91 protein-coding genes (1 of these 91 running past the window's edge) are annotated in these 115343 nt (G+C 52.9%); 58 read left to right on the top strand and 33 right to left on the bottom strand.

Annotated features, from left to right (window positions below):
- Together EI42_RS19470 and EI42_RS19465 are read left to right on the top strand one after the other, a co-directional pair.
- A protein-coding gene (locus tag EI42_RS19470) for an amino acid permease (protein WP_111324303.1) crosses the window boundary here: on the top strand, positions 1 to 651 show its 3' end. It extends 861 nt beyond the left edge of the window; only the last 651 of its 1512 coding nucleotides appear in the window; its start codon lies beyond the left edge, outside the window; the stop codon is at positions 649 to 651.
- A 131-nt stretch (positions 652 to 782) separates the two neighbouring features.
- Positions 783 to 1109, top strand: a complete 327-nt coding sequence (locus tag EI42_RS19465; protein ID WP_111324302.1) for a hypothetical protein — start codon at positions 783 to 785, stop codon at positions 1107 to 1109.
- A 17-nt stretch (positions 1110 to 1126) separates the two neighbouring features.
- Here EI42_RS19465 and EI42_RS19460 read toward each other — a convergent pair whose 3' ends face one another.
- The 5 genes from EI42_RS19460 to EI42_RS19440 form a co-directional block, all read right to left on the bottom strand.
- On the bottom strand, positions 1127 to 2113 hold the full coding sequence (locus EI42_RS19460; protein ID WP_170142757.1) for a diacylglycerol/lipid kinase family protein: 987 nt from the start codon (positions 2111 to 2113) through the stop codon (positions 1127 to 1129).
- A 133-nt stretch (positions 2114 to 2246) separates the two neighbouring features.
- Positions 2247 to 4847, bottom strand: a complete 2601-nt coding sequence (gene alr, locus EI42_RS19455) for an alanine racemase (protein WP_111324300.1) — start codon at positions 4845 to 4847, stop codon at positions 2247 to 2249.
- Positions 4848 to 4997: 150 nt separating this feature from the next.
- Positions 4998 to 5345 (bottom strand): nucleoside triphosphate pyrophosphohydrolase, encoded by a 348-nt coding sequence (locus EI42_RS19450; RefSeq protein WP_111324299.1) that lies wholly within the window; start codon positions 5343 to 5345, stop codon positions 4998 to 5000.
- Between the two features lie 335 nt (positions 5346 to 5680).
- A complete protein-coding gene (gene dprA / locus EI42_RS19445) occupies positions 5681 to 6940 on the bottom strand; it encodes a DNA-processing protein DprA (protein ID WP_211326260.1) in 1260 nt (419 codons plus the stop codon).
- A 21-nt stretch (positions 6941 to 6961) separates the two neighbouring features.
- The gene (locus EI42_RS19440; RefSeq protein WP_111324298.1) at positions 6962 to 8584 is read right to left on the bottom strand and encodes a peptidase MA family metallohydrolase; all 1623 of its coding nucleotides are present in this window, start codon (positions 8582 to 8584) and stop codon (positions 6962 to 6964) included.
- Between the two features lie 720 nt (positions 8585 to 9304).
- On the opposite strand from EI42_RS19440, the gene EI42_RS19435 reads away from it, so the two are divergent.
- The 5 genes from EI42_RS19435 to EI42_RS19415 all read left to right on the top strand — a co-directional run bounded on the left by EI42_RS19435 (position 9305) and on the right by EI42_RS19415 (position 17545).
- The gene (locus EI42_RS19435) at positions 9305 to 12343 is read left to right on the top strand and encodes a transglycosylase domain-containing protein (protein ID WP_111324297.1); all 3039 of its coding nucleotides are present in this window, start codon (positions 9305 to 9307) and stop codon (positions 12341 to 12343) included.
- Positions 12344 to 12598: 255 nt separating this feature from the next.
- Entirely contained in the window at positions 12599 to 13660 is a 1062-nt protein-coding gene (gene hrcA, locus EI42_RS19430) for a heat-inducible transcriptional repressor HrcA (protein WP_111324296.1), read from the top strand.
- 79 nt (positions 13661 to 13739) lie between these two features.
- Positions 13740 to 15641 carry a molecular chaperone DnaK gene (gene dnaK, locus EI42_RS19425; RefSeq protein WP_111324295.1) on the top strand — a complete coding sequence of 634 codons (1902 nt, stop codon included), beginning with the start codon at positions 13740 to 13742 and terminating at the stop codon, positions 15639 to 15641.
- Between the two features lie 239 nt (positions 15642 to 15880).
- The gene (dnaJ, locus tag EI42_RS19420; protein ID WP_111324294.1) at positions 15881 to 17014 is read left to right on the top strand and encodes a molecular chaperone DnaJ; all 1134 of its coding nucleotides are present in this window, start codon (positions 15881 to 15883) and stop codon (positions 17012 to 17014) included.
- A gap of 141 nt (positions 17015 to 17155) precedes the next feature.
- Positions 17156 to 17545 (top strand): hypothetical protein, encoded by a 390-nt coding sequence (locus tag EI42_RS19415; RefSeq protein ID WP_111324293.1) that lies wholly within the window; start codon positions 17156 to 17158, stop codon positions 17543 to 17545.
- Between the two features lie 34 nt (positions 17546 to 17579).
- On the opposite strand, the gene EI42_RS19410 is transcribed toward EI42_RS19415, so the two are convergent.
- From EI42_RS19410 to EI42_RS32650, 3 genes are all read right to left on the bottom strand, one after another.
- Positions 17580 to 18590 carry an endonuclease/exonuclease/phosphatase family protein gene (locus EI42_RS19410; protein WP_111324292.1) on the bottom strand — a complete coding sequence of 337 codons (1011 nt, stop codon included), beginning with the start codon at positions 18588 to 18590 and terminating at the stop codon, positions 17580 to 17582.
- Positions 18591 to 18737: 147 nt separating this feature from the next.
- Positions 18738 to 20099 carry a glycine--tRNA ligase gene (locus tag EI42_RS19405; RefSeq protein WP_111324291.1) on the bottom strand — a complete coding sequence of 454 codons (1362 nt, stop codon included), beginning with the start codon at positions 20097 to 20099 and terminating at the stop codon, positions 18738 to 18740.
- A 407-nt stretch (positions 20100 to 20506) separates the two neighbouring features.
- Positions 20507 to 20650, bottom strand: a complete 144-nt coding sequence (locus EI42_RS32650; RefSeq protein ID WP_170142756.1) for a hypothetical protein — start codon at positions 20648 to 20650, stop codon at positions 20507 to 20509.
- A gap of 188 nt (positions 20651 to 20838) precedes the next feature.
- On the opposite strand from EI42_RS32650, the gene EI42_RS19400 reads away from it, so the two are divergent.
- The 6 genes from EI42_RS19400 to EI42_RS19375 all read left to right on the top strand — a co-directional run bounded on the left by EI42_RS19400 (position 20839) and on the right by EI42_RS19375 (position 31042).
- Positions 20839 to 21798, top strand: coding sequence for a threonine ammonia-lyase (locus EI42_RS19400; RefSeq protein ID WP_111324290.1), 960 nt, complete (start codon positions 20839 to 20841; stop codon positions 21796 to 21798).
- Positions 21799 to 21945: 147 nt separating this feature from the next.
- The gene (locus tag EI42_RS19395) at positions 21946 to 24522 is read left to right on the top strand and encodes a DEAD/DEAH box helicase (RefSeq protein ID WP_111324289.1); all 2577 of its coding nucleotides are present in this window, start codon (positions 21946 to 21948) and stop codon (positions 24520 to 24522) included.
- Between the two features lie 373 nt (positions 24523 to 24895).
- The gene (locus EI42_RS19390; RefSeq protein WP_111324288.1) at positions 24896 to 27289 is read left to right on the top strand and encodes a serine/threonine protein kinase; all 2394 of its coding nucleotides are present in this window, start codon (positions 24896 to 24898) and stop codon (positions 27287 to 27289) included.
- 150 nt (positions 27290 to 27439) lie between these two features.
- The gene (locus EI42_RS19385; protein ID WP_111324287.1) at positions 27440 to 30064 is read left to right on the top strand and encodes a serine/threonine protein kinase; all 2625 of its coding nucleotides are present in this window, start codon (positions 27440 to 27442) and stop codon (positions 30062 to 30064) included.
- A gap of 192 nt (positions 30065 to 30256) precedes the next feature.
- A complete protein-coding gene (locus tag EI42_RS19380; RefSeq protein WP_111324286.1) occupies positions 30257 to 30709 on the top strand; it encodes a hypothetical protein in 453 nt (150 codons plus the stop codon).
- Between the two features lie 30 nt (positions 30710 to 30739).
- Positions 30740 to 31042 (top strand): hypothetical protein, encoded by a 303-nt coding sequence (locus EI42_RS19375; protein WP_111324285.1) that lies wholly within the window; start codon positions 30740 to 30742, stop codon positions 31040 to 31042.
- Positions 31043 to 31145: 103 nt separating this feature from the next.
- On the opposite strand, the gene EI42_RS19370 is transcribed toward EI42_RS19375, so the two are convergent.
- The 3 genes from EI42_RS19370 to EI42_RS19360 form a co-directional block, all read right to left on the bottom strand.
- Entirely contained in the window at positions 31146 to 32369 is a 1224-nt protein-coding gene (locus tag EI42_RS19370) for a YncE family protein (protein ID WP_111324284.1), read from the bottom strand.
- An 84-nt stretch (positions 32370 to 32453) separates the two neighbouring features.
- Positions 32454 to 33545: a WD40/YVTN/BNR-like repeat-containing protein gene (locus EI42_RS19365; protein ID WP_111324283.1), complete on the bottom strand. Its 1092-nt coding sequence runs from the start codon at positions 33543 to 33545 to the stop codon at positions 32454 to 32456.
- A gap of 33 nt (positions 33546 to 33578) precedes the next feature.
- Entirely contained in the window at positions 33579 to 35447 is a 1869-nt protein-coding gene (locus EI42_RS19360; protein WP_111324282.1) for a copper resistance CopC/CopD family protein, read from the bottom strand.
- A 303-nt stretch (positions 35448 to 35750) separates the two neighbouring features.
- Here EI42_RS19360 and rnc point away from each other — a divergent pair, with 303 nt between their 5' ends.
- The 6 genes from rnc (at position 35751) to EI42_RS19330 (ending at position 42672) form a co-directional block, all read left to right on the top strand.
- Positions 35751 to 36461 carry a ribonuclease III gene (rnc, locus tag EI42_RS19355; protein WP_111324281.1) on the top strand — a complete coding sequence of 237 codons (711 nt, stop codon included), beginning with the start codon at positions 35751 to 35753 and terminating at the stop codon, positions 36459 to 36461.
- A gap of 17 nt (positions 36462 to 36478) precedes the next feature.
- A complete protein-coding gene (locus tag EI42_RS19350) occupies positions 36479 to 38173 on the top strand; it encodes an HsdM family class I SAM-dependent methyltransferase (RefSeq protein WP_111324280.1) in 1695 nt (564 codons plus the stop codon).
- On the top strand, positions 38173 to 38592 hold the full coding sequence (locus EI42_RS19345; RefSeq protein ID WP_111324279.1) for a cobalamin B12-binding domain-containing protein: 420 nt from the start codon (positions 38173 to 38175) through the stop codon (positions 38590 to 38592). The genes EI42_RS19350 and EI42_RS19345 overlap by 1 nt, the downstream gene beginning before the upstream one ends.
- 8 nt (positions 38593 to 38600) lie before the next feature.
- Positions 38601 to 39554, top strand: coding sequence for a methylmalonyl Co-A mutase-associated GTPase MeaB (gene meaB, locus EI42_RS19340; RefSeq protein WP_111324278.1), 954 nt, complete (start codon positions 38601 to 38603; stop codon positions 39552 to 39554).
- 185 nt (positions 39555 to 39739) lie between these two features.
- Complete coding sequence (locus tag EI42_RS19335; RefSeq protein ID WP_246046350.1) at positions 39740 to 41152, top strand: DEAD/DEAH box helicase; 1413 nt, start codon at positions 39740 to 39742, stop codon at positions 41150 to 41152.
- A 503-nt stretch (positions 41153 to 41655) separates the two neighbouring features.
- Complete coding sequence (locus EI42_RS19330; RefSeq protein WP_111324277.1) at positions 41656 to 42672, top strand: SRPBCC family protein; 1017 nt, start codon at positions 41656 to 41658, stop codon at positions 42670 to 42672.
- Between the two features lie 213 nt (positions 42673 to 42885).
- On the opposite strand, the gene EI42_RS19325 is transcribed toward EI42_RS19330, so the two are convergent.
- The 3 genes from EI42_RS19325 to EI42_RS19315 form a co-directional block, all read right to left on the bottom strand.
- Positions 42886 to 44109 (bottom strand): TrmH family RNA methyltransferase, encoded by a 1224-nt coding sequence (locus tag EI42_RS19325; RefSeq protein WP_111324276.1) that lies wholly within the window; start codon positions 44107 to 44109, stop codon positions 42886 to 42888.
- A gap of 60 nt (positions 44110 to 44169) precedes the next feature.
- Complete coding sequence (locus EI42_RS19320) at positions 44170 to 44685, bottom strand: GNAT family N-acetyltransferase (protein ID WP_170142755.1); 516 nt, start codon at positions 44683 to 44685, stop codon at positions 44170 to 44172.
- Positions 44686 to 44883: 198 nt separating this feature from the next.
- Positions 44884 to 45342, bottom strand: a complete 459-nt coding sequence (locus EI42_RS19315) for a GNAT family N-acetyltransferase (protein ID WP_211326259.1) — start codon at positions 45340 to 45342, stop codon at positions 44884 to 44886.
- Between the two features lie 180 nt (positions 45343 to 45522).
- Here EI42_RS19315 and EI42_RS19310 point away from each other — a divergent pair, with 180 nt between their 5' ends.
- Together EI42_RS19310 and EI42_RS19305 are read left to right on the top strand one after the other, a co-directional pair.
- Positions 45523 to 46254 (top strand): MBL fold metallo-hydrolase, encoded by a 732-nt coding sequence (locus tag EI42_RS19310; protein ID WP_111324274.1) that lies wholly within the window; start codon positions 45523 to 45525, stop codon positions 46252 to 46254.
- Positions 46255 to 46449: 195 nt separating this feature from the next.
- The gene (locus EI42_RS19305; RefSeq protein ID WP_111324273.1) at positions 46450 to 46965 is read left to right on the top strand and encodes a hypothetical protein; all 516 of its coding nucleotides are present in this window, start codon (positions 46450 to 46452) and stop codon (positions 46963 to 46965) included.
- Between the two features lie 47 nt (positions 46966 to 47012).
- Here EI42_RS19305 and EI42_RS19300 read toward each other — a convergent pair whose 3' ends face one another.
- From EI42_RS19300 to EI42_RS19280, 5 genes are read right to left on the bottom strand one after another with little or no spacing between them, the layout of a single operon-like run.
- Positions 47013 to 47756 (bottom strand): ABC transporter ATP-binding protein, encoded by a 744-nt coding sequence (locus tag EI42_RS19300; RefSeq protein WP_111324272.1) that lies wholly within the window; start codon positions 47754 to 47756, stop codon positions 47013 to 47015.
- A gap of 4 nt (positions 47757 to 47760) precedes the next feature.
- Positions 47761 to 48720, bottom strand: a complete 960-nt coding sequence (locus EI42_RS19295; RefSeq protein WP_111324271.1) for an ABC transporter ATP-binding protein — start codon at positions 48718 to 48720, stop codon at positions 47761 to 47763.
- 16 nt (positions 48721 to 48736) lie between these two features.
- Complete coding sequence (locus EI42_RS19290; protein WP_111324270.1) at positions 48737 to 51847, bottom strand: FtsX-like permease family protein; 3111 nt, start codon at positions 51845 to 51847, stop codon at positions 48737 to 48739.
- Positions 51848 to 51858: 11 nt separating this feature from the next.
- Positions 51859 to 52626 (bottom strand): FtsX-like permease family protein, encoded by a 768-nt coding sequence (locus tag EI42_RS19285; RefSeq protein ID WP_137686187.1) that lies wholly within the window; start codon positions 52624 to 52626, stop codon positions 51859 to 51861.
- A complete protein-coding gene (locus EI42_RS19280; RefSeq protein ID WP_111324268.1) occupies positions 52569 to 54998 on the bottom strand; it encodes an FtsX-like permease family protein in 2430 nt (809 codons plus the stop codon). The genes EI42_RS19285 and EI42_RS19280 overlap by 58 nt, the downstream gene beginning before the upstream one ends.
- A 349-nt stretch (positions 54999 to 55347) precedes the next feature.
- Between EI42_RS19280 and EI42_RS19275 the strand changes: the two genes are divergently transcribed.
- From EI42_RS19275 to ung, 6 genes are all read left to right on the top strand, one after another.
- Positions 55348 to 55581: a hypothetical protein gene (locus EI42_RS19275; protein ID WP_111324267.1), complete on the top strand. Its 234-nt coding sequence runs from the start codon at positions 55348 to 55350 to the stop codon at positions 55579 to 55581.
- Between the two features lie 33 nt (positions 55582 to 55614).
- Positions 55615 to 55980, top strand: coding sequence for a DUF2089 domain-containing protein (locus EI42_RS19270; protein WP_111324266.1), 366 nt, complete (start codon positions 55615 to 55617; stop codon positions 55978 to 55980).
- Positions 55981 to 55986: 6 nt separating this feature from the next.
- Positions 55987 to 56382 carry an SHOCT-like domain-containing protein gene (locus tag EI42_RS19265; RefSeq protein ID WP_111324265.1) on the top strand — a complete coding sequence of 132 codons (396 nt, stop codon included), beginning with the start codon at positions 55987 to 55989 and terminating at the stop codon, positions 56380 to 56382.
- A 147-nt stretch (positions 56383 to 56529) separates the two neighbouring features.
- Positions 56530 to 58455, top strand: coding sequence for an SHOCT-like domain-containing protein (locus tag EI42_RS19260; RefSeq protein WP_111324264.1), 1926 nt, complete (start codon positions 56530 to 56532; stop codon positions 58453 to 58455).
- A 192-nt stretch (positions 58456 to 58647) separates the two neighbouring features.
- Positions 58648 to 59610 carry an aldo/keto reductase gene (locus EI42_RS19255; protein WP_111324263.1) on the top strand — a complete coding sequence of 321 codons (963 nt, stop codon included), beginning with the start codon at positions 58648 to 58650 and terminating at the stop codon, positions 59608 to 59610.
- 222 nt (positions 59611 to 59832) lie between these two features.
- The gene (gene ung / locus EI42_RS19250; RefSeq protein WP_111324262.1) at positions 59833 to 60510 is read left to right on the top strand and encodes a uracil-DNA glycosylase; all 678 of its coding nucleotides are present in this window, start codon (positions 59833 to 59835) and stop codon (positions 60508 to 60510) included.
- Between the two features lie 83 nt (positions 60511 to 60593).
- Here the strand turns inward: ung and EI42_RS19245 are convergent, their stop codons facing one another.
- Positions 60594 to 61508 (bottom strand): hypothetical protein, encoded by a 915-nt coding sequence (locus EI42_RS19245; protein ID WP_211326258.1) that lies wholly within the window; start codon positions 61506 to 61508, stop codon positions 60594 to 60596.
- Positions 61509 to 61542: 34 nt separating this feature from the next.
- Complete coding sequence (locus EI42_RS19240; RefSeq protein ID WP_111324261.1) at positions 61543 to 62487, bottom strand: DUF488 domain-containing protein; 945 nt, start codon at positions 62485 to 62487, stop codon at positions 61543 to 61545.
- Positions 62488 to 62874: 387 nt separating this feature from the next.
- Here EI42_RS19240 and EI42_RS19235 point away from each other — a divergent pair, with 387 nt between their 5' ends.
- Complete coding sequence (locus EI42_RS19235) at positions 62875 to 64428, top strand: gluconokinase (protein ID WP_111324260.1); 1554 nt, start codon at positions 62875 to 62877, stop codon at positions 64426 to 64428.
- Here the strand turns inward: EI42_RS19235 and EI42_RS19230 are convergent.
- Genes EI42_RS19230 through EI42_RS19215 form a run of 4 tightly spaced genes read right to left on the bottom strand, consistent with a single transcriptional unit; the run spans position 64377 to position 69448 of the window.
- Positions 64377 to 66011 (bottom strand): FAD-dependent monooxygenase, encoded by a 1635-nt coding sequence (locus tag EI42_RS19230; RefSeq protein WP_111324259.1) that lies wholly within the window; start codon positions 66009 to 66011, stop codon positions 64377 to 64379. The genes EI42_RS19235 and EI42_RS19230 overlap by 52 nt on opposite strands.
- Positions 66011 to 67264 (bottom strand): beta-ketoacyl-[acyl-carrier-protein] synthase family protein, encoded by a 1254-nt coding sequence (locus tag EI42_RS19225; RefSeq protein WP_111324258.1) that lies wholly within the window; start codon positions 67262 to 67264, stop codon positions 66011 to 66013. The genes EI42_RS19230 and EI42_RS19225 overlap by 1 nt, the downstream gene beginning before the upstream one ends.
- Positions 67245 to 68549, bottom strand: a complete 1305-nt coding sequence (locus EI42_RS19220; RefSeq protein WP_111324257.1) for a beta-ketoacyl-[acyl-carrier-protein] synthase family protein — start codon at positions 68547 to 68549, stop codon at positions 67245 to 67247. The genes EI42_RS19225 and EI42_RS19220 overlap by 20 nt, the downstream gene beginning before the upstream one ends.
- Positions 68546 to 69448, bottom strand: coding sequence for an alpha/beta fold hydrolase (locus tag EI42_RS19215; RefSeq protein WP_111324256.1), 903 nt, complete (start codon positions 69446 to 69448; stop codon positions 68546 to 68548). Before EI42_RS19215 ends, EI42_RS19220 begins: the two co-directional genes overlap by 4 nt.
- Positions 69449 to 69608: 160 nt before the next feature.
- On the opposite strand from EI42_RS19215, the gene EI42_RS19210 reads away from it, so the two are divergent.
- Positions 69609 to 70079 (top strand): nuclear transport factor 2 family protein, encoded by a 471-nt coding sequence (locus tag EI42_RS19210; RefSeq protein WP_170142754.1) that lies wholly within the window; start codon positions 69609 to 69611, stop codon positions 70077 to 70079.
- Between the two features lie 13 nt (positions 70080 to 70092).
- On the opposite strand, the gene EI42_RS19205 is transcribed toward EI42_RS19210, so the two are convergent.
- Positions 70093 to 71568 carry an MFS transporter gene (locus EI42_RS19205; protein WP_211326257.1) on the bottom strand — a complete coding sequence of 492 codons (1476 nt, stop codon included), beginning with the start codon at positions 71566 to 71568 and terminating at the stop codon, positions 70093 to 70095.
- Positions 71569 to 71964: 396 nt separating this feature from the next.
- Between EI42_RS19205 and EI42_RS19200 the strand changes: the two genes are divergently transcribed.
- From EI42_RS19200 to EI42_RS19190, 3 genes are all read left to right on the top strand, one after another.
- A complete protein-coding gene (locus EI42_RS19200) occupies positions 71965 to 73038 on the top strand; it encodes a serine/threonine protein kinase (protein ID WP_111324254.1) in 1074 nt (357 codons plus the stop codon).
- A 149-nt stretch (positions 73039 to 73187) separates the two neighbouring features.
- Entirely contained in the window at positions 73188 to 74738 is a 1551-nt protein-coding gene (locus tag EI42_RS19195; protein WP_111324253.1) for an MDR family MFS transporter, read from the top strand.
- 35 nt (positions 74739 to 74773) lie between these two features.
- Positions 74774 to 75196: a PPOX class F420-dependent oxidoreductase gene (locus EI42_RS19190; RefSeq protein ID WP_111324252.1), complete on the top strand. Its 423-nt coding sequence runs from the start codon at positions 74774 to 74776 to the stop codon at positions 75194 to 75196.
- 36 nt (positions 75197 to 75232) lie between these two features.
- Here the strand turns inward: EI42_RS19190 and EI42_RS19185 are convergent, their stop codons facing one another.
- On the bottom strand, positions 75233 to 76096 hold the full coding sequence (locus EI42_RS19185; RefSeq protein WP_111324251.1) for a phosphatase PAP2 family protein: 864 nt from the start codon (positions 76094 to 76096) through the stop codon (positions 75233 to 75235).
- 384 nt (positions 76097 to 76480) lie between these two features.
- Here EI42_RS19185 and EI42_RS19180 point away from each other — a divergent pair, with 384 nt between their 5' ends.
- From EI42_RS19180 to EI42_RS19135, 10 genes are all read left to right on the top strand, one after another.
- Complete coding sequence (locus EI42_RS19180; protein ID WP_111324340.1) at positions 76481 to 77095, top strand: D-sedoheptulose-7-phosphate isomerase; 615 nt, start codon at positions 76481 to 76483, stop codon at positions 77093 to 77095.
- Positions 77096 to 77114: 19 nt separating this feature from the next.
- A complete protein-coding gene (locus EI42_RS19175; protein WP_111324250.1) occupies positions 77115 to 77795 on the top strand; it encodes a D-glycero-alpha-D-manno-heptose-1,7-bisphosphate 7-phosphatase in 681 nt (226 codons plus the stop codon).
- Positions 77743 to 79344 (top strand): D-glycero-beta-D-manno-heptose 1-phosphate adenylyltransferase, encoded by a 1602-nt coding sequence (gene rfaE2 / locus EI42_RS19170; RefSeq protein ID WP_111324249.1) that lies wholly within the window; start codon positions 77743 to 77745, stop codon positions 79342 to 79344. The genes EI42_RS19175 and rfaE2 overlap by 53 nt, the downstream gene beginning before the upstream one ends.
- Before the next feature lie 23 nt (positions 79345 to 79367).
- A complete protein-coding gene (locus EI42_RS19165) occupies positions 79368 to 80537 on the top strand; it encodes a glycosyltransferase family 9 protein (protein WP_211326256.1) in 1170 nt (389 codons plus the stop codon).
- Entirely contained in the window at positions 80518 to 81654 is a 1137-nt protein-coding gene (locus EI42_RS19160) for a glycosyltransferase family 9 protein (protein WP_111324248.1), read from the top strand. Before EI42_RS19165 ends, EI42_RS19160 begins: the two co-directional genes overlap by 20 nt.
- Positions 81655 to 81677: 23 nt before the next feature.
- Positions 81678 to 82655, top strand: a complete 978-nt coding sequence (locus EI42_RS19155; RefSeq protein WP_111324247.1) for a glycosyltransferase — start codon at positions 81678 to 81680, stop codon at positions 82653 to 82655.
- A 17-nt stretch (positions 82656 to 82672) separates the two neighbouring features.
- Complete coding sequence (locus tag EI42_RS19150) at positions 82673 to 83971, top strand: glycosyltransferase (protein WP_111324246.1); 1299 nt, start codon at positions 82673 to 82675, stop codon at positions 83969 to 83971.
- Between the two features lie 5 nt (positions 83972 to 83976).
- Entirely contained in the window at positions 83977 to 84861 is an 885-nt protein-coding gene (locus EI42_RS19145; protein ID WP_111324245.1) for a glycosyltransferase family 2 protein, read from the top strand.
- Position 84862: 1 nt separating this feature from the next.
- Positions 84863 to 85612 (top strand): SDR family oxidoreductase, encoded by a 750-nt coding sequence (locus EI42_RS19140; protein ID WP_111324244.1) that lies wholly within the window; start codon positions 84863 to 84865, stop codon positions 85610 to 85612.
- Between the two features lie 189 nt (positions 85613 to 85801).
- Complete coding sequence (locus EI42_RS19135; protein WP_170142753.1) at positions 85802 to 87445, top strand: PAS domain-containing sensor histidine kinase; 1644 nt, start codon at positions 85802 to 85804, stop codon at positions 87443 to 87445.
- A gap of 42 nt (positions 87446 to 87487) precedes the next feature.
- On the opposite strand, the gene EI42_RS19130 is transcribed toward EI42_RS19135, so the two are convergent.
- Positions 87488 to 88327, bottom strand: a complete 840-nt coding sequence (locus tag EI42_RS19130; RefSeq protein WP_111324242.1) for a mechanosensitive ion channel family protein — start codon at positions 88325 to 88327, stop codon at positions 87488 to 87490.
- A gap of 451 nt (positions 88328 to 88778) precedes the next feature.
- Between EI42_RS19130 and EI42_RS19125 the strand changes: the two genes are divergently transcribed.
- From EI42_RS19125 to EI42_RS19105, 5 genes are all read left to right on the top strand, one after another.
- Positions 88779 to 89186: a response regulator gene (locus EI42_RS19125; RefSeq protein WP_111324241.1), complete on the top strand. Its 408-nt coding sequence runs from the start codon at positions 88779 to 88781 to the stop codon at positions 89184 to 89186.
- A gap of 133 nt (positions 89187 to 89319) precedes the next feature.
- On the top strand, positions 89320 to 90282 hold the full coding sequence (locus EI42_RS19120) for a class I SAM-dependent methyltransferase (RefSeq protein ID WP_111324240.1): 963 nt from the start codon (positions 89320 to 89322) through the stop codon (positions 90280 to 90282).
- 5 nt (positions 90283 to 90287) lie between these two features.
- The gene (locus tag EI42_RS19115; RefSeq protein ID WP_111324239.1) at positions 90288 to 91232 is read left to right on the top strand and encodes a Rieske (2Fe-2S) protein; all 945 of its coding nucleotides are present in this window, start codon (positions 90288 to 90290) and stop codon (positions 91230 to 91232) included.
- Between the two features lie 334 nt (positions 91233 to 91566).
- Positions 91567 to 92202: an RNA polymerase sigma factor gene (locus tag EI42_RS19110; protein ID WP_246046351.1), complete on the top strand. Its 636-nt coding sequence runs from the start codon at positions 91567 to 91569 to the stop codon at positions 92200 to 92202.
- A gap of 209 nt (positions 92203 to 92411) precedes the next feature.
- Positions 92412 to 93083, top strand: a complete 672-nt coding sequence (locus EI42_RS19105) for an HAD family hydrolase (protein WP_111324237.1) — start codon at positions 92412 to 92414, stop codon at positions 93081 to 93083.
- Between the two features lie 62 nt (positions 93084 to 93145).
- On the opposite strand, the gene EI42_RS19100 is transcribed toward EI42_RS19105, so the two are convergent.
- Entirely contained in the window at positions 93146 to 93718 is a 573-nt protein-coding gene (locus tag EI42_RS19100) for a YtxH domain-containing protein (RefSeq protein WP_170211514.1), read from the bottom strand.
- Positions 93719 to 94073: 355 nt separating this feature from the next.
- On the opposite strand from EI42_RS19100, the gene EI42_RS19095 reads away from it, so the two are divergent.
- Both EI42_RS19095 and EI42_RS19090 read left to right on the top strand, forming a co-directional pair.
- Positions 94074 to 96011, top strand: a complete 1938-nt coding sequence (locus tag EI42_RS19095; RefSeq protein WP_170142752.1) for a S9 family peptidase — start codon at positions 94074 to 94076, stop codon at positions 96009 to 96011.
- A gap of 64 nt (positions 96012 to 96075) precedes the next feature.
- Entirely contained in the window at positions 96076 to 96684 is a 609-nt protein-coding gene (locus tag EI42_RS19090) for a GNAT family N-acetyltransferase (protein WP_111324234.1), read from the top strand.
- A gap of 37 nt (positions 96685 to 96721) precedes the next feature.
- Here EI42_RS19090 and EI42_RS19085 read toward each other — a convergent pair whose 3' ends face one another.
- Positions 96722 to 100042 (bottom strand): NACHT domain-containing protein, encoded by a 3321-nt coding sequence (locus EI42_RS19085; RefSeq protein ID WP_111324233.1) that lies wholly within the window; start codon positions 100040 to 100042, stop codon positions 96722 to 96724.
- 690 nt (positions 100043 to 100732) lie between these two features.
- Between EI42_RS19085 and EI42_RS19080 the strand changes: the two genes are divergently transcribed.
- The 3 genes from EI42_RS19080 to hflX all read left to right on the top strand — a co-directional run bounded on the left by EI42_RS19080 (position 100733) and on the right by hflX (position 105757).
- Positions 100733 to 102340: an ABC-F family ATP-binding cassette domain-containing protein gene (locus EI42_RS19080; protein ID WP_111324232.1), complete on the top strand. Its 1608-nt coding sequence runs from the start codon at positions 100733 to 100735 to the stop codon at positions 102338 to 102340.
- Positions 102341 to 102453: 113 nt separating this feature from the next.
- The gene (locus tag EI42_RS19075) at positions 102454 to 103683 is read left to right on the top strand and encodes a cytochrome P450 (protein ID WP_111324338.1); all 1230 of its coding nucleotides are present in this window, start codon (positions 102454 to 102456) and stop codon (positions 103681 to 103683) included.
- A 718-nt stretch (positions 103684 to 104401) separates the two neighbouring features.
- On the top strand, positions 104402 to 105757 hold the full coding sequence (gene hflX, locus EI42_RS19070; RefSeq protein WP_211326255.1) for a GTPase HflX: 1356 nt from the start codon (positions 104402 to 104404) through the stop codon (positions 105755 to 105757).
- Between the two features lie 53 nt (positions 105758 to 105810).
- Here hflX and EI42_RS19065 read toward each other — a convergent pair whose 3' ends face one another.
- Positions 105811 to 106752, bottom strand: a complete 942-nt coding sequence (locus EI42_RS19065) for a hypothetical protein (protein WP_111324231.1) — start codon at positions 106750 to 106752, stop codon at positions 105811 to 105813.
- Between the two features lie 199 nt (positions 106753 to 106951).
- Between EI42_RS19065 and EI42_RS19060 the strand changes: the two genes are divergently transcribed.
- The 4 genes from EI42_RS19060 to EI42_RS19045 all read left to right on the top strand — a co-directional run bounded on the left by EI42_RS19060 (position 106952) and on the right by EI42_RS19045 (position 111792).
- Entirely contained in the window at positions 106952 to 108694 is a 1743-nt protein-coding gene (locus tag EI42_RS19060; RefSeq protein ID WP_111324230.1) for an NADPH-dependent assimilatory sulfite reductase hemoprotein subunit, read from the top strand.
- Between the two features lie 109 nt (positions 108695 to 108803).
- Positions 108804 to 109517 (top strand): precorrin-2 dehydrogenase/sirohydrochlorin ferrochelatase family protein, encoded by a 714-nt coding sequence (locus EI42_RS19055; RefSeq protein ID WP_111324229.1) that lies wholly within the window; start codon positions 108804 to 108806, stop codon positions 109515 to 109517.
- 265 nt (positions 109518 to 109782) lie between these two features.
- Entirely contained in the window at positions 109783 to 110610 is an 828-nt protein-coding gene (locus tag EI42_RS19050) for a hypothetical protein (protein ID WP_111324228.1), read from the top strand.
- Between the two features lie 75 nt (positions 110611 to 110685).
- Positions 110686 to 111792, top strand: a complete 1107-nt coding sequence (locus EI42_RS19045) for an MATE family efflux transporter (protein WP_111324227.1) — start codon at positions 110686 to 110688, stop codon at positions 111790 to 111792.
- Positions 111793 to 111860: 68 nt separating this feature from the next.
- Here EI42_RS19045 and EI42_RS19040 read toward each other — a convergent pair whose 3' ends face one another.
- Together EI42_RS19040 and EI42_RS19035 are read right to left on the bottom strand one after the other, a co-directional pair.
- Positions 111861 to 112145 (bottom strand): hypothetical protein, encoded by a 285-nt coding sequence (locus tag EI42_RS19040; RefSeq protein ID WP_111324226.1) that lies wholly within the window; start codon positions 112143 to 112145, stop codon positions 111861 to 111863.
- Positions 112146 to 112213: 68 nt separating this feature from the next.
- Entirely contained in the window at positions 112214 to 113017 is an 804-nt protein-coding gene (locus EI42_RS19035) for an alpha/beta fold hydrolase (RefSeq protein WP_111324225.1), read from the bottom strand.
- A 212-nt stretch (positions 113018 to 113229) separates the two neighbouring features.
- Here EI42_RS19035 and EI42_RS19030 point away from each other — a divergent pair, with 212 nt between their 5' ends.
- Complete coding sequence (locus tag EI42_RS19030; protein ID WP_111324224.1) at positions 113230 to 114453, top strand: glycoside hydrolase family 5 protein; 1224 nt, start codon at positions 113230 to 113232, stop codon at positions 114451 to 114453.
- Between the two features lie 94 nt (positions 114454 to 114547).
- The gene (locus EI42_RS19025; RefSeq protein WP_111324223.1) at positions 114548 to 114940 is read left to right on the top strand and encodes a PPOX class F420-dependent oxidoreductase; all 393 of its coding nucleotides are present in this window, start codon (positions 114548 to 114550) and stop codon (positions 114938 to 114940) included.
- Positions 114941 to 115343: the final 403 nt, after the last annotated feature.

Below are 115343 nucleotides of genomic sequence, written 5' to 3'. Positions count from 1 at the left end.
GTGCTGTATATCGCGGTATCGCTTGTGATGACCGGAATCGTGCCCTATACCCAACTGGCGACCAGTGAGAATACCGCGGCGATGGCGCTTGCCTTTTCGGCTATTGGGCAGTCGTGGGCGGCAGTCCTGGTATCGATTGGTGCTATTTGCGGCATGACGGCTGTGATCATGATCCTGATGCTTGGACAGAGCCGTGTGTTCTTTGCAATGAGCCGGGATAACCTGTTGCCACGCTGGTTCTCACAGGTACATCCGCGTTTCAAGACACCCTATCGTATTAACATCATTGTCGGCATTGTGGTGGCTTTCACAGCGGCCTTTACGCCGGTGTCGGCGCTGGAAGAAATGACCAATATCGGCACCCTGACTGCGTTTATTCTGGTGTCGATCGGGGTGATTGTGTTGCGGCGAACACGCCCTAACCTGCGTCGTGCGTTCCGAACGCCTCTGGTGCCCTGGATCCCGATTCTGGCTGTGTTGATCTGTTTCTATCTGATGCTTGGTTTGCCTCTCCTTACATGGGTGCGCTTCCTTGTCTGGCTGGCGATTGGCGTTGTCCTCTACTTTGTCTACGGACAGCAACATAGTCGTTTGGCAAAAGAAGGTTCAGAAGAAGGTGGGCTAAAACACGTCGCAGTTAGCGAGAAGTAGTCGGTCTCCATGCTGTCGGACGGCGGGGAAGTGATTCTCCGTCGTCTTTTTCTATGCCTTTTTTTCATAGCTGCTTGATATAATAAGGCGGACGACGAAACTGATGCCTTGCAACAGGAGAAGAAGTTTCTATGCAACACCTTGATCCTCGGGAACAACAGCGTGTAAGCTTAGCTCGCTCACAGGAAGATCAGGCGCGCCATTCTGATGAGGAAATGGCGGAAAAGCTTGCGCACCGCGTGGTACAGCTTCTGGATGAGCGTACTACCCTGAATAGGAAAGATCGTCCTTCTGCCGGACAACGTCTGGTGCTGGCACTTGCCTCACTGGTTTTGTTGCTGGCTCTGGGAACGATTTTTCTGGATACTCTCAGCGGTGTGAGTGGATTGATCGCGTTTGGCATTCTCGCGATAACTGTCTTTATGATAAATGCAGTGTTTAATGATACCAGAAGATAGAGGGGGAAGGCCCCCTCTCACGCTTCTTCAATTTCTTCGGTGAACAGGTTGGCTGGAGCATTTTGAGGGACAATCACTTTGAGCGCCCGCGGTGCAATGGAGAAACGGGTTGCGGGCAGACCTTCATTGGTGTAGCCGAACGGATCGCCGTCCAGTTGAATCCCAATCCTGCGCTGTGTGACAATCGTGAGTTCCTTACATTTTTCGTAGCGTACCCACTGATGCCGTCGCTTGCGCCTTAACAGAAAATCAAGAACAACCAGCAGCCGCTCGACAATGTTGCGTTGATGGACAATGCAAACATCGAGAATGCCATCATCGCATTTGGCCTCCCAGGTGTATTTAATAGCGCCTCCATAGAGCTGTGTGTTACCAACAATCACCTGTAAGGCATTGACTTTAATTTTGTGCTTATCAACCTGAAGATAGGTGCGAAATGGCTGATAGCCCAGACCAAGCCATGCCCCAACCAGCGCGTAACCCAGGATACCAAGGCGCTTGGCTGGTTTTCTCTCCACGGCATGTGTGATATCTCCATCCATGCCCACTCCACCCATCAGGAGAAAATAGGCACTATCATTCAGCTTGCCCAGATCGACCCGTTTGATTTGTCCATTCAACAGGACGTTACGGGCCCCGTAATTATCAAGAGGAATATTCATCTCGCGGGCCCAGACGTTGACCGTGCCGCTTGGGAGTACGCCTAACGCTGTTTCACTTCCCGCCAGTTCCTGAATAACCTCATTAATTGTGCCATCGCCGCCGGTAGCAACAACAACACCTATGTCTTGTTCAACGGCCTCACGTGCGAAACGGCGTGCATCTCCCGCTCGCTGAGTGAGCTTTAATTCGGTCTGCCATCCATGTTCACGCAAAAAGGTGACTGTTTCTTTAATCTGTTGCGCATGTAAGAGATAGCTCCCGGAAGTGGGGTTTGCTATCAGAATAGCCCGGGTTTGGGCTTGATGCTCTGCCTCTGGATTTTTGAGTGTGCTATGCTGCATTCTAACGTTCCCATTCATCCCTTTCTGTATCAGAAACAATCCAGGAAGCGTGTACGGTGCTGTTTTTCTCTATCCTGTTTAGAGATACGCTTGAGCAGCGGAAACGGTTGAGGGAGGCAGAGCAAAGCTGCTTCTAGCCGACCCGTGGCACACGAGCCAGAATTTCAGCGACCACTTCATAATTAATGGTGCCAAGCCGCTGAGCGACCTTCTCGGCGGTCAGAGAGGAGTTCCCCTGCTTGCCAATTAGAACCACTTCATCACCGACCCGTGTTTGTGGAATATGGGTGACATCGATAATGCACTGATCCATACAGACGCGTCCTAGAATAGGAGCTTCCTGACCGTGAATCAGAACGGTACCCCAGTTCTGTGGTGAGCGACGAAAGCCATCGGCGTACCCGACGGGAAGCACCGCAACGCGGGTTGGCCTGGTAGTGATGTAGGTACAGCCGTAGCTGATCCCTTCGCCTGCCGGGATCATTTTGACCTGTGCAACCTGTGTCTTAAACGAGAGCGCAGGCCGGAAACCGGGTGGCAGAGGCACTTCGGGTGAAGGATCCAGACCGTAAATGGCGATGCCCGGACGTACCATATCAAAACGAGCTTCGGGCATGCTCAAGGTTGCGGCACTGTTAGAGGCGTGAACGATTGGTGGGCGTAGCTGCCGCTCGTCGAGCGTTGTTAAAATGTGCTGGAAGCGCGAAAGCTGCATATAGGCATGGGTCTTATCCTCAGCATCGGCGCTGGCGAAATGTGTGTAGAGTCCCTCAAGCTCAAGCCCGGGCAGCGAACGAATCAGCTCGATAAGCTCAATGATCTCGCTTTGTTGCTCGCTGCGAATCCCAAGCCGCCCCATGCCAGTATCAACCTTGACATGAACGCGGGCCATTTTTCGCAGGGCTTGCGCGGCCCGAGAAAGCGCCTGTGCGGCTTCGCGTGTATAGAGGGTAAAAGTGACTTCTTGCCGAACGGCCTCACGCATCTGCCAGTTTGGCACATAGCCAAAAATCAGGATAGGCGCATCAATGCCAGCCTCGCGCAGCGTGATCGCCTCACTCAGTGTAGCCACTCCAAGCATGCTGGCCCCATTGTGGAGCACGGTGCGCGCCACTTTCAAGGCTCCATGTCCATAGGCATCGGCCTTCAGGCTGATCAACACGCGCACCTCGGGGCCGACCATCTCTTTGATCTTCCGCGTATTATTCCCGATCGCGCTTAAATCGATTTCAACCCAGGTCGGCCGTTCATTTTGCAGGATCACGATCTGCTTCCAGCCCGGAGTTTGTCTGACCAGAAGCTCAGGAGCCTGCTCAGGATGCCGCATCAGAAGCTCTGTTACCTTCTCCATGCGGGTCGCCTCGGACCCCTTGATGAGGATAGTGTGCTCTCCCGGTGTGGATTCGAGCAGGAATTTGACAATACTGGCGGCATCGCTTTGTGTTGCGGTCATAAAGGTTTGCTCTGAACTGAGGCCTGCCTGTCGAGCCGCTTCAGCAATCAAGGCAGCCCGCTCGCCACAGGTAATCAGATAGTCGACCTGGTAAGCAGGGTCAGTCGCGACCAGGGTTCCGGCCTCCCGGTGAAAACGTTCCTCGCAATCGCCAAGAGAGAGCATATCGCCGAGCACGGCAATGCGCTTACCATCGGCGGCGCTCAGGCATGAGAGTGTGTGTAAGCCTGCTTGAAGGGAGGCCGGTGAGGAGTTATGGGTGTCATCAAGCAGCAGGCTCTGATAGACCCCCGGGAGCGGGAAGAGGCGTCCGGGCATTGGCGCGACCTGACGCATTCCCTCCTCAACCTCTTCGATGCTCATGCCACAGAGACGCCCGATTTTCCAGGCGATCAACATTGTTGCGACATGATGTGGGCCTGGCAGGCGTGATTCCAGCCGGATGATCTGGCCTGTCTCGTCGTCTTGAAAGGAGAAGATGAGCCCCTTGCGCGAGACCTGTGGCTGTATAGATGAGGCGCGAAAGCCAATACAGCGAGGGCGTTTCTCGACAGGTATAGCTGCTACGAGCTCACTGATGACCGTATCATCTTCATTGAGAAGGAATGTCTGCGCAGGTGCGAGGCTCTGAGGCAGCACACCAAACTCGGCGGCCAGCCTCTCTGGTGATTCAAAATATTGGAGCTGAACGGGAGCACTATTAGTAAGAACGCCGATGGCGGGCTGAACAAGTTCGCAGAGGGTGCTGAGCTCTCCCGGATGATCGCTTCCCAGTTCCAGAACAGCGTATTCATGCTGGGGTTCCAGACGGCCAAGAGAGAGCGGGATACCAAGCAGATCGTTGTAGTTCTGCCAGCTTCGGAAGGTGGCAAAGCTTTTGCTGAGCACGGTTGCGATGGCCTCTTTGGTGCTGGTTTTGCCAACACCTCCGGCGACTGCGATGACAACAGGTTTCCAGCGTTGGAGAATCGCACTGGCATACTGTTGGAGTGCCTCACGGGTATCTTCCACAACAACGATTGTGCCCTGTTCCAGGTCTTTCAACGTTTCCTGTGGCAACTGGTTATAGACTCTGGCCTCAATAAGCAGGCCTGCGGCTCCTTTATGGACGGCGTCGGAAAGATAGTCATGCCCATCTCCTCGCTCGCCGCGCACTGCGACAAACATTTCACCCGGCAGGAGTTGTCTGGTATCGTGGCTGAAGGAGGAAAACTGAGTCTGTTTGCCTGCGGAGCGTAGCACGCCTCGTGTCGCTTCTAAAAGATGTGAAAGATAGATCAAAGCAGGACCTCCATATGTTGGCCATTGTGAGAGAAGAGCATAGTTTTATCAGATTTCATACTATATTTTTGTAGAGTTTGTTTCATTGTTATTGTATCTCCTGACAGGCTACTACTGATGAGAAGTAGCCCTTTCAGGAGTGTTATTGCGCTAATTGGTATAGGATTCATCGGGGATCTGGACGCTGATAAGGCGCAAGCGACGTTCAAAGGCTCCCCGCTCATTGCGTCGCTGTTCCTGCACTGCCTGGACCTCAGCAGGGTCGATCTGATACAGGGCTTGCAGTGCAGAGACCACTTCTTGCAGATCAGCAAGCTCTTTGATAAGCTCACCGCGCTGTTTGGCTGCTGCCACTTCCAGCGCCTCTTCAACCAGTTTTGTATGCAGTGTTTGTTGGTATTCGGCCTCATCCATAGCCGTGACCTGGCAGGTTGCTCCGTTTGCCTCGATCATCTCAGGAATCCGATCTCGAACCAGTTTATTGTATTCTTTCTGCATCGTTTCACTTTCCTTTTATCCGCTTTGCGCCAGAAGCTTTCCTAATGGGCTGAAAAAGCACAGGGGAGGATTGGCGCGTCTGTTCTGGCAGCGTGAATGGACTCTTTTGTGTTGATGGGTTGCTCTACGTGTAGACATCTTCTCGAAATCCTCCCAACCTGAATAGTAGCGTTCAGGCGTACCTTGAATTCTTGCTCTCCATGCCCGGAACTGCTGTAAAAAAACCTGTTGCCTGCCTGGAGCGAGGCCCTCGGTTCGTGTCGTTGGCCTGGCCTGAGGCGGGCAGGCCCTCCCTTGAGAGGAGGAATTCCCCGCAAAAACGCGTGGGGAAGATGTCAACTCAGTACATAACGCATACTGCCTATCTGTCTTATGATGCCCTTTATTTCTAGAACTGTCAATGCCGCACTGACCTGTGCTGCGGTCAGGTCTGTTTCTCGTGTGAGCTCATCAATATGGATCGGTTCCTGACCGAGCAGGGCAAGAAGCAGACGTTCTTCTTCTGTATCTGCCTGAGATAGAGGACTTTGAGGGCTGGAATCAGGAGATTCCGGGCGTTCGGGTGTGGGACTTTTGGGCTGTGGCGTGCTGCTGGAATTTGGTATATCTGGCAACGGCAGTTCAGGAGCCAACAGAGGGACATTGTGCAGGTTCAGATTGTGGATGATATCCTCAATGCAGGTTGCCGGGTATGCCCCGTCTTGAATGAGTTTGTTCGTGCCCCGGCTGCTTGGTGACGTGATGTTCCCCGGAACAGCAAAGACCTCACGTCCTTGATTAAGGGCGCTGGTAGTGGTAATCAGGGCCCCACTGCTCTCGGGCGCTTCGGTGACGAGTACGCCCAGGGAAAGTCCGGAAATCAGGTGGTTGCGAGCAGGGAAATTGCCAGAATCGGGGCGAACACCCAGTGGAAAAGCGCTGATGAGCGCTCCCTGACCTGATTCAACGATGCGGCGGGCCAGCTCGTAGTTCTGGGGAGGATAGATGTTGTCGAGGCCACAGGCAAGCACCGCGATGGTGCGGCCTCCGGCATCTAAAGCCGCTGTATGGGCGACTGTATCGACGCCGAGGGCCAGACCACTGATGATGGTCATTTTGGTTGCCAGTTGAGAGGCAAAATAGTCTGTGACCTCTCTGCCATAGGTGGTTATGGAACGTGTGCCCACAATTGCGAGCGTGTAGTTGTAATCATCCTCGGTGAGATGGCCACACACATGCAGAACCGGTGGCGCGTAATCGATCTCGCGGAGCAGTGGCGGATAGGTTGGATCTTTCCAGGTTATGACCTGGATGCGTCGTCGGTCCAGGCGCTCCAGCTCCTGGGCGGGTTCGATCTTGCCGCGTTGTCGCAGAAACGAAGTAGCGGTTTTCGGTTCCAGTCCCGCTGCTTGTAGTTCCCGCTGGTCCGCTTTCCAGGCTGCGGCAACATCGTCCTGAAAGTAGGTCAGGAGCTTACGGAAGCGCACAGGGCCGATTCCTCTGACGCGACTGAATGCAATCCAGTATTGTAGCTCCTGTAGCGAAAGGACTTGAGATGGATAGTAGCGGGCCTTTCCCTCCCCGACTACCATCGTCAACCGCTCCATTGGGCCCATAGTGAACAACTCCTTTTCGTTTTAATGTTGATCCGGTAAAGATAGATGTGGGTCCAGCTGCTCCTGAGTCGGAGGATGCTGGACCGTATAGCGATCAGGGTGCGTGTAAGGAAGATCCGGGCGAGGCGTAAAGCCTGACGTACCACTCTGGGACAATGGCTCCCCATCCAGACGGCAGAATTTTGCCCCGATGCGGTTCTGATAGCCACATTTGGGGCAGACAGGACCAGCAGTCTCAGATGTGGTGAAGATAGAAACCATCTGCTGTTCAAACCACTCGCGCTCACGCTTCTTCTTCAGTCTGTGCTGATTGGCAAGCAGGAACACGATGCCCAGGAAGGCCGCGACGGCGATAGCGCTTCCACCGGTGATGATGAGTATATTCGGCTGTGTCAGTGGCTCTTCCGGCGTAACCTCTGATGCAGGTGTGGACTGTGGAGTTACCTGGACAGTTGGCGTGATCTCTGCGGTTGGAGTCTCCTTTACTTTTGTAGTAGGTGTTGGTGTCAGCGTGGCCGGAAGGTTGAGTGAAAGATGCCACTCATTTTCAAGCTGTGTGATATCAACTCCGAATGTTTTTTTCAGCGCCTCTTCAAAGGAGAGGTCTCCGGGTCTCATCTCGTTCAGGAAGGCGCGTATCTTGTCCGCTCCATACTTTGTATAGAGGTAGCTCACCAGTTGCCAGCTTTGCGCGTAGGCCAATTCGGCTTGCAGCTCCTCTTCAGGAAAGGTATCAAGCTCAACAAGAGGTATCAGGTTATTCTCTTTCACTGCCTGCTCGAAGATTTCCTGATATTGTGGTCGGGGGAAGCGTTCGTGATAGACGGCAAGCCCTTCATCGAACCAGGAAGGCGTTCTTACCTTTTCCTGTAGCATGTTCATCTCAATCGCATGGGTGAGTTCATGTGGGAGCGTGCTTTCAAGGTTGAGATCTCCTATGCCCTCAGCTTCCATCATGATCTCGTGACTGCCCCAGAAAGTGACGCCTCCGACCCACTCTGAAATTTGGGGCGGCAGCGATTTTTGAAAGTCATCGCGATTTCCGTAGATCCAGATAGTGATAACCTCTGTCAGAGATGTTCCCAGTGATTGACAGATGCGTTGTTCTGCTTCCTTTGCTTTTTGGAGGGCAATGTGCCCGAATTCGTCGGGCTGATTGTACCATTTAATCTGAATATTGCCTTCTTGTTTGCTTTGCCAGGGGAAACGATTATCGAAGACCAGGAACTTCTGAGAAGGGAGCCTCTCGCTATTGTTTGCCGAGTCTTTTAGCTCCCAGTGATATTCGACAGTGGTTCCGACCGAAGGCATATTATATTTGGTCAATTTTTGATCCAGGGTGAAAACCGTCGTATCTCCGCTTGTTCGGGGTGTCACCTGCTCGACACCCTGAAAAGAGGAAGTATCCGAATCGATGGAGATCCAGGCTGTAGAAAATGTGGTTCCGGGTGCCCTGACCTTGAGGGTAAATGTAATACTGTCGGGATAATGGATGGTCTGGGTTTGCTCAAGGACTGTCACAGAATGAGCTACCGTGTGCTGAGCATGCACAGAAGCAGGCGCTGCGGTCAAGCAAAATAGAGTAATGCATAGTAATATGCCAATGCGGTGCATGCGAAATACAATAGCCAGACGTTTGCTCATACGCCCCCTTCGGTTTTTGAAATGTTCCTGACGATTCGTCCGGGGAGAATGTCATTTATTGTACACCACGGTTGAGATTATTGTATAGAGATGAGCAAAAAGTCTTAGAGAACTCTGACGTCTGTTGTATCGAAAAGAAAAGGGATTCCCTCTACGTTTCTTCTTTCCCATGCGGGAACCCTTTCTGTCTGATTATCTTCGCTTTTGTAAAAAAAAGAAGGGAGAGCTAAGGGAAGAAAGAAGACATAGCAGTAGTATTGTTATATTTCTATTGTTAAAATGTGTAGATGTAAAACACGATAGAATATAATGAAATAGTGCGGGAAACCTCAACCTATGCCTAGCCCTTTCCGGCTATGGAGCACGGTTGGATTCGGGAAACAGAACGACTCATAGTATTCTTGTATCAGACTGATGGGGTTATCCTACGCTTTGCCTAGTCCTTATTGGTAAGAATGTTAACCCCGTTCAGACTAAGCCGTTCGGTAAAACGAAGGGGTATAGAAAAGGTAGCTCGTTTTCTTTGTCTCTGTTTTTGGAATATGGTAATGTGGCGAGGGGTGCGATTTTGAGCTTCTCCTGAATACATAGTCAGCAATGAATGTACAGTATGGAAAAACGGTTTTTAAAGAAAGATCGAAAGCAATATATTATGAGGAGCAGCATGTTCGAGCTAACCAGCAGGATGAAGTGCTCACAGCAAAAATATGAGGGTAGGCTATGAGTAACAACTTGAGTTTGCCTGGTACTCAGCCAGAGGGGCCAGACAAGAAGCCACGAACCGGGCTTCTGAGCAGCTACCGCCAGCAACAGCAGAACCAGGCACAACAGCCATCTTCAGCAGAGGCTGTACCGGAAATCCCGTATTCCCCGGTTCCACAGGAGCCAACGAGACCTGCGAGCGCTCAGGGAATGCCTTCACAGAGGTTAACCGGCTCTTTACCTCCGAGACTACCTTCAAAGCCCGTTTCAAACGGTTGGGTGCAGCCATCACAGCCGTTGCAGGATGCTCAGGCACCCGGAAACGTTCAGCCGCCAGTGAGGCCCGTGCCGCAACAGTCACAGCCCGGCTGGATGACAAATGCCGTGAACTTTGTGCGGCAAGTCTCGGGCAAGATGAGGGCGATACGTCCCGCTCAATCCGATGGCAATGGAAGCCCGGAGCACACACAGTGGAAGCGCTCGCGTGCTGTACGTCATTCTATTCAGAAGAAGCGGCGTCTTCGTTGGAGCCAGAAGCACCCGAAGGCGGCGCGAGTTGTTGGCTGGACCGCGCTTGGCTTGATGGTTGTGCTGGTAATCGGGGTCTCTATTGGTGGAGTACTTGGTTTTCAGTATTATCAGGAGCAATCATCGCGCATTGATGGCCTGGCGAACAAAAATATTCAACAGAATACTCGCATTTATGACCGGAATAATAATCTGATCGCCGAGGTCTACGATAAGGATAGCGCGAATACAGGTCGACGCATTCCCGTTTCTTATAATGATGTACCAAAAGTATTGGTGGATGCTCAAATAGCAATTGAGGATGCGTCTTTCTGGGAAAATGCTGGCATTGATCCCACCGGTATTATGCGTGCGTTCCTGCAAAATAGCGGTGGCGGAAGTACCCTGACACAGCAGGTAATCAAGAACCTGAGTGGCGATGACAGGATATCCTATGATCGTAAACTGACAGAAGCTGTTCTCGCGATCAGCCTGACCCAGAAATACCCCAAGTGGAAGATCCTTGAAATGTATTTTAATGTGGCTGGTTATGGGGCACAGAATCTCGGGGTAGAAAGCGCGGCGCAGAACTATTTCCATCTACAGCCAGTTTGCGACGAGAAGACCTTTAAATGCACACCTGCCATTTCCCGGCTTGAGTATAACGAGCAGGGCAAGAAGGATCCGCTGTTAGGTCTGGCCCGTGCCTCTTTGTTGGCCGGTTTGCCGCAGAACCCGGTCTATTTTGACCCGACGGTTAGCAAGAAGAACAAAGAGCGGGCGCTAGAGCGTCAGGAGCAGGTGTTGCAGCGCATGATTGAGACAAAGGTCACTGTTGATGGCCTGGGTGTAGTGACGCCTGAGCTCAAGGAAAAGGCGCATGAACTGACGAAGAAAATGACCTTTACGCCTTATAAGGCGGTCAAAAAGGCGCCTCATTTTGTGGACTGGATTCAGGGCCAGATGGAGCAGATCTTAGGCAATGGAGATGTCCAGCTCGGGCATCGGCTCTTTCTGACCGGAGGCTTTAATATTCGTACAACCATTGATCTCTCGTTGCAGGAATTTGTCGAAAACGCGGTCAAGCGTCACCTCTATGAACCGGACTATCAGCCCCTCAAAAACATCACGGTGACAGCAAGCGACTATTATAATCTGCATTCGGCGGCTGTGGTCGTGCTGAACGCGAAAACGGGCGAAATCCTGGCAATGAATGGCAGCCCTGACTACTACAGCCAGGATGAGCGCGCGGGCGGTCAGTATAACGCTGCTGCGGCTGGTGGGCGACAGATTGGTTCAACTGTGAAACCGCTAATCTATTCCACCACCTTTATGATGGGGTGGTATCCGGCTGTTGTCCTGCCCGACTTTGAAACCTTTTTCCCGAATGGAGCGCCTGCCGGAACGCCTGCTCCCAAAACGCCCGACGATCAGTCCATGTATCACCCGAAGGACTATAACGATACCTATAATGGGCGTGCGGCAAGTGGAGGCACCAAAGATTCTACCATTCGTGTTGCAACCGCGAACTCCTTTAACGTCCCGGCGGTCAAGTCGCTGGCCTATGTTGGAGTCGACAACTTTACAAAGGTCGCAAATCAGCTTGGTTTGAACCCGCGCAAGCAGGACCAGAACCTGACAATGGCTTTAGGAGCCTTTACCGCCTCCCCATTGCAGATGGCTGGTGCGTATCAAGCGCTTGCGAATGGTGGCGAGCGTATTCCGCCTACGGGTATTCTGGAGGTCTGGGATAACTACGGGCACCAGCTCTACAAGTATGATGTGGCAAAAGTGAAGAAGACTCGCGTCTTCTCGCCCGAGGTCTCCTATCTGATGACCTCGGTATTGACCGATGAGAAAGCCCGCGCATTCGAGTTCCTGAATGCCCACACGCTCTCGTTCTGGGACTGGGATCAGGAGTGCAGCAACCAGGAATGGTATGGCTTGCCACGGTGTGCGCATGATGTAGCGGCAAAAACCGGAACAACGGATGAATTTAAGGATAACTGGACGGTTGGCTATACCCCAAACATCGTCACCAGTGTCTGGGCGGGGAATGCCAACAACGAGCCTATGGCGAATGGGCCGACCGGTATTACCGGAGCTGGTCCTATCTGGCATAGCGTGATGGAGTACGCGTCTGGCCGTCCCTGTAAAGAGATCAGTGAGGGTTCGATCAAGTGCCCGTCCAAACCATTTGATCCGAAAAAAGCAGGGCTCACACAGCCATCGGTCTTCGAGAAACCGGCAAACGTGGTCAACTCCTGCGAATTCGCGGCTTCTGACGGCCTCAACAGAAATGGAGGTGAGACGAACTGCGATTACGTCATCAAGGGAACCGAGCCGCAGACAACCGGTGTGGTTCCGCCTAAGGTGCTTCCGGGCAAGGACAATAAGGGCAATAATGGGAACAACGGGAATAATGGAAATGGTGGCAATAATGGGAATAACGGTAACAACGGAAACCAATCACCCACAACACCGCCCACCATGCCAACATTTCCTATCCCATCTCTTCCGGCGTGGCCTCCATTCGATAAAAAACAATAGTTTCTGAAAATGGGAGGAGCAGGGGACATGCCTGCTCCTCTTCTCACTCCTTCAATGGTCTAAGTCCTGCAATCCCTGCTACAAAGAGATAGTACATGTGTTTTCCCCTTGACAATACGATAGGGAGAGTGCTATGCTTTATTTGCAGTCTCAAAGTGAGAGTGCTAGCAATCCTGGTTGACAAGTATTGTATCATCCTATAAGTACCTTTTCGAGGTTGGGGGTGATGCACCAGCAGTATCGAGGGCAGTTCCCATGACACCGTTGAGTCCACGCAAACAGCAGATCTTGCGGGCATTGGTTGAAGAATACATACATACCGCAACCCCTGTTGCGTCCGAGACTCTTGTACGCAAGTATGGGTTGAAGTTTAGCTCTGCGACGGTCCGCCATGAGCTGGCTGGTCTGGAAGAGGCAAATCTGATCTATCAACCGCATACTTCTGCCGGTAGGGTTCCTACCGATCTGGGCTATCGCTATTTTGTGGAACATTTAATGCGAGAGTCCACGCTGTCTCTCGAAGAGCAAAGGCTTATTCGTCATCAGTTCTATCAGGTGCAGGATCAACTCGACCAATGGGTACGCCTGACGGCTTCGGTGATGGCGCGTCTGTTGCATAATGCTGCGATTATGACGCCACCGCGTGCGGTTGAAGGGCGGCTCAAGCACTTTGAAGTGCTTGCGGTGACGGACCTCTCGGCGCATGTTGTCCTGGTTCTGACAGATGGAACAGTGAAACAGCAGCGGCTTCTGTTGGATCAGTCGATCCAGCAGGAAGAGCTGAGTATCATGGCGAATCGGCTGAACAAGCTGTTCCAGGACAAAAACGCGGTCGAAATCAACAAGATCTTAACCGAGCATGATTTTTCACCGGTTGAGCGATTGATTGCGGATACCATTACCCGTATTCTGGAACAGCATGGTGATCTGTTTGGCGATATCTTTTATCGCGAGGGACTGATTAATATTCTGGAACAACCGGAGTACAGCCGTCTTGGACCCGAGCAGGTGCGTAATGAGCGCGTTCGCCATGTCCTGGAAGTATTGGAGCAGAATCGGCTCTTACCCGCTCTGGCCTCGCATCTCCATTCAACTCCATCTGGTGGGGTTCAGGTGATTATTGGTGGCGAGAACCAGTGGGATGAGATGAAAGATGTCAGCCTGGTTGTGGCGCGGTATGGCAAAGAAGGACAGGTTGGCGGTTTGCTTGGTGTAATCGGTCCAACCAGAATGCAATATGATCGCGCTATCGCTGTTGTGCGATATATGGCGAATGTAATGACTGAACTCATATCCGAATTGTACGGCTACGAATAAATGTAGCTTTTCCGATAAAAGCGAACAAACGTAAAAAAGACCCGAACTGGAAGAAATAGAGAATTTTTAGGAGGCAACTGTGCCAAAAGTTATTGGTATCGACTTAGGGACTACAAACTCCTGTGTTGCTGTCATGGAAGGCGGCGAGCCCGTTGTTATTCCGAACGCAGAGGGTGCGCGAACGACTCCTTCAATTGTAGCAATTAATAAAAATGGTGAGCGTCTCGTTGGTGAAGTCGCGAAACGTCAGGCGATCACCAATCCTGAGAATACCATCTTCTCGATCAAGCGTTTCATGGGTCGCAAATATGACGATCCTGAAGTTGATCGCGACAAGCGCCTCGTTCCTTATAAGGTTGTACGCGCCAGCAATGGCGATGCCTGGGTTGAGATTCAGGGCAAACAGTACAGCCCGCCTGAAGTTTCGGCCATGATTTTGCAGAAGCTCAAGGCCGACGCAGAAGCCTATCTGGGCGAGCCTGTCACTCAGGCGGTGATTACGGTTCCGGCCTACTTTAACGATGCACAGCGTCAGGCAACCCGTGACGCCGGTCGTATCGCAGGTCTCGAAGTGTTGCGTATTATCAATGAGCCGACAGCAGCTTCGCTGGCCTATGGTCTGGATAAGAAAAAGGACGAGCGCATCGCCGTGTATGACCTGGGTGGTGGTACGTTCGATATCTCCATTCTGGAACTCGGCGAGGGTGTCTTTGAGGTAAAGAGCACCAACGGTGATACCCACCTGGGTGGTGATGACTTTGACCAGCGCGTCATCAACTGGATGGCCGATGAGTTCCGTAAGGAGCATGGCATTGATCTACGTCAGGATCGTATGGCCTTGCAGCGCTTGAAAGAGGCCGCTGAGAAAGCCAAGAAAGAGCTATCCAGCTCGATGCAGACCGAAATCAACCTGCCATTTATCACAGCTGACGCGAATGGCCCGAAGCACCTGACCATGACCTTGAGCCGCTCCAAGCTTGAGCAGCTGACCGAGGACCTGGTTGAGAAGTCCCGCCAGCCGGTGCTTTCCGCGCTGTCTGATGCAGGCGTTCGCCCTGGAGACATCAACGAGGTGGTGCTGGTCGGTGGTCAGACCCGCATGCCAGCCGTGCAGTCGCTCGTACGTCGCATCTTTGATCGCGAGCCGCACCGTGGTGTGAACCCGGATGAGGTGGTCGCAATCGGTGCTGCCATTCAGGGCGCAGTCTTGACCGGCGATGTGAAAGACGTGCTGCTGCTCGACGTCACTCCGCTCTCTCTGGGTATTGAGACCTATGGCGGTATCTTCACCAAGTTGATTGAGCGCAATACCACGATCCCGACACAAAAGAGCCAGATCTTCTCGACCGCCAGCGATAATCAGCCAAGCGTACAGGTCAACATCTTGCAGGGTGAGCGCGAGTTCGCTGCTGACAACCATTCGCTTGGTAGCTTCATCCTGGATGGTATTCCACCTGCCCCGCGCGGTGTGCCACAGATCGAGGTGACCTTCGATATCGATGCCAATGGTATCGTGAATGTGTCGGCACGCGATAAGGGCACTGGACGCGAGCAGAAAGTGACGATCCATCCTTCGAGCGGTCTCTCGAAAGAGCAGATTGAGCAGAAGATCCGCGAGGCTGAGGCGCACGCTGAAGAGGATCGCCGCCGCAAGGCCGAGGTTGAGGAGCGCAACAACGCCGATGCTGTGGTGTATCGTTCCGAGAAGAGCCTGTCTGAGCTGGGCGATAAGCTCTCAGCAGACCAGAAGAGCGAGCTGGAGGCCAAGATTGCCGATGTCCGCTCGGCCCTCTCAGGGAGCGATATTCAGCGCGTCAAAGAGGCCCGCGAGGCTCTGGAGCAGGCGTTCTTCAAGATCAGTCAGACCATCTATGGCCAGGGCGCTGAGGCCGGTGCAGCAGCCGGAGCAAGCGCTGATCCGTCGCAGGGTGGCAGTAACCCGAACGACGATACCATTGAAGGCGAATATAAAGAGATGTAATCTCTTGCAGGAAGGGGGCAGCACTCCTGTCCCCTTCGCTGTTCCTGTGCACGGTGGCCCCTTGGGGAAACAATATAGTACAATATGTTTAAGCTTGGATTACCACCATTGCGTATACTCGGTAAATAGTGTAAGCTTGTAAACCGGTATTCATTTTTCGCATTTTTAAGAGACGACAAGAAGAATGCAGTAGCGCGGAGAAAGAACGCGCCCTGTTTCTGACGGTAAAGGACCGGTAGATGGCCGCAAATAAACGAGATTATTACGAGGTATTGGGGGTATCGCGTAGCGCCAGCGACGATGAGATCAAGAAAGCATTTCGGCGACTGGCAAAGCAATATCACCCTGACGCAAATAAAGAGCAGGGAGCGGAAGCCCGCTTTATCGAGATCAACGAGGCCTACGAAGTCTTGAGCGATCCTCAAAAGCGTGCTGCCTATGATCGCTATGGTCACTCAGGTGTTGGCAGCGGCGCAGGCGCAGGTTTTGCTGATTTTGGCGGGTTTAATATCAATGACCTGTTTGAGACGTTCTTTGCGGGAGCTACAGGTGCAACCCGTCGTTCTGGTGCGCAGCGTGGGGCTGATCTACGCTACGAGCTGACCATCACTTTTGAAGAGGCGGTCTTCGGTTGCCAGAAAGAGATTGAGTTACCGCGTTGGGAGACGTGTTCCAATTGTCACGGCTCCGGCGCACAACCCGGTACCTCAACCTCGCGGTGTTCGGCCTGTCAGGGGACCGGAGAGATTCGCCGCGTGCAGAAATCCGTTTTCGGTCAGTTTGTGAACGTGATGATGTGCGAACGCTGCCGGGGTGAGGGTCGAGTCATTACGACTCCCTGTGAAGAGTGCCGTGGGCAAGGTCGTGTACGGAACATTCACCGTGTGGTGGTGAATATTCCGGCCGGTGTTGATGATGGAATTAATGTCCGTGTCACCGGTGCTGGCGAGGTAAGCGCTCGCGGCGGCGTTCCCGGTAATCTATATGTTGTCCTGACTGTGAAACCTCATCCGTTCTTCAAGCGCCAGGGCAATGATATCATCTATGAGTTGCCGATCAGTTTCGCACAGGCGGCGCTTGGCGATGAGGTTGAGGTTCCAACCGTGGATGGCAAGACTGCCACGTTGAAGATCCCTGCGGGGACACAGAGTGGACGGTCCTTCCGCTTAAAAGGTATGGGAGTTCCTGTAGTCCATAGTAGTGCACGTGGCGATCAACACGTGATCGTGAAGGTGGTTACACCGACCAACCTGACTCCCGAGCAGAAGCGCTTGCTTGAGGAGTTTGCTCGCCTCGAACGCGAACAGAGCGAACAGAACGATAAGAACATTTTCCGCAACCTTTTTGAGAAAACAAAAGATGTTTTCCAGTAGGATCAGATACCGTGGGTAGCTATCAGCAGGGCTGGTAGCTACTTTTTTTTGCTCTGTTCAGGCAACTGTGGCCTTTGTTTGTTCGTAACTATGTAGGAAGATCGATCCTCTCTTATCTATTGCTTTTGAAAGGGTGTTTCTATGCAACAAATGTATCCTGAGGGGCAGCGAGGTTACCAGGGAACGTCACAGCATTATGAGCAGCCTCGTGCATCCGATGAGCCGAGTTATATGCCGCCGGGCGCCACCTTCGACGATGAGTTCCTTGATTCTCTGACACGGCGCATGGCTCAACGGATGTCGATAGGCAAGATTCAGTCTGGTATGCCTTCTTCGTCGCTTCCTTCTGCAAATATGCGACTGGCTCTGGCAATTGTCTCCGTTTCCCTTATTGCCTTTATTGCGATGTTTACCCTGATCTCGTTTGCCTGGGCTCCGGGCTTCGGGCTCTCTTTTGCCGTGCTTGGTGTCGTGACCGTCGCGCTGATTGTGATTAATGCGATCTTCAATCGGTGGGGCCAGAGCTTCTAAGACAGTGAAAGGCGGAGAGGTCTGCCGACCTCTCCTAAGATATGGTGGCGCTGTCTGCCTCTTCCACTCGTGGCATTGCTGGTACGCTGAGACTGAAACGTGCGGTCATTGCCAGGTGATCGCTGGCATCTTCACCGCGAAGCCCGTCGCCTTCAATGATGGGTTCGCATATGTCGACACGTGCGGCGAGATCTGGTGAGGCAAAGATATAATCGATGCGTCCGGCTGGTGCCGCTGCCGGACAGGTAAAGCCCCACTCGTGTGGGTGCACGCGCCTATAACAATCGACATAGCCTGCATTGAGAATCAGGCGCATACAGCCACGTGGCGCATAACAGGAAGCAGCCAGATCAAAGAGATTACAGAGAAGCTGACTTTGTGGAATAACACGCAGAATTGGCTTGAGAAAGCGCAGTTTGGGCGGCACAACATAGCTCAGATGAGGGTGGCCGTCATCGGCGCGGGTCTTGCTTTTCAGCCCATCCATATTGACAATATAACGCAGTAAGTGGCTTGCCTTGAAGGGATCGGAAGGGGAAAGGGAATTGAAGTCTCCCATTAACAGGTGGGGCTTGTTCTGTTGCCGCAAGGGGGCCATAATGCGCAGGATCTCGGTCATCTCACGCTCGCGAATACCATTCCCGGCCCATCCTTTATAAAAGAGGGCGGAGAGGTGGGTGACAAAGACGGTGAGCGGTTGACCGTTGCGCTCCTCAACGCAGACCTCAATAAGGGATCGGTTGAACAACCCCGGGCGCTTATGAATCCGGGTGGAGAGAATCGGGAGGCGGGTCAGCAGAGCCGGTTGATACTCGCGGGCGGTTCTGGCTTCATCGTCAATCACCAGTTGCATTCCCAGGGTCTCTGCGAGCTCTTCAACAACCATCGGGGAGGTAGTCATCTGTGGGTGGGTTGCTTCGATCACGCCGACGATATCGGGATCGGCAGAACGGATAATGCGAGCAAGCTGTTGGGTTCGACGAGCGCCGCTTTCACGCAGGTTATATCCGCCTGCCAGAATATTATAGGAAACAATGCGTGTCATAGCGTTTTTTTCCTTGTATTCTGTACATGGCTGAGTTATTCTACCTTCACTATATCAGACGAATCAATAAGCTGAAAGCCACCAATGTACTCATAATAAAAAAGAGAGCCACCTGTCTTGGCAAGATGGCTCTCAAGAAGGTATGAGCTATTTCCAGGTTATGCGCTCAAGCAGGTACATGGTCAGCTCGGAGATAGGAACACGGACCTGTTCCATCGTATCGCGGTTGCGCACGGTTACGGTCTGGTCATCCAGCGTCTGGAAGTCGATGGTGACACAGTATGGGGTACCGATCTCGTCCTGACGGCGATAGCGGCGGCCAATATTGGCGACATCATCGTACTGACAGACCATGTAGCGCTGGAGCATGCGATGAATCTCTTTAGACTTGTTGACCAGCTCTTCCTTGTTCTTCTGCAACGGGAAGACCGCGCATTTGACCGGGGCCAGCCACGGATGCAGGTGTAGCACAACGCGTGTATCACCCTTCGGGTCGGTCTCTTCCTCGTAGGCATCGAGGAGCAAGAAGAGGAAGGTTCGATCAACACCACCCGAGGTCTCTACGATCCAGGGGACATAGCGCTCTTTGGTGTTGGGATCGGTGTATGCCAGATCCTGACCGCTGTACTCGCTATGGCGGGTGAGGTCCCAGTCCTGCCGCCAGTGGATGCCTTCCCATTCTTGCCAGCCCAGAATAGTCTGATATTCGATATCGAACGCCTTCTTGGCATAGTGGGCCAACTCATCCTTGCCATGCTCATGGAAGCGCAGGCGGTCCTTGTGGTTGACAATGCCTTTATACCAGTTGAAGCGGTACTCTTTCCAGTAGTCGAACCACTTGTCCATCTCGCTCGGGTGGACGAAGAACTGTAGATCCCACTGCTCGAACTCGCGCTGCCGGAACAGGAAGTTACCCGGTGTAACCTCGTTACGATACGCCTTACCGATCTGACAGATGCCGAACGGAATCTGCATACGGGAAGATTTCAGCACATTATCGTAGTCCAGATAGATGTTCTGGCAGGCCTCACCGCGCAGGTAGGTCTTCATTTTATCGCCTTCCACCACGCCGAGGTACGTTTCCATGAGCAGGTTAAACTTGCGGGGCTCGGTCAGTTCGCCACCGCAGACCGGGCAGCTATTGGAGGCCAGATTCTCCGCGGGCAGATGATCGACGCGGAAGCGCCGCTTACATTTTTTACAGTCAACCAGCGTATCGGTGAAGTTCTCCACATGGCCGCTGGCTTCCCACACGCGCGGATGGGTGATTGTTGCGCCCTCAATGCCAACAACGTTGTCATGGAGCTGGACCATTGACCACCACCAGTAGCGGCGGATGTTGTTGCGGAGCTCAACGCCAAGCGGGCCAAAGTCGTAAAAACCTGCGACTCCACCGTAGATTTCTGAGTTGGGGTAGACAAAACCGCGGCGCTTGCAGAGCGAGACGATTTTATCAATAGGAACTTGAGGAGTGTCTTGTGCTTCGAGCTTCTCTTCTGTCTGTGTCATGTTGTGGTTCTCCTCCACAATAAGAATAGACCCCGGGCAATGCATAATGCACCCAGGGACGAATGACGTCGATAAAAGGCCCGGGGCCAGTTCTATGATATCGACGGCATGCGCGGTCCCACCCTGCTTCTTCACCAGAACAAACAGTGAAGCTCCTCTTTATCAGGAACCCGACTCCGAAGCGCCGTTCGCCTGTCGTAGATTGCCAATCTCGCACCATCTATCGGCTCGCTGAAACCTCGTGCAGGCTACTCCTCTTCTTCAACGCCGGGCATCATGTTCAATTGTGTATGCACTTCGCAAGAGGCTCTCTCTTGCATTGAAGGAAATAGAAAAGAGATCTTGTGGTTAGCTAGTATAGCTGAGACGGAACAGCAATGCAAGTGTCTGAACCAACAGTCATACTTTTAGTATAAACGTTTTTGCACACTCTTTTCTTCCCGACGTGCCTTCTTCTCCCAGATGATGGGAACGATCGTGCTGATCGCTGTAAACAGAGCCAGCCCGGCATAGACGAAGGTAAAGACCCGCTTCTTCTGTGCGTGCTCCATAATCAAAAATCCTTTCGTGACTTTTCCCTTGAACATTACTTATAGCATACCATATTTCGTCTTTACGCTAATCCCGGGAGCGAGAGGACGTATGCTTGCTTTTCCGCGCGATATCTGGTAATTAGAGAAGAAAGAAGAAGCAACAGGTATGCTCTCTGGCGTACTGCCAGTGGAAAGGAACCACCGTAATGAAGAGCCCCACGTTTCAGGATGTATTGAAGGCGCGTCGCGCTATCGCCCCTTATCTTGCGCCAACACCTCTCTATAGCTACGCTCCCTTGAATGAACTGCTTGGCACCCGGGTGTATATCAAGCATGAGAACTATCAGCCGGTAGGTGCGTTTAAGGTTCGCGGAGGCATCAATCTGATCTCGCAACTGAGCCCGGAAGAGAAGAAACGAGGCGTTATTTCTGCATCGACCGGAAATCATGGACAATCGATTGCCTATGCCGCACGTTTGTTCGGTGTGGAAGCGCGCATTGTGGTGCCTGAGGGCGCGAACCCTGGGAAGGTTGCGGCCATGAAGGGGCTCGGTGCCACGGTGCTGTTTCATGGCAAGCATTTTGATGATGCTCGCTTGTACTGTGAAGAACTGGCCGCCACACATGGCTATCGCTACATCCATTCCGGGAATGAGCCGCTGTTAATCGCCGGCGTGGGTACCTATGCGCTGGAGATACTGGAAAAGCAGCCGGAGATAGAGGTGATCTTTGTGCCAGTTGGCGGCGGTAGTGGTGCTGCTGGCTGTTGTCTGGTAGCGAAGGCGATCAACCCACAGATCAAAGTGATCGGCGTGCAGGCTGAACAAGCGCCCGCCGCCTGGCAGAGTTGGAAGCAGAGACAACTGGTTACCGCGGAGAACCGCACCTTTGCTGAGGGGCTGGCAACGGGCACCGCCTTTGAGCTGCCCCAGAAGATCCTGTGGGAACTGCTGGATGATTTTATGCTGGTGAGCGATGATGAGATCAAGCGGGCAATGGTCTGGTATCTTGAGCGGGCTCATACGCTGGCGGAGAGCGCGGGATCAGCGGCACTGGCAGCAGCATATCAAAGACGAGAGGAACTACAAGGCAAGCGGGTCGCCGTTGTCTGTTCAGGGGGTAATACATCGCTGGAACACCTGAAAATGGCGTTAATGGACGCCTGAAACCTGAAGGAGTCCCGTTTCGTTGCTTGAATAGATGTCTGCTGTAAATCGTCCTGCTTGTAGCGAGTCAGGGAGAATGTTACAATGGTGCTACCAGTAAGGGCGTGCCGGAAGAGAGTTACAGAATTGAGTTAAAGAAAAGAAGATATGGACGAATACGTAGAAACAGGACACGGCATTCAGGATATTGTCAAGGCGTTTGCCGCGCGTTTCCCCTTTCCGCTTGATGATTTTCAGCTAGAGTCAATGGAACGCCTTGCAATGGATCACTCGGTAATGGTAGCGGCTCCGACAGGGACAGGGAAGACGATGGTTGCCGAGTTTGCCATTTGGTTGGCGCAGCAGAGACAGCAACGCGTCATCTACACAACTCCACTCAAAGCGTTGTCGAATCAGAAGTACCGTGATTTACGAGAGCAGTATGGGTTTGAGAATGTCGGGCTGGTAACGGGTGATATTGTTGAGCGCAGTCGGGCATCGATTGTGATTATGACCACTGAGGTCTATCGAAATATGTTGTTGGAAGAGGGCGGGACAGGAACTGTTGTCCCCGATGGGGAGCGCTTTGGACCGGCTTCTCTTCAAGATGTTGGCTTTGTTGTTTTTGATGAATTACACTATCTGAGTGACCTTGAGCGTGGCCCGGTCTGGGAAGAAGCGATCATCTGTTCACCGAAACATGTACAACTGGTTGGTCTGTCTGCCACTGTAAGCAATGCACAGGATCTGGCGAACTGGATTACGCGTGTCCATCGTCCAATAGATCTGATCATACACGAACAGCGGGCGGTTCCTCTGGAACACTATTACTTCCTGGATGGAAAGCTCCATCTTGTTCAGGATGCCGACGGCAAGCGTGTTGAAACTTTTCCAAATGTCGGCGGAGAGGCCAAGCTTGCGCGTATGCTGGGTAGAGGCCGGGTGTATGTGGTGGATGATGACGAGGAGGCCGAAGAAGAGTTTGAGCAAAAACGAGGCAAAAAGCGGGGCAAACACGGACGGAACGAGATTGCGAATGAGCTGGGCCCAACGCAACAGGAAGAGACTCCCCCACGTAAGAAGCGTATTCCGCGCCCACGCAGAGCGCCAGAGCCGGGTGAGGTGCTGACAGCGCTTCGTGATGCTGAATTGCTTCCCTGTCTCTACTTCCTGCCCGGGCGGCGGGTTGTTGAAGAGGGTGCGATGAGCGCCGCGCTTCACAGCTTTACGACGCCGGAAGAAGAGGAGTTTATCCGCGAAGAGATCGGGGTCTGGCTTGAAAAACTGCCAAAAGAGGATCGGAAGCTTCAGCAGGTGCATACGCTGACGCGTCTATTGCCTCGTGGTCTGGCCTTTCACCATGCGGGTCTGTTGCCGGGCTTAAAGGTGCTGGTAGAGACGCTCTTTGCGAAGGGCTACCTTCGTGCCGTCTTTGCCACTGATACGCTGGCGCTTGGCGTGAATATGCCCGCTCGTTCGGTCGTGGTGGGCAGCCTGAGTAAGTTCGATGGGCAGGAAATGCGCCTGCTAACGCCGAATGAATACCGCCAGTTGACTGGCCGGGCCGGACGCCGCGGCATGGATATACGCGGCGCGGCGGTGATCCCTTATTCTCCCTGGGAGCCGTTTGAAGACTCATTCCGTCGCATTACCGGTGAACTGTATCCGGTTTCCAGCTCGTTTGTGATTCGCTACAACTCGGTGTTAAACCTGTGGCGGCCCGGTGATGTTCAGCATTTGCGGCGGATTTGTGCATCCAGCCTGCGCGAATATCAGCGCTATGTTGTCTGGGAGTACAATGAGCTACAGCGGCTGGAAAGGCAGTATGCTCGCGCTCGCCAATCGGGGAAGAAGAAGAAACGCGTTGCGGCAGAGCAGGCGCTGGAAGCACTGGAACGACGCCGCAAGCGGATTGGTGAGTACCCATTAAGTCGTGCGGGAGCCGCCGAGCTGGATGGGACCATCTTTGCACTACGCGCATTGGGCTACATTGGACAAAATGACCAGCTTACTCTGAAGGGGCGGCTGTTGCGGAGTATCTTCCATCCCGCGGGGATTATCATTGTTGAGTTGGTGATGCGTGGCCTCCTTGATGATCTATCTGCCCATGAACTGGCGGAGGTCTGTAGCTGGTTTACCTTCAGCAATGATAAGCGCCTCAATAATAAGCACGGCGTGATCCCGCGGCTGGCGAAGGTGCGACGTGATCTTTGGATGGTGCTGCAACACGTGCAGGGCATTGAGGAGCGGGCAGGTATTGCCATTACGCCGGGCGTTGTGCCGGAGTTTCATGGCGTGGCGCTTTCGTGGGCGCGTGGCATGTCGTTGAACGGGCTGTTGAGAAGAATTGATCTGGCTGAAGGCGACCTCCTGATGCTGTTAAACCAGACCATTGACCTGATTCAGCAGGTACAGGCCGCGATGGGCCACGTGCTGGACTCAAAGGATGCCTGGGAAACGGTGGTGCCGCTGATGACAGATGGCATTATCAATGAGCGTGCAGCCTCGGTTCGGGCCAGAAATCGCATCACTCAGTTACAGCAGATGCGTGAGCGGTTAGAACACCTGCGTCCGTTGCTGGCTCAGGCCTCGGCCTCGTTGTTGCGTGGCATTATCGTGCAGAGCCGCACTGTACCCTCAATGGTGGCTCAGATCGGTGAGGAAGAAGAGGTCCCGGTGGATGCTGAAGAGGATCGTGACGCGTATGGGCTGCGTGATCCAGAAGCATTTGTTGGAGAGGTCTGAGCTGTAGCAGACGCAAACAGGATCGCGAGCGCTCTCACCGTTTGGTGGGGGCGCTTCCCTTTTCTCAAGGGAGGACAGGCGCGAGCGGGCCTGGCGGAATAGGTGAATATTGTTTCAGAGTAGAATGAAGGAGAAAAGAGAGAAATATCTATATATCAGGTTGAAGCGTCTCGAGTATGCAATATACGTTCACAAATATCACTACAACATTACTTTGGTCATGCTTACTAGGTGAAGAAGTTGTCAGAACTATGCAAGTTGACTAATATGTACAAAGATGCTGCTACGTTGAAGAGGCAGGGAGGGGGAAACGAAAAGACGGAATTGAGCCTGCACGTAACCACGTCTGCATAATATGAGGTAGAATTTTACGATGAACGCAGAAGCATTGGTAGGAACAGTGTTGGGTACCTGTACGCTGCAAAAGCTGGTGGGACAGGGAGGAATGGGAGCCGTATACCTCGCACAACAATCGCGTCCCCGGCGTCAGGTAGCGGTTAAGGTACTCATGCCGCTTACTCCTTTAAATCCAAAGCAGTTAGCCGCGTTCCTGGAGCGCTTCCGCCGTGAAACTGATGCGGCTGCGTCTCTAGAGCATCCAAATATCGTGCCTGTACATGAGTATGGTGAGCGAGATGGGATCGCTTATCTGGTGATGCCGTATATTGACGGTGGAACGCTCCGTGACGAGATGGAACAGATGGGGCAGTTCCCGTTTGATAAGACCGTCAACTATCTGGAACAGCTGGCGGCAGCGCTCGATTTTGCGCATGAAAATGGCGTCATTCATCGCGATATCAAGCCCGCGAACATTATGATGACCCGGGACAAACGCCTCTTGCTCAGTGATTTTGGACTGGTCAAGATTAATGTTGATGGGCGTACCCCGCTGGCTCGGCTAACAGGCGAAGGGGTGCCGGTTGGCACTCCTGACTATATGGCTCCCGAACAGGTTATCGGTGAGGATGTGGATGCTCGTGCCGATCTTTACTCCCTGGGGGTGATCCTGTATCAGATGGTGACAGGAACCACGCCATTTCAGGGAGAAGTTCCTATGCAGATAGCCGCTCAACATTTGCAGATTCCTCCTCCCTCTCCTCTGATGCTCAGACCGGATCTTCCCATTGCTGCCGAACAGGTGATTTTGCGCTCACTGGCGAAACGACCGAATGACCGCTATTCGACCGCGCAAGAACTGGCCGCTTCTTTCCGCAATGCGCTGGAAATGGCCGGAATAGAGCTCGGTCCGGCTGCGGCTCCGGTGCTGACAACCAGCACCGGACGTATCTTTGTGCCGAAGGGGGTCATCGAGTCGGGCAAGACCAGCACGCGTATGCCTGCCGTTACGCTGGAAAAGAAGGACACGAAACGGAGTACCACCCTGGTTGAAGAGTCAAAAGAAACCGAGAAGGGACAGTTCGCAAAAGGACCGGCCCTGACCCTGAGCTCATTGCCAGCCATGAAGGCCGGAGGGAAAAACCCCGGTGGTCTGCTGTCACGCGCCTCCGTGAAGAGCCCCACGGCGAAAGTTCCGGCCACTCCCGCTGGTGGTGGCGGCCTGTTGTCGCGTACCGGTAAATTCCCGCTGGTTGGAAATGCGGCTGCCCCAAATATTGAAGAAATTCAGCCTGAGCAAGCAACCACTAAAGAAAAGCCGTTTGAAGGTGCACTGTTCGATGTCGCGCCTATCTTTGATACACCAACAGAGCAGAAGCAAACGGAAAATCAGACCGCAACGCAGAAAGGGGCTACCGGCCCTCTGAAAGGCAACACGGGCGCACTGAACCCGATTGGGAAAGGCAACACCGGAGCGATGCTTCCCATTGGTACAGGTAATACCGGGGCGCTGAATCCCGGTGATAGTGGCCAGATGGTGAAACTGAGCGGCCCCGCAAAAGTAGTGAAAGTGCCTGTTCCGGGACAACCGGGGCGCTATATGACGGGGATTCTGCCCGTGATTCCTCCCGATGGCGGAAAAGACGAGGGACAGAAGAAGCGTCCCCCGGTCTGGATGACGATTCTGGCCGCGATTGTGGCGATTGCGGTGCTTGGTGGTGGAAGTCTCTTCTTCCTTCAGTGGCGGAACGCGCCTCAGCAGGGAGGAAACAGCCCGCAGCCGACAACGGCGGTGAACTCACCCGAGGCCAATGCTACGGCAACGGCTGTCGCGAATATTCTGTTTGAAGACCCGCTGGATACAAACCGACATAACTGGATCGAAACGCCGAAAGAGAACTACGCCTTTAAAGATGGTGCGTACCATATCACCAACACCGATCAAGGAAAGGGAAAAGCGGCTTTACTTGAAACATCGGTCATTACGGGCTCCGTGTATTATTCCCTCTCGATGAATCAGATCAAGGGAGATACAAAGAGCGACTTGAACACCTATGGCATGATGTTCCGCTTTACTCAAGGGAAGAAGGGTAATAAGGATTATACCGCTTTCTATACCTTTGAGGTGGTGAATAAGAAGGACGGCGAGTATAAATTCTGGAAGTATGATAGCAGTACCGGAACGAAAGAGAACCATTGGACGCAGATTGGCAAGAGCGTTCATTTTGGCAAGGAGTTTCAGCAGGGTTTGAACAAAGAGAACAGGGTGACAGTCTTTATGGATGGCAAGAAGTTTGTCTTCAGCGTTAACGGAAAAGAGGTTATGAGGGCTGAGGATGGCTCGCTTTCGGATGGATCGGTCGGGATGTTTGTCAATCAGAAAGGGGCAGAGGTCGCATTTAAAAATCTGCGGATCACCCGAAGTGCATAAATCGCAGGACGGCCCCTTTGACGACGGGGGATAGTCTCCTCTTGGCTGTGTGATGAGCAGAAAGAGGAATGGATAAAGAACATACCAATCCACCTGAGAAACAGGTGTGATGAGCAGAATGGCAGCGAAAACAACATCAGGAAGGTGTCAATGAACGCAGAAGCATTGATTGGAAAGGTGCTCGGTACCTGTACGCTGCAACAGCTTATCGGGCGGGGAGGACTGGGGGCCGTCTTTCTGGCGCAGCAGTCACGTCCACGCAGACGTGTTGCCGTCAAGGTGTTGTTCCCAAACGCTCCATTAACTGCCAATCAACAGGTAGCGTTCTTCGAGCGTTTTCTTCGAGAGACGGATGCGGCTGCGTCTTTGATCCATCCAAATATCATACCTGTGCACGAATATGGGGAACAGGATGGATTGGCCTATCTCGTCATGTCCTACCTGAGTGGCGGATCATTGCGCGAGGTATTGGAGCGAGAAGGACGTTTGCCGCTTGCTCAGATAATGCTCTACCTGGATCAAATGGCAGCAGCTCTCGATGTGGCGCATGCTCGCGGGATCATTCATCGCGATATGAAGCCTTCAAATATTTTGCTTACTCCTGAAGGGCGTCTGGTGCTCAGTGATTTTGGTCTGGTCAAGGTCATCTCTGAAGGACAGCCAGAACAGGCGCGAATCACGGCCATCGGAGCTCCTGCCGATACCGCCGATTATATGGCACCAGAGCAGGTAGTTGGTGGCAGAGAGATTGATGCGCGTGCTGATATTTATTCGCTTGGCTGTATTCTGTACCACATGGTGACAGGAACGGCCCCCTTTAGCGGGGACACGCCAATGCAGGTCGGCATGCAGCATATGAATGCGCAGCCGCCATCTCCCCGCGCATTGCGGCCCGATTTGCCAGAAGGTGCTGAACAGGTCATTGTGCGAGCTCTGGCAAAGCAACCCGATGAACGTTATGCCAGTGTCCATGATCTCGCTCTCGCCTTTCGTGAGGCTCTGACGGCTGCCGGAGTCTCGCTAGGAGAAGCGACAAAAACAAGTGCAGGTGCGCTTATGCAAAACGGATCTGATTCAAGAGTATTTAAGCGACGCGGCCTGTTTGATCCGATGTGGCAGCAGAATAGTCCCTCTCAGGGAGGCTCGGCAGCCGATCAGCAGAATGCTGCGGCTGCCGGGATGAATGCTGCTACACCGGCAGCAGCCGCTCAATCTGTTGTTCCTGCTACGCCCAGACCTCTGGAGGCCCGGCACGATCTGGTAGCAAAGACAAGTATGACCCTTCCCGGGTTCTTGCCGCCAGAGGACGGGCAAGGAAATGGAAACGGGGCAGGCGTGGGCTTCCGCTTTGGGAAAACCAGTCTGCTCTCTTCTGCCGGAATTGAGGGTCTGGAACCTACGCAGCAGTTGGCAAATAATCAGCAAGGAATGCGACAGGAGCGATCCAGCGAACCTGGATGGTCTCCGGCTTCCAATAGCGGAGAGGGAGTACCGCTTATGCAACCTTCCCCCAAGGCCGGGAATTCCTGGCAGAACCAGCTAGCGCCTCAGTGGAATCAACCAAATCAGCAGAATAGTACACAAGGTGCTCAGAATGTGCCGGGAATGCCGAATACCTTTCCTGGCTTCGATCAGCAACAGTATGGGAGCAATCCCAGCGGCATTCTGGGTCTGTCGCCTGGTGGCGGGGGGGCTGCGCGAGGGCAAAGCGGGACGCTGATGAATGCACCCGCGAACATGCAAGGCGGGACTGGCCTGTTGCCGCCTTCAACCGGTTCACTGGGCAAAACCAGTCTGCTGGCTCCGATTGGCGAGATCGCGAACCCCGAGACGGGCAGTACAACCAGTATGCTGCGTTTGACGCAACCGGCGAAAATGGTTAAAATACCGGTGGCCGGGCAACCCGGGAAATACGTGACCGCGATGTTGCCTTCCCTGGAAAATCCTCCAGCCGATGAAGATGACACGCTTGATACCTCGCTCAAGGGCAGGATGAAACGTGGCATGCATAACGCTGTGCTCATCATTCTGATCCTTGCGGTGCTGGTAGGAGCAGGGGGCGGGCTGACCTGGCTGGTGCTTGGTGGCGCGAAGAGCTATCAGGGAAATCATGAGCTCACCAATGATGAGGTCAATGCAACGGTCACTGCTCAGGTGCAGGCTACGGCGACTTCGGTGGCGAACATTATTCTGGTGGATCCGCTGGATCAGAAGTATCGTGACTGGCCGGATGGATCTAATGGAGGCGTGACCACTTCGTTCAAAGATGGCGCCTACCATGTGAAGAAGTCAAATGAACAGCCCGCGATGATTGCGTTGCCGGGTATCACGCTCCCGGATTCCTTTGAATACTCGCTGACAACCAAAATGATCAGCGGCCCACGAGATAACCCGTACAACGAGTATGGCATTATCTTCCGGGTGCAGACGAACAAAGATGGCAGTCAGTACGAGAAATTCTATCTCTTTGATATCCGGAACACTGATGACTCGCCAAAGTATCAGCTCTGGCTCTTTGATTCGACCCGAGGAGATGGTGAATCGGCCTGGGGGGAGCCGTTGAAAGAATGGGATCCAGGCAAAGAATTCAATAAGCAGGATAAGAAGGAAAACATCCTGAAAGTGGTTGCACAGAAGGATAAGTACACCTTCTACGTCAACGGTAAGAAAATTGGAGACTTCACCGAGAAAAGTCTGAAGAATGGACTTTTTGGAATGCTTGTCTATCTGGATGCTGAAGTTGCATTCTCGAAGCTTGAAGTACGAAAACGCTGATTCGAGAAGATGAAACCAGCTCCTATGACAAAAGTACGGTTTGCCTGTAGAGTGTAGCAAACTCTACAGGCGGATCGTTCTTGATTATAGAGGGGAGAATGTGGGGATGTGCAGGTTTCTTGTATGTAAATAAAGAACATAGAAAACAGATTTGTTCATTGTTCTCTGTATCTTAGAGGGTGGAGGTAACGGTTGCTTCAACTGCTTTTGCATGCTGAATCATTACAAAATGGAACTGTGATAGCCGCAATTAGCTCGCGACAGATGACCGTTGTGACGGTTGCGCTCTGGATCAGTGCATTTTTATTCTGTTTAAATGTGCTGCTGGCGATTATCTATCGCAAGAGAAGAAAAGCAGAAGTCGGTTCTTATTATGCCGTGTGCGTTCTAGAAGCTCTCGTCTTTGTTGTGGCTTTGCTGGTGCGAGTGGGGGTTATTACATCGGTTCCGTTCCACCTCCCTCCCGGTTTACCTGTGGATCGCATCGACATCGGTGCTGCTCTGGCCTTTGGGATCGGTCTGTTCCCCGCTGCGTTCTGGAATCGTGTGAATTTGACCGAGCTGCCGAAACGAATCGTGCAGGATGGTCGTGACATGAAGAAGGATGCAGGAGTCAAGTTGCCCCCAAAGGAGTGGATGAATTAACCTGGACGTATAGAGGGAATTTCTAGTGCTATGCGGAATCGTAAGACGTTGCGCGAAGGATTGCGACATGTTACAGCGTGGCAGATTCGAGCTCTTGCACTGGTACTACTGGTCGTGATTGTCGGAGGAGGGACGCAGGCTTTAACGCGTGCCCTGGCAACCCGGGTCAGTAGCGAAGTGCAGAAGCCTGTTGTTACTCAACAGGAGGAAGAGCCTCGTTATCAGGCCTGCCTCCTTGTGCCTACGGTGGACCCTCTTTTAAAAAGAGTGAAAATCGAGCAATTTCCTGTTGTTGTGTCTTCGCCCTCGCAATGTGAAGAACCGAATAAGTAGCTTTATTTTGATATGTCTCTGTAGAGCGGAGCAGCTTGCAGTACTTTCCTGCAAGCTGTTTGGCTGTAAGTGGGATGGCTTGTTAACAGCCATCCCACTTTTGTTACTCCTCGGCGGATGCGTTGGTTTCTGATGGCGTGGTGTACTGATGTTTGGTAACTGTGGAAGGCGTGAACTCGATATCGGGGAGACGATAATGCATGCGACGTCGGCGCAGGAAGAGCAGCACTGGAACAATAATTAGCGCGGCGATCAGTACATACGATGTGATACTGACAAGCGTTCCCCAGATGGGTTCCTGCTGTGCTGGTGCGCCGACCAATGGCGGATAAAGCCCGGTGATAATAAAATTCGGCTGCCCTCCCACAAAGATCGTATTGGTGATCGTCCGCCCCGGGACGTCGAGCATTGCCACATTGCCTCCCTCAAGCGCCACAAAACCAAGCAGGCCATCACTGGTAATGGCGACTGATTGAGGCTGCACGCCAATGTTAATCACCCGGTTTGGCTCGCGTGGCATTTCAAAGCCGGGAATGACCGGAGCCAGCACCAGTAGACGGTTCTTTTCCTGCTCGGGCACATAGATTTCCCCGGTTGTCTCGTCGTAATCCATCGAGCCATACTTACCCCCGGCGATCACCTGCACCACCTTATGCGTACTGATATCGACCGCTACAATGCTTCCTGCTCGGGTGGTCACATAGGCTGTGGAGCCGGGTGGAATTGAAATATACTGCGGGTTTCCGGCGATTGGCACAGGGCCAAGCTGTGACCCTTTGCTCGTATCAAAGATCTCAAGTTCCCGGTCCGTGGAGATCCAGAGCTGGTTGGCCGAGTGGGTCAGTGATGATGATGTGCGAGCAATTGCCATGCCATACACAGGACCATTGGTCTCAAATGTGCGCTGTACCGTACACGTTTTTGGATCGACTTCACGCACGCCAGAAGCACCCTTGCCGCCTGTATAAATCAGACCGGTTGAGGGATCAATGACGAGGTGAGAGGGCTGACCCGGAATATCAGTGGTGCAAATCGTCTTCCCCTCTTTTGCCCCGATGACTGAGATGCGGTCAACTTCTGGCTGCGTGACATAGAGAAGGCTGGCATCTTTGCTGAGCAGAATCGTATGCGGGTTGCCGGGCATATTAATCGTTTTTGTAACCCGTTGTTGCGCTACATCAATCACGCTGATTCCTCGGGCAGTCCCGGCCACATAGGCCAGATTAGGCGCGCCACCATCCGCGAAGGCAGGTAGCGAGCCGGGCAGGAGGAGGAGCGCGGTGAGCGCGAGTACCGCAACAATACTGAGTATTCTTTTTCTATGCATGTTCAGTCCTTTATATCCCCGACCTCGGTTGAGTTCTGGCTTTTGCATGTCTGGTGTTGACATGTTGGATCTATCTATTCCCTTTTATTCGGGTTTTGGCGTTAATGATTTCCAGCTGTTGCTCACATGATCGAAGTGAAAAACAGCGGTGGGATAGGATTCGGAAAGATAGACCTGCTCGGGATTGGCAGGGTCGGCTGTCAGGTTGAAGTAGTTGCCTTTTAATGCCGGGAGCTTGTCCCAGGTGTGACCCTCGTCGCGGCTGCGAAAGATCGCGGTGCCAGTTCGCCCGTAGAGAATGCGCGGATTACCCGGGGCGGCGGTAAGAGAATTGAGGGTATATTTGCTGAATACAAGGGAGAAGGTCTTTCCCCCATCCTTTGAGACAAAGATACCACTATCCCCGCTGGCATAAATCGGGCTTCCCGGCCCTGTTGCGGTCAATTCGTAAATGCTCCCGCTGATACCCGGGATCTTCTGCCAATGAGCGGCTCCATCGGTGCTACGCGCCAACCCATTTGGGCCCCCTGCCAGTAGGGTACCGGGAAGGCCAGGAACGGCGAGCAGGCTGGTAATCATCGGGAAGGGCAGCGGAGCCGTCTGTGTAAAGCTCTGGCCGCCATCAGTACTGACCTTCAGGCCAAGATTCCCGAGGTTGTTGAGGTAGATATAGACCTCGTCTGCTGAGCTGTTGCCCGCTGCGACGAGGAAAATATTGTTCGCTGTAATGCTCTCAGCCGCAATGCTCATGTGCCATGTAGCCCCCTGGTCTGTACTCATATATAGGCCAGGAGTGCCTTTCGAGGCTTTATCTGTGGGCTGTGAGAGCACATAGATGCGCTGTGAATCGAGCGGACTACTGACCATCGAATAGGTCATTAAGCCATCCATTATCTGTCCTGGTCCGGCGGCAACCACGCGCCACGTCGCGCCATCATCCTCTGAACGGAAGAGGCCGTAATGGGTAGCGAGCAGAATGACTTTGCCGGGAAAGACCAGGAGCGAGTGTGGATGGTTGGCGTTGGTACCAAAAACATTCACGCGTTCCTGCGGTGGGACAGAAGACTGAGCATTGTAACCGTTACAGGCACTTAACAGACAGACAAGGGACAAGAGTAAGAATGCTGCTGGAAAGGGAAGCTGTTTCCCGGTTGCTGTTCTTGTCTTTGTTCTCATCGCGATTCGGCTTTCATCCTTCTTCTGATTACCTTATGGAACGACTTCTTCGACACGTGCTTCATGCAGTGATGAATCTGGCAGACGAATCAAGACCTGGAATTGCCAGCGCCCGCTCATTGCAAGCACGTCTTCGGCTTTGTATTCTCCCGAAGCAACATGCTGGAACTCAATCGGGCTGGTCACCATTACCATATCGGGCATGGTAGTACGCAACGAAACCTGCGCGTTGGTAATTGGTTTTCCTGATCGATCAGTAAGACGCACTGTAAATGTATTTGGTCCGGAACGATTGGGGGCGATTGCAAGCTGGACGGTCACTATCCGGTCGGTCGTTTCCAGGGTTGCCGAGAATGGCCGGTTCGACACGGTCTGTGATGTCTGCTGCTGTGCTGTCGTTTGCACTGGTTCCGCAAAGACAAACATGAACCCCATACATACGAGTATCACTATAGCGGGTAATGGTTGCCAGTGCAAGCCCCGAAGCAGTTTTCTATAGAAGAAGTTCAGTTTACCTGTAAATTGAGATTCTTCTGGCTCTTGTCGTTTCGATGTTTCCTGAGCGGTTTTTGACTCACTCTGACGGAGCTGTGTGACACGCGGTATGAGGATACGCGTCAGGAAAAGCGTCAGAGCAAGCAATACAAGAAGCGAGACTCCACCGATTATCTGGCTCAGCCCATAGAGAGAGGTCCAGGAGCCCACCCCTTCAAGAAGGAGCCGAAACACCGTGCCCAGGATGAGGAGCAGGAAACCGTAAAGCTCAAACAGCGCGAAGCGCCGCAGCGTTGCCAGAAGCAGGGAGACCTGTTCTGTAGCGCCTCGCAGTTGGGGCAGGAAGACGCCAACCAGATAGAGCAGACCCCCGATCCAGAGTGCCGCCCCCAGCAGGGTTGCCCCTTCAGCGATCAAGGCATAGGTTCGGATGTTTGCCTCGTTCGCAGCAGCGGGACCGGTCAGGATGACAGTTGCCAGCAGAGCCAGCCCGAGCACAAAATTGATCCAGGTCGAGATATGCAGGAGACGGGTTGAGGGTGATTTCAGCGATGTCATCACCAGGGAGTGCATGATTGCCAGGACGGCGATGATGATACGGGCCAGCCAGAGCAGCCCGTATGAGCCGCCAAGCAGAGCGATGATGTTTGTGAGCGAGAGCGCCTGTGCCCAGTTCTGTCCCTGGATTTGCAGGGATTGCGCGACCAGCGTCCCGGCAGATGCAAGCAGGAAAAGGGTCAGCGTCGGAAAGGAAAAGTGCTGTTCAAAGCGGTTGAGCGCTTTTGTCTGAGTGTCAGCATAGCCGTCAGGCTGTCCAGAAGCAAAGGTAAGCCAGAGATGCCAGCATTGGGCTCCAAACCAGAAGAAGAGCGTTGCCAGCAAAACACATACCATGATAGCGGCAAGCAGAGACGGCAGAAGCGGACTGGTTGCGGCCCCATTTATCAGCAGGCGCTCGCCCTGAAAGGTGAGGTGTGGTGCCGCAGTCGATGCGGGGACAACACCGTTTGGTTCTGTCACGCTGAACGAGTAGGTTCCGCTCAGAATCTGCCCATTGGTTGCTGAAAAGACACGCCAGACCACGAAATAGTTTCCGGGAGGAAGGGGGGTTTGTAGCCGGGCTGTCAGTTCGTCAGGGTTTGATGGAGAAACCAGCGATATACCTCGATCGACTCGCTTCTGATGGGCATCGACGACGGCAACAACGCTCTGTCCGGGCTGTAGTGCGGTATTGAACCAGAGTCTGACCTGCGATGGAGCAGCCGAGAGCAGCGCTGCTGATGTCGGTTCTGAGCGCAGGAGCTGCGTTGTCAGAGGATGTGCACTGACTGTGCCGGGGATCATGAGCAGACCGAGCAGCAAAAAGATCCCGAGCAGGAGGCGCGGATGTGTAGCGATTCTATCCATGTTATTTCGGCGAACCTTCTATACTATTCAGGGGAGTGTGAACCACTTCCCCGGGTATACGTTACCTTTCGTTTAAACGGATTGTACAGCATTCTGCGAGGTCAAGAAAGTCTCACTTGTGCATTCTGTATGACGACAAACGGAGAGGTGTCGTCGTATAATGAAGTATATTTATGGGCATGTATATGCGTTGGAGAGGGAACGGGATCGTAGAAGCGTCCTGATGTTGTGTCGGTACAGCAAGAAGGAAAGAAGGCAAAGCGGATAGACCCTCGTGTTGATGCTGATATATAATGATGTATCATGAGAGATAATGAAAAAGTAGCTGATCTCATCGCGCTGGAAGAACTGCTACAGGTGCAGTTTCATGATCGCACACTCTTACAACGGGCGATCACACATCATTCCTGTTGTGTAGAAACAGCAGTACATGATTCATATGATACGCTAGAATTTCTGGGTGACGCCATTATTGGCGCTCACGTTGTTGAACATATCTATCGCACCTACCCCAATGCAACAGAGGGTGAGATGACCGCGCTCAAGTCGGAGGTTGTCAGTCGGCGGGTCTTTGCCCGTATCGGGCAGAAGCTAGGATTGTTTCCTTTTATTCGTATCGATCTGGCGAACCTGCGCACGTTCAATGAGCGCTCACGAGACTCGCTCTGTGCTGATGTGTTAGAAGCAATTGTGGGCGCGATCCATATTGATCAGGGACCAGAAGTGGCGCGTGATTTTATTGCTCGGGTTATTCTGCCTGTGGTGGAACAGGTCAGTCAGGAAGCCGATATCAACCCAAAAGGAAAATTACAGAAGGTCATTTTACAGCGAACTGGCAACCTGCCGCGCTATCGTGTCCTGGAACAGAGTGGACGCAACAATGATCGCGTCTTTCTGGTTGGCGTCTATGAACAAGAGCATCTCCTGGGGATGGGGAGGGCCTCCAGCATTAAAGAGGCTGGAAAGCTGGCTGCAAAGGAAGCGCTGGAGGCATTAAGAAGGAAAAATGGATAATAAGTAGCACAGAATAGATGATAGAAAAAGACTTCCAGAACTGGTATGAGATCTCCCTGTCATCCACCGAGCGCAAGCGTTGGGGACATTTTTCTACTCCGCCTTTCCTGGTCGAGCAGATATTAGATGTCTGTGGCTACAGTGCCGAACAGGATCTCTCGCGGTTACGAGTGCTTGATCCAGCCTGTGGCGGAGGGAACTTTTTGGCCGGAGCTGCCCGCCGATTGCTTCTGTATGGACAAAAGCAGGGGTTTTCTGAGCGAAGGATCCGGGCACTGCTCCGCCGTAATATCTGGGGCTTTGATGTCGATCCTGTCTCCTGTTTTCTGGCTGAGATGCAGCTTGCGCGAACGCTAGAGGAAGCCAATGTGCGCCCTTCCTTTCGCTGGCATATTCATCAGGCGGATGCGTTAGCCTTTCCCTGGGAGGACACACAGAACGTTGATCTCTTTCTGGCGAACCCTCCTTATCTTGCGGCCAAGAATACCGATCTCAGTGGCTATCGTGCGACCCATCGAAAAGGACAGCTTGATAGTTATTTGCTCTTTCTGGAGCTGGGATTGCGAATTGTCCGGCCTGGCGGCTGGATTGGGCTTGTGGTGCCGGATGCGTTGCTCGCTCGAGCCAATGCCGCGCTTCACCGTCAGCAGTTGCTACAAGAGACAACGATCCATCATATCTGGCACCTTGCGGGAGTCTTTAGCGCGTTTGTTGGGGCTGTCGTGCTGGTTGCGCAGAAATGCCCCCCCGCGGCACACCATCAGATTGCCTGGCGACGATCTTCCTGGCACAAAACAATGACGTTGTTGCAGGAGCAGCACACGTCGATCGATGTGGAGCGTGATGAGCTGGCAGAATGCCTTTTTTCTCGACGCGAGATGCTGCATGGCTCAGTCAGTCAGGCGACCCTTGTTCGTCAGCCAGGGGCTGAGTTTCGCTATCTGCTGGATGTCTCCCGAAACACGATGATAGAACGTCTTCACTCGATTACCTGTACTCCTCGCAAGCGCTCTCATGCGCCTCTGGTACTCCTGGGCGAGCTGGTTTCGATCCGGCGTGGCGAGGAGTTGAGCAAGGGCAATGAACGCTTGCTAGCCGCGTGTCCTGAAGAGGGCGAATATTACCCGGTTTTGCGTGGTGGGGTTGATGTTCGTCCCTACGCGCCGCTTCAGGCGGCCCGCTGGCTTCCCCGTCATGCTATCAGTAAGCCACTTGAGCGCTATCTTGCCCCCAAGTTACTGGTTGTCAAAAGTACAGGTAGCTTACAGGCAACCCTCGATCTGCAAGGTCATGTCGTTCTTCAGACGCTCTATTGTGTGCAATTGAAGCAGCCGGAGAGCAGCCCTGATGGGCTCGATGATCTGTATTACCTGCTGGCCCTGCTCAACTCGCGGCTGTTGCGAAACTATATCTATGTGATGCATAGCGCGTATAAGTGGGTGCAGCCGCAACTGGAGCAGCATGTGTTACGTTCGTTGCCAATTCCCTGGAATGCTGGAGAAGAGCGGGACCATATCATACAGCTAGCCAGAGAAATGCAGACTGCTTGCGGAGCGATAGGCGCCGTAGTAGAATTAAAAGAAGAGGCATTGTATGAAGAGCTGGAACAGGCAATTTACAGGCTCTATGATGCAACGCTTCATGGCAAACAAACACATTATATATTCCTGCCTCAAGTACAGAACTTGATAGCAGACAAAGGAGTCTCTTAATGGGAGAACGCCCAATACGAGTTCTGGTAGCGAAACCAGGTCTGGATGGACATGACAGAGGTGCAAAAGTGATCGCTCGCGCCCTGCGTGATGCAGGGATGGAGGTCATTTATACAGGCATACGGCAAACTCCTGAAATGATTGTTGAGGCTGCCATTCAGGAGGACGTAGACGCCATTTTGATGAGCATTCTATCCGGCGCTCATATGGCGCTGTTCCCGCGTGTCATGGAATTGCTTCGCGAGAATGGCGTTGATGATGTGCTGGTCGCCGCTGGCGGTATTTTGCCGGATGAGGATATTCCTGCGATCAAGGAAATGGGCATCAAGGGCTGTTTTGGCCCGGGCACATCGACCGAGACAATTATTCAGTTTGTGAAAGAAAATGTTCAGCCTGAGCGACTCGCGACCGAGGTATAGGTGTCACATTGCAAAACATCGTAGAACGCTTACTCAACGGTGATAGACGCGCACTGGCGCGCATGGTAACCCTGATTGAAAGTGAAGCCCCGGTTGCCACTCGTTATCTGGCACAGCTCCATCAGCATGCCGGGAAGGCGCATATCATCGGTATTACAGGCTCTCCGGGGGCCGGGAAGAGCACGCTTGTTTCGCGCCTTGTTCGCGAATTGCGCAAGCGAGAGAAGAAGGTTGCTGTTGTGGCTGTTGATCCGACCAGCCCCTTTAGCGGTGGTGCCATTCTGGGTGATCGTATCCGCATGCTGGAACTATCTGGCGACCCAAATGTGTTTATTCGCAGTATGGCGAGCCGGGGGAGCCTGGGTGGGCTCTCCGCCTCAACCCGCGATGTGGTCCGAGCAATGGACGCGGCGGGCTATGATCCCATCATTATCGAGACGGTCGGAACCGGTCAGGCGGAAGTTGAGGTTATGCGCACGGCACAGAGTGTCGTGGTGGTAGTCGCTCCCGGAATGGGTGATGACATCCAGGCAATTAAGGCCGGCATTCTTGAGATCGCTGATATCTTTGCAGTCAGCAAGATGGATAAACCCGGCGCTCAACAAACGGTAGCGGAGCTTGCGATGCTGCTCAGCCTCGATCCAAATCGCAAGAAGTCAAGCTGGCGTATTCCCATCGTGAAAACGTCAGCCCTGAAAGAGAGCGGCCTTGATGAGTTGGCCGATCGACTTCAGGAGCATCGGACGTTCCTGCACGAAAGCGGCATGATGGAGACGAGAGAGCAGCGACAGGTGCAGAGCGAGCTTCGGGCGCTGATTTTGCAGGCTGTCTCTCACGCACTCACGGAAGCCGTGAGCGAGGATGAATGGAGTAGTCTGATCGATAAGATTATCAGGCGCGAGCGTGACCCCTATAGCGTCGCGCGCGAACTGGAAGCGCGAATAGGCCTTCAGCAATCCTGAATGCGCGTCGATATAGAACTATCGGGATGGCTGAAACCTTTCAGTGTTGGAGAGCCGCCGGAACGTCCGGCGGTTCTCTTTTTGGATGAATCCGGGTAAAAAAAGAGAGCCGACATATTTCTGGATCGGTGCAGGCTGGAGAGAAAAGAAGCATGTGTCGTTTGTCGGGAAGGATGGAAAAAAGCATGAACGCTATTTCTCTGGAGTTGCGGGGACGTGATTTGACGCTGATGGTTCCCCCTGAGTTGCAGACGCTGCCACAGGAAGCGCTGCTTGATCATTTATTCGGCGAGGCTCTGCCTGCGTTGATTCGTGCCGAGGTTGAGCGCGACAGACGACAGCCGTTTCTCCGGACGAAGCCTTACTATCTGCGGTACCTCAAGGAGGCGTTAGCTGCCCGGCAGGTACCGTTTCAAGTTGCTTTTGAGGAGATGCCAGCCTTACCCTTCAAAACGGAACTGATGATGAAGCCCCGTCCTTATCAGCAGGAGGCGCTTGATGCCTGGCTGGCAACAGGCAATATGGGCGTTGTGGTGTTGCCAACCGGTGCCGGTAAAACCTTTCTGGCAGCGCTGGCGATTCACGAGACGGGGCTATGGACACTGGCTGTTGTGCCAACTATTGACCTGCTTCAGCAGTGGCGAGCCGCGCTGAGTGCTGCATTAAATGTGCCTGCTGGTGACATCGGCGTTTTTGGTGGCGGCGAAAAAGAGATCAAGCCGATTACGATCATGACTTATGATTCGGCGGCCCTGTATCCTCGGGAGCTTCGCCATTTTGGTCTGCTGGTTTTTGATGAATGTCATCATCTGCCTGCCCCGACCTACCGTCTGATCGCAGAGAGCGCGTTTACGCCGCTACGCCTCGGGCTGAGCGCAACGCCAGAGCGCAGTGATATGGCGCATGCTGATCTGGTGGAGCTCATTGGGCCGGAGGTCTATCGTCGTTCGCCTGATCAGCTTATGGAAGAGCGCTATCTTGCTCAGTTCCGTGAAATCAAGGTAGATGTGGCGCTTTCTGAAGAGGATGCCGAGCGTTATGCTGCACAGCGCAAGATCTATACCTCCTTTTTGCGAAGACGGCGGATCGTGATTCGCAGCCCCGAGGATTTTCAGCAGAAGATCATCTATATGAGTGCCCGAGATAAGGAGGCACGTGAAGCCATGCTTGCCTGGCGTGAGGCGCGAAATATCGCTCTGAACGCACCCGCGAAGTATGACGAGATCGAGCGCATCCTGCAACAGCATGTGCAAGATCAGGTGATTCTCTTCTCGGAATATAACTATGTGGTGGATGAGGTCAGTCGTCGTTTTTGCATCCCCAGTATTACATATAAGACTCCGGCTGAGGAGCGCCGTCTGATTCTTGAGTGCTTTCGCTCCGGCCGCTATAGCAAGTTGGTGACGGGCCGCGTCTTGAATGAGGGTGTTGATGTGCCTGATTGTCGAGTCGCGATTATTGTCAGCGGCAATAGCACAAAGCGCGAATATATCCAGCGCTTAGGCCGGGTGTTGCGTCCGAAAGAGGATGTCGCGCTGCTCTATGAACTGGTGACAACCAATACGACCGAGGAAGAGATAGCCCGCCGCAGACGCTAGACGGTTCTCACACACTTTCGCTAAACAGGGAAATGCCTGCGTTTCTATGAGTTCTGATTTTCATACATAATCAGAACTTCATCCAAAAGACAAATTTCTGTGTGTTCCTCTTCGTTTTTGCATTCCCTGTTGATAGAACGTATCAATCCTGTAAAGCGTCTTTTATAATATTACTATGTTTCTGATCCGTATAAAAAAAAGAAAGAAGGGTAACAGATTTCTGATAATCTCTTAATGGAAGAGTTTAAATAGTGGTGAAGGTATAATATTGTGCGAAGGATGGAGGAAAATTAGGTAATATGGTATACTAAAATGTGTCGCTATGCGATGGGTGATTGCTTGCGAAGACGCAACAGCGAGCAGAAATGGTTAAGAGCAGTGAAGCTCTCCCCCTCAACGGTGTATTCTCGATTTTGTGCAACGTAGTGTGTCTTTTCATCGTGTGATGTGTATATCAGGGAACCCCGGTCTAAGAAGTTGTTGCCACACAAAGGGGGGAAACTATGGTAGAACATTCCGCCTCGGTTGTTGTAAAAGCTCCTGTAGAGCAGGTATATCAGCTCTTTACTCATTTTAATGATTTTCCGAAATTTATGCGTTTTGTCAAGGAAGTCACCTACTATGATGAGCAGCGTAGCCATTGGGTAGTGCAGGTGGTAACAACGCATGAATGGGATGCTGTAAATGAAGACTGGATACCCAATCGACAGGTCGGGTGGCGCTCAACGCGAGGGCTACGCAATTCTGGGAAGGTGAAATTCCGCCCCATGGGGACGAATCGCACGGAAGTCGCTGTCTATATCTCATATGAGCCGCCGACCGGCCCTCTAGGAAAGCTCGGCGAGGCGCTGGGGGTCAATTCCTACTTCGAGAGCGTTTTGCAGACGGACCTCAGCAATTTTGCTCGTATGGTTGAAGAGGCTCCTCCGGGAGCTCTTGACCCGATGTCATCACATTATCTCTTCCATGAAGAAAGCGCCTTTTCTCGGGGAGTGATTACCCATCGGCAACGGGAGGCAATGGCACACGATCCTATGATGACACCAGAGGCGTTGGAGAAACGCTTGCAGCAGATCGAGCAGGAGAGGCAGGAGAAAGAGCGCGCCGCGCAACAGCAGCAGGAGTTTCTGCGTCGTCAGCTTGAAGAGAAGCAGCGGGCCTGGGAAGCGCTGCAAGCGCAACTGGCGGAGGCGCGTCGGCGCCAGGAGCAGATCACAGCCACGCTGGCCAGCGAGCCGCTGGAATCGTACGCGCCACATCCTGTATACAGTACACTGGGAGGGCGCAGCGCAGCAATGGATCGAGTGGCGCTTGGTGATCGAGACGCGCTGCGACCACGTTATGCGCTCTCGCAACAAGATCCCATGATGGCGCGTCTGCCGAAGAAGGAGCGCGATCCTGCACAGCCCTCTGTTGAAGAACTCGCTGTTGAATCACCCTGGTGGCTCTCTATTCGCGGGCCGAGTGATGTCTGTTTTCTGGGAAGTGGCGAGGAAGGAATGTCACAGGAGGCTCGCTAAACAGGATTGGAGGCTGTTCCAACAGTGGAACAGCCTCCTTTTTTGGACTTCTTGAAGGGGAAGCTGGAACCAGAAGGTTGAGCCCCGACCGATGACGCTATCAACACCAATCTGCCCGAAATGCCGTTCAATGAACGGCGAAATGAGTGAAAGCAGGAGTGCTATTATACACGTGTGCACTTTGCTGCGGACAAGAGGTCGCAGAAGCGACTTTTAGGAGAGTAACCGCTGACAGTTCTCCTGAATACGTTTCAGGTAATCATTGAATTGTTGCTTTTCCGGCTCGGAGAAACCGTCAAGAATGGCCTGCTCGGCGCGTTCGATCACTGCCCACAACTGGGCAAGCGTACGCTGTGCCGTCTCGGTTGGCGCGATCTCATCCTGCTTGTCGCTGGTATAGCGGGCGTACCCTTGCTCGATCAGGGGGGTGAGGAGCGTGGTCAGTTCATCGCCGAAGGCTCCGGTCTCGCGGGTGATCTCCGCGTGTGACAGTTTTTGGTCGCAAACAAGCATCATGAGCAGAATAGCTTGCTGGCCGGTAAGATCTGAGAAACGGCGAATATAGGCGTCAAAGGCCTGCTGAATAATACGTCCGGTCACATTGACTTCACGCCCGATATTTGAACGAATATAGTGAATCAGCATTGTCAACACCATCCTGAATTTCAGTTCGTAGAGGCTGATTCCGGTTGCTACTCCGACATTCAGCGACTCTACCTGCCCGCTCATCGGGATCTGGATAAGAATATCGGCCTGTTGTTCGATTTCCCGGGAAATGCCCTCGGTTTCGTTGCCGACAATCAGTGCAATAGGTTTGGCTTGCAGAGGAGCCATTGCCTGCAACTCGCGTGCATGCGGACTGGTCGCAATAATCTGATAGCCCCGGCGTTTGAGATCAGCAACGGTCTCAGTATCGCTCCGATAGCGCTTTACATGGGTCTCGAAGACGCGTCCACGAGAGGCATCGATGATTTTCTTATAGAACAAATCGAGGTCTGGTGTGGTCGAAACAATATCGCGGATGCCGAAGGCGCTGGCGGTACGGATGATGGTTCCAATGTTGCCATGGTCGACCACGCGATCCAGCACCAGAATAAAATCACCCATTGTGGAAGTCGGCTCGGCGGGAATCCGGGCGACCGCCAGATAGGGGATCAGGTAGGTGGTCTCGCTGATCTTCTTCAGCACACCATCGGACGTTGTATAGCAGGGAATCCGGGCCTGTGTGAGCTGGTTCTGAAGCTCGTGTCGTTCATGTTCCGGACTGAAAAAGACATGTTCCAGGGGAAAATGGGCTTCCAGCGCCCAGCGAATCGCGTCGCTGCCTTCGAGCAGGCATTTCTGGTGCCGCTGGCGTCCCGAGGCCGAATGCAGCTCACGGGCTTCAACAACTTTCGGGTCTTTGATAGATGTGATCTGAAGGCTGGTTGCTTTCATTCTCTCTTGCTCTCATCTCGACAGTACAATATAAAGGACCCCTATACTATAGCGAGAGTGTCAACCAAGATCAATCCAGTACCGGAGTTTGGGAATCATTGAGCCTTCAACAGAGACGATATTTTCAAATTGACCACCGTTGGCTTCAATCACCTTTTTCGACCCGATATTATTGACGTCGCAGGTGATGAGCACACGGGCAAGCCCTAATTTCTTCGCTTCTTGCAGGCCCAGGCGGAGAATCTCTTTGCCATAGCCCTGGCAGCGTTTGGATGGGCGGATTTCATAGCCGATATGGCCACCTAGCTTCAGATAGAAGTCGTTCAGGACCGGGCGAATGGAGAGTCTGCCAATGAATTCGTTGTCGTCAATGAGCCAGAGATCAGTAGAAGGAACCTGATCGGGAGGATAAGGGCGAATATTCCGCTGCGCCTCAAGCTTCTGGAGGAAGCCCGCAAAGTTGTTGTTTAACGTCTGGATGCTGTTATACAGATGCCGCCCTTCTTTTTGAAACTCGCGAATGGCCGCAATGTATTGATCCTTGTACTGCATGCTTGGCTCTGTCAGGAAAAGCATTGTGTCTCCTCTCCAGACCGATGGAATAGTATCCAGGGGGGTGCGCATCAGCGAGCATCTGCCTGGAATGCTTCTCCTTTATTGTACTCGGCCTTTTCCTTTCTTGAAAAGGATATCGAACAAAACCGATATATTGTTGTATAAAGCAGAAAAAAGTGTTTTTAACGAGCTCCTGAAAGCGGGCACTCCAGCTCGATCTCATCGCGTATAGGAATACCGTAGTTGCCAGTGAGGGGGATCTGTGGCTTGAGCTTGCGCGCTTCGGTGATGGGCATCACGATGGACGGCGACAAGTGTAAAGCCGCGCTTCTGATAGAAGCGAAGCGCATCAACGTTGTCGTTGCTGGTGATCAGCCAGAGGCGTGTGCAATCGGCATCGCGTGCCGCTGCTTTGGCAGCCTCGATCAGGGCAGTGCCGATGCCTCGCCCTTCCTTCAGACTCTCAAGACAGGTAATCTCGCACTCCTGATTCTGAATATGATAGGTGAGTAAACCGGCACGATTACCCTCAAGCAGCGCGATAAAGCCGGGATGGGTATCAAGGTGATGAGTCACTCCCCGTGAGATCATCAGGGTGCCGCCCCAGTGCTCATGAAAGAAACGTGTTTTCCATTCAGTATCCTGCTCTGTAAAAGGCTGAACGACGGGTTCTGTCAATGGAGTCCTCTCCTTAACTGTCTGCATTGTTCTCTCTCTATTTTTATCCTGAGAAGGCAGTCTCGTCAATAGGTTTGCGGAATAAGCCTGGGAAGCCGGACCAAGCCTTAAAGCATATTGACAGGGAAAAGGGGGCAACGTACACTGCTGGTATCTCTGAAAAAAGATGAGGAAACTGGTATGAGCCGTTTAACCCTGTTAGGAACCGGAACCTGTCAGATTGAATTTGAACGCCGTGCCTCAAGCATTCTGCTGGAACTGGATGGTTTCCCTATCCTCTTTGATTGTGGTCATGGAATCGTACAGCGTCTACTTGAAGTGGGGATACCGCACAATCAATTGCACCATATTGTGATTTCTCATTTTCACCCGGATCATGTGTCAGACCTGATCCCCTTCTTGCATGCAGGCTCATGGTCACCTGCTCATCCTCGGAAAGATGATTTGCATATCTATGGACCGGCGGGCTTGCAGCACTGGCTTGATGGCATGCGAAGCCTGTTCAGTCCTTCCAGTTTTCAGACAAAGGGCTATCGTGTTCTGGTGCATGAGCTTGAAGAGGGAGCATTTACGATTGGGCCATATCCCTTTGAGTTTCTCAGTTTGCCGCCTTCTGGCAATCATGGTTTGCGCTTTCGTTGGAATGGGAAACAGTACGCCTTTACCGGTGACTCGCACTTTCATCAGCAGGAGATTACCTTTTTACAGGGCGTTGACCTTGCGGTGATTGACTCCGGGCATCTCTCGGATGAGCAGATTGTTGAGTTGGCGGCGCGTTCTCAGGCGAAGCATATCCTTTGCTCGCACCTGTATCGAGAGCTGGATGCAACGGCATTGCAGCGAGAGGCGCGGGCCCGTGGCTACGCTGGAACGATCAGTATCGGACGAGATCTCCTGACGTTCTTCATCTGAAGTATGACCATAGTCCTGTTCATTACTGCCTTTCTCTTCTCATGCTCAGCATGTATGTCTGCTTCCGCCGTCTTCCTGTGGAAGCTCCGATATGCGCTTGTCTGTTTCGGCAGCGCATGGCATAATGAAGAAGTATTCTTCTAAAGTGCATGCATTCTTCTTATAAAAAAGTATCTGAAAAAGGCGGTAATATGTATGAGCATACAAAAGTTTCTCGGGAATGGTCTTCTCCTGTTAGGTAGTCTTGTATCAATCATCGTCTTTGTTCTTCCTACTGGAAGTATCATTGCAAATCTACAGATGCTTACCTCCTTCGCGGAGCTGATCCAACGAAGCTCGCAGGTCGGATTGCCGCAGAGTCCAACCGCAATGACGGTTGTGCTGGTCTCTTCGCTCGAAGTCGGAATTGCTGTCATTTTATTTGTGCTTGCGGTTGTGCAGTTGTTGCGCCAGAGGAGCAAGAAAACGGGACGCTCTGTCATTCTGCCATTTATCGGTATTGGACTGTGTGTGGTTGCTTTTGCTGCTCTCTATAAAGACGTGGATAATGCGCACCAGGCACTTCCTGTGCATGGCGCTCCTATTTTTGGCCTGTGGGGGTATGGTCTGGGCATCGCGCTCGCGTTGAGCGGGAGCATTGTTGAGGCTGTGCAATCGTTTCGAGCGTATGGCAGTGATGATACGCCGCTCTCATCCTCACGCAAAGGATAGAAACTGAGGTGGGCCAGAAGCGGTCCACCTCTCTTGTTTGTCTGACACTACGTTCGCATCTGAAATCGGCTCTGTTGCGGGTCGCCCGTAGTCTTATTTTGGTGCTCAGCAATCAGACCATCATTAATCTGAAGGACACGATCCGCGCTGTTATAGATAATGGGATCATGCGTGGCGATCAGCATGCCAATTTTTTCCGTGTGAGAGATATCGCGCAAGAGCTGTGCAATATCGCGTCCGGTCAGCGAGTCCAGATTCCCCGTTGGTTCGTCGGCGACGATAAAGCGTGGCTTATGCACCAGGGCGCGGGCAAGGGCGACACGTTGTTGTTCTCCCCCGGAGAGTTCAAGCCCGCGATGGTTCCAGCGTTTGCCAAGCCCGACATGTTCCAGCGCTTCGCGGGCAAGGCGGATGCGCTCTTTGCCCGGGGTCCGTGCAAGACGCAATGGCAGCTCGACGTTTTCCAGCGCGGTCAATGCCGGGAACAGATGAGCGTTTTGAAACATAATGCCGATGCTCTCTCGGCGCAAGCGAGCGCGTTCGTTCTCGTTCAACTCTTTGAGATGGTGTCCGAGCACAAACACGTCGCCGGTCGTCGGGTTATCGATGCCGATGAGAATATTAATCAGCGTGGTTTTGCCCGAGCCGGAGCGGCCTCGTAGTGCCACAAATTCCCCGGCTTGAATAATCAGATCGATGCCTCGCAGGGCATGTACAATGCCGCCCCCCGAAGGATAATCCCGGGTGATGGCATGGGCTTCAACAAGAGCCCTGGCGGTTTCTGCGGTCATGGGTTCACTCCTCGTTTTCTCTGCTTGTAGCTACTCCATGCTTGCTATTGCCGTTCGTCTCTGGCAGCAGCGGCCAGAGCTCTACATGGTCTTCAGTAATACGCACCTCAGCCCGTCCATTGAAGGGGAGCCGTTCAAGCGCTTCTTTTGGCAGTTGCAGGCGTCCGGCCCGGTCAATCAAGATCGACTCGCGATGCGTTTTTGCTGAAAGGCCGATAATGGCGCTTGCCTCCTGCATATGCTCATGCAGCTCCTCAAGCTCACTCTCGCGTCGCACCGTTTCGGTACTGGTACGACCATCGCGAATGGCTATGGTGCGGTCAACGTTGGCGGCCAGTGCCGCATCATGGGTTACGGTGATGATGGTCAGACCTAATTGCTCGTTCAGGGAGCGCAGCAGTTTATAGATCTCGCTGGCTGTCACCGAGTCGAGCTCACCTGTTGGTTCATCAGCGAAAAGCACACGGGGAGCATTTGCCAGAGCGACAGCAATCGCACAGCGCTGCTGCTCGCCGCCTGAAAGCTGGACCGGCTTCTTCTGGTATTTATCGCCGAGGCCAACCATATCGAGCAGTTCATGCGCGCGGCGCAGCCGTTGAGAGCGCCCAACGCCACTGAGCATCTGAGGGAGCTCGACGTTTGCTTCGGCGGTTAATTCGGGAAGCAGGTTCCGCCCGCTCTGCTGCCAGACCTGACCGACAATATGACGCCGATAGTGAATGCGCTGGGTCGGGGTCAGGCGCGTTAGATCGTTTCCATCAACCACGCAGCGGCCCGCACTGGGCACATCCAGACCACTGAGTATATTCAGCAGGGTGCTCTTCCCTGAGCCAGATGCACCGACAATAGAGAGCATTTCTCCGGGCAGGACTTCCAGATCAAGCCCTTGCAAGGCCACTACCTCCAGATCAGCCACTTTATAGATTTTGACCAGATTCTCACAGAGCACAATAGGTTCAGTCATATAAACTCCTTTTTTCTCAGTCTTCATTGATACGGAGCGTGGCATGCAACGAAGGCTTCGAGACGAGACGTGTCATCACGAGTAGTGCCACAAGGCAGAGCAGTGCCAGAACGATAAGCACCAGCGGAAGCGTATTCGGGAACACGATCTGTGGTGGCAAAAGATGCTGTATCGCGAAGAGCTCATTTTCTGAGAAGTGCCCTATCATTGTGGTTGGCATCGTGCTTGCAGTCAGGACCGGAGCCACTGTAAAGGCAAGCAGGACACCAAAGGCAAGCCCGAGCAGCACCGAAGCGGTATAGATAATCGCCTGTTCCCAGGTCAGCACGCTGGCTATCTGTTTGGGTGAGGTTCCCAGGGCCCGCATTACGGCGAAGTTGACCAGGCGTTTGCGTGCGCTCAGCCAGGTAGTGAGCAGGCTCCCAAGCAACGCCAGCAGGAGCGTGGTAAAAGCCCCGGCTATCAGCACTCCGAACAGGTTCAGGGTAAGCGGGTCGGTGTTTATCGCGTGAAGCAGATCGTCTCGGCTCTTCATATTCAGCAGGTTATGGCTCGATGCTGCCAGCGCTTGCTGAAATTGCTGTTGTGCCTCTGGCAGATCGTTTGTCTTGAACCAGACATAGTTGACTGGCAGCGGGGGAACCGCAAGCGTTGATGGATCGATTGGCGCTTGTCCTTTCTGCTTTCGCTCCTCGTTCTTTTGCTGCAACGCTTCCTGCTTCTGGTGCATGGTTGTGTCAGCATAGACGCGGGAAAGATTCTCATAGGAAAGCAGAATTGCGCCCGTTGAGCGCTGAATACCATTGTTGATGTTTGCGAGGGCGTCAATAGCGGGGGGGATATGCTCGACGATAGCGGCAACCTTCAGTGTCAGGTTGAGATCATCGACAAGCGCAGTGAAGGTTGAGCCCGGTGAGAGGTTAAGCGAGTCCGCCATGACGCGATCAATGAGAGCCGGGATAGGACTGCTGGCCGGTTGCTCAATGATATGTAATAGCTCAGGAAGCGGTTGGCGTGATGCCTGCGGCGGCCAGAACGCGACTCGGGCAAACGTTTTCGGATCGACAGCCTTCAGCAGGAAGGAGACATTATTATTGAAGCCTGCGGTTGCTCCATTCGATTGGTAGCCAACCGAGGCCGCAGCAATGCCGGGAAGCGCACTATATTCGCGGGTTTTCGCCTCAAGCGTGTGTTTCATCTGCTCTATATCCTGAGCGACTGGCTTGATCTCTCCGCTGATATCTGCCTCAGCCTGATAGCTGGCCAAATCATATATATGCTGAATGTTGGTAGCGGAAAAAACGAGGGTGAAAATTGCAAAGGCCGTCGCCAGAGAGAGTAACAGGGTCATGCGAAGTGGCTGACCGGGGGCACGTGAGAGCTGCGCCAACGCCAGCATCGGGGCTGCGCTTCGTCCTTGTCGTGCCAGAGAAGCGCCAAGCCGGAGCAGAAATGGGAACACGCGCAGGAAGATCAGAACGCAGGCGATCAGCAGAAAGATCGGCGCAATCAGCGAGAGTGGGCCCGCAAGTAGCGTCTCAACCTGGATGTTCAGCAGGTTGCGTGTTCCGCTCACATAGAGAGAGATGCCGTAGCCAAAGAGCGAGATTATAGCTGCGATGATATCCAGATTGAAGCGAAGCCAGAACGGTTTCTGTGTCGCCCGGGCCGTCTCATGGCGTACACTCAACACATCCATACGGCTCGCCTGCCGCAGCGTGAGCATCATTGAAAGCAGTGCCAGTGCTGCACCGATAAGCGCGTACGGGCTGGCTTCAAGTAGTGCCTCAAAGGGGCGCGTGGTAATGACGCTCAGGGAGCTCTGATACTGTGCAGGCAACAGGGTTTGTGTCAGGATAATGGTTAAGGACAACGAGAGGGGAAGGCCGAGCAGCAGCGCGGGCACATAGAGAACGATACCCTGGGTTGCCAGTGAGCCAAAGATTTGTTGGGCGCTGGCTCCCCGGCTGCGAAGAACGGCGATTGCTTCTGTTTGTTGCTCAACCAATAGTTGCCCTATCATGCTGATAAAAATCAGAATGAGGGCCACAATTTGCAGTGACAAAAGAAGGACTGGGGTGCGGGCAATTGCGATCTGGGTCTGAAACTGATCAAGGATGGTATCTGCTTCTCCGGTCGGGATCAGGCTTCCCGTCAGTTGCAGCTTGCTCACATAGGGTGGTGGTGGCAGCTTCTGACTGTCTATAAAGGTGGGAAAGGCTTCACGCAGCGTGCGCTGTACTGTCTGAGCCCGATTATTGAAATCAGGAATGGTGGCAGGTGTAAAGGCGTCGGGATTGAGATAATAGGTGTGATGATATTCGATCTCGGAGGTTTGCAGCATGGTGCGCTGCCCGGCTTCTCGCGCAAGCTGTTCAAACGTGTTTAGCAGCCCATATTCACCTGCAACAGCCGTATAGTAGGTCCAGTCGCTCGCAGGCGTGGGTTGCAGGGCCACACTGTGCCAGAAACGATCCTCCTTGTGAGCAGGCTCGAAGATGCCCACAAGCCGCATCGTCAGCGGTCGCGTGGTTGACGTGCGACTCTGTGCACTGGTCAGCATAGAAAGCTGTAGCTCAATGGTATCTCCAATCTTGAGATGCAACTGTTTGGCGCTCTCCTGAGTAACCATCACTTCAATGTGCTCGCTGGTATCGTCAGGGAGCCGGCCCCCGATCATCGTCACATGCGTTGTCAGTTGTTTGGCAGGTGAGCTAAAAATATTCATTTGATCCCCTTGTTTGCGGGGTGTGGGCCGTTCGATGGTCAGTAGTGGGACCAGAAAGCTATGCTCTTCCTCTTTAGAAAGATAGGGGCCGAGTGGCTTTTGCAGTAATTCGTGAAAACGCTGTTGTAGCGCGGCGAAATTACTGGTAGAGAGGCCATGAAGCCGGGAATCAAAGGTTAGCTCTCTATTCTGTGATGTGGTTGCCAGGGTGCTGCGCAGTCCTGCGGTTGCTGTGACAGCAGAGAACAGGGGCACCATACTCATCAGAATCGTTGAGCCCAGTATACCGAGCCCGGCTACCAGCAATAGAAAGAGGCTCTGCTTCCAGCGCCAGCGAACCAGCGTCAGAATAGAGGGCATAGTATCTTTGATGACAGGCTGTTTCTTCATCTTTGCCATACGATGTCCCTTCAGTCTTGATTTAAGCGCAGCACCTGGCTCATAGAGGGTTTGGCCACGGTGCGAAGCATCAGCCAGAGCGCAACGGCAAACGTGAGTACAAGCAGGCCAAGCGCGATCAGTAAGAGCGGTGACAGCACCGGCGTTCCCGGTATGATTTGCTGTAATGCGTAGAAATCACCGGGTGATAGCGAGCTCAATATACCAACGCGCGGGAAGCTCATATGAATCAGGTTGGGTACAATAGTGAAGGTCAGCAGGCTGCCACAGAGGAGCCCGATACAGATAGCCAGGATGTAAATAAAGCCCTGTTCCCAGCCGATGATACTGGCAAGCTGGCGCGGAGCAGTTCCCAGAGCACGCAGCACTGCAAAATTGGTCAGACGAGGGCGAATGCCAAGCACCGAGGCAATGAGATCACCAACGGTGGCTAACAGCAGAGCGGTTATTGCGCCCAGGGTTAGAATGCCAAGCATATTCAGGTTAAGAGGATCAACGTCCAGGCTCTGCTTAATCGCGCGCCGATCAAAGCTATCGTGAGAGTACTTTTCCAGCTCACTCCGCAGCGTCTTCAGCACGCTTTCGTCATCCGTCGTGCGGAACCAGAGCTGATTGATGTTGAGTGGTCTGTTCAGATTGGAGTCGCTTGAAAGCTTCTGATAGTAGTTGAGGTAAGTTTGATAGTCGAGCAGGATGCCGCCAGGAGGTGGCGGGCTATCGCTCAACTGACCGGCTGTGCTATCGGTGATCGTCGGGATATGCGCAACCTTGCCGAGCACCAGGCATTTGAGCGTGCCGTAAGGTTATTGATCTGTGCCTCAAAGGTCGCTCCCTCCTTTAAGTGCAGTTGCTGCCAGAGCAGTTCATCAACGTAGACGGGCACGACATCCTGCTGTTTGGCCTGTTCTCGTAGCGAGACGAGACGGTTCATCATCTGTTCAAGTTGTGCATGATCGGGCCAGTAGGCTGTTTGTGCAAAGGTTGTAGCATCGACTGCCCGGAGTTGCAGGAGCGAGAGCGGAATATCACCTGTGGTCCCGTTGATTGAGCCATCAGAGTTAAAGCCTGTCGAGACCGAACGCACGCCTGGCAACTGTCGTAAGCGCTGAAGGAGCTGTGCCGCGGATTCCGGGCTGTAGGTAAAAGGTAGACTCACGCGGATATCAGCGCCGGCAATATAGCTGGCTGTCTCCACCGCGTGGCGTTCCTGTGTAGCGCTAAAGACAAGCGTAAAGATGGCAAAGGAGGTTGCCAGCGAGAGCAACAGGATCATCCGGATACTTTGTCCGGGATTACGAGCCATCTGGGCTAGAGCCAGTACAGGAGAGAAGCTGTTCCAGCGGCTGGCGATGCCTGCCAGAAGCGCAACCAGTTTAGGATAGAAACGCAGAAAAAGAAATACCCCTGCCAGAATCAGGAGAATGGGTGCGAGGAGTGTCAGTGGCGTGAGTAACAGCGTTTGTGCCCTGGCATCGAGTTGGGCACTGGTGCTACCTGCGTAGATGGCGATGCCGTAGCCAAGCAGGGCGATAAGTGCGGCAACAATATCAAGATGTAGACGCATAAAGAGCGACTGGCGGCGTGGCCGCGAGGCTTCATGTCGTACTGCCAGTACGTCCATAGAGGCGCTGCGGCGGAGCGAGAAAAACAGAGTTACAAGGCAGATGAGCAGAATGATAAGGGCATAGGGAAGCGCCTGGACGAATGTCTGAAACGGCGTGGTCGTCAGCACATCCAGCGCGTTCTTGTCGGTCTCGGGTAATGCCTGTTGTGCCAGAAAAAAGGCGGCCAGGAGGGCCAGAGGCAGGCCAAGCAGCAGCGCGACCAGGCAGAGGAAAATCCCCTGAAGAAAGAGCGAGCCGAAAATCTGATCCCCACTGGCTCCCCGGCTGCGCAAGACGGCAATCGCTTCCGTCTGGTGGTCGATCAGCAGGCTAACGCTCAGGCTTACAAAGAAGAGCACAAGCGCGATAATCTGTATGGCAATAATGTTTACCGGCAAGGTGGTGACAGAAATGCGTTCTCGGTATTGATCCAGAATGCCCGTTGTCTCATTCGAGCGCAGCAACTCGCTGTAAATAAAGAGCGATCCGCCGTATTTGATCGTTGGCCGATTCAGGATGCGCATAGTGGTATTGTTGAGCGTCATATTGCCGTATTTGTTGCTGAGATAGCTCTGATAGGCTTTGAAGCGCTCTGCCAGTATATCCAATTGATCGGCGTTGACTTTGCGTGGGTCGATACTCAACCGCCAGATAGTGGCCGGGAAGCTATAGGCGCTGTCGGCAATTTGATAGATGCCCGGTTCACCTCCTGCTTTGCCCTGTGTCCCCTTCTCGTTTGCCTGATTGTAGATCTGACGCAGAAGCATGTTATCAGTCAGGAAAAAGGCCCCGCTTTGTCCGTTGCCCAGATCAATGACGGTAAAATCGTTTCCATCCCAGAAGGGGCGGTCCTGATCTGGAACCGAAAAGATGCCGACAATATGAGCCGTCACTTGCAGCTCTCCGAGCTGTGCCTTCTGCTTTTCAGTGATGCCTGGTTGTAGGGCATAGGGGAGCGTGAGATTCAAGGTTTGATTGAGATGTAGATGAAAAATATCGGCGGTGTCAGGGGTGATAATGATTTCAAGCTCTTTGCTGTGAGGATTGGGCATGCGCCCCTGACGAAGCTGAATATGTGATGGGGCAATGGTCGCGAAGTCCCCGGAGGTAACCATTACTTGAGCTGGCTTTGGTTTGAGTTTCGTGGTAAGTTGCAGGCCATAGGTATAGTGAATGGTCTCGATGTTCGAGGAGAGGAATTGGTCAAGCTGATTCTGTTGCAGCCCACCCCGAATATCATCGCGCAGCACCTCATCTACATAGGAGGAGGTAAAGGCCCAGGACGAGAACGTGTATTGTAGTTGCCCGGCGGGCTGTCCTCCGGTATAGAGGCTGCTGGTCAGGAGGTTACGCAGGCCAGCAGTAATCGTGGTTCGAGTAAAGAGTGGCACGGCGCAGGCAACCATCACCGCAGCAATCAAGCCAAGTGTTGTCACCAGAAGCAGAAATCTGGTGTGGCGAAAACGCCAGATGGCTAATGTCACGATTGAGAGCGGCTGTATACGCTGTGGATCGGCTTTCTTTCCGCCCATAAGAGTTGCAGACATGGAAAAATCCCTTCAATCAGCTGAAGAAAATAGAAGATCTACTGTTTCGCTACCCGGCATTGAAGATGAAACAGGATGCTTTTGCTCGACTCTCTTGATATTACGGTGTTAGGTCCCTCAAAAATCACGTGTAAACGGTTATAGGCGCACAGAGGGTAATACATATGCTGCCGGCGCTTCCGTCGGGCTTCCTTCAAAGCTTGCCAGATATGTGGTAAAAAATGTCTAGATTTTGATTTTATTTGCCAATAGTATTGACAAAATTTGTGAGGTAGTGTTATTATTACCATATAGTTCATCAAATTTTTGCAGAACGATAAGGAATATTATAGAGAAGGATGGAGGCGAGATGCTCAACTATCATGCACATAGCGCTGTATGGAAGCAGCGTCTACAGAGGCTAGAGATGGAAACAGAGTGCCAGATGCTGCTTAGTGGTAATCGGCGTAGCATCACCGAAGCGGGGGCTCACGCCATCGCCTCTGTAGGACGAGGATTTATTGTCCTGGGCACGTGGATGGTACGCTGTGAAAAGCGGCCTGCGGAGAAGCATGTGCATGTTCTCTCATGTGATCTGCCATGAGCTTTCTTGCCTGTTTGGTGAAGGAGTAAATAGATGCACCCACTGATTACACGTGATCCGGTCAGCGGTCAGGAACTTGTTGTGACCCGGCTGGAATGCCCGGAAAGTGGCATTGTGATCGAAGGTCAGTTTAGCCTGGGCTGGATTGGAAGATTGACCCGTGAGCAACTGGATTTTGTTGAGATGATGGTCAAGTATCGCGGAAATATTCAGCGTCTTGCAATGGAACTGAATATTGCCTACAACACAGCTCGGAGCCGCCTGGATGAGATCGTTGCCGCGCTTGGTGGAACGCCTGAGAGTGAGGGCGCGGGCCGAGTTGATCGAAAAGCGATTCTGGACCGTCTGGCCGCAAAAGAGATTACCGTTGAGGAGGCTATGCGGCTATTGAAGGGATAAAGGTTCATGTCTGCGGTTAAAGAAGAGCGTGACCGGATCTTGCAGCTTGTAGAGAACGGACAGTTAAACGCTGTAGAGGCGGCCGCTTTACTGGATGTCTTTGAAGAGGAAGAGCGAATACGGGCGCGAGAGTTAGAGCGCCTGAGGCCCAGGCGGGAGCGGGTTGTCCGATTCCGAGTGACGCAGCAGGACGCCCTACGAAAGCCGCATCGCAATATTGTTGCGGTCATGCCCGTAAAGGTGGTTCTGACTGGCCTGCGCCTGGGTTTACAGCTTGTGCCTCAGATGGATGCCCATGCGGCTGAGGATCTGCTGCGTGGCCTGGAAGAGGGAGCAAGTGGCCGCTTGTTGGATCTTCAGGATCTGGAAAAAGGCGAACGCTTTGAAGTTTTTGTAGAGTAGCCAGGGCGCTATAAAGAGATAAGCTTGAAGAAGAGACCGTATCAGCCGGTTGCACAGTGCAAGCCGGTATGGGATGTTCTGTCCTTGAAGCGGTTGCTGGTAGAGGGGAAAGGTTGTGGCGAGCATCATACTAAAGGAGTTTTGACAATGGAACAGACTTTTCCTGCCGAGGCCATACGACGAGTGGTAATCAGCGATGTGAGCGATGATCTCTCCGTTGAGGGATGGAGTCAACAGGCCATCAAGGTTGCCTGCGGAGAGACTATTTCGCAGCTTGTACCAGAAGGGGAGACATTGCTGATTAGCGGGTGTGATGATGCCCTGAAATTATGGGTTCCCTATGAGGTGAGCATTGTTGCGCACCGCATTCAGGGCGATGTGGAAATGAATAATGTGTTGCACGTGGAAGTCGCTGCTGTAGATGGCGATATTGCTGTGAAAGACCTGAATGGAGACCTGCGGGTGGATCATTGTGCCAGTGATATCACCCTGACCAACATTAAAGGAAATGTCTCTCTTGATTCTGTTGGTGGTGACCTGACTGCTAAACGGATGGACATCTTGCAGATCCCGGGCCCGATTGGAGGCGATGCGGTCTTGAATGATGTCAGATCTTTGCGTGTGGGGCCGGTTGGTGGTGATCTGGCTTTGAGGGATGTGCAGGAATGTATCGCAGCGAATGTTGGTGGTGATCTGGTGAGCGATGGAAATATCGCAACGCTCCAGGCGGGGTCAATTGATGGGGACTGCACACTCAAGCATGCTGGAAACGCTCAGATACAACTGAGTGTCGTAAATGGCGATTTCACGATTGACGGTGGTTCCGAGGTCAAGATCAATTATATCGCCGGTGACGCTACTTTCTCAGGGGGTGCACAATGTGTCATTGCCCTGTTCAATGTGGACGGCGATTTCACGGTTGTTGGCGCGTCCTCCGTTCAGGTCGGCAATGTGAGTAGCGATTGTACACTGCGTGACATCCAGGGTGATGTGACCCTGGGAGCGATCGGATCTGATGTGACAATTATGGGTGTTGTTGGCGATGTACAGCTTGCTGGTGTTGGTGGAGATGCGACGCTGGAGGGAATCGGTGGACGCGTACAGATCGCGAGCGTGGGCGGTGATCTTTCCCTGAAGGCTGCTTTCGCGACCGATGAAGAAACACATGTCGTCGTTGGGGGAGATGCAATGATTCAGTTGCCGGAAAGTCCCAACCTGACCATTTCTGCCAGTGTCGGAGGAGAGATTAGCGGACGCTCTATCCCGGCGAGTCGAAGAGGGAGCGTGGTCAATCTGGTTTATGGTGAGGGGCTTGCGAAACTGACGCTTCAGGTTGGCGGCGATCTACAGATCCGGAGCAATGAGGGCCCGCGCAACAGCAGCACCAGTAGCAGCGCCTGGGGATGGGAGAGCTTTGAGCAAGATATGGCGCAGTTCAGTATGGAGATGGGGCGCCTGGGGGAAGAACTCGGACGCACTATTGAGAATGCGCTGCGTGGTACTGCTCCTGTTGGTCAGGATATCTCTCATAAAGTGGAAGAGCAGCTCCGCCGAGCTCGCCTGTTCACACAAAAGCAGGAGCAGAAGGCCGCAAAGCTTGCGCGCCAGGCCAGTAAACAGGCGGGGAAGGTGCATGTGCGCATTAATGATCGTGAATGGCGGATGGATGACGATCGCATTCAGCGGATGATCGATCAGGCGAGTAGGGCCGCGGCCGAAGGCGTGTATGGAGCGCTTGATGCTGTAGAACAGGCATTGCGCAATCTTCATATTCCACTTCCTCCTAAATACGGGAGGCCGTCAACGCCACCAACGCCGCCGTCGCCAGCCGAACAGGAACGGATGCAGCCGCCTGTGCCTCCGGTGCCGCCAGCCGAACAGGAACGGATGCAGCCACCCGTGCCACCCGTGCCACCTTCGCTCGCTGAACAGACACCGGGCGAGAAGAAAGAGGCTGCGAATATTGAGCAGGAGCGCGAAGCGATTCTACGCATGATTGCTGAGGGACGGATCACACCGGAGGAAGGCGATATGCTGTTAGAGGCACTGGCAGACAAAGAACACGACAAATAATACTGATCGTCTGGTCGAGAAAAGAAGGTCATCTATGGGTGGCCTTCTTTCTTTTTGGTTCTTCTCTCCCGAGGGCAAAAATCGTTTCATCTATTTGTGCTTATGGCCCGTACTGTAACATGAATACTGAACCATCCGTGTTAAAAGATGTGTGCTATGGGCTAGTTTCTTGAAAGAAAGGTTGATGGTTGTATGCAGACTCGTGAGTTTGGCAAAACTGGCATGCAAATTACTCCTATCGGTCTTGGGGCCTGGGCAATGGGCGGTGGCGGCTGGGCTTTTGGATGGGGACCGCAGGATGACGAAAAGTCGATAAAGACGATTCACCGTGCTCTGGATCTGGGTATTAACTGGATCGACACGGCGGCTGTATATGGGATAGGCCACTCCGAAGAAGTCGTCGGGAAGGCGCTGAAACAACGAAACCATGAGGAGAAGCCGTATATCTTCACCAAATGCGGACGCTTGCAGGATCAGCAGGGGAAGATCTATGGGAGCCTGAAAGCTGACTCTATTCGGAAGGAGCTTGAGGGTAGTCTGCGGCGACTTGGTGTTGATGCGGTTGACCTCTATCAGATTCACTGGCCTGACCCCGAAGATGAGATCGAGGAGGGATGGGAAACACTGGTACGGCTGAAAGAAGAGGGAAAAGTAAAGCATATTGGTGTTTCAAACTTCTCGGTTGAGCAGTTGAAGCGGATCAGCAAAATCGCGCCTGTAGAGACCTTGCAGCCCCCTTACTCGCTTGTGCACCCCGATGCTGAGAAGGAGATTCTACCCTACTGCGAGCAGCAGCATATGGGAGTGATTGTCTACTCTCCAATGGCTTCCGGCCTGCTTTCTGGCTCGATTACAAAAGAGCGCCTGGAGCAAATGCCTGCTGACGATTGGCGCAAGCGTGATCCCGAGTTTCAGGGACAGCGCCTTGAGCGCAATCTTGCATTGCAGCGTTTGCTGAGTGATCTGGCATTCCCGCATAACGTGCCTCCCGGCGTCGTCGCGATTGCCTGGACGCTTCGTAATCCGGCTGTGACCGGGGCAATTGTCGGTGCGCGTGAACCAGCGCAGATTGAAAACCTGTTACCTGCTGCTGAGCTTCGCCTGACAGATCTTGAGCTTGAGCAGATTGATAAATTCCTCACAGAGAACCCGTAGTGTTCTATCGTCGTCTACTGGCTGCCGTTCAGGCTCTCTGAGCGGCAGCTTTTTGCTGTTTTTGGAGAGAAAAAAGTACCTGAAAAAGGGAGGACTTGTCTGCATCGACTTTCCTCGTTTACACTGAAGAGGAATTACCGCTTTTCCTCCAGGTTAAAAGAAAAGAGGAGCAGAGCAGCCACCATTGCGGGCTGAAAGATCATAATAGAGGATGTAGAGTATATGCAGATAGATATTCCTGAGAGCTGGCGGCAGCTTCTGGCCGATGAGTTTGAGAAACCCTATTTCAAAAAGTTAGAGCAGTTTGTTGATGAAGAACGACAGAAACATACTGTTTTCCCTCCTGAAGAGGATGTCTTTAACGCATTACGCCTGACCCCATATGAGAAAGTCAATGTGTTGCTGCTTGGTCAGGACCCCTATCATGACAACAACCAAGCGCATGGTCTCTGTTTCTCGGTGCGCCCGGGCATTAAGCCGCCTCCCTCACTGATGAACATGTACAAAGAGCTGCATGCAGATGTTGGCTTCCGTATCCCGAAATGTGGATACCTGGCTCCCTGGGCCGAGCAGGGCATTTTGATGCTCAATGCAGTGCTGACAGTGCGAGCCCATTCCCCCAACTCACACAAGAATCACGGTTGGGAGAAATTCACCGATGAGATTATTCGCAAGGTAAACGAAAAGCCCGAGCCGGTCATTTTCGTGCTCTGGGGAAGTTACGCCCAGAAGAAGCTTGCTCTGATTGATACCTCAAGACACCATATCATTCAATCGGCACATCCCTCTCCGCTGTCGGCGCGGCAGGGCTTCTTTGGCAGCCGTCCTTTCTCGAAGATCAACGAGTACCTGCGTGCGGACGGCAAACCGGAAATTAACTGGCAGATTCCTGACTGTTAACGGGACTTCTGGCTTGCTCTGCACGTCTTCCTGTGTGGGCATGGATATTTCACATATTTGGAGTATCCATGCTCCATAAGAGTCTATGGATATTCATCGAATAGAGAGCATTGATTCAAAGTCTGTGAATCAAGTACATAACTTGGTGTAGTCTTACTGAATTCATTGGATTTTGTTGCTTTTGGTGGGTAGAACAAACCTACAATAATGAAGGGATTGAGAGCTATTTTATGGTATTGTAGCGTTGTGCCAAGGAAGAAATAAAGATCTTTTTGATTACAAAATTCGTCTAAGAATTTTCTCTTTACTTTCTGATTTGCCTCATGCTCGCTGCCTGTTTTTCTGAACATTTTCCAGTAAAGTGCACCTAGCTCCCAGTCTTCGATCATAAGCTTTCTTGGCTTCTTATCACCCTTACTGAGAAATTGATAATAGTATTTGTATGGTAATTTGGACAGCACCTTTCTTTCTTTCCCTGCTCCTTTTTCATCCAGGTCAAACAAGTTGTATTGCCTGAGCTGATTTAACCATTGTTCTTTCCATTCACGTTCCTGCTGCTCCTCAATAACAAAATCTAGAATTTCTTTAGGTTTGAGCGTAGCTAGAGATTTTGATTCTTCTCCTTTGGCAAGACGGATGATCTCGTCCATAGATGTAAAAACTTCTTTTAGCGCATATTTCTTTCGAGATTCCCAGGAATCATTTGTTCCTATTTTCCCTTCTATTTTGATGGCTTCCAAACCACTCTTTGGGCGATAGCTTTCGGGACGAAAATCCTTTCGAGCATTTCGTACTAAATCAAGCGTTATCCAATGGTATTTGTTATATTGTTGAGCATATGGCATATCTCGAAATGGAATCGGATATATCCTGATCCATTTCCCATCTGAGAGAAACCCTGCTGTACATACTAACTCATTGTACTTATTAGATGGAAGAGGATAGGTCTTTACAGATATAAGGACACGGGCATTAGGTATTTCATAAGGTAGATACAAGGTTCCCTCCTTTGATGAGATGGAAACAAGTACATTATGAAATATAGTATACCCCATTTTTTATCTGTTTCACTATACGAGAGGGAATATTAGATTTATCTACCAAGGGTTTAGTTTGAATATCCTTATTAGTTATATGGACAACAGGGACGAAAAAGTTAGGATCTTGGCTTAGATATTCCGTTACTTTATGCCGATGACAACAATGTGGGTCGGCTTCAAAACAAGTAAGCGCAACTTGGGAATATTCGCTTATTATTTGCTTAAGGCGTTCCAGGGATTTCTTTTGTTTGGGGAGAATATGCTGTGAATAATAGTCAAAAAGCTGCGAATATGCCTGATAGTCTGATAAGTCTTTTCTTAATGATGACTCTATTCCTAAATCGGGAAGGTGAATGTATTGAATGCCAAAGGCTTTTGTCTCATTAATAAGCTGTTGTTTTGAAAAACCAAATTTTCTTGAAATGGGATTTTTTCTGATATCCACTAGAGCGGCGATATGATGCGCTAATAGGGTATTAATATAAGCATCTATGGAGATCCCTTCGTATCCTATAGTAAATAAGTGTGGTGTTTGGAGAGCTGGCAGGTTGGTAATTTGAACATTATTGCGTTCGGGAACCTGGGTTTGTAATACGTGCAGGAGAGAAGCATATAATGCATCTTCTGAGGATCGTTTATATTTCGCTACCAGTTTTTGAAGTAATATTCTATCTTCTGCTTTGATTTGATCCCTGTATGAATGATCTTGATTAAGATGAAAGTCAGGCTCCACTGCGAGAAATTCCAGGTTTGTTAATCTATGCTTGTCTTGTAAAAGGGTGAAACTAAGATAGCTGTGTTGGTACGGAAAAAAATCGTAGTAATTTTTCCCTTTATTCAAACAAAATAGGCAGAGAAGTAGATTACAAGCCTTAATTGATAGAGCTCCTCCCCAAGTTTCTAACAGAGCAAGCAATAGTTTTCTTCTGTAGAACATACGGCAACCTCCACAATTGTATAGAAGAGAAAAAGAATCTAGAAGTTATTGTTCTGTTCACAGAACGTTTGGCTGTTCCAGGTAGCCACATAATCTAGAAAAGAATTACTCATCGGCTAGTGCAATTAGTCTTGTCTGACTAACAAGTGAAAATGAACATCCTCGATATTCTAGTATCTGGCTATTTGACAATCATTTGCTTTTTGTAATACGTGTAAATAGTAAGCAGGAGGGTGTGATACCGGTTGATGAAATGGGTCCTCTGAACTCTTCTGAGTCCCCTATTGCTCGCTTTCTGTCGGCTTCCGTAGGGAAGTGACCGCGTCACACTCTCCTGCCTTGCTTGCCTGCGCTTGCGGGACATCGGATAGAGTAGGATGTTAACGAATGACAGATGATGTCTCTTTGAAAACAGAATGGTCCCGGTTCAAGCCGCCATTTATACTGGCGCTGGATGTAGGAACGTCATCCACTCGTGCGCTGCTGGTGGATGCACGAGGCGTGGTACTTCCTGAGAGTGAGTCACAATACACCTACCAGATGAAGACGTCCAACGAAGGAGAAGTCTCTGTTGACGCCGATACGCTAACTGAACTTGTCGTGCGCACGATTGATGAGGTACTGCATCATTGTGGTCCCGGCGCTCAGCAGATTGGCGCGGTAGCGATCGATACTTTCTGGCACTCCTTGCTTGGTGTCGATGAAACAAACCGGCCAACAACTCCTGTTATCGCCTGGAATGATACCCGTGCGGTTGCCTCGGTCGGACTGCTTCGTCAGCAATTTCATGAGCAGACGATTCGTGCCCGGACGGGGGTTGGTTTTCATGCTAGCTACTGGCCTGCCAAACTCCTCTGGATGGCGATTAAACAGCCGGATGTATTTCAGCAGACGAAGTATTGGCTCTCCTATGGCGATTATCTGTTATATAGGCTGCTTGGTCGCTCAATGACAACCCTCTCAATGGCTTCCGGCACCGGTCTGCTGCTGACCAGAGAGGGATGTTGGGATGAGGAACTCCTGCGCTTTGTGCGGGTTCGACCGGAGCAGTTGCCATCATTAAGCGAGTCTCAGAAGTATATACAAGGTTTGCGCCCGGAGTATGCTCAGCGCTGGCCCGTGCTCAAAGATGTGCCCTGGTTTTTGCCTGTAGGTGATGGCGCCGCTGCAAATGTGGGTTCTGGCGCGTCCGGCGTTGGCTACTGGGCGCTGACCATCGGCACATCAAGTGCCATGCGGGCGGTGGTTGACCCCACGAAAGTCACGCCGCCACATGGGCTCTGGCTGTATCTGATCGATAAGAAGCGTGGGCTGCTTGGTGGTGCGTTGAGTGAGGGCGGCAATCTGTTGCGCTGGTTTAGTGAAACGCTCCAATTGCCCGATCTAAAACAGGCTGATCAACAGGCGGCTCAACTGGAACCCGATTCGCATGGTCTGACTATTTTGCCGTTTCTGGCAGGCGAACGCAGCATTGGCTGGCATTCGGAAGCGCGGATGACGATTTCGGGGCTCTCATTGCATACAACTCCAGCAATGATTATGCGGGCTGGGGCCGAGGCGCTGGCCTATCGTCTCTGGATTGTCTATAGATATTTATTGCTGGCCTTGCAGGTTGATAAGCCAGACATGCCGAGGCTGCTTGGTAGTGGTGGGGCGCTGCTTGGCTCAAAGACGCTACAGCAAGTTATCGCGGATACTCTGGGCACAAATCTCTATCTTTCCAGCGATGAGGAGGCTTCAGCGCGTGGAGCTGCTTTGCTGGCGCTGGAGGCAATGGGAGAGATCGAGGATGTGGCGAAGGTACAGCCTCACCTTCGAGATCCGATACATCCCGATCTCGCTCGCGGGAAGATCTATCGTAGCGCCGCTTTGCGTCAGGAGGCGCTCTATCATTTGCTCTTTGGAGGCGGCGAAAGCGTGCCCCCGGCATCGATATTGTAGCCAAGCAGCGTGTGCAGGCGTTTGAGCACAGTCGAGGCCTCTTTCAGCGTGAAGGCGCTCATAATAAAGCGATCGGGGCGTACCAGCAGGAAGAGGTCACGTTTCCCTCTGTACAGGCGCTCGATGGTTCCCATGCTGTCCTGTACACAACGCAATGTGGAGGGAAGCCGAAGGCCGGGTAATGGCTGACTGGCCGGGAGAACACAGATGCATACACAGTTGAAGAAGTACCATTCTTCCAGCGCCTGAAATGCTGTCGTGGGATCTTCGTATAGTCTAATAAGCGTGAAATGGTTGCCTGCAATCTCGTCGAAGCAACAGACTTGCCCCTGCTCCGTTTGAACGGTTGCCTGGGGCAAAATGCGCCCGATAAAACGCCTCTCAGATGCTGGCAGGAACAGCCCTTTCTGATAGCATGGCTGTGGTTTAATCCGTATCTCACGTATTGCATGGCGGATCGGAGAGAACATGATCCCACGTATCAACAGGTCGCGTATGCGTGCCAGGGGCTGTGGCACGCTCATTATGAGCGTGCCAGGCAGGGAAGAGAAACGAATCATCTGTGAGATGTGCGGTTGGCGTTCCTGCTCATAGGAGGAGAGCAGTGTTGGAGCAGCTCCCCGTTGGAGCACAAAGCAGAGCTTCCAGCAGAGATTATGGACATCGCGCAGGCCACTATTCAGGCCCTGGCCTCCGAAAGGGGGCATCAGATGGGCGGCATCACCGAGCAAGAAGACACGATTACAGCGCATTCGCTGTGCATAGAGCGCGTAAAAGGTGTAGATGGTGTGGCGCTCAATATGTGCTGGATGCGGGCGAGCAGAGGGCTGAAGCGATTGCCGTGCCTGCCGAATTAGTGTTTGCACTTCTTCCCGTGTTGGAAGCGCATGCTCATGTGGGAAGAGCATGAATTCCCAGCGTCTGCGCCTGCCGGGTGCGGGCACTGTGACGGCTGGGCGAGCAGGGTTACAGAAAAAGAAGATGGTGCTGTCCTCATTGTCATCAATACAGTCAACCACAAGCCAGCGCTGTGGACTCCCAAACAGGAGCAGTGATGGTCTCCGTAGCGGGATATTGAGCATATGGCGTGTATCGCTTCGTCCACCATCACAGGCAAGCACATAATTACAGCGAACCTGAAAGCGCTCCCCCTGCTCTGTTAGCCCGCTGACAGTTACCGCATCTTTCTGTTGTTGAATGGCTGTTACCCGATGATGAAAGTGGATAGAGACCGTGGCAAAGCGTTTCAGGCCGTCGAAGAGCAGGGTTTCCAGAGCTGGCTGATGAAAAGTGACGATTGGAGGAAAGCCATTCGGTTGCTCTTTCGGCGCGACCCGAGCCAGAGTCCGGCATCCAGAGAGATAGCGTACCTGAATATCCTGCTTCATTGGAAGTTTAGAAACGAGTCCAATTGCCTGAAGCACGCGCTGCCCTTCATCATCAAGCGTAATGGCACGGGGATGGTCACAGAGGCCCGGAGCACGCTCGAAAACCCTGGTTCTGATTCCCGCCTGCCCGAGCAGGTTGGCTGCTGTCAGTCCGGTTGGGCCTGCGCCGATCACAACAATCTGTGTCTCCTGCATCAAGTGTACTCTCCTGATTGCTCATCACATCGCTTAAGAAGCAGCGCGATATTGCTTCCACCTGTTCCCCGTGCACCCAATAGCACGGCTGTCCCTCGATCCAGTGGGCGCGCTCGCTCCCGAACCATATTCAAGGGGTAGCCAGGCTCTTCACAGTGAACGGTTGGCGGGATCTGTCGATGCCGAAGCGCCAGACAGGCTGTAATAGCATCAATCGCTCCGGCGGCGGCATAGCTATGCCCAATCATGGTACGAGGCACGCTGACCGGGATTGAGGCGGCATCTGCACCGAAGGTCAATGTGAGTGCCTCAACCTCTCCTTGATCTAAGGCTGGTAGGGCACGACCATCCAGACTGATATATGCAAGCTCATCGCTTTGAAGCCTATCGGCAGCCTGTTGGAGTGCCCGGGCATACTGCCGACCATCGGGTGAAGGTATGGTCAGCCCGTCGGCGCTATTGGTCTGGCCGATTCCGATGATTTCGCCATAGATGGGAGCCCCTCGCCGACATGCATGCTCATACTCCTCAAGTATGCAGATGCCTGCACCCTCAGCCAGAATTAACCCCGCGGCCCGGCGATCAAACGGGCGATAGGCCCGGGGATCGTTGCCGGAAACACAGATCTGGCGTTGTGCAAAGATCCGCAAGAGTAGCGGATGGAGAAAGGCTTCGCAGCCGCCTGCAAGGATAACATCGGCGACCTCTCTTTTGATCGCTTGCGTTGCCATGCACAGCGCATGCAGCCCTCCGGCAGTATCGTTGATGGGCGTCTTGCAATATCCCTGAATGGCATAATGAATAGCGGCCTGACCTACATTAGCGACATTCAGCCAGGCAATGGCAGTATACGCGCTGACAAAATGCGGGCCTTTCGTGTAGAGCGCCTGAAGTTGCCTCAGTACAAACCCAATTCCTCCCATCGTGTTTGCGATGACAACTCCGATGCGGTGAGGGTTCTCCTTACTCAATTGAAGCCGGGAGTCAGTAAGTGCCTCATGTAGTGCCGTCAGGACAAGGTGCGTCATGCGGTCGCTCCGGTGAATCAGCTTGCGGTCGAGAGTCTGTTCCTGGTAGAATGGCTCAACAGTACCTGCAACGCCACCCGGAAAGGCCTCGTGTTCCGCTGGCAGCGGTCTGATCCCGGTAATACCATTGCTGATGGCATGCCAGTAGGCCGTGCTTCCCGTTCCATTTGGTGCGATAACTCCCAGGCCGGTGATGACCACTCGCTTATTTTGCTTGCTCATCATGTTCCCCTGTCTGTGCGAAAACAAGAACGCTGTTCACCCCGCCAAAGCCACTGGAATGACTGAGCGCTATACGGACCGGGTGTGAACGGGCAACATTGGGTACATAGTCCAGATCGCAGAGAGGGTCAGGGTATTCCTGATTCAGTGTTGGAGGAATAAGCTGCTGATCCAGCACCAGAGCGGTGACAACTGCCTCGATGGCGCTGGCAGCTCCCTGCGTGTGGCCGATCATGGATTTTGTGGCGCTGATCGGGATAGCGTAGGCTCGTTTCCCAAAAACCGCTTTATATGCTGCGGTTTCGGCCCGCTCGTTGGGCTGAGTGGAGCTTCCATGTGAGTTGATATAATCCACGTCGGCGGGCGAAAGAGCGCATTCTGTTAAAGCCTGCTTAAGAAGCTGCTGAAGTGGCTCTCCATGCTCCGGTAAAGAGGTCATGTGATAGGCGTTGCTATTAGAGGCAAAGCCAAGAACTTCGGCGTAGATATGCGCACCACGCGCAAGCGCAAGCTCACGCTCTTCCAATAGCAGCATGGCAGCACCTTCGGCCATAATAAAGCCGTCTCGTTTCTGATCGTATGGGCGGGATGCTTCTTTCGGCCTATCGTTATAGCTGGTGCTGAGTGCTCCTATCACACTGAAGGCGTTCAAACCAATAGGGCAGATTGCGGCATCGGTCCCTCCAGCAAGCATACGATCAGCCTGTCCTTCCTGAATGAGCCAGAACGCTTCACCGATAGCATCAGCGCCGGCTGAACAGCCCGTTGCGATGGTGGCGCAGGGGCCATAGAAGCGATGATGGGCGGCAATACTGACGGCGGCGGCATCGGGCATCAGTGTGGCGGGTGTAATGCAGATCTGAAGCGCGTCATTTACCTCTTCGTTATCGTAGCGTCCATAGTTTGTAAAATGCGTCCAGAGTCGTTCCCCCTCTTCAACGAAGGACATTGCTGTGCCCACATAGACGCCGGTGCGCTCGCGTTCTTCGGTACAGAAGTTGGTATCCAGTGTGGCATCATGGAGTGCTTGATTCGCCGCTGCCAGCGCGAATTGTGTTGGACGCGTCAGCGTTTGCACTTCATCTGGTGTCAGGCCGTGTTGCATGGGTGAGAAGTCGTGAACCTCGCCCGCGATCTTGACCGGGAGGGCGCTGGCATCAAAGCGGGTAATTCGTCGAATACCCGAATGTCCCTGTATACATGCCTGCCAGAAGGCTTCTCGGGTATTGCCATTGGGGGCAATGACCCCGAGGCCAGTAATCACTACGCGGCGTGTGGTCTCGCTCATACAGCTTTCCCTTCTCCTATGTGGTCAACTTGCTCAAGAAAGTGGTGGAGCAACGGCGTTACAACTTCGGCCTGCGAATACAGAAAAAAGCGCTCGCGGCCCGGCACCACATGGTAGGCGCGGCAATCTGGAAGCTGTTGTGCCATCCAGGCCGTTTTTGCTTCCGGGGCCAGCGCATCATCTGCCCGATTAATCAGCAGAACGGGTGTGGAAAGCGCTGCGAGCTGTTCCCGAATATCAAAGGTATGGATAACCGGTAGAATCGAATATTTATAGACAAGCGGCCACAATTGAATCTTGTGGAACTGCTCTTCAATCAGGCGACGGGGAAGTGCCGGGGCGGTGGTGTTCTCTTTCGCGCATGACGTAATGTAGTTGATCACAGTACGTTGAAGCAAAGAGGTGGGAACGATCCCCTCGATCGGAAGGCGCAGCAGCAGCTCATGTAACAGCCAGATAAGCGGATGTGGAGAGATCTGGTAGTCAGCTCCTTGCGAAATGATGATGAGCGAGCGGCATCGTTGCGGATAGCGTAGGGCAAAGGTCAACAAGACCATCGCTGCATCTCCATGTCCTGCCAGATCAGCCCGGTCAATATACAGGCTATCAAGCACCTCACGCAGTTCTTCCGCTCGCTCTTGCAGGGAGATCGCAGGAGGTTGACGTGTTTCTCTACGACGATAGAGCACCACGCGGCGAGTCTGGCTGAGGCTGCGTACCTGCCGGGCATAAACAAATTCAAGGTGTTCCAGAATGGGCACAAAGACCAGTGGCATGCCCTGGCCGATATCAATAAGCGGGAGATCCAGTTTTTTCAGTGAATGGCGCTTCCAGAGCGTTTCTATATACTGTACATCAGCATGAAAAGTATCATTTGTAATCCATACCTGTCTTTGCAATCGTTCCTCCGAAAAAGAGAGCGCTTTTTATAGTAGAGATTACCCGCATATACATGCACAATCATGAACATTGCTTAGCATATACTATGATACATGATGAAATAAACATACATATGTATAGGGATGTGCCATCTGTAGAAGGGCATGGAATCAGAGAATTGTGAAAGAGGAGCATATTCAATCGGCTGCTGTTGCCGCGTGGGTACGAGCGTTCAACGCGCATGAGGTTGAACGGCTGGTGTCGCTCTATCGGGAAGACGCAACGCTAGCTGATTCGGGGATGCCAGCGCCCCGACGCGGACACGAGGAGATTCGACAATGGTTTCTGTGGCGTTTTCGGAGTACGCCCACGATTACCTATCAGCCCGTTGATGTTTTTGAAGAGGGAAGCTCACAGGTGCGAGTCCGCTGGCTCGCAGAAGGGAACGGACCGCGTTTCTGCGGGGCACGGCCTTTCCGTGTAGAGGGCGAGAGTTGCTTTCAGCTTCAGGAAGGCTTCATTGCGCGTCAGGAGGGAGTCTATAATCACGTCTCTGTGCTGCACCAAATAATACCACCGCTGAGGATAGTCCCCACAGCGGTGGCCGGTGCTCTTTATTTACTGTACATTCGTTTACATAGGATCTCTTGAAGGTTGCACTGCTCTAGTGAAGTGCGACCACTTCGCGCTCTTTGACAGTTTCTTTTGTCTGCTCCTGAAGCAGCTCGATTTCGCCTGAGATCTCTTCCAGCGAACGTCCGCTTGGCTCAGGCAGCGTGAAGATGGTCAGCAGCAGTCCAAGTACCGAGACGATAGCAGCGACTGCCATTGCACCCGAGAGCTGGAACGTTTCAAGCAAGACCGGGAAGATCGCAGCACCAGCGAACGCACCAAGCTTACCGATAGAGGCGGCGAGGCCATGTGCTGTCGAACGAACCTCAACCGGGAAGAGTTCGGCAGGGTAGACGAACGTTGTGACATTCGGTCCGAATTCGGTGAAGAAGTACGAGACCGAGAAGGCGATGAGGAACGGAACCGTCAGGTGCGTCATCCCCGGAACCAGCGCGATCACCGCGTAAGCGATCGCCATCATCGCGAACCCAAGAGCCTGAATCAGTTTGCGTCCCAGACGGTCGATCGTAAAGGCGGCGATGATATAACCGGGCATTGCTGCGATCACAAAGATGATCAGTGTGTACAGTGTGTTGGTGATCAGGTTCTCATGTGCGTTGAGCGACTTCAGCACCAGCGGACTTGCAATGGTGGTGCCATAATATGCGATATCCAGCAGGAACCATGTGCCGGCAGTACCGATAATCCACGGCAGATAGCGCCCTTTCAGCAGCACGGCGAGCGATGATTTCTTGTTTTGCTTCCTGGCTACAGCCTGTTTCTTTTGTTTCTTGCTGGCGTCGTTGCTGGTCACTTCCTGAACGGTCTGCGCAGCAGCCTCAACGTCCCCATGCATCATCAGGGAGAAGCGCGGCGTCTCAGCGATGTTACGTCGCATATAGAAGGTTGCCAGGGCCGGAACCGCACCCAGAGCCAGCATAATGCGCCATGTTAGATCATGATTGATGTTGAGGGCAAGCAGCAGGACTGCGATCAGGGGCCCAAAGATCAGGCCAAGTCCCTGCATTGAGAAGACCATTGTAATCAGCTTGCCGCGGTCTTTTCTATTTGCGTATTCGCTCATCAGGGTTGCGCTCAGCGGATAGTCGCCGCCGATACCAAGACCCAGAATAAAGCGGAAGATCAGCAACCAGATCAGGTTAGGGGCAAACGCGGAGGCCAACGCACCGATGGCAAGAATAACCAGTGTCCAGCCATAGATGGTCTTGCGCCCGATAAAGTCTGCCATGCGACCGAAGACGATCGAGCCAAGCGCCGCTGCGATCAGCGAGGTACTGCCAACGAGCCCGATTTCAAAGGGGGTGAGATTCCACAGAGGAGTGAGAATTTGGAGTGCCACACCAATGATGAACAGGTCGTAGGCATCAGTGAAGAAGCCCATTCCCGAGGTAATCATGGCTTTCCAGTGAAAGCCGGAAAGTTTACTGTTGTCTAATGCTTCTAAAACGTCCTTCGCTCCCATACTGTGGGGGTCTACTTGAGCAGCGTTGCTTTCTCGTACTTGCATATAATGATATGCTCCTTGCTATAAGGATAAGTATGTTAACCACAAGAGATCGATAATATAGTAGAATTTCAATGTTATCCCAATGTTAAGAGCGTGTTAAACTATTGCAAAAATGCCGGGTAAAAATTTGAATCTCGGCATTTCATCCTGTTTTAGGACAGCTCAAAAGGAGTGATGGCGGTCGCTTCGAGGAGGAGCGCACCAATATGCGGAATTGACACCTCGCTGTGAAAGAGCTCACTGTATGTCAGCCTTGTTTCCTGTTATGATTACTGGTGGATGAGTATTTTTTCTCTCTTATCTTTCTCTTTCGGCCAGAACAGTAGCTATTTTAGGATATTTTCTGGTAAAATTGCTTTAGAAAAAGAAGGTTACTTTCTTGGTTAAGGAGTAATAATGGCGACCGATGCACAGTACCTCTGCACAGGTTGTGGCACTACGAACAGGCCACAGGCGCGGTTCTGTACTGTATGTGGGCACCCTCTTGCGCTTTCGCATGCTGTAACTCCCGAAGAGCGTGTGTTAAAGGGACGTTATCATGTACTTGCCCACCTGGGCAGTGGCGGATATGGGAAGGTATATCAGGCCGAGGATCGCGAGTTTGGAAATCGCCTGGTCGCAATTAAAGAGCTCCGATGCCGTGCTATGAGTGAGAAAGAGAAGCAGGAAACCGCTGAGGCCTTCAAGCAGGAGGCGTTTTTGCTTGCAAAATTGGTGCATCCAAATCTGCCGAGCATCTTTGACTACTTTACCGAGGATGGGAACTGGTTTCTAGTGATGAGCTTTATTGAGGGCTTATCGCTGGAGAACTATCTGCGGAAGATGCCGGGCAATCGTCTTTCTGTTGCCGAAGTGATGCATATTGGTATCCAGCTCTGCACCGTTCTGGATTATTTGCATAGCCGTCCTTCTCCGATAATCTTTCGGGATCTCAAGCCTTCTAATATCATGCGCACGCGGCAGGGGCAGGTGTATCTGATTGATTTTGGCATTGCGCGTATTTTCAAGCAGGGGCAGACAAAAGATACGGTCGCGCTGGGCTCGCCCGGTTTTGCTGCTCCTGAACAATATGGTAAGGCGCAATCCACCCCTCAGACCGACATCTACAGTCTTGGAGCAACGCTCCATTATCTCCTGAGTGGCCAGGACCCTTCCTATACCCCTTTTTCGTTTGAACCGCTGGATCTTCCTGAATATCTGGGTATTAATTCGCTGCTGCTGGCGATGGTAGATCCCGATGTACGCAAACGTCCGCTCAATGTAATCGCAGTAAAGCAGGGCCTGGAACGCATTCTCAAACAATGTCCACCGGGGTTAGTGTTGCGTGAGAGGTCGCGTCGTGTTCAACCATCCACTCCTGTCTATATTCCACCTCTCCAGGCTGCAAGACCCGAGATTCCCCCTCCCTCGATGCACCCGAGACGAGGAGAGAAACGTTCCCCGCTGGCTTTTTTGCAGCGGATGCGCTGATGACATCGCTGGCTCTGTGTTGTGCAGGCGGGATGTGAGGTCGGGAATATTCCTATCAAGCCCTTGTGTTACTAAGAAGTGTAAACATCTTCTATGATTGGGGATTGTAGCTGTGTTTTTCATTTTGAAGTTAAAATAGGAATATTCGCATGCAGAAATCATCGAAGTTCTTTGTGATAGTTGCCCTGATGCTCGGGATGTCCCTTGCCTCGCTTGAGGCCACGATTGTTGGGACAGCTATGCCAAGTATTGTGGGGAAACTTGGAGGGGTTTCGCTCTACTCCTGGGTTATTTCCGTCTACTTGCTTACTTCGACTACGACAGTGCCGATTTATGGGAAGCTTGCTGACCTCTATGGCCGTAAGGCCATTTTTATTGTTGGTTCGCTGCTCTTCTTGATTGGCTCTTCTGCCAGTGGTGCCTCGCAGACAATGGTGCAGCTTATCATTGCGCGTGCGGTGCAGGGACTTGGGGCCGGTGCGGTGCAGCCCATCGTGTTGACCATTATTGGTGATATCTTCAGCGTCGAGGAACGGGCGCGGGTTCAGGGCCTGTTCAGTGGTGTCTGGGGTATTTCCAGTATCGTGGGGCCGGCGATTGGGGGTCTGATCGTTGACCATTTTAGCTGGCGCTGGGTCTTCTTCATCAATATCCCGTTCGGTTTGATCAGCATCGTTCTGCTGTCGATCTTCTTGCGCGAGAACATTGTGCGCACAAAGCATCAGCTTGATTATATGGGAACAGCGACCCTGACCGGAGCAATTGTAGCCTTGCTCTTCGCGATCCAGCAGGGGGGCAATGCGTGGCCGTGGTTCTCGGTACCCAGTATTAGCCTGTTTGTGGTTGCTGCTGTGCTGCTGGCACTCTTCCTTGTGACAGAGTCGCGTGTTGCGGAACCTGTGTTGCCGTTGTCTCTCTTTAAGAACCGGGTGATCGCGATCGCGAGCCTGGGCGGGTTGGTGATTGGGCCGATTCTTTTCGGGCTGAGCTCCTATGTTCCGCTGTTTGTGCAGGGTGCCAAAGGCGGTACCGGAACTGATGCCGGAATCGCGCTCGCACCGATGATGCTTGCCTGGCCGATTGCGGCGGCGCTCAGTGGAAAGTTAATTCTGCGCTATGGCTATCGCTTGATTGGCACTATCGGCACGACGTTGACCGCGATCGGTGTGGTCATGCTCACCTTTATGACGACGCACTCATCTCCGATCTACACGGGATTGGGGATGGCGCTGGTCGGTGGAGGCCTGGGCCTTGCGAGTAATACACAGATCATTTCGGTGCAAAGCGCGGTCCCCTGGAATCTACGTGGTGTGGCGACGGCTACAACGCAGTTCGTGCGCACAATGGGCGGCACGATCGGAATCGCAATTATGGGTTCGGTGCTGAATGCACAACTTGCCAGCCGTTTCACGCCGGTGCTGAACAGCAATCCGAATGTTATGGCTCGGCTGCCAAAAGACGTATCCCCTGCCGATATCCTGGTGAACGTTGATGCGCGCGCGCTCTTGCCGCAACAGATCCTGACTCAGTTGCAGGAAGCACTGGCACAAAGTCTCGACTGGGTTTATCTGCTTGTAGCGATAGTCGCTATACTGGGAGTAGTGGTAGCGCTCTTCTTCCCCCGAGGCAAAGTCGATCAGCTTTCCTATCGGGAAGAGGAAAGCGTCCAGAAGCCTTCTCTGGCAAAGAACGTCGGTTAAATTTGGTCGAATAAGGATAAAGGGTAATCGTTGTTATGGTTGACTTAACGCCGGAAGTTCGTGAATTCCTGCTCTATAGTACTCGTACCGGGAAGTGCGCGACGGTTCGTGCCGATGGTCGCCCGCATGTGGTTCCTGTCTGGTTTTTGCTTGACGGCAATGACATTGTCTTCACTACATGGGGCAAATCGGTGAAGGCGCACAATATCAGGCGCGATCCTCGGGCCAGCCTCTGTATTGATGATGAACTTCCGCCTTTCAGCTATGTGCTGATCGAAGGAGATGCGACCCTTGTTGAGGATAGAGAGCAGTTGCGCTACTGGGCAACTCGCATCGGTGCCCGCTACATGGGAGCTGATCGAGGCGAGGCGTATGGAAAGCGCAACAGCGTTGAGGGGGAGCTGCTTGTTCGGCTAACTCCCACAAGGGTCAGTTTCAAGAAAGATATTGCTCTCTAACCGCACAGGCCATCTCGGAAATGGGATGGCCTTTTTTTATTGGTTATCCTCCTCGTCGCCGGGCTGCCGCAACGGGAGGCTTGCTTTTGGCGCTTTCTTCCCTTGACCCGGATGAACCCAGGCTTTCACTCGCAAATAGAGTGCGATCAGGCCGCTGAACCAGAGCCCACCATACATATAGCCAGCCAGCACATCACTGGGCCAATGGGCTCCCAGATAAATACGGGACGGACCAATGCTGATGATCAGGATCAGAAAGAGTGAGATCAATAGGTTACGCAGGCGGCCAGAGCGCCAGTTTGTGGAGAGCAGGTAGATCAGCAGGCCATAGAAGTTGGTGTAGTGCATCACATGTCCGCTCGGGAAACTGGGCTCGTTGATGACTTTTGCCACTGTTACCAGCTCTTTGGATGGGCGGGGACGTTTAATCAGGCGTTTGACGATCGCGTTGAGCAGGGTTGAAGAGCTGGTCAGCAGCAAGAAGAGTGCCTCCAGCCGAAAGCGAAGGGCCCAGAAAACGCCTGCTGATCCAAGAATCTGCGGGATTGCCCATCTGGGAAACCCGATCTCCGAGACGCTGTGAAAGAAGATTCGCATCCAGGGAGACCGGAGGCGTTGTAGTTTTTCTGTAATCTCCCGGTCGCCAGGAAAAAAGCGTGTCTTTCGAGCAATAAATGAGAGCATTACAACTCCAGAAAGCAGCCAGAGGTAGAAGGCCAGTAGAATCGTCCCGCGTGAGACGGCATTCCGTCCCGAAACGGATGTCTGAGCGGCAACGCGCTGGGCCTCAGCCATCACTGGTTTGACATTTTTCTCAACGGCTTCGGTAAGTTGTGGGAGTTTGACGGTCGGGCGGCTATCGGCGTTGTTCGATGCTGTTTGAGAATGCTCGTCGGGCATTATCTCTTCGTCCCTTCTTCCATGAGAATGCAGTTTTTTCAATCTCTGTATCCCAAGTATATCACGCACCTTTAGCCTCGGATGTCTCAGGTACTTTCTTCCGGGTCATTCTATAAAAAAGAGAGAAGTATGAGAAAGATTAGTAGAAGTTTAGAGAAACATTAATAATCGTATTGCTGACTTGTGAAATGCAAAAACCTGAGGTTACTATTTAATCGATAACGTAGTTGCTGTGGAACATTTTGATAAATAAATGTAAAGCGATATTCGTATTTTATTCGTGTTATTCGGTAATGAACACATCAACGTGATGAGGCATGGTTTTGATACCCAGGTGAGATAGAGAGAAGAGGATAAAGCATGTATCGTCGAGCAAAAAGAGCCATGGCGCTTTCTTTGCCACAGCCAGAACACCCGGTCCATCATTCCTCGGTTGTGAACGCGCTGTCCCGGCGTAAAGTGGTGCTTGCGTCTGCAATCGGACAACTGGCAACACGTGCCGAAGAGCTGGCCGAGGTAGCTACCCGGCTGGTTGAGGTCTTGAAGAGTGGCCATAAGGTGCTGGTTGCCGGAAATGGTGGTAGCGCCGCTGAAGCGCAACACTTTGCGGCAGAATTGGTCGGGCGCTTTAAACGTGAGCGTGCACCCTATCCCGTCCTGGCGCTGACAACCGATAGCTCCATTCTGACGGCTGTCGCCAATGATTACGGTTTTCAGGATGTGTTTGTGCGCCAGATCGATGCATTTGGACAGGTCGGTGACCTCTTTCTTGCATTCAGTACAAGTGGCGAATCGGAGAATTTGCTTCGTGCCGCACGGGTGGCCGCCGAAAAGGAACTAACGGTTGTAGCAGTGACCGGTGAGCGTCAGAGCAGCCTGGAACAACTTGCCGATATAACGGTGCGTGTCCCGGTCGTAGAAACCGACACAGCACAGGAATTGCATATGATTGTCACGCATATTCTCTGCGATATTGCGGAAGTCCAGCTTTCCGCGTAGCAGTGAGGGAGAAGAACGCATGAATCGAGCAGTTTTTCTGGATCGTGATGGAACACTGGTCCATTCTGTTCACTACCCGTCTCGGCCGGAACAGTTACGCCTGTACGATGGGATTGCGCCCGCCCTGCGCGAGTTACAGGCAATGGGCTTTCTCTTGATCGTCGTTACCAATCAGTCAGGAATTGCGCGGGGCTATTTTACTGAAGCCGACTTACAGCGCATGCATGCCTCTCTTTCTGCCAACCTTTCCGCTCAAGGTGTCTTTTTAGATGGTTTCTACCACTGTCCCCATCATCCAGACGGCGTGGTTCCAGAGCTGGCGTTTCGCTGTGCTTGTCGCAAGCCGCAGCCGGGGATGCTCCTGCGTGCTGCAGCAGAACGCGACATTGATCTTCAGGCATCATGGTTTATTGGTGACATTCTGGATGATGTCGAAGCAGGAAACAGGGCAGGATGCCGTACCGTTCTGGTTGATCTTGGGACCGAGCAACCGCCTGCTTCTCCGTCGCGTTGTCCGGCTTTCGTGGCGCGTGATACCCTGCATGCCTTGCGGATTGTACAGGCTGTTACCGCCCTACAAGATAGCACAGAACTGGATTTGCTCTATCGCCCTCAGGCATGGAAAGCAGAGCATTCGGAGGAGAGGCATGGACCATTTAAAAAATACGCACTCACCCATCCCGGAAGTTCCCTCAGTTGAGCTGGTGCGGCGGTTTCGTGGCAAGCGGGTGTTGGTACTTGGTGATGCCATGCTCGATACCTACCTTGAGGGAGATGCTACCCGATTGTGTAGCGAGGGCCCCGTTCCAATCGTGCATAAAACGGCGGAGAGCCATATTCCTGGCGGAGCGGCCAACGTTGCGGCAAACCTGCAGGCTTTAGGGGCTGATGTGCTATTCGTAAGCATGCTTGGCGACGACAGTACCGGACGGATGTTGCGTGAGGTGTTGCAGCGGCTGCGCGTCTCTGATCGCTGGTTGATCGAGCATCCGCAGGCTCCCACGCTGCATAAATTGCGTATTCTGGCGGGAGGGCAATATGTGGTGCGCTTCGATGAGGGGGCGGCGCAGGATTACCTGAACCCTGAGGCGATGCGTGCGTGTCAGCAACGGCTTGTACAGCAACTTGAGCTCTGCTATCAGCGGTGTGAACTGGTAGTGATCTCCGATTATCGTTACGGGGTCTGCAATGATGCTGTGCTTGATCGCCTGTATGATCTCTTTGTTGAGCAGCCAAAGCCTCTTGTTATCGACTCGAAAGCCCTACAGCGTTTTCGGAAACTGCCTGCAGCCATTGTGACGCCAAATTATCGAGAGGCCTGCACACTGGTTGGCAGCCCGATACAACCGCTGACCGCTCTGAAGCGTGAGGAATTACAGGATGTCTTGCGTCCTCTGGCTCAAGAAATGCTCGCGATGCTCTCGGTAGAACATGTAGCGATCACGCTGGGACCGCATGGCGTCTTTGTGCGGGGGCGTCAGGAACAGGAGTTTTTCCTGCCCGCTCATTCGGTCGCTCAGGCCTACGATGTCGGAGCCGGAGACTCGTTTGCCTCTGCTTTGGCTCTGGCGCTGGCTGCCGGGGCGCCTCTTCCGACCGCGGTGCAGATTGGCCTGGATGCCGCTTCCATCGCGGTTAGTCGGCCACGAACCGCCATTGTGCAATTGCAGGAATTGTTGCAGCGAGTCAGTGTTCGAGAATATACCACACATGCCCGCTCATTTGGCTCGGCCTATGGCGCCGATCATCAGGAGGCGATTACCCGCCTGGCAACATTACTGGCAATCGAGCGTGTGATGGGGCGACGTATCGTGTTTACCAATGGGGTCTTCGATATTCTACACGCCGGGCATGTGCAGTTCTTGCGGCAGGCGAAAGCGCTTGGGGATATTCTGGTTGTTGGTATCAATAGTGATGCCAGCGTGAGGCGCCTCAAAGGACCGGGACGCCCCATTATTCGTGAGCGCGATCGCATGGCGCTGGTAGCCGCGCTTGATATGGTGGACCATGTGGTGCTGTTTAATGAAGATACACCAAACACGCTTATTCGTGCTTTGCGCCCTGATCTTCATGTCAAAGGTGGCGATTATGCTGATGAGGAATTACCGGAAGCAGAGGCTGTACGGGCCGTCGGTGGCCAGATCGTGATTGTGCCCCTGATTGGAACGGTCAGCACAAGCAGCGTGATCCACCGGATCGTGACTCTTGCAGAGCAGCATAAGCTGAATATTGAAGCACGCAGTCAATGAGAAAAGAGAGGGCTGGCTTATCGATGGAAACATATCACGGAAGAGAAAATGCTATGCTTGATGAGCGCTGGCGTTCAGTCCGCAAGGTATTACTTGTGCGGCTGGATAATCTGGGCGATGTCTTATTGATGACGCCGGCCTTTCATGCTGTCAGACAGGCACTTCCACACGCCTCAATCACACTTCTGGCGGGTCCGGTTGGTGCGCAGGTGGGCCGTTTAGACCCGGATCTTGATTCTGTGCTGGTCTATCAGGCCCCCTGGATGGACCCCTGGCACAAACTACCGCTTGATGCGGAACGTGAGCAGCGGATGATTGCCCGCCTCAAAGAAGAGCGCTTTGATGGAGCGATCATCTTTACCTCTTTCCGACAGAGCTCGCTCCCGGCAGCCTATCTCTGCTATCTGGTCGAGATTCCCTTGCGGGTTGCCGCCTCAATTGATGGCCCCGGCTCTCTGCTGACCACACGTCATAAGCACCCGGAACGCATGATGCATGAGGTGCAGCGTGGTCTTGATCTGGTGAGCTCGATTGGCATGACAACGCAAGAACAGGATCTAGTGTTACGTGTGCCGCAGTCTGCTCGCGAGGAGATACAGCAGCGTCTCTCGCCGCTTCTACAGGGACGCCCTTTCATTGTGGTACATCCCGGGTGCAGTATGCCAGCCCGAACGTATCCCCCTGAGATGTATGCGCAGGTCATCAATTTGCTGATAGAGCGCTTGCAGGTCTTTGTGGCGGTCACAGGTGGGCCGGAGGAACAGGAACTTGTGGAGGGCATTGTATGTCAGGTCGCGCCTGAGAACAGGGCCTCGGTGCTGCCTCTGGCTGGCGTGCTTCCGTTCGATCAGCTCTGTGCCTTAATTCAGCAAGCTGCGTTGACCGTAACCAATAATACTGGCCCAATGCATATTTCGGCTGCGGTCAAGACGCCGGTGGTGGCGCTCTTTGCCCTGACGAATCCGCCCGAACAGTGGGGACCGTGGCGGGTGGCGCATCGGCTCCTCTATCATGATGTCCCTTGCCGGATCTGTTATAGCCGGATCTGCCCGTATCAGCATGAGTGTTTGCGGCTGGTCTCGCCTGAACAGGTTGTGATGGCAGCCAATGAACTGCTTACTGGTGCGCCGCTTGATGAGGAGACGCTGCTTGAGAGCGTGAAAGGAGGGAACCATGTCGCGAACCGGGTCTGAGCTGCTTGCATGCCTGCAGCGGGAGCAGCTTCCACCAGTATGGCAGCCGCGTCGTATTGCAATTTTTCGAGCGCTCAGCGTGGGGGATTTGCTGGTTGCGGTTCCAGCGCTGCGGGCTATTCGCCATCGCTTTCCGCAGGCTGAAATCACACTGGTCGGGCTGCCGTGGGCGAAGGAGTTTGTGCGGCGTTTTCAGCGCTACCTTGATCGCTTTGTCGAGTTTCAGGGCTACCCTGGCATTCAAGAGGTGTCTTATGAAGAGACCCGGTCGCAGGCGTTTCTGCGAGCACAGCAGGCATATGGCTATGATCTGGTCATTCAGATGCATGGAAACGGGCGAACAAGCGATGCGCTGGCACTAGAATTTCGGGCAGAGGTCACTGTGGGCTACTATGATCCAGCATACGGGAAACCTGAGGGACTGACCGTAGGGGCTCCCTATCCCGATGATGTGCATGAGATTTACCGTAACCTGGGTCTCGCTGCAATACTTGGTTGTCAGCGGCTTGATCCCTGGCTGGAGTTCCCTCTGTACGAACAGGATCACGCGGAGGCAACGGCTTTGTTGCGGGCCTTGCCCCGAGCCGAACGCCCCTGGATCGCGCTGCATACAGGCGCTCGACCTTCGGCCAGGCGCTGGCCCGCCGAGTATTTTGCCCGGGTTGGTGATATGCTTGCCAGAACTTGTCAGGCGCAAATCCTGTTGACAGGAAGCCAGGGTGAAGAAGAGACCGTTGCGACGGTGGCTGCCCTGATGCAGACACACCCTATCTCGCTGGTGGGGCAGACCTCTCTTGGCGCGTTAGGGGCGCTGCTCAGTAAGCTGGACCTGTTTATCACGAATGATACCGGTCCTGCTCATATTGCCTATGCGGTTAATTGTCCCTCAATTACGCTTTTCGGGCCTGCCGACTATCATCGCTGGCAGCCGCTGGACCAGGAAAAACATAAGCTGGTTCGGCGTCCAGTCGTGTGCAGTCCCTGTAGCTACTGGTCCTGCCCGATCGATCATCGCTGTATGCGCTGGCTCGATCCCGCCCGGGTGTTTGATCTGGCTGAAAGACAGCTTCGCGCTGCGGCACCTGCGCTGCGGTCACCGGTTCAAGTTCATTCATAAAGAGCAGAAATGATGAGGATGCTATGAAACGCTTAAAGATTTTGATCTGGCATATTCATGGAAGTTATCTCAATGCGCTGGCTCGTATTCCACATGAATGGTACCTGCCTGTAAAGCCTGGCAGACCGGAGGGCTATGGTGGGCGAGGGCCGACTTTTGACCTGCCCGACTCTGTGCATGAGGTTCCGGCGGAAGAGGTGCGGAATCTGGATCTTGACCTGATTATCTTCCAGACCCCGAAGAACTACTATGAAGATCAGGAGGAGATTCTGAGCCCGGCTCAGCGCCGTTTACCGAAAATCTACCTTGAGCATAATACACCAAAGCCACACGCCTGTGATACAAAGCATCCGATTGATGATCCCTCGGTGCTGCTGGTCCATGTCACGCACTATAACCACCTGATGTGGGATAACGGACGAACTCCCACGATGGTGATCGAGCATAGCGTGGCGATCGATCCTTCTGCTCACTATACAGGCGAGATCGAGCGCGGCATCACGGTGATTAACGGGATGCAGAAGCGTCCTCGTATTGCCGGGTATGACATTTTCCAGCAGGTGCGTGAGCGGATCCCGCTGGATGCGGCAGGGATGCAGACGGAGGAACTGGGGGGACTCGGTGATGTGCCCTATCGTGATTTGCATCGCCTGGTGGCGCAATACCGCTTCCTCTTCAGCCCTATTCGCTATACAAGCTTGCCGCTGGCTGTGATTGAGGCAATGACGCTGGGTATGCCGGTCGTGGCGCTGGCAACAACCGAGCTCCCCACCGTTATAGAACACGGCAAGAGTGGTTTTATCTCCTGTAATGTTGATGAGTTGGTCACGATTATGCAGGAGCTGCTTCGTTCGCCGTCGCTCGCGCGCGAGATCGGGGCGCGTGCCCGGGCGATCGCTCAGGAGCGCTTCAGTTTGAAACGTTTTACTCATGCTTGGAATGCGGCCTTTGAGCGGGTTCTGGATTCTGGAAAGAAGACAATCCCGGTAGTCTCCCTATGAGAGAGGAAGAATGTGTTATGGGGAAGTCGAGACGCGTTGCTTTTCTCAGTGAACATGCCGATCCCACTGCCCTTCTTGGAGGTGTTGATGCGGGTGGGCAGAACGTCTACGTTGATGAGATCAGCCGAAACCTGGCGCAACTGGGCTATACCGTGGATGTGTTTACCCGGCGTGATAACCCGGATACACCAGAAGTGATCGAATGGGCGCCGGGCGTGCGGGTAATCCATCTGACAGCGGGTCCGGCTACCTTCTTGCTGAAAGACGAGCTCTGGCCGTTGATGCCAGAGTTCCGCGATGCTTTTCTGCGTTTTCAGGAGCGGAGCGGCACGCACTATGATCTGATCCATAGCAATTTCTGGCTCTCCGGTTGGGTCGCGGCAGAGCTCCGTGAGCGGCTACGAATTCCCGCTGTCCAGATCTTTCATGCGATGGGGATCACCAAGCGCCGCCATCAACAGGAGGCGGATACCAGTCCGAGCGAGCGTATCCAGGTAGAGCATGAAATTATCCAGCGTGTTGATCGTTTGATTGCCCAGTGTCCCGGGGAACAACACGAACTGATTGAAGATTATAGGGCTGATCCCGCCAAAATAGTGATGATTCCCTCAGCGGTCAATACCTCCCTGTTCTACCCGGTGAACCGCGAAGAGGCCCGCCGTCGTGTAACCTGTGAACTGCACAGCGATGACTTTGTGATTGTCTATGTTGGTCGCATGCTGCCCCGCAAGGATGCACGAAATATTGTGCGTGCGCTTGCGATCCTGCTGCATGAGCATGGACCGCTTCCTTCTGTCAAACTGGTGCTTGTAGGGGGCGAGTCAATGGAGCCAGATCCTCCACTGACTCCAGAGATCGGGGCGTTACAGGAACTGGCTGCTGAACTGGGGGTTGCGGATCGAGTCGTCTTTGTCGGGAAACGGCAGCCGGAGGTGTTGCGCTACTACTACTGTGCAGGCGACGTTGCGGTTACGACTCCCTGGTATGAGCCGTTCGGGCTGACTCCGCTTGAGGGGCAGGCTTGCGGACGTCCGGTAATCGGTTCGGCGGTTGGCGGCATTACCTTTACGATTGCCGATGGCGAAACCGGGTTACTGGTTCCGCCACGTGATCCCGCTGCACTGGCTGAGCGTCTGTATCAATTGTTCAAGGATCGGGCATTGTGTGAACGCATGGGAGAGGCTGCCCGCCAGCGAGTTGAGCGTGAGTTTACCTGGCCGGTTGCCGCTCGGCGCACGGCGGAGCTGTATCAAGCGCTGTTGCAGGAATGGCGGCAGCCCGTATCGACGATAACCCGGGCTTCTAGCAGGAGGTAACGCGAATGGCTCTGGTAGATGTCTTGATACCGACCTATCGACGCAAGACTGGTCTGGCGGTTGTGCTGACCAGCCTGTTCGGGCAGACATTTCAGGATTTCAATATCTTTATCTCTGATCAGACAGAGGAGGAGGCCTGTTTTCTGGACAGTGAGGAGATACAGACGATTGTCCGGGCGCTGCGCTGGCGTGGGCACCAGGTCACGCTGTTGCGCCATCCGGAGAAACGAGGCATGGCAGAGCAGCGTCAATTTCTGCTTGAACAGAGCAGCGCACCTTATGTCCATTTTATTGATGATGATGTGCTGCTGGAGCCAACCGTCATGGAGCGGATGCTTTCCGTATTGCAACAGGAAGGGTGCGGCTTTGTTGGCTGCCCCGCGACCGGGCTTGGCTACCTGGATGATTATCGCCCCCATCAGCAGCATATCGAGCTCTGGGAGGGCCCCGTCAGGCCGGAGCAATTCACTCCTGAGAATCTGCCCTGGGATCGCCATCTTGTGAATAACGCGGCGAATCCGCTTCACCTGGAACAGCAGCTTGTCCACAATGGGGAGACGGTACGGTACAAGGTTGCGTGGGTTGGCGGGGCCAATGTGCTTTTTGAACGTGCCAAGCTGCTGAGCGTAGGTGGGTTTTCCTGGTGGAAGCGTCTGCCAGTGAATCATGCAGGAGAAGAAGTGGTTGTGCAATTCCTGCTAATTCGGAAGTACGGAGGTTGTGGTATTCTTCCGAGCGGCACGTATCATCTGGGATTGCCTACCTCTGTAGCGGATCGAAGCCACAATGCAACCGAACTGTTTGCTGAACTACTGGAAGAGATCGGTGAATTGACACCAATCTCTACTATAAAGAACCGCTATGCAAAAAGAGGAGAAAAGAGGAATTAATATGGGAGTAGAACCGATTTCACTGCGCGATAAAGTGGTGTTGGTGACTGGAGCCGGAAGCGGTCTGGGTGAAGCGACCGCACATGCATTTGCCGAGCAGGGGTGTATGGTTGCGTGTGTCGATATCAAGCAAAAAGATCTTGAAAGTGTATGTGCTGTAGTTCAGCAACAAGATGGGAGAGTGGCGGCTTTTCCGTGTGATGTCAGTAATGCAGCGGCTGTTTTTGAGACAGTACAGGCTGCTGTAGAGCGCTTTGGGCGTCTGGATATTGTTGTCAATTGTGCGGCAATCGACCATACCCTTTCGGTCGCTGATATGAGTGTGGAACAGTGGGATCAGGTTATCTCGATCAATCTGCGTGGCCCGTTTCTCTTCGCGAAGGCGGCACTCCCGCATATGCAGCGCCAGAAGAGCGGGCATATTGTCAATGTTGCTTCAACGGCGGCCACCCGTGCCTGGGCCAATGCATCAGCCTATCATGCCTCCAAGTGGGGGCTGGTCGGATTTAGTCGAGGTCTGGGAGTCGAGGGCCGTGAGCACGGGATTCGTGTTACGACTATTATTCCAGGCGGCATGAAGACTCATTTCTTTGATCGCTTCGCCGAACAGGGAATTCCCATGCCGGAAGAACGAAACTTGCAGGATCCGGCAAATGTGGCTGAACTGATTGTTTTTGCCACGCAGGTTCCGGCTAACTCGGCCTTACAGGAGGCGTTGATTACGCCGTTTACCGAAACGAGTTGGCCCTAAAGCAAAAGATGAGGAGAAGTGGGGGGTGCGTCTACAAGGGTCGCACTCCTCTCCTGGTACCGTGAAGCTATGCTCAACGGATTAGCAAGCACGCCCGTATTATATGTGAGTTCCCGTTGAGGTAAAAGCGAGACAGGGCTTATGTGGGCGCGAAGCGGGATCTTCTCAGTTCCAGGAGGAGTCAAAAACATGGCGATAGAGGGTCAGAGTAACGAGGCGGCGCACGATTATTTCACCAGGAGAAACGTGATAACACGACAGAGAAGGAAGATTGCGAGTATGCCTGCACGGGTTCTTTCCTGGTTTTCTCTTCATACGTTTGCTCCTGTATGGGTGCCGCGCTATCTGCGGGGGCCGCTGGCCTGCTATTTTGTGCCGGTAGTTCTCCTGGCGGGGCTGGCGCTGCTGTTGTTGCTCTTGCAAACGCTTCCCGGCGCATTCTTCCCCAGTCTTCCTTTTACCCTGCTGGTTGTCTTTGTTGCACTGAACTGGGGAGCCGGCCCGGGATTGATTACGACAGTGCTGGGAGCACTGCTTCTGTTTGTGATGCTGACCCCTTCTACCAATACCTTACCAATTGAGCCACGTGGTGTGATGGGCTCTTTCCTGTTTGTTTTGATTGGAGCTTGTGTCAGTATTCTGGCGAGTACCAAAGAGAGTGAGCGACGCACTGCCGAGATGTTGCGGGACTCATTGCTCTCTGAACGTGCCCTTTTAAATACGGTGATTGATGCCATCCCCGATGCACTAATGATCTTCGATGCAGAGAAAAAGTTAGTTCTGCTGAATCGAGCGGCCAGGACAATGTTTCCCTCTTTGCAGATCGAAGCAAAGCGGTATTCCGATGACTTGATTCAGCCCTATCATATTGTTTCGCCTGAGAGTCAGAAACTTACGGCGGACGAACTGGCCATTGGGCGTGCCTTCAAAGGGGAAACTGTTGTTGAGCAGCCAGTGCGCTGGATCGATGTAGACGGGAATGAGCGTGATATGGCTTTTAGCGCTGCCCCCTTCTATGTCTATAACCCGCATCGGAAGCTAGAGGGCGTTGTGGGGTTGGCCCATGATATTACCGAGCTGAAGCGTAGCGAGAAAGAGATTCGTCGCACACAGCAGCGCATGGAAGAGTTTCTCGGTATTGCCGGGCATGAGTTGCGCACGCCATTAACGACCGTGAAGGCCAGTGTGCAGCTTGCTCAGCGAGTGTTGCGCAAGCGGGGAGAGAAGCCGGGCAGTGGACAGACAAACCCGCTTGATCTGCTCGATCGGGCCGAGCGTCAGGTTGCCGTCCTGAATCGCCTGGTGGGTGATTTACTGGACGTATCCCGGATCCAGGCCAATAAACTGAAAGTGGTGCTGGAAGAGCATGACCTATTGCCGATTGTTCAGCAGAAAGTGGAGGAGCAACAGCAGGGGACACGCAGACGCGAAATCAGATTGCGGCTTCCTGAAGGAGTCGAGACGGTTCCGGTTCGGATTGATCCCACGCGTATCGGGCAGGTATTGACGAACTATCTGTCGAATGCCTGTAAGTTTTCGGGGGCCGAGGTCCCTGTTACCGTTGAGGTACAGCTTGAGCAGGATCAGGTGATTGTGCTGGTTCACGACCAGGGCCCGGGGCTAACACCTGAGGAGCAGGAACAGATATGGGAACGTTTCTATCAGGCGGAACGGGTGCAAGATGGCTCAAGCCTCGGTCTGGGGTTGGGACTCCATATTGCCGGAAAGATTATTGAGTATCATAACGGGCGTGTGGGCGTTGATAGTGTTCCGGGCAAAGGCTCAACGTTCTGGTTTTCTCTGCCTCTGTATCAGAAATGGCGCACAAAATAAAAAGAAGAAGCTGGAACGCAACCAGCTTCTTCCGGCAGATCGTTACTGTTTGTAGGGAGGGGTTTCGTTATACGGTTTCTGCGTAAAGGTTCCCTTTCGTAGTTGCTCGTCTGCTGGCGCGGAAGCAGCGCTCTGGAGACGACCTCCACCCCCTGCGTTCCCGCCTGGCTTTCTCGACTCGGTTGGCGTTGTGCTGCTCCCCGCAGTAAGCTGCTCTTCTCCACGGCGCAGCCAGTGCTGTGCACTCTCTCGTCCGCCCAGACCGAAGGCCAGACCAAATGCCAGGGCCAGCGCGCCGACAATGGCGGTAAAGAGTGTCTGAAGGATGGCCGGTGCGATCCGAAGCTGATAGAGAGCGACGATAGCAGCAAAGAAGATGATGGCGATACGGGCAATATTGGCAAAGATGTTCGGATTTCCCATGCGGCTAACGGCAGTGGTATTACGGATGACGTCGGCAACGATGGTGCCGATCCAACCACCCAGGAAGAGCAGTATCACGGCTACAAAGACGTTAGGAATGTAGGAAACGATCGTTCCAAGAAGGCTGCTGATCGAGCCCAGACCGAGAGAGTCAAAGGCAGGCACCAGGAAAATTAAGAAAACAAACCAGTACACAATTTTGCCCAGTATTTCCGAGACATCCATGTGCATGTTCGCTTTTCTGCCTAATTGATGAAGTCCGATACGGTCGGCAGCGGCTTCGACGTTGAAGCGTTGACACAGCCAGGTCACAGCTTTCGAGATCGCTTTAGCGACGATCCAGCCAACAAGCAGGATCACTAGAAAGCCTATCAGTTTGGGGATGAAGCTGATAATCATGTTCATCGCATTGACAAAAGATTGCCAGATAGCTGTTCCCCAATCTGTGATTGTACGCATACTGTACTCCTTTCATTGCTGTGTTATTCGTAGAGTTTTATCGCCCGGTCGTCTCTCTTTAGATATAATCAGTATAAATATTTGCTAAATAGATCAGAAAAAGTGCAATGGAAAGACTTTCTTGAAAGAGCGTATTCTATGAGGAGGATGCCGTTTAGAGAGGCAGGCACTCTTTAGCTGACAGCTTCTCTTCTCCTTTGTTGTTGAGCTTATAATTGCAATTGTCTCCTCTGATTAACTCTACAATAGAAAGAGACGTTTCTGTTCTTTTCTAGAATTGACAACTCCTTGAATACCGCTTATATTTGAAGCAAGAATGCGAATTCAATGCTATGTGCTGTTGTAAGACAGAAACCTTCCTGTAAGCTCTTTTTTCGGGGGAGATACCGCTGACCGTCCTCTCCCATCTAGTATGAAGCGCCAATAGAGAGGGATCGAGTGTTTAGAGCCGATGAATACAATTGTGACACCGCTAACCGTCGATACGGAAACAAGTGAGAAGGTTGTTCTCGTGGTCGAAGATGATGCAGATTTGCGAGAGACCATCCAATGGATGCTGGAAGATGAGGGGATTGCAGTTGAGACCGCCGCGGATGGTCGTGAGGCGTTGGAGCGCGCTTTGCAATCAAAGCCTGCTCTGGTGTTGCTGGATATTGGCTTACCAGTGATTGATGGGCATGGTGTTGCCGCGGGTCTGCATTCTGCGTATGGAGATTCCATTGCTATTCTCACAATGACCGCTGGAGGGCGTGCCGCGGAGAAAGCCGAACGGATGGGGGCTATCGGCTATTTGAGCAAGCCCTTTGACCTTGATGTCTTGATCCATTCTGTTCGCTCCGCTTTACAGATGAGCTCGTAAACAGGCTATTGGCCTGATGTGAACTGCTTTCCGAGAAACTCTCTGCCGTTTCTTTTCGTGTTGTAGGTGTTTCCTGATCCACCAGGAGGGGGGTCAGAAGCGGCGGAGATTTTTCGGAAAGGATAGAAGTTCTGTGTGTTCCCGGCGAACGACTCCTGAGACAATCGACGCTTATCCCTTTCAGATACATGATCTTGACGTTTTTGATGATGAGATGCTTCATCATCTTCTTTCTTCCCCTGCTTTTGACGTACCTGGCCTCGCCTGGAGTATGCAGGATGGAGCTGCTCCTGCTTTTGTCGAGCGGGTGCGAGCACAGCTTCCCGCCGAACGGCTCCCCATATTTGAGCAAGCCTTGCATCAGCCGATATCCACAGTTTGCCGAGAACGAGCGCGTCGACGTCTGTTGAAAGCGCTCTTCTGGGACTTGACCTACTGGAAGACTCCCGAACTCTATGAGGAATTGACCGAGGGAGAGCGCCTGCATCCTGAGCTACTTCGTCAGCTTCAGTCCGAGATACAAGATCGGGTGGTTCTGGATGCTGGAGCCGGGACCGGTCGCGCAACCTTTGCCTGTCTGCGCCACGGAGCGCGTCAGGTCTATGCAGTGGAGCCGTCTCCGGGCCTGCGTCACTTGCTGGGGTGCAAATGTCAGCAGGACCCCCTGGGGGAACGGGTGCGGTGTCTTGCCGGGCGCTTCGATGCGTTGCCGCTTGCTGATAAGAGCGTTGATATTGCGCTCTCCTGTTCCGCCTTTACCGCGGATGATGAGCAGGGTGGCGAGCCCGGTCTGGTTGAATTACGCCGTGTGACCAGAGATGGAGGCAAGATTCTTATTCTCGCGCCTCGTATGGTAGATCTGCCCTGGTTTCAGGGCAGAGGCTTCCAGCATGTCTCTTTCCCGGCTGATGGGAGCGTGATTCAGTTTCGCTCTTTCGAGGCCGCGGTACGTTGTGCTCGCCATTTCTATGCACACAACAGGGCCATGTTAGACTACATCCTCTCGCGACGTTGCTCAGCGGTCCCCTGCTCAATTGTGGGTGTCAAGCCGTTAAATGACTACTGCTGGTTACAGGTGACAGGAAAGGATGGGTAAATAAGATGGTTACAGAAATCAAAACAAAGCCTACGACAAGCTGGGTTGATACTCCACCCCGAGGGCCGGTTTTGCGCCATTGGAGCATGCGGCTGATTAATCGGCTGCCGTGGCTGGATAAACTGGCGCAGCCTCTTCAGGATGGACTGGCCAAATTCTTTGGTGCACCGGGATCATCCACGTATAAGGCGAAGGATCTGTTGAATGGTACCTGGCTTGGGCACCCGTTGCACCCGCTCCTGGTTGTGCTTCCTCTAGGGTGCTGGACCTCAAGCCTGTTGCTTGATATCGCCTGGATGGCCGACAAGGAGAAAGGCACTGCGCGCGCCGCTGATCTGACGCTCTGGGCGGGTATTACTGGCGCTGGTGCTGCTGCTGTGACCGGAGCGACGAACTGGGTCGATACGGATGGACCGGAGCGGCGTACTGGAACCATGCATGCTCTGCTCAATGGCGGGACCCTGGTGTTACAACTTGCCTCCGCGCTGTTGCGCAAGACAGGGAGGCGTAATGCCGCGATCGCGCTCTCCTCGACCGGCTATGCACTCTCTCTCTATTCGGCGTATCTGGGAGGTGAGCTGTCCTTCTCTGATGCGATTATGGTCAATCGTGTGGCTCCCGAGGGTGGGAGTGATGATTTTGTGCCAGTAATGAACGTTAACGAGTTAGAGCCCGGCAAACTGACCCGCGTTGAGGTGGCCGGGGTTCCCGCCGTCCTGCTGAAGGATGGAGAACGAATCTATGCGATTGCTGCGACCTGCTCGCATATGGGCGGCCCTCTGGATAAGGGAGAGTATAAAGATGGCGTGGTCTATTGTCCCTGGCATAATTCCGGCTTCCATATGTGTGATGGTAGTGTCGCTAATAGCCCGGCTGTCTATGCACAGCCCACATTTGCGGTGCGGGTTCGCAATGGCAAAATCGAGCTTCGGCGTCAGGAACATGCCTGATCGCTTGTGAATTCGGGTGGAAGAAGGGGGTCTCTCCCTCTTCTTCCCCGCTCCTTTCGTTCTTCTGCTTATTGAGGATCTACAATAAATCGATCTGATTTAGGTCCATTTGTTAAAATTAAGAAAAATCTTAGATTCAGCTTCAGAAGTTTAGTTTCTGATTATAACTCTTTATCGCAGAGTTTATCAGTGCTGAATTCGGTTGTATTTCCTCTCGAAACGAGATACCCTAATTACAGAGAGATAAAACAAGAGAAATGAATGCAGATAAAAGAACGTGGTAAGTTTACTGGTACATAGAGAACTGGTACATAGAGAATTGAGGAGGTTTCTTGTGCTGCGGAAACAGGACTATACAACTGCTCAGGTGTTCCCCGAATTGTCAGACGCGATTCTTGCCGAGAAAGTGCTTGAAGGTGATAATAGAGCGTTTGAAGCAATGGTGCAACGGTATCAGAGCCCGTTATTTAACTTTATTTATCACTTTCTGGGTGATTATGACCAGGCATGTGATGTATTGCAGCAGGTTTTCTTGCGCTTTTATACGACATTGCCGAGATTGGGGACCGGTGAGCCGTTTAAGCCGTGGCTGTTTCAGGTAGCGCGTAACTGCTGTATTGACGAGTTAAGACGTCGCAAACGCTATGCCATTCAGTTTTCGCAACTGGAAGCGTCGGCCGAGAATAACGATAATGACCTTTCCTTCCTGAACGATATTCCAGATCCTCACCCCTTGCCTGAAGAAGAGGTGGAGCGACATGACTTACAGTCGACTCTACAATCTGCCATTCAGACACTTCCGCCGAAGTTCCGCTCTGTTGTGCTGTTGCGCTATGCCTCTCAACTGAGCTTTTCGGAAATCGGGCAGGCGTTGAGTATGCCTGAAGCGACAGCAAAGACCTACTTCCATCGGGCGAAGATGCTGTTGCGTAAATCACTGGCACCTCAACTGCAAATGGCTCAGGCCTGATGTCGGAACGTAAGGATGACCTTATTAAGCAGGGGTCAGGTAGGGATGAGGACGTCACCGGCGGTAGCAGGGGAATGCGCTCTGTTACCGCCGGTGCTCTTTTGTCTGCCTCTTCGTACCCTTATTTCTGGAACTGAACCGGCCTTTGTCCTGAAACGTGCTACAGTTACTGAGTGTTTTTGGCTGAATAGTAAAGGAGTAAAGGCATAATGGCTCATCCACAGGGTGTGATCTTTGATATAGATGGAACCTTGATTGATAGTAATGATGCGCATGCGCATGCGTGGGTTGAGGCATTTCAGCACTATGGATATCGGGTGTCCTTTGACAAAGTGCGTCCCTTGATTGGCATGGGAGGAGATAAACTTTTGCCCGATGCGGTCGGACTTGAGAAGGACAGCGAGAAGGGGAAGCAGATCAGCCAGTTACGGAAGAAGATCTTTATGGAGCGCTATCTACCCGACCTCAAGCCCTTTCCAATGGCGCGTGAACTGCTGCACCATATCCATGATGAGGGGCTGAAAATGGCTATTGCGACCTCGGCGGAGAAGGATGAGCTGGATGCCCTGCTTGCGGTTATTGGGCCATATGCGAGCCATTTTTTCGAGGAAGAGACCTCTTCAAAGGATGCACCACGCTCCAAGCCATCACCCGACGTGATGCAGGCGACAGTAGAGCGTATCGGTCTGGCCCCGGAACAACTGGTGATGCTTGGTGATACAGCGTATGATATTGAGGCGGCGAAGAAAGTTGGTATTCAGACGATTGCGCTGCGCTGTGGGGGATGGAGCGATCAGGATTTACAGGGAGCAATTGCCATTTATGATGATCCAGCAGATTTGTTTCACCACTATGAGGAGTCGCCGCTAACCAATCTATAGCAGAGATACAAAAGGGGCACGCCTTTTCAACGGCGTGCCCTCAACTGTGATTCCTTTTCCGCTTACATGCCAAGATAGCCGCGGACTTTCTGCCACTGCTCTCCAATCCGCTGACGGACCTCAGAGCCGGGATAGGGCGTGAGGAGCAGCGCACCTGCGATACCAACAAGCAGCCCTACACGGAACATGGTTCGTGCGCGCTGACGTCTGCGTTGGTAGCGCTGGTATTGGTCCTGCATACTTTCTTTCATGTCTCTGGCGCTACTAGAGACATGTTCAAGCGCTTTCCCTGCCTGCTTGGAACCTTTATCCAGCAGGCCTTGAGTCTTTTGCAGGCCGCTGCCCATTGCGCTCTGCACGTTCTCCTGTAAGAACTTTAAGTTCTGCTGCGCCTTTCGGGCATTTTCGCCCAGAACGCTTTGCGCGGTCTGCATGCCACTTTGAAGGGTTGCCTGTGTGGCGTTCAGGCGGGGCTGAACCTGCTCTTTCATGAGCGTGTTCAGATCCTTACGCGACTGTTTGGCCTGCTTTTCCATGCGTTTCTGGTTCAGCTTTAACAGACCTTGAGCGAGTGCCAGACCTCCGATCAGGGCTGTCTGGGTTTTTCCAAAGCCGTTGCGTACGCTGGTTTGCATGTTTCCATAAGTTGCCTGTGCAGATCCTTTCAGATCCTTGATGGTATCTTTCGTTTTATCTGCACGGGTCTGTTTTCGTTCGAGCAACCTGGGCATCTCTCCCTCCAAATTCTATCTATAGAACGAGACAAGGCAAAAGCTGCGTCCCTTTACTCTCTGAATGTTTGGAATTTCAGCCTATATTCTCCACGCGCGAGGCGTGTTTGCAGTTTCATTACTTCATCCTTTCTCCTGGTGGTTAATGAAGTTTTGCTGTGACTCTCGCTGTGTCAAATTACTCTCTATTGATCGGTGCGTTTCTGTTATACTATCTTTGATGCTTGTCCCTTCGTATCTCGAAGTAGGAGTAGACTTTATGGGTAGTGTTTCAACACCGACAATAAGCAGTCTTCATTCAGTTCCACCCGATCGCATCCCGTTGAAGCCGGGATCTCGGCTGCAACTGCGCTCCCCGATGCAGGTGCGAATCTCACCTGATGGGAAGCAAGCCGCCTTTATTCTGGGCGAGTGGCGTGAGCAGGAGACGTATCGTATTGATCGTCTCTATACGCTTGATCTGTCCCGAGAGAAGGCGCAACCCAGACCCTTAACCCGAGAGACTCAGGGTGATAAAGCTCCCTGCTGGTCACCGGATGGAAAATATATCGCCTATATTTCAACCCCTCAGGGTGAAAATGAAAAGGCGCAGATATATCTTGCTCCGGCTGCCGGAGGCGAGCCCCGACGCGTCTGCACTATGCCAAATGGTGTGCTTGATCTTGCTTGGTCGCCCGATAGCCAGTATCTGGCTTTTACCACACTGGAAGGCGATGAACCGGAGGGTGATCCACTGGTGTTGACCCCCGATCGCTATCGACGTCTCTGGGCTGTCCATATTGATAGTGATGCACCTTATCCTCTGACATGTCCCGAATTGAGCATCTGGGAATTCTCCTGGTCCCCAGATAGCTCGCAGTTGGCTCTTTATTATTCTACCGGTCCGGGTGAAAACGGCTGGTACGCCGGTCAGGTCGGCGTGATTTCGGCTCATGGCGGTTCTGTGCGTCAGCTCTCTTTGCTGGATCGTCAGGCCAGCAATCTTGCGTGGTCGCCTGATGGTCGATATCTTGCATACATTTCGGGTGATTGGAGTGATCGCTGTCATGGCGCTGGTGATATCTTTCTGGTTTCGGTTGCTGATGGCGCAACGCGTGATCTGACTCCGGGAATCGAGTACAGCCCGTGCTGGTGTACCTGGCTGCCTGATGGTCAGCGTTTGCTCTTTGTTGCCTATCAGGGAGTCACCCATGTCGTCGCAACGCTGGAAGTCGAGAACGGAACCATCAACTATCTGGAACATGATTTTCCGCTGGAAGCGGCCTCCGATGTCTCGATTACTCCTGATGCGCGTTCGCTACTGGTACTGCACACGACATCGCAGGAACCTACCGATATCTGGCTTGGCAAGCTTTCAGAGTCCGCTGATTCCCTGAAGTGGCGGCGCGTCTCGCAGCTTAATCCTGTCTTTGAGGCAACCTATGCCCTGGCTCCAACGAAGCGGCTATGCTATTCGAGCCTGGAAGGTTGGGAGATTGACGCCTTACTGACTATGCCACTGGTACGAAAGACGGACGAACTGCCACCGCTGGTGGTTCATGTGCATGGGGGGCCGTCAGGAGCCTGGATCGATGACGCGGCGCTTCGCTGGACGCAGTTGCTGGCAGGCGCTGGTTATGCCGTGTTCCGCCCAAATATTCGCGGAAGTTGGGGGAGAGGCGTGACGTTTGCTGATGCGGTCGTCGGCGATATGGGTGGCAATGATTATCAGGATATCCTGTTTGGCATTGAGTATCTGGTCAATGAAGGACTGGTCGACCCCAACCGCATTGGTATTATGGGGTGGAGCTATGGAGGCTTTATGTCGGCCTGGGCTGTAACGCAGACCCAGCGCTTTAAAGCGGCGGTCATCGGGGCCAGCATTACCGACTGGCATAGCTTCCATGCGCAATCTGCTATCTCGGACTGGGATATACGCTTTATGAAGGCAGATTACTTGCGCAACCCTGACGCGTATCGACGCTGGTCACCGATTACATATGCTGCACAGGTGCAGACACCATGCCTGATCTTGCATGGCGAGAAAGATGTTATCTGTCCGGTAAATCAGGCATATGGTTTCTATCGTGCGTTGATGGATCGCGGCGTTCCTGTTGAGGCGGTCATTTATCCACGTGAGGGACATGGACCACGCGAACGCAAACATAATATCGATATCGATGAGCGTATCTTGCGCTGGTTTGAAAAATACCTGTAGCACATTGTTTTTTTCGGGGGCTAAGCAGAAGCGGCCCCCGAAATACATGAGATGAGCAGATAGCATGATGGCAAGTGTAATCAGACCGGTACATCTGAAGTTATTTGATGAATTACGGGGAGAGCGTGTGACGCTGCGCCCTTTCCGCGAAAGTGACATTGCACCGTATTTTGAAGCGCTTTCGGAGTCGCGAGCTCAACTACGGCCCTGGCTGGCGTTTGCCGATGCCTATCAGACGCTGGAGGAAGTGCGCCCGTGGATCATGCGAGGAATGGCGAACTGGCTCTTGCGTGAGGATATGCCTCTCCATATGTGGGATACCTGCACGGGGCGTTTTCTGGGCGGATTTGGCATTCATCCGCATGATTGGGATGCGGGCTCATTTGAGCTTGGCTACTGGCTGCGCACCTCGGCGACCGGTCGGGGCTATGTGACGGAGGCGGTTCGCCTGGCAACTGACTTTCTCTTTACTGAGCTACAGGCGAACCGGGTCTTTATTCGCTGCGATGAGCGCAATGTGCGTAGCGCGGCTATTCCCCGACGGCTTGGTTTCCAGTTTGAGGGCTGTTTACGCAATGCTCAACGCGCCACCAATGGCTCTCTTGCAAGCATCCAGGTATACTCACTGATCCCCGAAGACTATCAGCGGTTACGGGCTGAAAAGCGCTGGTAATGCCCGGGCCATAGCAGCTCATAAGCGGCAACCATGCTCAGGGCTGTAAGAGGAGCCGCCGTGAAAAGCGATCGCGTACCACCTGAACGCCAATGCGGCGGCTGACATACCAGAGTGCTTCCATTGCCACATCTCTGACCTCTTTATCCCTGTTGGCAAGCTGGATCAGCACGCGGGCAGTTTCGTATTCCTCTTCCTTGTTCTCATTGGTGATCAGGCCCAATGCATTGACCACTTCCCGACGCAATGGCAGGGGAAGTGCTACCTCTTCGACAAGGCGGCGTAAGCTGGCGATGCTGACCGTGTCGTTTTCCTCGACCAGCACCTGAACGATACCAGCTCGAATGTCGGGTTGTAGCGATCGGTCGCGGAGCAACTGCCAGCGCTCCTGACGCTCAAGCTGGCGAATCATCTGTTTCTGAACAGGCAAGAAGCTTTGTGCTGCCTTGAGGTAAGCGGAGGGATCAAATGGCACGTGCTTATCTCCAAGCAGGTAGCGCAGATCCTCAATATCTTTGCGCAGGCCGTCATGGTCCAGCTCGGTGGTCAATGCCTGTAACTCCTGAATGAGCATGGCAGCAAGCCTGCGCGTTCGTTGGGGGGCAATGGGAATGCTTGCGGTCAGCAGGCTGGCAATATAGCGCCGTTCCTCCGCGTCCCTGTTTCGGTCCTTCAGGTAGTGATAGAGCTTCTGTCTGATGGCCGTGTCTTCGAGCAGGACAGAGATGCCGGGTAGGCCGAAGAAATTGACCATTACCTCTTTCAAGAACTGGCTTTCAGCATCGGTTGCGGGTGGCGCAAAGAGGTAATCGAGCAGGATATGCGCGGCCCGCTGACGATCCTGAGGCAGTATCTTCTGTGGTGTGGTAAAGGTCAGCGCGACTGCGATACAGCGAGGCGTGCTCTCGTCCTGTGGCTCACTGTTCATATGCGCGACCAGCCGGGCTCGTGTTGTGGAGTCGGATGAGTTGGCAAGCAAGATTGCCGCCTGGATGCGTAAAACCGTATCTTCCGAAGGATCGAGCACCAGTGCCATCAGTTGCGGGGCGATGTCAGGCGCTTCCTGCTGCTCAAAGAGCCTGATAATGTCATGGCGGAACTCAAAGCTTGCCCGAGTGTCATCAAGGATTTTGAGCAGAGCGGTAGTCAGGATGCCGTTTTGTTTGATAACGGTATCGTAGTAGCGCCTGTTGAAGATGTCGGTCAGAATGCGGCGCAGGTCTGCTGCCGTCTCAGGATGCAGGAACAGAGGAAGCAGCTTCTCGACATCGTCGCTGCTCCCGCTGATGCCAATCGCGTGAAGCAGGCTCTCTGTAAGGGCTCTCTTGCTGGTTGGGTGGTAGATGAGCTCGAACAGATGCGTGTGTAGCGCGGTATCGATTCCGGCAAGTTTGACCAGCGTCTTGGCAACTTCTTGCCGGACCTGTGTATAGGGCGTCTCGTGCAAGACTTGAAGTAGCCGGTCGATGATTTCCTGTTGCTGTGCTGGTGGTTCTTCTCCCTCGCGGTGATGCGCAACGAGGCAGTGGCCTGCCAGAATCAGGGTGATGGAGAAGACATCCTCCATTCCTTTGCGGTTCAATAATTGCTCAAGTAGAGGGGATAGATCCTGAATGATGCCTGCATACATGAGCAACACTTCTTCATTCCAGAGATCATTTGGGTGCTGTAACAGCTCTTTGAGGAGGAGCTGTTCAATGGTGTCGGCCTGTAGTGCATATTCTTTGAAGGTACGCGCTTCGACGATAGAGAGTGCGGCAAAGTAGCTCTGAAAGGTCAGATGGAGAAAGCCGTAAGCACCATCGTTCTGTTTCTTAATCAAGCCATTATCCGAACACAGCTCATCAATAATCTGGTGGGCCGTACTATGCGCCGAAGGAGTCTCCTGTTCGAGAAATTGTGAGACCACTGCACTCAGCCGTTCCTCAGTAAAGTAACGTTGCCGCTGTTGATGAAAATGCCAGGCGACCTTGCTGAGGAGCCGTTTTTTCTGCTCAACCGTGAGCAAGGCATAGGTATAGCGTGGATGCAGGCGTTCCTGATCCCATTCATACAGTAAGAGCTCGATACAGCGGGCATAGAGATCGGCCAGGCGTGTCGGTAGTTTCTTATTACGCTCGTAGAGCATCACAAGCAGCGACAACAGCAGTGGATTACTGACCAGCATTTCAAGCTGCGGAGTGTTGTCGAGCACCTCTTTCAGCTCCTCGCCAAGCGCGATCCGCTGGCGGTCTTCGGGCCCTTCAAGCTGAAACCACTTCCCAATGAATTCATGTGCTTCCTGTTTGCGGAACGGCAGGATCTCGTATTCGGCGAAGGGCAGCGGGGCGCGTTGCTCATACTTGTACTCAGCCAGCCGCGAGGTTACGATCAAGTAGATGGCTGGATAGCTACTACAACATCGCTTGATCGCTTCAAAGACGCGGCGATAGGCTTCCTGCCGCTCACTCTTTTTGTTGCCAAGAATGGCCTCATCCAGGGCGTCGAGCAGGAGGAGTACCTTGCCTTTGCTGAATTGATCTTCCAGGAAAGCCCGCGCCTCCTGAAAGGTCGGGAAGCCATGATTGTCGTGCCAGTCATCGGCCAGAAAGTCAAGAAGATTGTCCTGCTGTGAGCGAGCAAAGCGACTGAGCTCAACGGCGATTGGGAGTAAGTGGTGTAACCCATTGAGCTGGTCTTTGATCGCCCGGGACAGCATATACTTGAGTAGCGTGGTTTTGCCGCTTCCGGGATCGCCGAGGACAATGATATGCTTTTTGTCGCGCAGGACCTCTTCAGGGGCAAAGCTCCCTTCAAGGTACTCTTCCTCGATGCTCTGTTGAATGAAGTGAAAAACACGCTCCGGGGTATCTCCTCTGTTCATTTCAAGGCCAGGATCTGTCTTCTTGAGCGGGCGGAGCCGTTGCCCGACATGGATATGCTCCAATGTGATTGGCTCGGGCATATCCAGAATCTTGATGCTGGACATGGCTTCGTCCTGAAGCAGTCTGGCATGATAGCGGGCGGTTGCTGTGCTGATAAATTCCCGATGCTCCTTTTCTTTAGCTTCCTTTTCGTGCTGTGCCTCTTTTCGTGCAAGCTCCTGTTGCTCATGCATGACCCTGCGGTTCTCCTGATAGCCACGCAGCGTGACAAGGATGGAGACGACCGTCAACACACTGGTGACGACGACGCTGATGATTTGGAGCAGAATGTTGGGGTCGGTCCAGGGGGTGATGAGGGCCTCACGAGCAAGGACGGGGGCCTGAGCGTCGCTTTGTTCGGAATGGAAAAGGTGAAGCGGGTCGGGCAGGATGGAGGCGCAGCATAACCACATCCACACTGTTATCAGAAAGAGTATATGACGTTTTTTAAGCATATATTGAGACTCCCTCTATCTGTACTGCCTGCATCCCTGTTTTGTTTCTTTAGTAATTAAGACGTATTAAATATGCTTTATAAAAAAGTATAGTAATGATGAAAGAAACAAGTGCAGGAATCTCATTTGTGTACTCTGTCATTGTAGCGTATTGCTCACAAATTTGCTACTATCGACGATGATTCATCTGATGCTTGTTTATGCACGCGCAGGCTCCAATGCGGAACTCCTTGACTCTTGCTGTAGAGGTATGGTAAGCTTGGAAAAGGACATCTTTCTGAGAAGGAAAATAATCCTCCAAAGAGAGGAACCGAGGTTTTCACTGTGAGTATGAAAGTAGGGATAATTATTCAGGCCAACGTGGCCGCATGAGCGAACACGCCTGGGCTCATGCGGCAGGAAAGTGGCACGCTCAACAATCGATGCTTACTCACCTGAGTAAGTGACGGTTTGTTGTATCCCGAAATCAGGTTCCTTTCCTCCCTTTCTTTTTCACCTCTCTCCTATGGCGTGTGTCGCCGGGCAGCGGAGAACTCCAATCGCTGCTTGCACCACATGCGGCTAACGCCTCCTGATGTGTCCTGCGCGAGAGAGTTCACTGCTTTGCCCCCTCTAGCTTCCTTCTGTTCGACGTGCCAGAGCAGAGAGCAACCACATTTTTGAATTGTATGCGCGAAAAGGACAACATCTATGTTACAGGTAAAAGGAATTCAGCTTGCCTATGGTCCCCGGCAGATCCTTGAGGATGTCTCGTTTACGATCGGACCGGGTGAAAAAGTTGGTTTGATTGGTGTGAATGGTGCCGGGAAAAGCTCTCTCTTGAAAATCATTGCCGGTTTACAGGACAGTGATAGCGGCACGGTCAGTCGTCCGCGTAGCTTTGGCTATCTGAGTCAGGATATTGCACATGAAGATCCCGTTGCAGAGGGCAAGACCGTACGAGACTTCATCTTTAGCAGTACCGGACTTGATCGGGCGCTGGCACAATATGAAGAGATCTCAGCTGCACTCGCTTCAGCAGATGCTGGCGAGCTGGAAACGCTGTTGCAGCGGCTTGCCACTGCTCAGGATGCCCTTGAGCGGCTTGGCTACTATGAAGCCGATGCACGCTGTGAAGAACTGATAGCCGGGCTCAATATCGGCGGTGTGACGCTTGATCGTCAGGTGAGCTCCTTGAGCGGTGGCCAGAAGACCAAACTGGCTCTTGTGCGTTTGCTGTTCCAGTCTCCCGAACTGCTGTTGTTGGATGAGCCAACGAACTTTCTGGATGTTGAGGCATCGGCCTGGCTGATGGATTTTCTGGGCAGCTACAAAGGCTCTATCCTGATTATCTCGCATGATCTGGACTTGCTTGACCGCAACATCCATAAGATTCTGCGCTTGAACGAGTTCACGCACAAAATAGAGGAGTATCGCGGCACTTACTCAAACTACCTGACGCAGACCGGGGATGCGCTGGCCCTGATGGAGCGCACTCGTCGCTGGCAGGAGCGCGAGCTTGCCCGCTTGCGTAAGACTTCTCAGCAATTGCGGAGGTTTGGTGCGACACGTGTCAGCCAGCGCCGGGCGATCGACAAGCGCATTGAGGCATTGGAACAGAGTATGCCGGTCCTGCCTCAGAACAGCCGGCGAATCAAAGTCGATTTCCGGGTGCGCGTGAGCAGCGAGCGTGTGGTGCTGGTTGCTGAGGATCTCTGTAAGAGCTATGGTGAGAAAGAGATTTTCCGCAACCTCAGGCTTGAGGTCGAGCGGGGGCAACGGCTGGTGATTGTCGGGCGCAATGGTGCGGGCAAGACAACATTGCTGCGCTCACTACTTGGCCTGACGACACTCAATCAGGGCGAAGTGATCTTCGGCGATCGAGTGCGTATTGGTTACTATGCACAGGAGAACGAGGGCCTGAACTACGAAAACACCGTGATTAATGAGGCTGGAAGTATTCTTCCCGATAATATGAAGCGTGTGCGCTCAATTCTGGGGTGCTTCCTCTTCACGGGTGATCGCGTGTTTCAGCCCGTGGGCACTTTGAGCGGTGGCGAGAAGACGCGCCTGGCGCTGGCAAAAATGGTGCTCGATGGCCCCAATCTGCTGGTGCTGGACGAGCCGACTACCCACCTGGATGCGATGTCGCGGGGCATTGTTGGTGAGGCGCTGGCCGAATATAATGGCACGATCATCGCTGTGACCCACGATCTGGAGTTTGTGCGCTATCTCAAGCCTGATACGCTGTTGCTGATGCCTGAGGGCCGCATTGTTCTGTACGACGAGAAATACGATCAGCTCCTGCAACGGGCGTAAGTTTATGACAGGTTGTTTGCTTTCTTGCGGGAAGGCAGGCAACCTGATTCCAGGCCGCTGCGTATATCCTGTTAAAAGCAGAATGGGTTCTTTAGTCAGGATTGGAGGCTCTGGTGCAGAAGAACAGCAATATCTCTTTGAGCTTAAAACAGGTATACAATGATGAATACAGGGCGTTTCCCTATCCGCTCTATCATCGCTTGCGTGAATTAGATCCAGTGTATTGGGATCCTGAACTACAGGCATGGGTGCTGACAGGCTATAACGATGTGGTAACGACCTTGCGCAGTCCGAAAGTATCGGCGCAACGATTCGAGATCGAAAAAGAATGGCTTCCTGAGGCGTTTTACAGGCAGATGGAGCCCTCCTTGCGTGCGATCGCGCGTCAGATGCTTTTTCTGGACCCGCCCGATCATACACGAATTCGAGGCCTGGTGGCAAAAGCCTTTACACCGCGCATGATCGAGCGTATGCGTGAGCATATTCAGCAGATTGTCGATACGCTGCTTGATGATGTGCTGGCAAAAGAGCGCTTCAACTTTGTGGAAGAGTTTACCTATCCGCTCCCTGCGATTGTGATTGCCGAGATGCTCGGAGTTCCGTCCGAGGATCGAGAACAGTTTATCCGCTGGTCCGGTGACTTTGGCACGCTGTTGGAAGGGGCAGACCTGGATCTTGAGCAGGGTATGCGGGCGCTGTATGGTGTGCAGGAGTTCATCGATTATTTTAGAAAAATGATTGCGCAACGCCAGCTTCAGCCGCGGGATGATCTGTTGCAGGCCCTGATCCATGCGCATGAGGGCGGTGATAAACTGGATGAATACGAGCTACTCGGGAACTGCATCTTGCTGCTGGCTGCCGGGCATGGGACGACCACGGAACTACTCGGAAACGGTCTGTATGCCTTGCTGACTCACCCCGATCAATATATGCTTTTCCAGCAGAACCCCGAGATTGCCTCTACCGCTGTCATGGAACTGCTTCGATATGATGGACCGGTACAATCAACCAGTCGCGAGGTGAAAGAGGATATTGAGATTGACGGCAAGCGCATACAGGCAGGTTCCACTGTCGTGCTCTGTCTGGGAGCAGCCAGCCATGATCCCGCCCATTTTACCAACCCTGATCAACTGGTCCTTGATCGAAAAGAGAATCGACATCTGGCATTCGGGCAGGGAATTCATTTCTGTCTGGGGGCGCCGCTGGCCCGACTGGAAAGTGAGATTGCTTTCAGCACCCTGATGCGGCGCTTGCGCAATCCACGACTTGTTCAGGAACCTGAGTGGTGGAGTGGCTTGATCTTTCGTGGCATGGGGAGTTTATTGATTGAGCATGATGTATAAGCCAGTCCTGGCGGAGAAGAAACGATCTTCTCCGCTGTCGCTCTCAACGCTGACATATGCGTGCCAGTCTTTAGAAGAGACGGAAGGCCTTCCTTTTCCTGCGGAACAAAAAAGCAAATAGGTTGGGGATAAAGTGTCGGCTGACGGTGACGGAACTGGACAACATCGGCGTATCCTCATTTTCTTTTTAAATAGATGAATGGTAATGTCCTTATTATACCGACTTTGCCGAGCAAGAAAGAAGGGAATTACCAAAAGTCATAGCAAGGCGGGTAACTTCCCTCTTGACTTTCAGCCTGAAATTCTGTATGCTTGAAAGAGCAAACAAAAAAACCAGGAGTGGTGCGAATAGTGATAATCAAAGCCTTTCTCTAAACGACACTTAGCGGCGAAGTACACCTGTTTTTTGAGCAAGCGGGATATCGGGAATAGAGGTATCCTGTATGGTGTTATCTGCTATGGAGCGTGAAGAGAGAAGGGTTTTGCTGGCATCGGTCACCAATCTTGTTCCTCATTTTCACCAACAATATCCACCTTCTTTCTCATCCATTCTATCGGTGCGCTCCAGCGGAGATCGGCCAGTGCAGAAGCGGTAGCCGCCCGACACGTGTATTTTCGCCTCAATGAACAGTAGTTTAGATTTTTTTGACGGAGTATCCCATTTTTGAGATCAGTTGCGTTTTGTTTTGGGGCGGCAGAGAGAAAAAAGGAGCAGAGATTGACAGAATCTATCATCAATAATGCGTACGAAGAGAAGCGCATGGACGGCTTGCTCTCAACCGCTCCGCGTAAGGCAATTCTGGTAGGAGTAGACCTGCCTGATGCGGAATGGCCGCTTGAAGAGTCGCTGGACGAGCTTGCACAGTTGGCAACGACGGCAGGCGTGGAGTGTGTGGATCGTGTGGTGCAGCGCCTCATGCGTCCTCACCCGGCGACGGTGCTTGGTTCCGGAAAAGTAGAGGAACTTGCAGGATTGCTCCAATTTCACGATTGTGATGCGGCGATCTTTGACCTTGAGTTAAAGCCGGTACAGCATCGTAATCTTGAGCGTGAACTTGGGGTCCAGGTGCTCGATCGCACCGCGCTCATCCTGATCATCTTTGGTCAGCGTGCGCGGACGCGTGAGGGGCGTCTCCAGGTTGAGCTGGCTCAGATTGAGTATGATTTGCCGCGTCTGGCCCGGCAGTGGTCGCACCTGTCTCGTCAGCGTGGTAGCGTGAACCAGCGTGGTGAAGGAGAGAAACAGATTGAGGTTGACCGCCGTTTGCTGCGCCGCCAGCGCGATCAGTTGATTGAAGAGATTGAGCAGGTACGCAATCAGCGGCAGTTGCATCGTGACAAGCGGAAGCATGATGGACCTCCTGTTGTGGCGCTGGTAGGCTATACCAATGCCGGAAAGTCAACCTTGCTGAATCGGCTGGCCGGAGCGCAGACATTGGCCGAGAACAAGCTGTTCGCGACGCTTGATCCAACCACCCGTAAAGCGCGGCTTGAGGGGGGGCAAGAAATTCTGCTGAGTGATACCGTCGGCTTTGTGCAGCGCTTGCCGCACACGCTGGTGGCTGCCTTCCGGGCGACCCTGGAAGAGGTTGCTGAGGCCGATTTGCTGGTTCACGTGGTTGATGCCTCGCATCCGCATGTACGCCATCAGATCGAGGCAGTCGAGCAGGTGCTTGAGGAGATCGATGCAGGTGGTATGCAGATGATCATCGCACTCAACAAGGCCGATCAGCTCGCGCCGGATCAGGTGGTAGAGTTGAGCGAGATTGCATCTCATCTGCCACAGGTGAAGGTCTCGGCCTTGACTGGCGAGGGCATCGATCAGTTGTTGCATTGCATCAGTGAGCAACTGATACAGCAGTTTGTCGCGATGGATGTGTTGATCCCATATGATCGGGGTGATCTGGTGGCTCAGTTCCATCAGTATGGCACGATCGAGCATGAGGAGTACATGGAGAAAGGCACTCATCTGCGCGGCTATCTGCCAGAGAACCGGAGCGGTGCCTTCTATGCTTATCGCATTCGCACCTCAAAGCGACAGGCACGGAAGGAAGCAATCCGCGCTGTTTCCTAGACACATGTGAAGAGCAGAATGGCGGGAGGGCTGGAAAAGCTCTCCCGCTTTTTTTAATGGAGTGGATGCGCTTCGTATAACCGCCATTCCGGGTCAAGCTGAAGCTCTGCCAGGGTCTCGCTTCCCGCCAGCCCTTTCTGAATCACAACGCGCGAGTTTTTTCCATCGACCAGATACCAGCGTTCAGCATGAATATCATAGTAGCTATCCTGAAGCCAATCTGTCTCTATTGTAACCTCATGCTCGATGATGCCCTGTCCGTCCTTGAGATGGACGAGGAGGGCGCGCCCATGTCCGGTATCGGCTACTGTCACATAGTGGTCATCGAGCACGCGCACGGAATGGGGATGGTTAAGCCCCGAGAGCACGGTCTGCCAGCGTCCGGTTTCTCGCTCAATTGCGACAATCGAACCCTGGTGGAAGAGGGTAGCAAGGATGGTATCATGTTTCCACTCGGTCGCCGAGTTAACATGCGTTGTCTGGGTCAGAGTTCCATATTTCACGCCTCTATGATCCGCCGTTGTATCAAGGATACGGCGCTCTCCGGTGGGCGTCTCCTCAAAGCCATGTTCTGTGGCCCACCAACTCCACAAAGGATCTCCATCACGGCTGAATTCCACTATCGCATCAACACCCGTGCTGGCAACCAGATAGCCGCGCGCGGTGCGATTGAGCGAGTGGAGCAGACTGAATGAGGGCAAGCTGACGCTTTTCTTGATCGCGGTAAGATCGGGCGATACCTCATAGATGGTATCCAGCGCCGCAACCAGCAGACCCTGTTCGGTCTGTGCCATACCGGCAGGCATTGTTAGCGGGAGCGTTGCCTGAATTTGTCCGGCCTCATCCAGCGAGACAAGCAGACCGCCCTGATCTTCTTTTGGCTTTTGCAGGCTACCAAGCGTTGTCACCGGACAGGCCGTTTGCTCTCGTGATTGCGCCCAGTGATTCTTGAGCAACGAGTGTCTGGTTGAAATACAACTGAGTAGCAATGTCATTTTGTGTGCTCCTTGTGAGTGTAAAGGGTTGACATGCTATCCATTTTGACCGTATAGTTATTGCAAAGGAATAATTACTTTGTTGATCTACTATATCAACAATATCACAAAAACACAAGTTCTTGCAAGAACTGGACAGCGTGCTGTTACTGTTCGATAGAATTGCGCAATGCCAGCAGAGGCGATATGAGGAGGTGCCATGACTGCGTCTGAACACTCGGGATCAGAGAACAGCCATTTGAAAGCGCTTGGGCCGGGAGAGGGGAGTAAGGTAGAGCAGATCAAGGTGAATAGCCATCTGTTGCGGGGCAAAATCGCTGAAGAATTGGCCGAACCGACCTCACACTTTACGGAAGACCAGATTCAGCTTATCAAGTTTCATGGTATTTACCAGCAGGATGATCGTGACCTGCGTCAGGTCCGCAAGGCGGCTCGGGCCGAGAAGGCCTATCAGTTTATGGTGCGTTCGCGCATTCCAGGTGGTGTCTTAACTCCTGAACAGTATCTGGTTCAGGATGAACTTGCAGACCGCTATGGCAATGGCACCTTGCGCTTTACAACCAGACAGAGTATTCAGCTTCACGGCATCCTGAAAGAGAACCTGCATCAGACCATTCACGATATTAATAAGGCGCTGCTTTCAACGCTGGCGGCCTGTGGGGATGTGAACCGAAACGTGATGGCTTGTCCTGCTCCTACCTCGTCGAGGGCGCAAGCACGGGTACAGGAGTTCGCACATCGTCTTGCTATGCATCTGGCTCCACGCAGCAGGGCATATTCTGAAATCTGGGTTGATGGAAAGAAAACGCACATCATTGAGAGCCCTGACGAAGTAGAGCCTATGTACGGCCCGACCTATCTCCCTCGAAAGTTCAAAGTAGGAATCGCCTTCCCAGGAGATAACTGTATTGATGTGTACACGCAGGATATCGGCCTGATCGCACGACTTGATGGGGATAAGTTGATTGGTTTTACTGTGGTGATCGGTGGCGGTATGGGCATGACGCACGGGAAGAGCGAGACATTCCCGCGTCTGGGAACGCCGCTCTGTGATGCCAGCACTGATACCGTTGTTGCTATTGCTGAAGCAATTCTCACCGTGCAGCGCGATTATGGAGATCGCAAGAACCGTAAACACGCTCGTATGAAATATGTGGTTGATGAGCGTGGTATTGATTGGTTTCGGGACGAGGTTGAGCGGCGGCTTGGCTTTACACTTGCTCCGCCGAGTCCTGTCGAATTACATGCGATCGAGGATCATCTAGGCTGGCAGCAGCAGGCAGATGGTCGCTGGTTCCTGGGACTGCATATAGAGAACGGGCGTGTCAGAGATACTGAGACGGCGCAGGTGAAGACCGGCTTGCGTGAGGTTGTCGCGCATTTTCGCCCGGGCGTTCGTCTGACTCCTCAACAAAACATACTACTGACTGATATTGAGGAAGCGCAGCGAGACGAGGTCGAAGCGATGCTCAAGCGCTATGGCATTGTAACTGACCCCGCCGCTATCGGTGCGTATCGCTTTGCGATGGCCTGCCCGGCGTTGCCAACCTGCGGCCTTGCTGTTGCCGAGTCGGAGCGTGTCTTACCGGAGCTTGTCAAGGAGATTGAGACTTCCTTAGAGGAACTTGGTCTTGCTGGTGAGCCGATCAGTATTCGCATGACCGGCTGCCCGAATGGATGTGCCCGCCCGTATATGGGTGATATTGGCCTGGTCGGGCGTTCAAAGGATCTCTACAACGTATATATTGGTGGTGATCAGGCGGGTACTCGCTTGAATGTCCTCTATGCTGCCTCTGTTCCGCTGAAGAATATTCCGGCCACGCTTCAGCCAGTGCTGGCGTTGTGGAAGCAAGAGCGCCAACGAGAAGAAAGCTTTGGCGACTTTTGCCACAGGGTCGGTATTGAGCGGTTACGCGAACGTACAACAGTTGCCACAGCTTGAGGTCAGGCAACGTAGCCTCTCCTACCCGGGCTCGTATTGGAGGTACAAAGGGGTGCCTCTGTACGGGTTATTTTTTTGAACAATCCTTTAGAGAAGGAAGAGGTAGGTTATGCCGAAGTATTATCCGGTAATGCTTGATGTGCGGCAACGCTCGGTTATTGTTGTCGGCGGTAATACAGTTGCCGCTGAGAAAACGCAGGCGCTTGTCTCCTGTGGTGCTCATGTCACAGTGATTGCCCCTGAACTCTGTACGCCCTTGCAGGAAATGGCAGAGCGGTCAGAGATTGTCTGGCGGCAAAAGGTGTATGAGCGGGGTGATCTTGCGACTGCCTTTGTTGTGGTGGCGGCTACAAATGACTCGCAACAGATTGAGGATATCTGGCAGGAGACGCAGGAACGAGGGCAACAGGTCAATATCGTGGATGTACCGGCTCGCTGCACGTTTATTGTTCCCTCCATTCTGCGGCGTGGACAGTTGACGATCGCTGTTTCAACCGAGGGAGCCAGCCCGAGTTTAGCGAAACGCATACGGCAGCAACTGGAACAGCAGTTTCCCCCTGCTTATGAGCACTACCTTCAACTTGCGGCTGTGGTGCGCGTGTATTTGCGCCAGCATCAGGTATCATATGATGAGCGTGATCGCTTTTTCGGGGACTACTTTGCGTCGGAGATTCTGCAATTGCTTGCTCAGGGAGCATTTGGACAGGCTATAAGCCAGGCGGCTGCTCTCTTGCGTGCTTATGGGATCACGGTGCCAGAGAGCACGCTTTTCGAGGATATGGGCTTTCTTGCTCATAGTGCTGTAACATCCACTTCTGCTTGAGAGGATGGACCTTTCTTCTAAGCCTCGTAAAACAGACTGTATTTAAAGACTCCGTGTGTTTTTCAATGCAAAACATGCGGAGTTTTTCATTGTTTTCTTGTGAGTTTTTATATTGATTGAATTGCATGCTTTATTATATAATCATCCTACTGGAATTTCTTTGTTTTTTCCTATCTCTCCTGATAGACTTTAATTGACAATTCGGGACACCATTCAACTTTCATCTCCAAGAGGTGATTATCCTCTTAGAAAGGTTATAGGTTTAATGGATGCATTAACTGTTCCCTCGAACCGTACCTACCTTTTTGCAGGCGCTGGTGCCATTATCGGACTGATAGCATTCTTATTCATGCCATTTGCTCAAATGCAGGTCAAGGCAACAGGAGGTGCCTTTTCAATATCCCTTCCTGCGGTTGGCATTAATACAACCTTGCTTGCTTCAACGAACGCAGCAATCTGGCTTGCCTTTCTGCTGGTGCTGCTGGTGCTGCTTGCTCTGGGGCGCTTGATCTACAGCGCGCAACCCCTGGGCAAGCAGGTTGCCGCACCCGTTGAGAAGCAGGTGAGTTGGACCCTGTATGCCATCATTGGCGCGGCTCTCCTGAGCATTATCGTTGAGATTATCGTGATTTCCGCTGCGAAATCCATTTCACTGGGTGGCGCTCTGGGAAGCCCTGCTCAAATTCCTGGCTCCTTCAGCTTCGGTGTGGGTGCCTGGATTTTCCTGCTGGCAATGCTGGTTGTCATTGGCTGTGCAGGTTGGGAGGCCTATAAGCGCCTGCCAAAAATGCCGCAGCAGGTAGCGCCGGGACAGTCGTATCCGGGAGCATATCCGCCGCCGACTGGTCCGATCCCGCCACAGTACAACACTGGAAACTATCCCCCACAGTACAACACCGGGAATCAGCCGCCGGTGCAGCAGTACAACACTGGAAACTATCCCCCGCAGTACAATACCGGGAATCAACCACCGGCACAACAATATAATACCGGGAATCAACCACCGATGCAGCAGTATAATACTGGTAATCAGCCGCCCCAGTATCCCTATCCGCCACAGCCGAATCAGCCTCCTCAAGGTGGACAACAGTAGCTATGTTGAAGGATACGAAGAGGATGAAACAGGCACAAGAGAAACTGCTAACGCCGTGTAGAGAGGAGCGCTGCCATGTTTAATAAGTTCCTGTTACCGAAAAATATTCCATTCCTGGTTGCGATAGGAGGCGCTGTCCTGGCGCTGATCACTTTCTTTTTCATTCCTTTTGCTGCCATTCAGGCAGGCACGGGGCAGGCTCAGGAGGGCTCTCCGTTCCAATCGCAGGCCTTGACCGCGCTTCAACTGTCGGCTATCAATGGGCTGCTCTGGTTGAACGTGATTTTCGCCCTGGCGGCTATCTTTATTGCCACGCGTCTGGTATTGAGTGAGAATCCCTTTGGTTCCAGGTGGCCGCTGGAGGTCCAGGTGAAGCGAGGGGTAATCGCTCTGATTATTCTGGGCCTCATCGGGGCGATCTTTCAGGCCTTGATCTCGCCATTGGTATCTCAGGCAATTACCGAGATCCTTTCAACCGCCTCCTATGGCTTGTTTGGGGCTGTCTCTCTGTCTCTTGTCTGGCAGGCAGGTGGCTACATCTCGCTGATTGGCATGCTGGCGATTGCAGCAGCCGGGGTCTGGCATATCTTGCCGAAACAGCCCGCAGGTGCGCCGGGTATGTATCCGCAGCATCAGACCGGTGGGTATCCGCAGCAGCCGTATGGCTATCCTCCTTATCAAACGGGACAGCAACCGTCACAGCAGTTGTATGGCGGCTATCCTGCACCACAATATCCGACTGGTGAGTATCAGCAGGGGACGCCTTCGGGAGCATATCCGCAACAGGCGCAGGTTCAGTATCCAGGAGGCGCTCAGCAGCAGCCGTATGGCTACCCGGCACCACAGTATCCGACGAACGAGTTTCCGAAACAGCCCGCGACAGGAGAGATGCAAACACCATCGGGAGAGCAGACGATTCGGCAGGTACCGCCACAGACCCCCCACTATACAGGGGAACAGACAGTCAGACAAGCGCCCCCCGCACCTCAGCCTCCTGTTGAAGAGCAAACGGTCAGGCAGGTACCGCCACAGACGCCTCACTATACAGGAGAACAGACGGTCAGGCAGGCACCTCAGCCTTCTGCCGAAGAACAGACGCTTCGGCAGGTGCCGCAGACGCCTCCATCAGGAGAGCAGACAGCCAGACCATCTCAGCCACAGCAACCACCACAGGAAAGCTAAGTCGAGAACAAAAAAGGAGAGCAAGCCTGATATGAAGCGGGCCTGCTCTCCTTTTGTATTGTATGAGCTTAGCTTTGAGGGGCCGTCCCCTGTGAGCGGGGGATACCTGCTGAGGCCGTAGCAGCCGGTGATGTGCGGCGAGCAAGTATCTGCTTGGCGTTTTCTGCACATCGGACCTGATCCTGTTGGGCCTGATAGAAGAATTGGGCCAGTTCCTGATCTCCATCGCGCTGTGCATCTTGCGCGTAGATGGCGTATGTCTTTGCCCCTTCAAGTGCGTGATACAGCACGCTTACCAGGTCAAAGTACGTATTGCTGGTATTGGTAACTCTCTCTTCTTGAGGTCTATTCATAACTGAAAACCTCCTCTCTGCTACTTCTTGTCTGATTTCCGAACTTCTGTGTTGTATCAACATGGGTGTCACGAATCCAATAGCGGAAACGTTACGTTCTTCTCTGTGTGGTTTCTTTCCTGTGTCTGTGTTTGCGCATGGAGGAAGGAGAGGACGGCGGCATTGAAGGATCTGGATTGTTCAAACATACAGGCATGACCGGCATTGCGCAAGAGGACGAGACGCGATTCATGAATAAGGTGTTGTGCCAGCGGGGCAAAAATCGAGGGCACAAGGGTATCTTTTTCTCCCCAGATAAGAAGCGTTGGCACGCGTAGGCGTTGCATATCCTGGCGCACATTCATAGACAAGAGTTCGCGGGCGAAGCGGAGTGTTGTGCGTGGCCCTGCCCGAAGGAAATCATAGCACACAATCGGGAAGAAGGCCGGTGAAAGATGGGTCAGAAAGGCGAGCATCGGAAGGATATTCGCGCGAATGCTGGTCTGATGAAACAGCACCGAGGGCGCGACCAGCACGAGGCTTGCAACCTGCTCTGGATAGCGAGCAGCAAAGCGAATGCAGATCAGCCCACCCATAGAATGACCGATAAAGTGAGCGCGCTGAATGTGGACATGCTGCATCCACGTCTGTAGCCATTCAGTGGCTTCTGCGAGGGTGATTGCGTTAGCCTTTGCGCGCATACTACCAAATCCCGGGAGGTCGAGAATATAGACCCGGTAATGACGCGCAAGCGCTGGAATGTTGCGCCGCCACCAGAGAGAAGAGGCCGCCAGACCATGCACGAGAATAACTGGCTCTCCACTGCCTATGACCTGATAGCGAACGCGTTTTCCCTGTATTGTGATAGAGCGAGTGAAATATATCTGTCTCATAGACGCTGGTTATCGTATTGAAAGATCTCTTCTACATAGTATCTTCCAGATCTGTGAACGTGCAAGGGGGCTCTCTTCCCCGGAAAGTACTCTTCCCATTTTCAAAAAGCGGAGAAAGCGTTATAGTGAATGTAACATCCGTTTCTCCTTTGGCAGAGTTGTTTCCGGAAAGAAACTCAATGGTGTGGTAAGCAGGTGGGGAGGAGGAAAACATGTCTGTTGCTCATGCTCTACTGCGTGTTGTGCTGGTGCTTGGCTGTGTGTTGCCCGTATTTGCTGCCGGCGAGGCTCACGCGGAGACTATGACCCCCTATGAGGCCCTGGCAAGAGGCCCTTATACCATTCTGGGAAATCAGGTGCTGGATGCCAGTGGGAAGCCCTATCTCTTTCATGGTATCACGCGTTCAGGGCCAGAACTTGATTGTACAGGCAAGCAGAGCCCTTATGATCGTTCGCATCTTGCCTTGATGGGTGTCCCTGTGCCCAATGTGGCCGATATCAAAGACGGGAGATATTGGGGAGGAAATACGGTTCGGGTGCCGCTTTCTCAGAATTTCTGGCTGAAGGGCGATATGAAAATTTCGACCTGTACGGCGGCGGGGTATCGAGCATTTGTGCACCGTCTGGTTGACGATCTGACAGCACTCGGATTGAATGTCATTCTGAACCTGCACTGGTCCGGTGCGGGTGGACAGGTTGGCGGCGCAGGTGCAGAACAGCAAATGCCCGATACCGATGCGGTGCCGTTCTGGGAACAGGTGGCGCAGACCTACAAGGACTATTCCAACGTGCTTTTCGAGCTCTATGATGAGCCCGGTATCTCGTATCAGCAGGGGTCCTGCTGGAAATTCGGCTGTATGATCGTGGGGGATGAGGTCAGGGTGCATTATTGCGGCTGCTTCAAGCTCTTTTCCTACCAGGCAGTGGGGATGCAGACCTTGCTGGAAACGATTCGCAAAACGGGAGCCCGGAATCTGGTGATTGCAAATGGCACCAATGGTGGGTATAGCCTGAAGCAGCTTTCCATGTACGCGCTGGAAGGAACCAATGTCCTTTACAGCAGCCATCCCTCTAACAACGCGAGCGATAAAATGCCTTCCTTCTGGACCGACCATTTCGGCCAGTTCGCGGATCGTTATCCGTTGTTGATTACAGCATTTGGCCAGTACAATTGCAAAGCCGACTTTGTGAACATGCTTTTTGACTATCTGGATGCGCGTCAGATTGGCTGGATTGCTCGGGCCTGGTTTGTCTCCTCTACGTCTCGGAGCACTATCTGTGCCTATCCACAACTGGTAACTGATTACAATGGCACGCCATCACATGCTATGGGTGAGAGTGTCTATGAGCGTCTACGCGATTATCATGCGGATGCGCTCGTTCGCTGGAAATTGGCTGTAAGTGAGATGCGATCTTTCAAGAAAAGCACGCGCTAGAATACGTCGAGCGGGAATAAACCGTGAGCGGGTCGCTGTTTTCTCCTGTGGGCCGGCTTAAAAGGCGCCGGAAACGGAGAAAGGAAAATGGCTAATGATCGATATAAACAACCCGAAGGTACAAAAGATTCTGAACTCGAAGGCCCTGGCTCACCTTGCAACACTTGGCCCCGATGGGGCGCCGCAGTCTTCGCCGATGTGGTTCCTTTGGGATGGAGAGTATATTAAATTTACGCATACAAAAGATCGCAAGAAATACGCGAATATCAAGCGTGATCCGCGTGTCGCTATTTCAATCAATGATCTCGATAACCCATATATCCATGCAGAGTTTCGCGGTGTGGTAGAGCGGATTGAAGAAGATCCTGACGCTTCTCTCTTTAATGAGCTTGCCGAGAGGTATGGGATGCCCTGGCGCAATCCTGGAGACCCCCGCGTGGTGCTCTATGTCAGGGTGCAGCATATCACCGGACAGAATCTGAAATAGGCGTGCATAGAGGGTTGTGAGCCTGCGAATGAGTATATTGAGGGGAAAAAAAGAAAGGGGCTTGACAGCCTCCTATCACTCATGGTATAAGTAACACTAACAAAAGCGAATAGTGAAAAGCGATGAAGGGACGAGTAACAGGAAACGTTCCATTCCAGAGAGCGGGCGGCTGGTGGAAAGCCCACATGTGAAGATCCTGTGAAAAAGACCCGGAAGCCGCGAGAAGAAATCACTGGCCGGCTTGGTGAAAATAATGGAGTGAGCCGCCGTGAGAGTAGACCTCGCCGGATGCCCCCGTGATCGGGCATATGAGCGACCTGTAAGGTAGCCCACAGAGGTTGTTGCCGAGAGGCAACAGCGAAAGAAGGTGGTACCACGGGGAGCCGTTTACTGAAAGAAAGTA

It is taken from the genome of Thermosporothrix hazakensis, assembly GCF_003253565.1.
GTDB lineage: Bacteria > Chloroflexota > Ktedonobacteria > Ktedonobacterales > Ktedonobacteraceae > Thermosporothrix > Thermosporothrix hazakensis.
The sequence above is the reverse complement of the archived record's forward strand: the minus strand, read 5'-3'. Positions and strand labels throughout refer to the sequence as shown.

What these genes read in the sequence shown, in the direction of transcription:
- EI42_RS19290 (WP_111324270.1), bottom strand. Translation starts at nt 51,847, where the DNA reads ATGGCAAAGATGAAGAAACAGCCTGTCATCAAAGATACTATGCCCTCT.
- EI42_RS19080 (WP_111324232.1), top strand. Translation starts at nt 100,733, where the DNA reads ATGTTACAGGTAAAAGGAATTCAGCTTGCCTATGGTCCCCGGCAGATC.
- EI42_RS19125 (WP_111324241.1), top strand. Translation starts at nt 88,779, where the DNA reads ATGAATACAATTGTGACACCGCTAACCGTCGATACGGAAACAAGTGAG.
- EI42_RS19060 (WP_111324230.1), top strand. Translation starts at nt 106,952, where the DNA reads ATGACTGCGTCTGAACACTCGGGATCAGAGAACAGCCATTTGAAAGCG.
- EI42_RS19410 (WP_111324292.1), bottom strand. Translation starts at nt 18,590, where the DNA reads ATGACACGCATTGTTTCCTATAATATTCTGGCAGGCGGATATAACCTG.
- EI42_RS19310 (WP_111324274.1), top strand. Translation starts at nt 45,523, where the DNA reads ATGAGCCGTTTAACCCTGTTAGGAACCGGAACCTGTCAGATTGAATTT.
- EI42_RS19345 (WP_111324279.1), top strand. Translation starts at nt 38,173, where the DNA reads ATGGGAGAACGCCCAATACGAGTTCTGGTAGCGAAACCAGGTCTGGAT.
- EI42_RS19450 (WP_111324299.1), bottom strand. Translation starts at nt 5,345, where the DNA reads ATGCAGAAAGAATACAATAAACTGGTTCGAGATCGGATTCCTGAGATG.
- EI42_RS19100 (WP_170211514.1), bottom strand. Translation starts at nt 93,718, where the DNA reads ATGCAAACCAGCGTACGCAACGGCTTTGGAAAAACCCAGACAGCCCTG.
- hrcA (WP_111324296.1), top strand. Translation starts at nt 12,599, where the DNA reads ATGACACCGTTGAGTCCACGCAAACAGCAGATCTTGCGGGCATTGGTT.
- EI42_RS19440 (WP_111324298.1), bottom strand. Translation starts at nt 8,584, where the DNA reads ATGAGCAAACGTCTGGCTATTGTATTTCGCATGCACCGCATTGGCATA.
- EI42_RS19155 (WP_111324247.1), top strand. Translation starts at nt 81,678, where the DNA reads ATGAAACGCTTAAAGATTTTGATCTGGCATATTCATGGAAGTTATCTC.
- EI42_RS19180 (WP_111324340.1), top strand. Translation starts at nt 76,481, where the DNA reads ATGGCGCTTTCTTTGCCACAGCCAGAACACCCGGTCCATCATTCCTCG.
- EI42_RS19325 (WP_111324276.1), bottom strand. Translation starts at nt 44,109, where the DNA reads ATGAAAGCAACCAGCCTTCAGATCACATCTATCAAAGACCCGAAAGTT.
- rnc (WP_111324281.1), top strand. Translation starts at nt 35,751, where the DNA reads ATGAGAGATAATGAAAAAGTAGCTGATCTCATCGCGCTGGAAGAACTG.
- EI42_RS19405 (WP_111324291.1), bottom strand. Translation starts at nt 20,099, where the DNA reads ATGACACAGACAGAAGAGAAGCTCGAAGCACAAGACACTCCTCAAGTT.
- EI42_RS19175 (WP_111324250.1), top strand. Translation starts at nt 77,115, where the DNA reads ATGAATCGAGCAGTTTTTCTGGATCGTGATGGAACACTGGTCCATTCT.
- EI42_RS32650 (WP_170142756.1), bottom strand. Translation starts at nt 20,650, where the DNA reads ATGGAGCACGCACAGAAGAAGCGGGTCTTTACCTTCGTCTATGCCGGG.
- EI42_RS19375 (WP_111324285.1), top strand. Translation starts at nt 30,740, where the DNA reads ATGCGGAATCGTAAGACGTTGCGCGAAGGATTGCGACATGTTACAGCG.
- EI42_RS19360 (WP_111324282.1), bottom strand. Translation starts at nt 35,447, where the DNA reads ATGGATAGAATCGCTACACATCCGCGCCTCCTGCTCGGGATCTTTTTG.
- EI42_RS19320 (WP_170142755.1), bottom strand. Translation starts at nt 44,685, where the DNA reads ATGCTTTTCCTGACAGAGCCAAGCATGCAGTACAAGGATCAATACATT.
- EI42_RS19435 (WP_111324297.1), top strand. Translation starts at nt 9,305, where the DNA reads ATGAGTAACAACTTGAGTTTGCCTGGTACTCAGCCAGAGGGGCCAGAC.
- EI42_RS19095 (WP_170142752.1), top strand. Translation starts at nt 94,074, where the DNA reads ATGGGTAGTGTTTCAACACCGACAATAAGCAGTCTTCATTCAGTTCCA.
- EI42_RS19025 (WP_111324223.1), top strand. Translation starts at nt 114,548, where the DNA reads ATGATCGATATAAACAACCCGAAGGTACAAAAGATTCTGAACTCGAAG.
- EI42_RS19390 (WP_111324288.1), top strand. Translation starts at nt 24,896, where the DNA reads ATGAACGCAGAAGCATTGGTAGGAACAGTGTTGGGTACCTGTACGCTG.
- EI42_RS19050 (WP_111324228.1), top strand. Translation starts at nt 109,783, where the DNA reads ATGGATGCATTAACTGTTCCCTCGAACCGTACCTACCTTTTTGCAGGC.
- EI42_RS19330 (WP_111324277.1), top strand. Translation starts at nt 41,656, where the DNA reads ATGGTAGAACATTCCGCCTCGGTTGTTGTAAAAGCTCCTGTAGAGCAG.
- EI42_RS19085 (WP_111324233.1), bottom strand. Translation starts at nt 100,042, where the DNA reads ATGCTTAAAAAACGTCATATACTCTTTCTGATAACAGTGTGGATGTGG.
- EI42_RS19240 (WP_111324261.1), bottom strand. Translation starts at nt 62,487, where the DNA reads ATGTTCTACAGAAGAAAACTATTGCTTGCTCTGTTAGAAACTTGGGGA.
- EI42_RS19235 (WP_111324260.1), top strand. Translation starts at nt 62,875, where the DNA reads ATGACAGATGATGTCTCTTTGAAAACAGAATGGTCCCGGTTCAAGCCG.
- EI42_RS19190 (WP_111324252.1), top strand. Translation starts at nt 74,774, where the DNA reads ATGGTTGACTTAACGCCGGAAGTTCGTGAATTCCTGCTCTATAGTACT.
- EI42_RS19395 (WP_111324289.1), top strand. Translation starts at nt 21,946, where the DNA reads ATGGACGAATACGTAGAAACAGGACACGGCATTCAGGATATTGTCAAG.
- EI42_RS19145 (WP_111324245.1), top strand. Translation starts at nt 83,977, where the DNA reads ATGGCTCTGGTAGATGTCTTGATACCGACCTATCGACGCAAGACTGGT.
- EI42_RS19275 (WP_111324267.1), top strand. Translation starts at nt 55,348, where the DNA reads ATGCTCAACTATCATGCACATAGCGCTGTATGGAAGCAGCGTCTACAG.
- EI42_RS19370 (WP_111324284.1), bottom strand. Translation starts at nt 32,369, where the DNA reads ATGCATAGAAAAAGAATACTCAGTATTGTTGCGGTACTCGCGCTCACC.
- EI42_RS19220 (WP_111324257.1), bottom strand. Translation starts at nt 68,549, where the DNA reads ATGAGCGAGACCACACGCCGCGTAGTGATTACTGGCCTCGGGGTCATT.
- EI42_RS19335 (WP_246046350.1), top strand. Translation starts at nt 39,740, where the DNA reads ATGAACGCTATTTCTCTGGAGTTGCGGGGACGTGATTTGACGCTGATG.
- EI42_RS19265 (WP_111324265.1), top strand. Translation starts at nt 55,987, where the DNA reads ATGTCTGCGGTTAAAGAAGAGCGTGACCGGATCTTGCAGCTTGTAGAG.
- EI42_RS19465 (WP_111324302.1), top strand. Translation starts at nt 783, where the DNA reads ATGCAACACCTTGATCCTCGGGAACAACAGCGTGTAAGCTTAGCTCGC.
- EI42_RS19130 (WP_111324242.1), bottom strand. Translation starts at nt 88,327, where the DNA reads ATGCGTACAATCACAGATTGGGGAACAGCTATCTGGCAATCTTTTGTC.
- EI42_RS19205 (WP_211326257.1), bottom strand. Translation starts at nt 71,568, where the DNA reads ATGCAAGTACGAGAAAGCAACGCTGCTCAAGTAGACCCCCACAGTATG.
- EI42_RS19065 (WP_111324231.1), bottom strand. Translation starts at nt 106,752, where the DNA reads ATGACATTGCTACTCAGTTGTATTTCAACCAGACACTCGTTGCTCAAG.
- EI42_RS19200 (WP_111324254.1), top strand. Translation starts at nt 71,965, where the DNA reads ATGGCGACCGATGCACAGTACCTCTGCACAGGTTGTGGCACTACGAAC.
- dprA (WP_211326260.1), bottom strand. Translation starts at nt 6,940, where the DNA reads ATGGGCCCAATGGAGCGGTTGACGATGGTAGTCGGGGAGGGAAAGGCC.
- EI42_RS19365 (WP_111324283.1), bottom strand. Translation starts at nt 33,545, where the DNA reads ATGAGAACAAAGACAAGAACAGCAACCGGGAAACAGCTTCCCTTTCCA.
- EI42_RS19225 (WP_111324258.1), bottom strand. Translation starts at nt 67,264, where the DNA reads ATGATGAGCAAGCAAAATAAGCGAGTGGTCATCACCGGCCTGGGAGTT.
- EI42_RS19400 (WP_111324290.1), top strand. Translation starts at nt 20,839, where the DNA reads ATGAAGAGCCCCACGTTTCAGGATGTATTGAAGGCGCGTCGCGCTATC.
- ung (WP_111324262.1), top strand. Translation starts at nt 59,833, where the DNA reads ATGCAGATAGATATTCCTGAGAGCTGGCGGCAGCTTCTGGCCGATGAG.
- rfaE2 (WP_111324249.1), top strand. Translation starts at nt 77,743, where the DNA reads ATGGACCATTTAAAAAATACGCACTCACCCATCCCGGAAGTTCCCTCA.
- EI42_RS19195 (WP_111324253.1), top strand. Translation starts at nt 73,188, where the DNA reads ATGCAGAAATCATCGAAGTTCTTTGTGATAGTTGCCCTGATGCTCGGG.
- EI42_RS19255 (WP_111324263.1), top strand. Translation starts at nt 58,648, where the DNA reads ATGCAGACTCGTGAGTTTGGCAAAACTGGCATGCAAATTACTCCTATC.
- dnaJ (WP_111324294.1), top strand. Translation starts at nt 15,881, where the DNA reads ATGGCCGCAAATAAACGAGATTATTACGAGGTATTGGGGGTATCGCGT.
- EI42_RS19230 (WP_111324259.1), bottom strand. Translation starts at nt 66,011, where the DNA reads ATGCAGGAGACACAGATTGTTGTGATCGGCGCAGGCCCAACCGGACTG.
- EI42_RS19030 (WP_111324224.1), top strand. Translation starts at nt 113,230, where the DNA reads ATGTCTGTTGCTCATGCTCTACTGCGTGTTGTGCTGGTGCTTGGCTGT.
- EI42_RS19105 (WP_111324237.1), top strand. Translation starts at nt 92,412, where the DNA reads ATGGCTCATCCACAGGGTGTGATCTTTGATATAGATGGAACCTTGATT.
- EI42_RS19115 (WP_111324239.1), top strand. Translation starts at nt 90,288, where the DNA reads ATGGTTACAGAAATCAAAACAAAGCCTACGACAAGCTGGGTTGATACT.
- EI42_RS19300 (WP_111324272.1), bottom strand. Translation starts at nt 47,756, where the DNA reads ATGACCGCAGAAACCGCCAGGGCTCTTGTTGAAGCCCATGCCATCACC.
- EI42_RS19090 (WP_111324234.1), top strand. Translation starts at nt 96,076, where the DNA reads ATGATGGCAAGTGTAATCAGACCGGTACATCTGAAGTTATTTGATGAA.
- EI42_RS19035 (WP_111324225.1), bottom strand. Translation starts at nt 113,017, where the DNA reads ATGAGACAGATATATTTCACTCGCTCTATCACAATACAGGGAAAACGC.
- EI42_RS19260 (WP_111324264.1), top strand. Translation starts at nt 56,530, where the DNA reads ATGGAACAGACTTTTCCTGCCGAGGCCATACGACGAGTGGTAATCAGC.
- EI42_RS19305 (WP_111324273.1), top strand. Translation starts at nt 46,450, where the DNA reads ATGAGCATACAAAAGTTTCTCGGGAATGGTCTTCTCCTGTTAGGTAGT.
- EI42_RS19150 (WP_111324246.1), top strand. Translation starts at nt 82,673, where the DNA reads ATGGGGAAGTCGAGACGCGTTGCTTTTCTCAGTGAACATGCCGATCCC.
- EI42_RS19460 (WP_170142757.1), bottom strand. Translation starts at nt 2,113, where the DNA reads ATGCAGCATAGCACACTCAAAAATCCAGAGGCAGAGCATCAAGCCCAA.
- EI42_RS19160 (WP_111324248.1), top strand. Translation starts at nt 80,518, where the DNA reads ATGTCGCGAACCGGGTCTGAGCTGCTTGCATGCCTGCAGCGGGAGCAG.
- EI42_RS19185 (WP_111324251.1), bottom strand. Translation starts at nt 76,096, where the DNA reads ATGCCCGACGAGCATTCTCAAACAGCATCGAACAACGCCGATAGCCGC.
- EI42_RS19055 (WP_111324229.1), top strand. Translation starts at nt 108,804, where the DNA reads ATGCCGAAGTATTATCCGGTAATGCTTGATGTGCGGCAACGCTCGGTT.
- EI42_RS19415 (WP_111324293.1), top strand. Translation starts at nt 17,156, where the DNA reads ATGCAACAAATGTATCCTGAGGGGCAGCGAGGTTACCAGGGAACGTCA.
- EI42_RS19165 (WP_211326256.1), top strand. Translation starts at nt 79,368, where the DNA reads ATGGAAACATATCACGGAAGAGAAAATGCTATGCTTGATGAGCGCTGG.
- EI42_RS19140 (WP_111324244.1), top strand. Translation starts at nt 84,863, where the DNA reads ATGGGAGTAGAACCGATTTCACTGCGCGATAAAGTGGTGTTGGTGACT.
- EI42_RS19045 (WP_111324227.1), top strand. Translation starts at nt 110,686, where the DNA reads ATGTTTAATAAGTTCCTGTTACCGAAAAATATTCCATTCCTGGTTGCG.
- EI42_RS19135 (WP_170142753.1), top strand. Translation starts at nt 85,802, where the DNA reads ATGGCGATAGAGGGTCAGAGTAACGAGGCGGCGCACGATTATTTCACC.
- EI42_RS19295 (WP_111324271.1), bottom strand. Translation starts at nt 48,720, where the DNA reads ATGACTGAACCTATTGTGCTCTGTGAGAATCTGGTCAAAATCTATAAA.
- EI42_RS19385 (WP_111324287.1), top strand. Translation starts at nt 27,440, where the DNA reads ATGAACGCAGAAGCATTGATTGGAAAGGTGCTCGGTACCTGTACGCTG.
- EI42_RS19040 (WP_111324226.1), bottom strand. Translation starts at nt 112,145, where the DNA reads ATGAATAGACCTCAAGAAGAGAGAGTTACCAATACCAGCAATACGTAC.
- EI42_RS19270 (WP_111324266.1), top strand. Translation starts at nt 55,615, where the DNA reads ATGCACCCACTGATTACACGTGATCCGGTCAGCGGTCAGGAACTTGTT.
- EI42_RS19280 (WP_111324268.1), bottom strand. Translation starts at nt 54,998, where the DNA reads ATGTCTGCAACTCTTATGGGCGGAAAGAAAGCCGATCCACAGCGTATA.
- EI42_RS19350 (WP_111324280.1), top strand. Translation starts at nt 36,479, where the DNA reads ATGATAGAAAAAGACTTCCAGAACTGGTATGAGATCTCCCTGTCATCC.